Raw genomic sequence first — 115,343 nt, 5'->3', positions numbered from 1 at the left:
AGCTCGGACTGGTCACTCCGGGCGCCTGACCGGCCGGGAGAAAAACGAGGCGGTCGCGCGTTGACACGGCAGACGGGTTCGACCAGTCGCCGAAAGGACTCCCGCGATGCCACTGCTCTACTTCTTCCTCTACCTCGTCGTCGAGATCAGCGCCCTCGTGTGGCTCGGCTCGGCGATCGGCATCCTGTGGACGGTGTTCGTGGTGATCGCACTGTCCGCTCTGGGCATGGTCGCGATCCGCTCCCAGGGTCGGCGCGTGCTCTCGGAACTGCGCTCGGCCAACGCCGGACGCCGCTCACCCGGCGGCGCGGTCGCGGACGGTGCGCTCGTGGCCCTCGGCTCGGTCCTGCTGACGATCCCCGGTCTCGTCTCGAGCGTCCTCGGCCTGCTGCTGATGATCCCGCTGACCCGCGCGCTGCTGCGTCCGGTCATCGCCCGGTCCGCCGCCCGGCGCGTCGAGACGGCCGTGGCCTCGGGCCGTACGTTCCCGCCCGGTGGATTCGGGCCGCAGGGATTCGGGCCGCAGGGTTTCGGGGCCGGTCACGTGGTCATCGACGGCGACGTGATGCCGGACCGCGGGAATTCGGCCCCTCGCGACACGCGCGGTGTGATCGACGGCACCACCGGCCGCGACGAGCGCTGACCCCCGACACCCCGGCCGCCCGACACCGGGCACACTGGCGAGCGTGAGTACGCATCTGCTGGTCGGCGGACGGATCTACAGCCCGTCCGCGCCCGACGCGACAGCCATGGCCGTCACCGACGGCACCGTCGTCTGGATCGGTGAGGATCGCCCCGCGCGGGCGCTGCATCCCGACGCCGAGGTGGTGGAACTGAACGGGGAGTTCGTGACTCCCGCGTTCGTGGACACCCACGTCCACACCACCGCCACCGGTCTGGCGCTCATCGGACTCGATCTGAGCGGCGCTCGGTCTCTCGACGAGTGCCTGCGTGCTCTCGCGGCGTACGCGGCCGAGGACGGGGGCACCCTGATCTGGGGGCAGAACTGGGACGAGTCGACGTGGCCGGAGGGGCGCGGCCCCACCACCGCGGAGCTCGACGCCGCAGCACCCGGACGGGCCGTGTACCTCTCGCGCATCGACGCGCACTCCGCGGCGTGCTCGACGGTGCTGCGTCGCGCCGCCGGAGACGTGGTCGCCACCGCAGATCCGCAACGGCCGCTCATCGCGGAGGCGCACCATGCCGTGCGCACCCGGGCGCTGGACCTGCTGAGCCCCGCGGGCCGGCACCGCGCCCGCGTCGCCGCGCTCGATCATGCTGCCGCGCACGGGGTCGCCGCCGTGCACGAGTGCGCCGGCCCCGACATCTCCGGCCGCGTCGACCTGGCCGAACTCCTCGCCCTCGAGCACGGCGTCGAGGTGCGCGCCTACTGGGGCGAGGCCGTCTCGACCCCGGACGAGGCGACGGCACTCCTGGCCGCGACCGGCGCGCACGCCCTGGGCGGCGACCTCTTCGTCGACGGTTCGATCGGCTCGCACACCGCCTGGCTGCACGACCACTATGCTGACCACTCCGGTTGCGGCCGTTCGTATCTCGACGTCGACGTGATCGCGGCGCACGTCTCCGCCTGCACGCGGGCCGGGATCCAGGCCGGCTTCCACGTCATCGGCGACGCCGCCACCAGTGCCGTGGTCGAGGCGTTCGGGCGGGTCGTGGCCGAGCTCGGCGGCCCCGCCGTGGCGTCTCGCGGCCATCGCCTCGAGCACATCGAGATGGTGTCGTCCGAGCAGGCCGACGCCCTCGCGGCGTGGGGTGTCATCGCGAGCGTGCAACCGGTGTTCGACACCTACTGGGGCGGTGAGGAGGGCCTGTACGCCACCCGACTCGGCGCGGAGCGCGCTCGCGCACTCAACCCGCTGGCGATGATGGCGTCCGCCGGGGTGTCGCTGGCCATCGGGTCGGACGCACCCGTCACGCCGCTCGAGCCCTGGCGCGGTGTCCGCGGAGCGGTCAACCACCGCACACCGGGCAGTGCCGTCTCGCCCCGCGCCGCGTTCTCCGCGGCGACGCGCGGCGCCTGGCGCGCCGGGGGAGTACGCGACGGCCTGGCCGGCACGCTGGTGCCGGGCGCGCCGGCCAGCTATGCGGTGTGGGACGCCGCGGAACTGGTCGTGAGCGCACCACGGGACTCGGTCCAGCGCTGGTCCACCGACCCGCGGTCACGAGTTCCGGCCCTGCCTCGCCTCGATCCCGAGGCGCCGGACCCGGTGTGCCTGGAGACCGTGCACCGCGGCACCACGGTGTACCGCGCGTGAGCGTTCCCGCTCGACTGATCCCACCCGCGCGGCTCGCTCTCTCGGCCGGCGCCGGCGCGCTCCTGTTCGCGTCGTTCCCACCGCGATCACTGTGGTTTCTCGCGCCCGTCGCCCTGGCGCTCGTCACGTTCGTCCTGACCGAGCGGCGGGTCGACGATCCGGCGCGCGCCCTGTCGCTGAAGGGCGGCTTCCTGTACGGGTTCGCCTTCGGCCTCGGCTTCTTCCTGCCGCTGCTCCCGTGGATCGGCGTGTACGTCGGACCGCTGCCGTGGATCGCCCTTGCCGTCGCGGAGTCACTGTTCCTCGGTCTGTTCGGACTGCTCGCCGTGGTGGTGTCCCGCCTGCCGCTCGCCGCGGTGTGGATCACCATGGTGTGGTCACTGACGGAGTGGTTGCGCAGCACGGTCCCGTTCGGCGGATTCCCCTGGGGCCGTCTGGCCTTCGGTCAGTCCGAGTCACCCCTGCTTCCGCTGGCCGCACTCGGCGGCGCCCCGCTGCTCAGCGCCGCGGTGGCACTGATCGGTGTGTGCCTGACGCTGCTGTGCAGGACGGTGCGAACCGGCTTCGCCGTCACTTCGGTCGCCGGGCTGGTCGCGCTCGCCGCCGTGGCGCCGGTCGTCGCCCTCTCCGTACGCCCCACGCTCGCGGGTCCGCAGGACGGCGACGACACGATCACCATCGCGGCCATCCAGGGCAGCGTTCCCCGGCTCGGCCTCGACTTCAACGCGCAACGCCGCCAGGTGCTCGACAACCACGTGAACGAGACTCTCCGGCTGGCGGAGGAGGTCGAGGCGGGGCGGACACCGAAGCCCGACGTCGTCATCTGGCCGGAGAACGCGTCGGACGTCGATCCCACCCGCGACGCGACCGCAGCGGCCGAGATCACCGCCGCCTCCGTGCGGATCGACGCACCGATTCTCGTGGGCGCGGTGCTGTCGAATGCCGACGGCACCTCCACCAACTCGGTCATCGCCTGGGACGGAGCCGCCGGACCGGGGGAGCGCCACGACAAGAAGATCGTCCAACCGTTCGGGGAGTACCTGCCGTACCGCAGCTTCTTCCGGTTGTTCTCCTCGTACGCCGACTCGGCGGGCAACTTCGTGCCCGGCGACGGTGACGGCGTCGTGCACGTGCCCGCCGGCACGGATCGCGAGCAGCGGGCCCTCGCCGTGGGAGTCGCGACCTGCTACGAGGTGGCCTTCGACCGCGCACCCACCGAGGCGGTGCGCGCCGGCGCCCAGATTCTCGCGGTGCCCACCAACAACGCGACCTTCGGCGACACGGAGATGACCTACCAGCAGCTGGCCATGTCGCGAGTCCGGGCGGTGGAGCACTCGAGGACCGTCGTTGTCGCTGCCACCAGCGGGGTCAGCGCCGTCATCGCGCCCGATGGTTCCGTGACCTCGCGAACCGCTCTCTTCGACGCCGACCATCTGGTCGCCACGGTGGGTCTGCGCACCGACACCACACTCGCGACACGGCTGGGATCCACCGTCGAGTACGTGTTCGTGGCCCTCGGCGTCCTGAGTGTGATCGGCGCCACGATACCGAACGTTCGACGGCGTCGGGCCCGCTGACCGGGCACACGGCTCCGCGTCCGCTGGTCGGGGCGGTCTTTCCGCACTTTTCGTGATCTGTCACCGCGATGGACGTAACGTTTCGGGTCCGCAAACCGAGAAGTTGGTAAGTCTCACCCATCCACGGCGGGTGGTTGAGCGAATGCCACATACAGCTCAGTACAGAGTGCGACCACGGTCGGGGACACCGGAAGTCACACACAGCACGCAGACGTGCGGCCTGATCGGCCGCGGCGTCGATGCTCTCTGCGTCCGTTCGGTGGAAGTGTGCGTCGTCTCGCACAGCCCGGGGAGCAGGACCGCTCCTCGGCCACGGGACCGACGAGGAGGAGCGAACGATGACGACGTCGGACAGCGCACCGAGAACCACCGAACCGGCCGACACGACACCTACCGTGAACCGGACAGCGTCCGATCCCTTCCCGCTCTCCCCGGCGCAGGCCAGCCTGTGGTTCGCCCAGAAGCTCGCTCCCGAGGTTCCCCTCACCGTCGCGCAGTACGTCGACGTGCAGGGTGACCTCGACATCGACCTGCTCGAGCGCGTGGGTGCCCGCGCGGCCGCGGAACTCCAATCCGGCGAGATCAGGCTCGTGGAGATCGACGGTCAGCCGTATCAGGTCGTCGACCCGGCAGCCACCGTGCGCACCACTCGGCTCGACGTCCGGTCCGAGGCGGACCCGATCGCCGCGGCCCTGGCCTGGATGCAGAAGGAGATGCGCTCCCCGGTCGATCTGGACCGCGATCCGCTGACCGTCAACGTCGTCTTCCGCGTCGAGGACCACCGCTACTTCTGGTACACCCGCATGCACCACATCGCCGGTGACGGATACGGCGCCGTCACCGCCATGAAGCGCGTCGCCGAGCTGTACACCAACGAGCAGGCCGGTGTTCCCACCCCGGACAGCAAGGCCGGCGACCTGGCCACGCTCTACGCGGCAGAACGCGCGTACCGCACCTCCACCAGGTTCGAGACCGACCGCGCCTTCTGGCAGGACACGCTCCAGGGTCTGCCGGACACCTTCTCCCTCGCCGATCGCACCGCCCCGGCCGCGCCGAGTCGCCTGCGACTCAACGGTGTCACCGACGAGACCGTCGGCGACATGCTCACCTCCGCGGAGGAGCGATTCGACGCCAGTGCCGCTGCCGTCGTGGCCGCGTCCTTCGCCGCCTACCTGCACCGGGTCACCGGGCGCGCCGACGTCGTCATGAGTCTGCCGGTGTCCGTCCGCACCACCGCGGCGCTGCGCCGCTCGGGCGGCATGGTGTCCAACGTCGTACCGATCCGCGTGCACATCTCGCCCGACATGAACATCGGCGACCTGGTGTCGTCGGTGACCCTCGAGATCACCGGTGCGCTGCGCCACCAGAAATACCGCCACGAGGACATCCGCCGCGACCACGGCAGCTCGACCATGCACCGCGGGTTCTTCGGACCCATGGTGAACATCATGCTGTTCGACTGGACCGTCGGTCTGGGCGATCTGGTGGGCCGGCTGCACCTGCTCTCCAGCGGTCCCATCGAGGACTTCACCTTCAACGTCTACAACAGCGGCGGCAACTCGCTGAACATCGACTTCGAGGGCAACCCGTCGCTGTACGACGAGGACACCCTCGCCGCCCATCATCGGCGGTTCCTCGCCTTCTTCGAGAACTTCCTGGGACGCGGGGCACGAACTCGCGTCTCCGGTCTCGACGTCGTGCTGCCCGACGAGTACGACCGTGTGGTCACCGAGTTCAACGACACAGCCGTGAGCGTTCCGCGGACCACGCTGCCCGCGCTGTTCGACGCACAGGTGCGGCGCACCCCGGACGCGACGGCCCTGGAGTTCGCCGGCACCGCACTGACGTACGCGGAACTCGATCGTCGCTCGTCCCGCCTGGCGCGGGCGTTGATCGCCCGCGGCGTCGGACCCGACGTGCTCGTGGGCCTGGCCATGCAGCGCTCGCTCGACCTCGTCGTCGCGATGTACGCGATCGAGAAGGCCGGCGGCGCCTACGTACCGCTCGACCCCGATCATCCCGCCGAGCGTCTCGGCCACGTCCTCGACACCGCCCGGCCCGCGTGCGTGCTGACGGTGTCCACGCAGGGTGTCGTCCTGCCCGACACCGCTGCGCGCGTCGACGTCGACATGCTTGATCTCGCCGGCCTCGCCGACACACCGGTCGGCGACAGTGAGCGCACGGCGACTCTGCGACCCGATTCGCTGGCGTACGTGATCTTCACGTCGGGTTCCACGGGCCGCCCCAAGGGTGTCGGGGTGTCGCACCAGGCGATCGTCAACCGACTGCTGTGGATGCAGAACGAGTACTACCTCGGCGCCGACGACGCCGTGTTGCAGAAGACTCCGGCGACGTTCGACGTCTCGGTGTGGGAGTTCTTCTGGCCGCTCCAGGTCGGCGCCCGCCTGGTGATCGCGGAGCCCGACGGGCATCGCGATCCGCGCTACCTCTCCTCGATCATCGCCGGATCGGGCGTCACCACGGCACATTTCGTGCCCTCGATGCTCGGCGCCTTCGTCGCTGAACTGCGCGCGTCCGACGCCCGGCTCGGTGACCTGCGTCAGGTGTTCTGCAGCGGTGAGGCACTGCCCGCGGAGACGGCATCGGCATTCCGCTCGCTCACCGGGTCCGCGCTGCACAACCTCTACGGGCCGACCGAGGCCGCCGTCGACGTCACCTACTGGGAGGTGACCGACGCCGACGCCGTCACGGTGCCGATCGGACGGCCGGTGTGGAACACCGCGTTGCAGATCCTGGACGCCCGGCTCGAGCCGGTTCCGGTGGGAACGGCGGGCGAGCTCTACCTCGCGGGCGACCAGCTCGCCCGTGGCTACGTCGGTCGGCCCGATCTGAGCGCCGATCGGTTCGTCGCCGACCCGCTGTCGGCGCACGGCACCCGCATATACCGCACCGGCGACCTGGCGCGTTGGCGGGCCGACGGCGCCGTCGAGTACCTGGGCCGCACCGACTTCCAGGTCAAGATCCGAGGACTGCGGATCGAGCTCGGCGACGTCGAGGCGGCTCTGGTCGCGCATCCCGCCGTGCACCACGCGGTGGCCGTGGCCCACGTCGACGAGCGCGGCGAGACCACGCTCGTCGCGTACGTCGCACCCGAGCCCGGCACCGACGCGGCGAGCGTCGAGGTCCGCGCTGTCGCCGCGACCGTCGCCGACCGCCTCCCGTCCTACATGGTGCCGTCGCTGGTGATCGTTCTCGACGCACTTCCGTTGAGCGCCAACGGCAAGGTCGACCGCAAGGCACTGCCGGAACCGGTGCGCCGCCGGGCCGACGTGCCCTCGGTCCCGCCGCGCACAGAGGTCGAGCGACGCATCGCCGAGACCATCGCCGACGTGCTGGACGTCCCCGTTCCCGGTGTCCACGACAGCTTCTTCGAGATCGGCGGCAACTCGCTGCTGGCCACGCGCGTGGTCTCCCGCATCAGCGCCGAGCTCGGTGCCGACGTGGGCATCAAGGACCTCTTCGAGGCGCCGACCGTGGCACGTCTGGCGGATCGCGTCGCCCATGCGCCCGTGGTCACCACCGGGCCGCCGCTGGTCGCAGGACCTCGCCCGGATCGCATTCCCCTCTCGCTCGCCCAACAGCGACTGTGGTTCCTGAACCGGTTCGACTCGGCGTCCCCGGCGTACAACATGCCGTTCGCCATCACGCTGCACGGCGACCTCGACGCGGACGCTCTGAGTGTCGCGCTCGCCGACGTCCTGGAGCGCCACGAGACGCTGCGCACCGTGTATCCCGACTCCGCCGACGGCCCGCACCAGGTGGTGCTGGACCCCGCGCACCACGACCTCGCGCCGATCGACACCGACGACTCGGCGCTGGCCGACACCGTGCGGGAGTTCGCGTCTCACGGATTCGACGTCACGCGGGAGCACCCGGTCCGCGTCCGCCTGTTCCGCACCTCGCCGACGTCGCACACGCTGGCCGTGGTGCTGCACCACATCGCGTCGGACGGGTTCTCCTTCGGCCCCCTCGCGACCGATGTCATGACCGCCTACGCTGCGCGGACACAGGGGAGTGCGCCGCTGTGGGCACCGCTCGACGTGCAGTACGCGGACTTCACGCTCTGGCAGCACGCCGCACTCGGAGACGAGAACGATCCGACCTCGGTCCTGCGCAGTCAGATCGACTACTGGACCGCGCGGTTGGACGGCCTGCCCGACACGCTCGAGCTGCCGACGGATCGCCCCCGTCCCGCTGCACCGTCGCACCGCGGCGGCGCCCACGACTTCCACATCGACGCCGATCTACACCAGCAGCTCCTCGTGCTCGCATCGGACACCTCGGCCAGCCTGTTCATGGTGTTGCACGCGGCACTGTCCGCGCTGCTGGGACGGCTCGCGGACTCGGACGACGTCGCGATCGGGTCGCCCATCGCCGGTCGCGGCCACCGCGCGCTCGACGGACTCGTCGGCATGTTCGTCAACACACTGGTGCTGCGGTCGACGCCCGCGCCGCACGTCCCGTTCACCGAACTCCTCCGCGAGGTACGCGATCACGACCTCGAGGCGTTCGCCCGCGCGGACGTCCCGTTCGAGCGTGTCGTCGACGCGGTGGCACCGGAACGCTCGACGTCGCGCCACCCGCTGTTCCAGGTCGTTCTCTCCTTCGAGAACCTCGCGCCGGTCCGCGTCGAGATGGCCGGACTGGATGTCGAGGTCGCCGAGATCGACTCCGGCACAGCCAAGTTCGACCTCACACTGCAGCTCTCGGAGCGCACCACGGTCGACGGTCGGCCCGACGGGGTCGATGCGCGCCTGGGCTACGCCCGCGATCTGTTCGACGACGCGACCGCCGCGACGATGGCGCAGCGACTGGTGTCCGTCATGCGATCGGTCGCGGTGGATCCCACCCGAGCGATCGGCGACATCGACCTGTCCACGTCCACCGACGCTCCTGCCGTCCTCGTGGGCGCGGCAGCCGGGCCCACCTCGTCGCTCGCCGACATCCTCGTCTCGGCCGCGCGGCGCGATCCGTCCGCCACCGCCGTCGTCACGGCGGACGGCTCCGTCACGTACGGCGAACTCGACGACGCGTCGGACCTGCTGGCGCACGCGTTGATCGCCGAGGGAGTCGGCCCGGAATCGATCGTGCCCGTGTGCCTCGAGCGCTCGATCGACTCGATCGTCGCGACCTGGGCCGTGACAAAGACCGGCGCCGCCTTCCTCCCGGTGGATCCGCGCTACCCGGCGGACCGCATCGAGCGCATGGTCACCGACGTCGCCGCGTCCCTCGGCATCGCTGCCGCGGGAGCCGCACTGCCCGTTGCGGTCCGGTGGGTCACCGTCGATCACCGATCCGACGAGTCCTCGGCGGCACTGCCCGTACGGGTGCGCCCGGAGAACCCGGCCTACCTCATCTTCACGTCCGGATCCACGGGCACCCCCAAGGCGGTCGTGGTGCCGCACCGCGGCCTCGCCGACTTCGCCCGCGAGCAGGTGGCGACCTACCGAGTCGGACCGCTATCGCGCACACTGCATTTCGCCTCGCCGAGTTTCGACGCCTCGATCCTGGAACTGCTCATGGGATTCGCCGCGGGCGCGACCGTCGTGGTCGCCGGTACCGACGTCTACGGCGGCGACCGCCTCACCGCACTGCTGCGTGATCAGCGGGTGACCCACGCCTTCGTCACCCCTGCTGCTCTCGAGACGGTGGACCCTGCGGACCTCGACGCTCTGACCTTCGTCGGGGTCGGCGGCGACGTCTGCAGTCCCGCCCTCGTCGAACGGTGGGCGCCCGGCCGCCGCATGCTCAACCTGTACGGGCCGTCCGAGGCCACCGTCGTCGCGACCCTGACACCGCCGATGGCACCCGGCTCGCCCGTCACCATCGGCGCCCCGCGCCGGGGTGTCGACGTGCGGGTGCTCGATCGTCGTCTGCGCCCGGTGGTCCCCGGAGTTCCCGGCGAGCTCTACCTGTCCGGGCCGGCGCTGGCCCGCGGGTACCTCGGGCGCCTGCCGCTGACCTCGACCCGCTTCGTCGCCGATCCGTTCGGCACCCCGGGTGACCGTATGTACCGCACCGGCGACGTCGTCGCCGCCGTGACCACCACCGCGGGAACCGAACTGGTGTTCCGCGGCCGAGCCGACGACCAGGTCAAGGTGCGGGGTCACCGCATCGAACTCGCCGAGATCGACGCGGTGCTCCAGCGTCATCCGTCGGTCACGTTCTCCGTCACGAGCGTGCAGAACGCGGGCCGGGCCGACGCCCGCCTGGTCTCGCACCTCACGCTCGCGCCGGGCACCGCCGGAACCGAGCCGGTGCTCGGGCACGCCCGCCGCACCCTGCCCGGGTACATGGTGCCGTCCGCGGTGGTCGTGCTCGACGAGGTGCCCCTCACCCCGTCGGGCAAGCTCGATCGCCGCGCGCTGCCGATGCCCACACCGGAGACGGCGGAGACGGCGTACCGCGAGCCCCGCACCGAGACCGAGTGGACCGTCGCCCGCGTGTTCGCGGACGTCCTGACGGTGCCCCGGGTCGGTCTGGACGACAGCTTCTTCGACGCCGGTGGCAACTCGTTGATGGCGACCCGTGTCACGAGTGCGATCGGCGCCGCGCTGAGCCGTGAGGTGGAGGTGCGCACTCTCTTCGAGGCCCCGACCGTCGAGGCGCTCGCGGCTCACCTCGACGCCGACAGCGGTGCGGCGTCGCGGATCCCGCTCGTCGCGATCCCGGCGGCGAGCCGTCCGGACCGGATTCCGCTGTCGTCGCCGCAGCAACGGCTGTGGTTCCTCAACCGCTTCGACCCGACCTCCGACGCCTACAACATCTCGTTCTCGGTGCACCTGGACGGCGTCCTCGACGCCCCCGCGATGGCACTGGCGTTGGCCGACGTGGTGGAACGGCACGAGAGCCTGCGGACCATGTTCCCCGAGAGCGATCACGGACCGCACCAGGTCGTCGCACCGGCAGCACCCGCACCGCTCACGACGACCGTCGTGGACCGCGGCGACGTCGCGGACGCGCTGACCCGGTTCGCCCGTCGCGGGTTCGATCTCACGGTCGAGACCCCGCTGCGCACCACTCTTCTGTCGATCTCCGAGACGGAGCACGTGCTCGGTCTCGTCGTACACCACATCGCCGCGGACGGGTGGTCCCTCGGACCGCTGACCCGCGACGTCATGGTCGCCTACGCTGCCCGCACCCGCGGAGCTACCCCGCAGTGGACCCCACTTCCGGTGCAGTACAGCGACTTCACCCTGTGGCAGCGAGCCGTGCTCGGAGACGAGGCCGACCCGGAGAGCCGGGCACACCGCGACCTCTCCTTCTGGACCGACACTCTGGCCGACCTTCCCGACGAGTGCACCCTGCCCGGCGATCGCGTCCGCCCGGCGGCGCCGTCCCACCGGGCCGGCGTCCACGAGTTCGCCGTCGATCCGGCCGTGATGACCGCACTGTCGGCCGCCGCCGAGCGCCGGGGCAGCACCACGTTCATGGCGATGCACGCCGCACTCGCGGTCACGCTCGCTCGGCTCGCCGACACCCGGGACGTGGTGATCGGCACCCCGATCGCCGGCCGACGCGATCGCGCACTGGACGAGCTGGTCGGCATGTTCGTCGGCACCCTGGTCCTGCGCTCCGACGTGGCGCCGTCCGACACCTTCGCCGACCTTCTCGGCCGGGTCCGCAGCACCGATCTCGACGCGTTCGCTCACGCGGACCTGCCGTTCGAGCGTCTGGTCGACGCTCTGTCGCCGTCGCGGACGGCCGGCCGGCACCCGCTCGTGCAGGTCGTGCTGGCTTTCCAGTCCGACGGTGTCACCAGCGGCGAACTCGACGGTCTCACCGTCACCGCGTCGGAGATCGATCTGCAGCGCAGCAAGTTCGACGTCGAGCTCGCCGTCACGGAGAGCACCGACGCCGACGGCGAGCGGTCGTGGCGGTTCCGCGTCACCTACACGCGCGATCTCTACGACGAGAGCACCATCGCCGCCTTCGCGGACCGTGTCAGCGCCGTGCTCACCACGGTGGCCCGAGACCCGTCGGTGACCGTGGGCGACATCGATCTCCTGTCCCATCAGGAGTCCCGCGAACTGACGACACGGGCCGGCGAGCGTCCCGACGCACCGGTACTGCTGCCCGACCTGTGGGCCGCCGTCGCGCGGGAGAACGCGAACACCACTGCGCTGGTGCATGATCCGTCCCACGGCGTCGACGTCACGGCTCGGCGGTCGCGCACGTACGCCGAGCTCGATGCCGACGCCACCCGTCTCGCCCGGGTCCTGCTCGAACGCGGAGCCGGACCCGAGCGTGTCGTCGCCCTGGCGCTCACCCGGTCGGCGGAGTCCGTCGTTGCGATGCTCGCCGTGGCGATGACGGGCGCGGCCTGGGTCCCCGTCGATCCGCGCTACCCGGCGGACCGCATCGACCACATGCTCACCGACAGCGGGGCCGACCTCGGTGTCTGCACCGTGGCCGACCGCCCGGCGGCAGGACGGGACGTCGACTGGATCGTGCTCGACGACCCGGCCACCGTCGCCGACATCGCGGCCCGGTCGACGGAACCCGTCACGGACCGTGACCGGACGTCCACGCTGCGGGTCGGCCATCCGGCCTACGTCATCTACACCTCCGGATCGACGGGACTGCCCAAGGGCGTCGCCGTGACGCACTCGGGACTCTCCTCGTTCGCAGAGGTGCAGCGCACGACGTTCGGCATCACCGGAACATCGCGGACCCTGCACTTCGCCTCGCCGAGCTTCGACGCGTCGGTGCTCGAGATCCTGATGGCGATGGGCGCCGGCTCCACCGTCGTCGTCGCCCCGAGCGACGTCTACGGCGGCGCGGAACTGGCCCAACTGATCGACCGCGAGTCGGTCTCGCACGCCTTCGTCACCCCGGCCGCGCTCGCGACCGTCGACGTCGCCGCCGGATCACTGCCGAGTCTCACCACCGTGGTGGTGGGCGGCGACACGTGCTCCGCGGACCTGGTGCGGCGCTGGTCGGTCGGACGTTCGCTGTACAACGGGTACGGCCCGACGGAGGCGACCATCGTCGCCGCCATCGCGGAACTGCGTGCCGACGAACCGGTCACCATCGGTACGCCCATCGCCGGAGTCCGCGCCGTGGTGCTCGACGCGCGTCTGCATCCGGTGCCGGTCGGCGTCACGGGTGAGCTGTACCTGTCGGGTGTCGGCGTCGCTCGCGGCTACCTCGACCGCGCGGGACTGACGGCGGGCCGGTTCGTGGCCGATCCGTACGGCACCGCGGGGGAGCGGATGTACCGCACCGGCGATGTCGTGCGGTGGACTGCGGACGGCCGGCTCGACTACGTCGGACGCTCGGACACCCAGGTCAAGATCCGCGGATTCCGCATCGAGCTCGGTGAGATCGACGCCGCACTGACGAGGGACCCGTCCGTCGGCTTCGCGCACACTCTGGTGCACACCGATGCCTCCGGTCGCGCCTCGCTGGCGTCCTACGTCGTCGCCGCCACCGGACACGACATCGATGTCGACGCGGTCACGGGCGGCGTCCGCTCCGTCCTGCCCGGCCACATGGTGCCGGCATCGATGACGGTTCTCGAGCGCATCCCTCTCACTCCCGTCGGCAAGCTGGACGTGCGGGCGCTTCCCGCCCCGGTCGTCGTGGCCGTCGACCGCACTCACGACGCGCCGGCCTCCGAGACCGAGCGGACCGTCGCCGAGACCGTGGCGGCAGTGCTGGACCTCGACGTCGAGGTCGGACGCGACGACAGCTTCTTCGCACTCGGTGGCAACTCCCTGTTGGCCACACAGGTCGCGTCCCGCCTGGGTTCCACTCGCGGCGTTCGGGTTCCGGTCCGGGCACTCTTCGAGCACCCGACGGTCGCAGCCCTCGCCGCGCACATCGACGGGCTCGCCGAGTCCGCCGGCCCCGCTCTCGAGGCACGGCCTCGACCCGACCGGATCCCGCTGTCCTCGGCGCAGCAACGCCTGTGGTTCCTCAACAGGTTCGACCGGGCGTCGGGGGCGTACAACGTGCCCTTCGCGGTGCGCCTGACGGGACCGCTCGACATCGCCGCGCTGGAGGCCGCGCTGCGCGACCTCGTCGACCGCCACGAGGTGCTCCGGACCGTGTACCCGGACTCGCCCGAGGGCCCGCACCAGGTGATCCTGCCTGCGCACGAGGTGCCGGTGGCGCTGGAGCCCGTCGTGACCGAGCCCTCCGCGGTGACGGCCGCGATCGTCACGAGCGCGGCCCGCGGGTTCGACGTGACCACGCAGGCGCCCCTGCGGGTGGACCTGCTCGAGGTGGCGGCCGGGGACGAGCACGTCCTCGTCGTCACGCTGCACCACATCGCCGCGGACGGCTGGTCGCTGGCGCCGCTCGCCGCCGACCTGCTCACCGCCTACACCGCGCGGTCCACCGGCACGGCACCCGCGACGGAGCCACTGACGGTGCAGTACGCGGACTACACGCTGTGGCAGCGTGACCGGCTCGGCTCCGAGGACGACCCGTCGAGCCTCGTCTCGACGCAACTGGCGTACTGGACGGCGGCGTTGACCGGAGCGCCCGACCGTATCGACATCCCCACCGACCGTCCGCGGCCGAGCGTGCCGTCTCACCGGGGCGGGGTGGTCACCACCACGGTGGGTGTCGACACGCACCGGCGGCTCGTCGACCTTGCGCGGCGGGAGAACGCGACGCTGTTCATGGCCGTCCACACCGCCCTTGCCGTCGTGCTCGGCCGTCTCGCCGGCCGCTTCGACACGTCCGTCGGTACCGCGGTCGCCGGCCGCGGCGACCAGGCACTGGACGCGCTGGTCGGAATGTTCGTCAACACGCTGGTCCTGCGCACGCGGGTCTCGCCGACCGCGTCGCTGACCGAGGCGTTGCAGCACGTGCGCGCGGTCGATCTGGACGCGTTCGCGCACCCCGACGTTCCGTTCGAACGTCTGGTGGACGTGCTGCACCCGCAGCGCAGCACGAGCCATCACCCGTTGTTCCAGATCATGTTGTCGTTGCAGGACGACGTTCCGACGACTGCCCGCATGGGCGAGGTGACCGTCGACGCGGCCGAGGTGGACGTCGCCGTCGCCAAGTTCGACATCCAGTTCACGGTCACCGACCGGCGCACCGACGACCGGGAGCCGGCGGGGCTGACCGTCACCGCCGACTACGCGACCGATCTGTTCGACGCCGCCACCGTGAGCACCATGCTCGATCGTCTGGTGGGCGTGTTGGGCGTCCTGGCCACCGAACCCGACCGCAGCATCGGCAGCGTCGAGATGTTGACCTCGCAGGAGCGAGCCCATCTGGTGCCCGTGCACGGCGGCGAGACCGATCCCGATCCGTCGCTGACCCTGTCCGAGGTGTTCGAGCAGACCGCACGCCGGGTTCCCGACCGCATCGCGGCGGAGTACCTCGGCGCCCACATCACCTACGGCGAGCTCGACCGACGTTCGACCACGCTGGCCCGAGCTCTCGTCCGGCGCGGTGTCGGACCGGAATCACTGGTGGCCCTGGGCTTCACGCGATCCTTCGACTCCCTCGTCGCGGTCCTGGCCGTCGCGAAGGCCGGCGGCGCCTTCGTCCCGGTCGACCCGCACTACCCGGCCGACCGCGTCCGTCACTTGCTGACGGACTCGGCGACCACGTGGGGACTGACGACCGCGGAGCACCTGGCGGCCGTGGACGGAGTCTCGTCGACACGGTGGCTCGTGCTCGACGACGCGGACACCCTGGCCGAGCTGGCTCGTACGTCCGACGAACCCCTCACACCCGCAGAGCTTCTCGTACCCATCGCTCTCGTGCACCCCGCGTACGTCATCTACACCTCGGGGTCGACCGGGACGCCGAAGGGCGTCGTCGTCACCCACGCCGGCCTGTCGAACTTCGCCGGCGAGCTGCGCGATCGATTCGAGGTCGACGAGACGGCGCGCGTACTGCACTTCGCGACACCGAGTTTCGACGCCGCCGTCATGGACCAGCTGTTCGCGTACGGATCCGGCGCGACACTCGTCGTGTCACCGCCCGGGGTCTACGGCGGCCGCGAACTGGGCGACCTGTTGGGATCGGAACGCATCACGCACGCCTTCATCACGACCGCGGCGTTGTCGACCGCGGACCCGGCGAGCGCGACGTCGTTGCGACACATCCTCGTCGGCGGCGAGGCGTGCCCACCGGAACTGGTGGAGCGCTGGGCTCCGGGACGCTCGCTGTACAACGTGTACGGGCCGACGGAGACGACCATCGTCACGACGATGAGTGCGCCGATGGTGCCCAAGGGTCCGGTCACGATCGGTGGACCGATCCGCGGTGTCGCGGCGCAGGTCCTCGACCGCCAGCTGCAACCGGTGCCGTTCGGCGTCGTCGGCGAGCTGTACCTTGCCGGACCGGAACTCGCTCGCGGCTACCTCGGGCGCACGGCGTTGACGTCGTCGCGGTTCGTCGCCGATCCGCACGGCAAGCCGGGTGAGCGCCTCTACCGCACCGGTGACCTGGTGCGCTGGCGCGAGTCCGCCGACGGCGACCCGACCCTGTCCTACGTGGGCCGGACCGATCATCAGGTCAAGATCCGCGGGTTCCGCATCGAGCTGGGTGAGATCGACGCCGCGTTCGACGTGCACGACGGCGTGGACTTTGCGACCACGATGGGCCACGTCCTGCCCTCGGGGGACACTGTGTTGGTGTCCTACGTCCTGCCGCACCGGGAGTCGTCGGTCGACACGGCGTCGCTGCGTCGCCATCTGCAGGAGCGACTGCCCGGCTACATGGTGCCGCAGTCGATCATGCTGCTGGACGAGCTGCCGCTGACCTCCGTCGGCAAGCTCGATCGGCGAGCGCTGCCCGCTCCGGAGTTCGCCGTCACCGGCGAGCATCGCGATCCGGGCACCGCGACCGAGCGCGCCGTCTGCGCTGTCTACGAGGAGATCCTGGGGGTGGCCGGAGTCGGACTCGACGACAGCTTCTTCGAACTCGGCGGCACATCGCTGGTGGGGACGCGCGTGGTCGCTCGACTCGAGGAGACCCTCGGCACGACGGTTCCGATGCAATGGTTGTTCACCGACTCCACGCCGGCAGCTCTCGCCGCGCGCATCGACGACACCGCGCATCTGTCGGCGGACGAGGTCGCGGCGACGGCCACGGCGTCACTGGACATGCTGCTGCCGCTGCGCCCGCAGGGTTCCGCGTCACCGGTGTTCTGCATCCATCCGGCGTTCGGACTGTCCTGGAGTTACAGCGGTCTGCTCGCCCACCTCGACTCGAATCAGCCGGTGTACGGCCTGCAGTCACCCGTCGTCTCGGGACGCACCGAGGAGTTCGACACGGTCGAGGAGCTGGCCCGGTACTACGTTCGCGAGATCCGGTCGATCCAGCCGCACGGTCCGTACCACCTGCTGGGCTGGTCGCTCGGAGGCCTCATCGCCCACGCGATGACCGTCGAGCTGCAGCGGGTGGGGGAGAGCGTCGCGACGCTGACCATGCTCGACAGCTACGTGCTCGCCGACGAGTACCTCGAGTCGACACCGTCGGTGCGGGATCTCATCGAGGAGTTCACCGGCCACGAGTTGCCGGCAGGCGTGGAACCGACGGTCGCGGAGGCGGCGGCCGCGCTGCGGTCCGAGGGTGGTCCGATGGCGGCGATGACCGTCGGCACCCTCGAGCGGCTGTACGCGGGCTACGTGAACGGGACCTCGCTGGCGCACGGGTACTCACCGGGCGTCGTGGACTGCGACGTGCTGTTCTTCACGGCGACCGAGGACGAGGTGAATCGGAACGACGTACGGCGGACCGCCTCGGCCTGGCGTCGACACGTCCGCGGTGCCATCCACGATCACGCGGTGCCGGTCGCACACTCCGCGATGACCGATCCGCAGGCACTCGCGATCATCGGACCGATCGTCGCGCAGCACCTGCGCTGATCTCGGACGGACCCGAGACACACCGAGGGCCCCGGAGCAGATGCTCCGGGGCCCTCGGTGACGACAGGGGAGAGGCGGTCAGACTCCGGCGCCGCGACGCTTCGCCTTGAGCAGATCCATCCGCTCCTTGAGCAGTTCCTCGAGCTCCTCCACTGAACGCCGCTCGAGCAGCATGTCCCAGTGGGTGCGCGGGGGCTTGACCTTCTTGGCCTCGGGCGCGGTGCCCTCGATCAGACTGCCCTCGAGACCGTTGCGGCAGAGCCAGGTGCCGGGCAGCTCGGCGTCGTCGGCGAAGGGAACGTCGAACTCCTCGCCGTTGTCCGTCCGGTATCGAGCCATGCGCCGGGGCGCGAGGTCGTGGTCGCGATCGGTCTCGTAGCTCACCGCTCCGAGTCGACTACCTCGTAGAACGCGATCTGCCATGGTGGAGTCCTCTCTCGATCGTGGTACGCATGTCGCGTCCGTCGAATTCAACGCGCGTGGTGCGCGGAACGTTCCCGCACGCGAACACCCCATTCTAACCGGTGATGCGGCAGGGTCCGCGCACGTCGGTATCGTCGGGTCGATGCGGGGTGAATCCGGGACGGTGGGCGGTGGGATCGGTCGGTCCCGTGCACGGCGCCCGAGCACGTGTCTGTGGTGCGGTCGGCCGGTGGTCGAGGGCGCTGCGGGCCGGCGCCGACGGTACTGCCGTCAGTCCTGCCGTCAGCGCGCCTACGAACAGCGGACGTCGCTGAAGGACACCGTCGTCGCGGACGACGCCGTGGTGCTCACGGAGGCCGAGGCCGGTGCCGCCGCCGATCGCGCGTTCGGAGTCCGGTGCGCCGCCGAGGACGTGGCCACGGCCGTCGCGGAGGGCGCCGACGCGGCCGAACTCGCCGAGCTCTGCGACCGGTTGGTCACCCTGGCCAAGGACGCGGAACGACTGCGCTGATCCTGATCAGACACCCAGGTCGCTCGGGTGGTAGCCCTGCGGATACCCGGGGTACGTCCGGTTGCGCGGATCCTGCGCCGACCGCGATGCCGTCCGCTTGGGCAGCAGACGCTCCACGCGGCCTCGGGCCTGCAGCGCCGACTCGAGCGCCGGGCGCACGGCGGGGACCGGGTCGCCGAACCCGAAGGCGCGGGTCATGTCCTGATCGATCATCGACAGCACGGCGCCGCGCACCGCGGAGCGGACCGGGCGCGGGTACCACGACGCCAGCAGGTCGCGGGTGTACTCGCCGATGGCCCTGTTGTCGTCGGAGTAGACGAACCGCTCGCGCTCGTACCGCACCTTGAAGGCGTGGAAGTCGGCTGTCGACGCGGGAATGTCCCGGATGCCCATCCGGATCCCGACCTCGCGGTAGAACGCGACGCTCGCGATCCGTTCGTGCGGATGCAGGCGCCGCCACCCGTAACGGTCGATCCAGTCCAGCGGATCGAACGCGAAGGTGGAGAGCACGTACAGCATGTCGTCGTTCGAGATGTCGTAGCGCGCGTGCATGCGGTTGACCGCGCGGAGCGACGCGCGCCCGCGCTCGGAGTCGTACCCGTGTTCCACGAGTTCCGACATCAGCAGCGCGGTGTCGTCGTACCGCTTCTGGGGGCGGTGCTCGAACTCTCCCGTCCTGCGGAGCAACGCCGAGATGGTGGGCACGCAGTACGTGCGGAACAGCGCGAACTCCAACGCGCGCTGATAGTCCCAGGGAAACTCGCACCCCGCCGTGATCTTGAGGACGGTGGCCGCGTCCGCCACCGGATCCAGCTCGTCGATCACCCGCACCCACCCGAACCGCCCGAAGCGCGGCCGGGGGAGGGTGGTCATCGCCCGTAGACCTTGGTCAGCAACAGGCGCGCGACCGCGACGTCACGCCGCTTGCGCGTCATCGTCACCAGGCCCAGCGGGGCGGCGAAGCGTTGCTTCGTCACCGACTTCACCCGGGAGAACTCCCGCAACCCGTCGGCGCCGTGGATCCGTCCGAAGCCCGAGTCGCCGACTCCGCCGAAGGGCAGCGCGCCCACCGCTGCGAAGCCCAGCACGGAGTTGACCGTCACCACTCCGACGCGGAGCCGGTCCGCCGCCCGCTCGGCCGCGGCCTTCGACGCGGTGAAGACCGACGCGCCCAGCCCGTACTTCGAGGCGTTGGCCCGCTCGATGCCCTCGTCGAGATCACGGACGCGGTTGACCACCACTGTCGGACCGAACGTCTCCTCGGCGACGGCCGAGCTGTCCTCCGGCACGTCGAGCAGCACGATGGGATCGACGTACGGCGCCCGGACGGATTCGAGTCCGCCGACGACGGCGCGACCACCGCGAGCCAGGGCGTCTTCGACCTGGTCCCGCACGATGTCGACCTGCTTCGGCAACGTCATGCGTCCGTACTGCGCATCGTCCGCGTCGCCGACCCGGAGGTCGCGCACGCGGGAGGCCAGGATGTCGACGAAACGATCGGCGACCTCCTCGACCACGTAGATGCGCTCGACGCCCGCGCAGGTCTGGCCCGCATTGCCCATGGCGCCGAAGGCGGCGAAGGTCGCCGCGGCTTCGAGGTCGGCGGTGGCGTCGACGATGAGCGCGTCCTTGCCGCCGCCCTCGACCACGATCGGCGTGAGCGTCTCCGCGCACACCGCCATGACCTTCTTCGCCGTCGCGGTGGACCCGGTGAAGGCGAGCTTGTCCACTCCCGAGCGGCACAGCGCCTCGCCGACCCGACCGTCGCCGGTGACGGTCTGGAGCACCTGGTGCGGCGCCGCCAGCGACGCCCAGGCGTCGGCCAGCCAGGTGCCGGTGCGGGGAGTGAGCTCGCTGGGCTTGAAGACGACGGCGTTACCGGCGGCCATCGAGTACGCGAGCGACCCCATCGGTGTGTAGACCGGATAGTTCCACGGGCCGATCACGCCGACGACACCCATCGGTTGATACCGCACGGAGGCAGCGTGATTGATGCTCACCAGGCCTGGGAAGACGGACCGCTCGCGCAGGACACGACGGGCGTTCTTCGCGGCCCACGTGAGATGCTCCACCGCCAGCATGACCTCGAGCAGGGCGTCGTCCTTCGGCTTGCCCGTCTCCTCGCGCACGGTGTCGACGAGCGATCCCGACGTCCGGGCGATCCTGGATCGGAACTCGAGCAGCCACCCCTTGCGATCCGTGAAATCGAGAGCGCCCCACCACAGTGCCGCGTCACGCGCGCGGGCGACGGCCGCGTGCACCTCTCCGTCGGACGGCGTCGGTGCCGCGGTGCGTTCCGGAGAGTGCTGGACCGTCATGTGTGTACCCCTCAGTCAGCCGAATGATCCACTGTGATCGGTGACACTATGGCTGATCGCCGTCCGCGACAATGACCGAGCCGACCGTGGTCGGTGACCCGAACCGACCGTCAGGCGGTGTCGCACCCGTCGGTGGGTACGTCGGCGAACCTGTCCATCAGGTACGCCGCGGCCGCACCGCCGTAGCCGTCGATGATCTGCGGACCGAAGTGGTTGGGCAGCACCGCACCCGGCAGGATCGGCGGCAGCGGATTCGACCGGAACGTCACCGACGCACCCTGGCCGCACCACTCCTCCGCCAACTCCCGCGCCTGCCCGTACGGCACCGTGTCGTCATTGATGCCGCTGGTGATCAACACCGGGGCCGACGGCCGCAGGGTGCCGGTACGCAGCTTCTCGAAGATGGGACCGGCCTCGGGCACGGATCTCAGATTCTCCGACATCGAGCGACCGTCCTTCGTCAGCGTCTCGGTGCGCAGGAACGGATACGTCAGGATCGTGTCGGCGATGCACTGGGTCGACAGGTCGTTCAGCACCGTCTTGCCGTGATCGGAGACGCGCTCCTCGACGCGGGCCCGCAACGACGGGTTCCGCTCGAGGACTCCGTTCAGTGCGTACCCGATGACGCCGCCGATGAGAGTGCCGTCCACCGTGTTCAGCACGTCGAGCAGGTCGGCCGTCGGTGCGCCCGCCCAGGTGCCCTTGATGTTCAGTTCCGGTGCATAACTCGCCGCCGACTCGGCCGCGGCGGCGGTGGCGCCGCCGCCCTGCGAATAGCCCCAGAGACCGATGGGGGAGTCGGGGTCGCCTGCCAGCGCGTTCGCCGCTCGCGCGCCGTCGAGCACCGCGTGCGCCTCCTCCGGCCGGTTGACGTAGGTGTGCAACCCCGGCGTGCCGAGACCGATGTAGTCGGTCACGAAGACGCGCGCGCCCATCGAACCCCAGAGCGTCGACGACACGAGTTCCTGGTTCGCCGAGAGGGACAGCGGGTCCGTCGTGAGGTTCAGCCCGAGCGGGAACGCCCGCGACGGCGCGCACTGGTCGCCCTGCCCCACCGTCCCCGGAGCGACCACGACGGTGGGTCTGGGGCCGGCGCCGCGCCAGGGAACGGCCGAGTCGATGAACGTTCCGGTCACCGCGACGGGCTCGTCGTTCTCGGTCCGCGAGATGTACATGACGCGCTGCGCGGTGGCGGGATAGCGACCGTCCACTCCCGGCGCAGCGAGAAAGAGCGACATCGGCTCGGTGCGGAGCACCGTGCCCGGCGCACCCGCGACGTCTGTCGGTGGGGAGTAGAAGTCGTCACCGGGGGCTGCGTCGGCGAGTGCGGGTGCGACACCGACCAACGCCACGAGCACCGCTCCCACGATCAGACTGCGTGACAGTGTCATCGACTTCCTTCCCGCTGCGCGGACCCCCCGGCAGGCGCCCTGAAGTTAGACAGTTCCGGCACCAGGTGTCAAGGTCACGAGGTGAAGCCCGTCACTCCGGCGGCACGGTCATCGACGCCGGGAGCCACCGCAGGAGGAAGGCGCGGAGGTCGTCGTCGTCCGCGATGGACGGATCGTCGAAGAGCACGACGGACAGTCCGAGACGAGTGGTGATGAGGACGATGTCGTCCAACACCTCCGCGACCCGGGGGTCGAGTGCGGTCAGCGGGGACAGTAGATCTCGCACGACGGGAATGGCGTGCTGGACGACATCGGGATGCAGCACCGGGTTGATGCCGTTCAACCGCAGCAGCGCTCCCATCGCGGGAATGTCGCGCACCGCCCGCCGACCACCGATCACCATCTCCACGACGTAGTCGCGCACGGTCTCCGGGCCGTCGAGGCGCGACCGGATCTCGGTCATGACCTCGACCGCCAAATGCTCCATCGTGCGGGTCACCAACACCTCGCGCGTGCCGAAGATGGAGTACACGGTCTGTCGGGAGACCCCGGCAGCGGCGGACACACCCGCGATGGTGACGCCGTCGAAACCGTGCTCCGCGATCACCTCGAGGGTGGCCTCCATGATCTTGCCGCGCGATCGCATGGGACCAGTGTGCGGGATCCTCACATCAGCTGCGGTCGCGCCGAGCCACCTCGAGCTCGAACCCGGCCGGCATGAGGGTGAGGCGTTCCTCGATGGCGAGCTCGTAGCTCGGATCGGGAGCGACGTCGAAGGTCTGGAGGATCGTGCCCAGCACCAGCAGCGACTCGTGGAGAGCGAACTGGCGCCCGATGCAGGCACGCTCGCCCGTGCCGAACGGCTTGTAGGCGTGCGGCGGCCTGGCCCGCACGTTCGCCGACAGGAAGCGGTCCGGGTCGAACACCTCGGGATCCGGCCCCCAGACGGGATCGCGATGCAGACCGGGGATCAGCACCAGGGCCCAGTCGCCCGCGGCCATGGGACGCCCGCCGACCGTCGTGTCGTGGCGTGCCTCGCGCGCGTAACCAGGGGCCGTCGGCCACAGGCGCAGTCCCTCGTCGAGAACCCGTCGGACGAAGCGCAACTTCGCCACCTGCTCGAAGGACGGCGTGTCCGCACCCCACACCTCGTCCACCTCCGCACGCGCCCGAGCCCACATCTCGGGATGCCTCGACAGGTAGTACAGGGCGAACGACAGTGAGCCGGAGGTCGTCTCGTGTCCGGCGATGAGGAAGGTGACGATCTGATGCCGGATGTTCACCTCGTCCAGCGCGTTGGGATCACCGTCGCGTGCCGCCTGGAGCATGATGTCCAGCAGATCGCCGTCGCCGCTCGTCTCGCCATCGCGGCGGGCCCGCACGATGTCGTCGAGCAGCTCGGCCATGAAGGCTTTGTCGGCATCGTTCCGCCGTTCGCGACGCCGGAACACCAGGTCGCCGACGACGGGGAGCGGCAGCAGTGCGCGGCGCTGGTTGTGCTGCAGGGTCCGCACCATGGCCCGGACGAACGGGTGCGTCTCGGCGCGGGTGAACGAGTCGAAGCTGTAGCTGAACCCGGTGCGGCCGATGGTCTCGAGCGTCAACTTGGTCATGTCCGAGGAGACGTCGACCCGATCACGGGACGACCAGTGCGATACCAGCTGTCCGGCGACGTCCACCATGATGTCGTGGTAGCTCCGCATGGCCGACTGCGTGAACGCCGGCCGGAGGAGATCGTGGGCCTTGCGCCAGTTCGGTTCGTGCGAGTACGCCGTGAACAGTCCGTCCCCGCCGATCGAGCGCAGTCCGGCGACCGCGGGTGCCACGTGCTTGACGAACCGCGACTCGTCGCTGAGTTGCTCCACGAGATCGGCGCCCGAGACGATCACGAACCGGCGCCCCAGGACCACCCGCTCGAAGATGGGGCCCAGCTGCGCGGCCAGCGCCACCGAGTCCTGCACCGGGGTGCTCGCGTGTACGCCCAGCACGTCGCCCAGCACCGGGAGTCGTCGAGGGGGATGGGGAAGCGGAGAAGTGGACGAGATCGTGGTGACCACGGTCGGACCCTTTCGCGTGGGTGGCCGGCGTACTGAACCGGGATACAACAGCGGACGCTACCTCCTACTGAACGCGTGTCAAGTATCACGAGCAGTCCCGTAACATGGCGCAGGTCATGACCTCTCCCCGCAAACGCCTGTCACCCGATCAGCGTCGGCACCAGTTGCTCGAGATCGGGTCACGACTGTTCGCGGAACGGCCCTACGACGAGGTGTGGATCGAGGAGGTCGCCGACCTGGCCGGCGTCTCGCGCGGGCTGATGTATCACTACTTCTCGTCCAAGAGGGATTTCTTCGCCGACATCATCCGGCTCGAATCCGCTCGGATGGTCGAGATCACGGCTCCCGACACCACGCTGCCCGTCGAGCACCAGGTGTCCGCCGGACTGCGCGCCTACATCCGCTACTCCACCGATCACGCTCACGGACTACGGGCCATCAATCGAGGAACGATGTCGGGCGACGTCGGTATCCAGGCGATCCTCACGGCCGAGTTCGAGACGCAGCAGCAACGGATCCTGGCGGCTCTGGGACCCGACGACGGCGCGGACGAGGTGACGCGGGTGGCCGTGGCCGGGTGGGTGTCGTTCGTTCGCGCCGTGTGCGTGGACTGGGTGGACCGGCAGTCGATCTCGGCCGACGAGGTGCATGATCTCTGCATGCGCGCACTGCACGGACTGCTGCGCCGTTCCTGAGAGGAGGACGCGTGACCGACACCGGTGCGGACTCGCGACACCTCGACGATCTGCGTCGTCTCCGTCGAGTACGGGATCGAATGGACCGCGTGTACGCCACGCCACTGAACCTCGAGACCCTGGCGCGCGACGAGCACATGTCCGCGGGGCACCTGAGCCGGCAGTTCCGCGCCGCGTACGGAGAGTCGCCCTACGCGTACCTGATGACGCGGCGCATCGAACGAGCCATGGCGCTGCTCCGGGGGTCGGAGAGATCGGTGACGGAGATCTGCTTCACGGTGGGGTGCTCCTCACTGGGCACCTTCAGTACCCGTTTCTCCGAACTGACCGGACTGTCCCCGTCCGCGTATCGGCAGCAGAACCAGTCCACGGAGGTCGGCGCGCCGTCGTGTGTCGAGAAAGTGGTCACCCGACCGATCAGGAATCGAGAAGCGGACCGCGCCAGGCGAACCTAGTGTCGTCGCCATGACACTCACCATCGCCTCCAGCTTCCTCCCGCAGGACGATCCGGAGGCCGCGGATGCCGACATCGTGCAGGAACCGACCGACCAGCCCTACGGGATCCGGGACTGCGCGGTGCGTGATCCCGCGGGCAACCTGATCCGCATCCAGCAGCGTCAGCGGTAGTCGCTCAGATCGAGGTTCGCGTCGTCCGAGCCGCCGAACCTGCCGGCCAGCGCTCGCACCGGCGCCGAACCGGCCAGTCGCACAGCAGAGTTGAAGACCGCGAGCCCCACTGCCGTCTTCGGGTGCGCCAGCCTCGGCGTTCCCGGCGGCAGCGACTGCACCGTGTCGACGAAGGGCCGCATCCGCGCGTCCCACGCCGTGAACGCGGCCCGGTGATCATCGGTGCGGGCGAGTTCGGCGGCCAGTACGTAGGCACCGGTGATGGCCAGTGTCGTGCCCATCCCACTCACCGGAGTCGCGCACCAGGCCGCGTCGCCCACCATCGCGACCCGGCCCGACGACCACCGTGGGGCGTGGACCTGAGCGAGGCGGTCGACGTACAGCTCCGAGGCGGAATCGAGCGACTCCAGGATGCGGGGAGTCTCCCAGCCGGCGCCGGCGAACGTCGCCCGAAGGGCGGCGACGACCTCCGACTGCCCTGCCCGCTCGAGGCCGGTCGGCCCCGACAACCAGGACAGGCTGAAGCGCGTGGTGCCCTGGTTGTCCGGGCGCAAGCCGGCCACACGTCCGCCGGTCGCGTTGTACCAGCGCCACCATGCATCGTCGTCCGAGGTGCGGGGGAGCACCCCGTAGGCGGTGTACAGCCCGAGATCTCGCGTGACGGCCTCGCCGGGAAAGACGATCTCCCGGCTCCCGGACCGCACTCCGTCGGCGAACACCACGAGGTCGTAGCGCTCGGGAGCGCCGTGCTCGAACGTCACGTCGACACCGTGGGCGTCCTGATCGCAGCCCACGACCCGGTCGCCGTAGCGGTACTCGACGTCCGGTCCCGACGCGTCGACGAGGATGCGCGCGAGTTCGCCGCGGAGGATCTCCAGCTCGGCCGTCGCGCCTCCGCTGTCCGCCGTACCGGCCGGGAACGCCGCGATCGTCGCGCCCCGTCGATCGACGAACTGGGTGCCCTGTTCCGTCGTGGTCGCGGCGAAGAGAGCGTCCTCCAGACCCATGCGGCGTACGACCTCGCGGCCAGGACCACGAATGTCGATGTTCTGCCCGCCGAGCCGGGGCGACGGAGCGCGCTCGACGACGGTCACAGCACGACCCGACCTCGCGAGCCAGTACGCGAGGGTCGGGCCGGCGATGCTGGCCCCGGTGATCAGTACGCGTCGTTCTGCAGTCACGATCCTCGCCTTCCGTGCTCACTACCTGTGAGGTACAGGAAGGACTTCGTCGACCGACGGTACGTCGGTCGACGTGCGACGCTCAGGCAGGGTTCCAGGTGATACCAAATTGTGCCGATAATCGACATTATGTCAATTACTGTGAATCTCTCGCCCCCTACCGCGCCAGGTACCTCGCCAGGTGCAGTCCACCCGAGAACGTCCGTGTCTCCACCAACTCCAGACCCGCCCACTCGTCGAGCGCCGTGAAGAACGGCGTACCGGCGCCCACCAGAACGGGGTGCGTCATGATCACGTACTCGTCGATCAGCCCGGCCCGCATCGCCGCCGCGGCCAGTGTGGCGCCGCCGATGTCCATCGGCCCACCGTCGCCGGCCTTCAGTCGGACGATCTCCGCCACGGCGTCACCTGTGACGAGCCGCGCGTTGCCCTCCACCGCGTCCAGGGTGGACGAGAACACCACCTTGGGCATGTCGCGCCACCGACGGGCGTACTCGACGTGCGCGGGCGTCGCCCCTGGCTGCCGATCGGCCGTCGGCCAGTGCGCGTTCATCGCCTCCCACAGCCTCCGCCCGTAGAGCGTGAGGCCCGTCGAGTCGACGCGGTCGGACCACCACTGGAACGCCTCGTCGCTCGGCACGCTCCAGCCGAGGTCGCCATCGGGCGCCGCGACGTAACCGTCCACACTCGTGTTCATCGCGAATCTCAGTGTGCGCATGACGTTTCCCCGTCAACGGCGCACATCGAACACCTGCTTCTGGACACCGTTGCCGTAGACCTCGTGCTCGACGAGCGTCAGCACCGTGGTGTCCTTGTCCGTGTCGCTGAACAGGCGCAGGCCGGCGCCGAGCAGCAACGGGAACACCAGCAGGTGGTACCTGTCGACCAGCCCGGCGTCGGCCAACGCACGTCCCAGCGTCGCGCTCCCGTGCACGAGGATCGGTCCGCCCTCGGTCTCCTTCAGCGCGGCGACGTCGTCGAGTGATCGAAGAACCGTTGCAGGCCAACGCGAATCATCATCATCGAGCGTCGTCGAGACCACGTACCGCGGCATGGCGTTGTATCCGGCGAAGTCCTCCATCGTGGGCCACACGGGCGCGAACGCCTCGTAGGACCGGCGACCGAGCAGCAGCGCGGCGGCCTCCCCCTGCTCCCGCCCCTTGATCTCGTACGCGGCCTCGTCGAATTCGACGTCCGTGAAGGTCCAGCCCGCATTGCGGTATCCGGCCTCTCCACCAGGCGCCTCCATCACGCCGTCGAGCGAGACGAACGCGGTGACGATCAACGTGCGCATGTGCACTCCTTCGTTCCCAGTGGGCGCTGGTCGGCCCACGAACACTCCGACCGACGCACACGTCGAAAGTCATCGGTTGCGCCACACCCCGGATCGCCTGTAATACTTACCCTTATGGCTAACCATACGGCAGAACTCGACGCCGTGCTCACCGCCCTCGGAGATCCGACGCGGCGAGCAGTCGTCCGGCGTCTCGGTGCCGGTCCGGCAAGCGTCGGTGAACTGGCGGCGCCGTTCCCGATCGCGCTTCCCACCTTCCTCAAACACGTCCGCAGTCTCGAGTCGAGCGGGCTCATTCGCACGGCCAAAGTAGGACGCGTCCGGACGTGCACTCTGCACAGGGAACGACTCGACCTCGTCCAGGACTGGCTCGACGATCAACGACACCTCTGGGAGAGCCGCACGGATCGGCTCGAACAACTCGTCACCTCCCCGACTCCGACGGAAGAAGACTCATGACCGCGTTCCCGATCGATCCTGCCCTCGACCTCGTACTCGATCGCGTCATCGCGGCTCCTCGTCACCGCATCTGGGAGGCATGGACGAACTCGTCGTTGCTGTCACAGTGGTGGACACCGGCACCCACCGTCACTCGGGTGGACCACCTGGAGGTGCGACCGGGCGGGGCGTTCGTCACCGAGATGAGCGACGACGGAACGACATTCGTGCCCCACACCGACGCCGTGTTCCTCGTAGTCGAGCCCGACACCCGGCTGGTGTTCACCAACACTCTCGACAGCGGGTGGCGCCCCGCGTCGCCGCAGCCGGTCGCGATGTCAGCGGAGATCACGCTGACCGACCACCCGCGCGGCACTGCTTACCGGGCCGTCGTCCGTCACGGAGATCCGACGACACGCGATCGTCACGCGAGCCTCGGGTTCGCGGAAGGGTGGGGCTCGGTCACCGCAGCACTCGCCCGGCTGGTCGAGTAGTCGGGCGGCTGTAGCGTGTCGGGCGTGAACTCCTCTCGTACCCTCGGTGTCCTGCTGGCCTCGTCCGCGTCGCTCGTCCTGGTGCTGTCCGGATGCAGCTCCGACAACGACACGCCATCTGCCGCCACCTCCTCCAGCGCCGCATCCTCGTCCGCGGGGTCGTCGTCGACCGCAGCTGCCGAGTCGTGCCCCACCGCGGCGCCCGAGTCCGGTGCCGCGGCCGAGTGGGACCTCGACGGTGACACGGGCAGCATCGCGGTGACCGGGTCCACCGACGATGCCGCTCCCCTGGTCACCGTCGAGGCACCCTTCAGCGTCGCGGAGACGCAGGTGCAGACATTGCAGGCCGGCGACGGCCCCGTCGTCGCGGCGGACGCCACCGTCTCCGTCTGCTACATGGGCGTCAACGGACGCGACGGATCCACCTTCGACAGCAGCTACGAGCGCGGCGCCCCGGTCGAATTCCCCCTCGACGGTGTCGTGGCCGGTTTCCAGAAGGCCATCGCCGGCCAGACCGTGGGATCGACGATCGGCGTCGCGGTGACCTCCGCGGACGGTTACCCCAACGGTCAGCCGCGCGCGGGCATCCAGCAGGGCGATTCTCTGATCTTCGCGATCAAGGTTCTCGGCGTCAGCTGAGCAGCATGACGAGGGACGTGCCGGTCGACCGCGGACCGCTGTTCGACGGTGTCCGCATCGGCCGGCCGGCGACCGGTGCGTTGATCGACGCGGGGTATCGCACGGTGCACGACCTCCCGGCGAACCTCGCGACTTTGTCCGCGCTACACGGAGTGGGGCCGTCCGCGATCAAGCGGTTGGCCGAGGCACGCGACGATCGGCGATGAGGGGAACCTCGCCAGAATCGACGCGGCACTGCGGCACCGCAGGCGGAGACTCCGCACAACGATGCGCGAGAGGAGATCTGGGCGGTTCTGGGCGACATCCTCGTCGACCGCCTCGTCGCGAACGTGTCGGCCGGCGAGCTGGCGTCGTCGCTGCGTGAAATCGACGAGCTCTGCGACCGAGTGGAGTCGTCGTGGACGGTGATCGATGCTCCCGATCTCGTCGCCGACCTCTGGACTGTGCCGGCGTACCTACGCCACTGCGCACCCTGGCTCGACGACGATGACAGGGCGGCGGTCCGCAGGAACGTCGGGTCCCCCTGGACCACAGCAGATCTCCCGGTCCTCGATGTCGCTCGTCGCCGCCTCGGCGATCCACGGGCGACGGCGATGCGCGCGCGCCGCGCTCGTGCCACGCTCGGTGCGCACCACCGGCGTGGGCGTCCGGCACGCCGACGTCGACGACCTGGCGGCGGTGCTGGACGAGCGGGCCGCGACGAGTGAGGGTGTGGCCTGCGTCATCGGGATGCCGTCTCTACCGGACACCGCGAGGATCCGATCGTCGAGCGCACGATCGGCGAAGGGCCTCGGGTTCGATCTCGTCGACCGGTCGAGTGCGGACAGCGCCGTCGATCGCTACGTGGCGATGACCCGCGCGACCCAGCAGCTCGTCGTACTCCGTTGATCAGCTGTCGAGGGTGATCACCACACGCACGCCACCCTTGTCGGCGACCACCGCCTGTGCGCTCCCCCGATGCTGATGGCCCGCGATGTCGACGGTCACCGGGGCGGGATCGGGATGGAAGTTGCGCCACCAGGCTTTCTGGCTCGGTGCCGCGACCATCACGGTGACCCTGTCGCCCGATCGCCGGTAGGAGACGGGCAGCGAGATGGTCCGGCCCGACCGTCGGCCGGTGTAGGTGATGGTGGCCAGGCCACGCCCGAGTACGGCGGACAGCACAGGCAGTCGCATCAGCGGTCGAACGACCTGGTTCGCGGCGTTGGCGACGGTCTGGAACGCGGTCATCTTCGTACCCCTTGCGAGCGATGGATGTCGCCTCGCATCATGCCCCCGCGGGGGCCGGACGACACGCCGTTCGACCCGTGTTCGCGCCCCGTTTCCTGACTCATTCCAGAAAAGTCGTGCATACTGTTCGACGTGAGCCCATCGTCGAACTACCCGGAGATGCTGCGTGGTGCCGCGCTCCGAGTCACCCGCCCCCGTCTGGCGGTGCTCGACGCGGTGCACGAACATCCGCACGCCGACACCGACACCGTCTACGGAGCCGTTCGGGCCACCCTGCCCGACGTCTCCCGCCAGGCCGTGTACGACGTGCTCCACGCTCTCACCACCGCGGGACTGGTACGGCGCATCCAGCCGTCCGGCTCGGTCTCGCGGTACGAGAGCAGAATCGGCGACAATCACCACCATGTCGTGTGCCGCGCGTGCGGCACCATCGCCGACGTGGAATGCGCCGTCGGCGAGGCTCCGTGCCTCACTCCGTCGGAGGCCCATGGTTTCGTCGTCGACGAGGCAGAGGTCATCTACTGGGGCCTGTGCGAGAACTGCTCCACCAGCGTCAGCCCCTGATCTCGAGGCGCGAAGGCGCCGCGAAATCAGTTCATTCATCTTCTCTTGGAGGGAAACTCGTGTCCGAGGACCACACAACACGCGAAAAAGAGATGAACCAGGACCAGCCGCAGGACGCGTCCGGCGGCTGCCCTGTCATGCACGACAAGATGCCGATGCCGGTCGAGGGTGGCACCAACCACGAGTGGTGGCCCAAGGCACTGAACCTCAAGATCCTGAAGAAGAACCCCGCCGTCGGCGATCCGATGGGCGCCGACTACGACTACGCGGCCGAGTTCAACTCGCTCGATCTCGCCGAGGTCAAGCGCGACATCGAAGCCGTCATGACGGACTCGCAGCCGTGGTGGCCCGCGGACTTCGGCCACTACGGCCCCTTCTTCATCCGTATGGCGTGGCACGCAGCCGGCACGTACCGCAAGCAGGACGGACGCGGCGGAGCCGGAGCCGGCATGCAGCGCTTCGCACCGTTGAACAGCTGGCCGGACAACGCGAGCCTGGACAAGGCCCGTCGCCTGATCTGGCCCGTGAAGCAGAAGTACGGCCGCAAGCTCTCCTGGGCCGACCTCATCGTCCTGACAGGCAACGTCGCCATCGAGTCCATGGGACTGCCCACCTACGGCTACGCCGGCGGTCGCGTCGACGCCTGGGAGCCGGACGAGGACGTCTACTGGGGCCCCGAGCAGACCTGGCTGGGCGACGAGCGCTACGACGGTGATCGTACGAGCCTCGAGAACCCGCTGGCAGCCGTGCAGATGGGCCTGATCTACGTCAATCCCGAAGGCCCGAACGGCAACCCGGATCCCGTGCAGTCCGCACTGGACATCCGCGAGACCTTCGGCCGCATGGCCATGAACGACGTCGAGACCGCAGCACTGGCCGTCGGCGGACACACCTTCGGCAAGACCCACGGTGCGGCCGACCCCGATGCGCACATCGGAGCCGAGCCCGAGGGCGCCCCGATCGAGCAGATGGGTCTCGGCTGGAAGAACAGCTTCCAGAGTGGTGTCGGCGCGGACGCGATCACGAGTGGCCTCGAGGTCATCTGGACCCCGACCCCGACGCAGTGGGACAACACCTTCCTCGAGACGCTCTACGGCTTCGAGTGGGAGCTCTACAAGAGCCCCGGCGGCGCACATCAGTGGCGTCCGAAGAACGGTGAGGGCGCGGACCTGGTTCCGGATCCCGCGGACCCGACCAAGCGTCGCCACCCGTCGATGCTGACCTCGGACATCGCAATGCGCGTCGACCCGATCTACGAGCAGATCACCCGTCGCTGGCTCGACCACCCCGAGGAGCTCGCAGAAGAGTTCCAGAAGGCGTGGTTCAAGCTGACCCACCGCGACATGGGACCGGTCAGCCGGTACCTCGGACCCGAGGTGCCGTCGGAGACCCTGCTGTGGCAGGACCCGATCCCGGCCGTCGACCACGAACTGATCGACGATGCACAGATCGCCGAGCTCAAGTCCACCATCCTCGATTCCGGACTGAGCACCGAGCAGCTCATCTCGACCGCGTGGGCCGCAGCGTCGTCCTTCCGCGTCAGCGACAAGCGCGGCGGTGCCAACGGCGGTCGCCTGCGCCTGCAGCCGCAGGCGGGCTGGGAGGTCAACGAGCCTGACGAGTTGGCACAGGTCATCCGCGTGCTCGAGGGCATCCAGGAGTCGTTCTCCGGAACGGTGTCGTTTGCCGACCTCGTCGTCCTCGGCGGCGTCGCGGCACTCGAGAAGGCTTCGGGCGTCAGCGTTCCGTTCACCCCGGGCCGCATGGACACCACGCAGGAGCAGACGGACGTCGATTCGTTCTCGGACCTCGAGCTGAAGGCCGACGGCTTCCGTAACTTCCTCGGCAAGGGCCAGAAGCTGCCGGCGGAGTACTCCCTCGTCGACCGGGCGAACCTGTTGTCACTCAGCGCACCCGAGCTGACCGTCCTCGTCGGTGGTCTGCGTGTTCTCGGCGCCAACTACCAGAACTCGTCGCACGGCGTTCTGACCGACAAGGTCGGCACACTGTCCAACGACTTCTTCGTGAACCTCCTCGACATGGGCACCGAGTGGGTTCCCACGTCCGAGGACGGCATCTACGAGGCCAAGGATGCTGCCACCGGTGCGACGAAGTGGACCGGCACCCGTAACGACCTGGTGTTCGGCTCGAACTCCGAACTCCGTGCCATCGCCGAGGTGTACGCCTGCGACGACGCGAAGGACAAGTTCGTCCAGGACTTCGTCGCCGCGTGGGACAAGGTCATGATGCTGGATCGCTTCGAACTGGCCTGATCTCGCTCCTGAACACCACACCACCCCCGCACCGAGTCCTCGGTGCGGGGGTGGTGTCGTCTCAGCGTCGGGTGCGGCGGACGGAGATGGGGAGCCCGGTCAGCGCTCTCGCCGCCGAGCCTGCCATGGCCAGATAACCCGCGGCGCTGCGCCACGACGCCGCCACCGAGAAGACGGTCCTGGTGGCCGCGAGTCCCGGTCGGCGCCCGGCGAACCGGTCGTCGAGCCATCGCAGCGTCAGCGGGACCGACAGCGGCAGCAGCGTGATGTGCTCGCTCGTGCGATCGCGGACGTACTCGACCTCGGCACCCGCGTCTCGATAGCGCGTCACCTGCCCGTCGACGTCGTCCACGGCGATGATCTGATCGTGCGTCGCCTGCAGGACGAGCAGCGGGAATCCGGGCGCCGAGCGGCCCGGCTGGATCTCCTCGAAGATCGTCACCATCTCCGGACGAGCCATGACGTCGGCGATGGGAATGGTCGAGTAGGCGTCGAGGTCGAACCCGCGGAGCGCGATGATGGCCTGCATCGTGGTCATCTTGTTCGTCGACGCCAGCAGTTCGAGACCCTCCTCGGTGACGAACTCCTGCATGACGTCGTCCAGGGCCGGGTAGGTACGCCGCAGACCCTCGATGACGAGAGTCGGCAACGCGGCGTAGCGGGTGGCGTTCAGCCGGAAGAACGCCGACGCCGGATCACCCACCGGCGACCCGAGTACGGCTCCGACGACATCGATCTCGGGTGCGTACTCCCCCGCGGCCTCCGCCGCCCAGGAGGACGCGAGCCCGCCACCCGAGTATCCCCACAGTCCGACCGGTGTGGTCGTGTCGAGACCGAGCTCGTCGAACGAGAGCGCGGCCCGGACGGCGTCGAGAGTGCAGTACCCGGGCTCGAGCGGCGCACCCCAATGCCCCTCGGCGCCTTCGTGATCCGGGATCGAGACCGCCCAACCCAGACGCAGGGCGTGCAGGACGAGCAAAAACTCGTACTGCGGCACCGTGCCGCGCGCACGTGACCCCAGCCGGAGCGCGTACGACGGGAACGATCGACCGGAGACGGCGTCTATGGCGCACTGATACGACAGGAGTGGTCGCGTCGCGTCGGGGACGGCTCCGGCGGGCAGCAAGACCGTGGTGACACTCACGCGTGGCACGCGCTCGAGATCCTCGGTGCGATACAGCAGCTGCCAGGCCTGCACGCGCTGCCGCACCCTACCGAACACACCGATGCGCACGGGTCTGGTGCGCAGGACGTCGCCGCACGCGGCACTCTCGAAACCGTCGGGCGCGGCGTAGAACGGGTCTCGCTCCGGGGTGGTGACCGGGCCCTCGGACCAGTGCTCGGTCTCGGGCGGGCCGCCCCCGTCACTGTCGTACTGCTCGATGCTCATGCCCACGGTTACCCCTGTCGTCGGGTCACACTAACCTTCCGACCCGTGAGCAGGACCGATCAGCCCTCGACGGTGCCGACGCGGGTGGCCGGATCGTCGTCCGAGGCCCGTGCGAGCACCGGGACGAGCGCGTCCACCGCGTACGGAAGGCTGAGGGGGCTGGCGAAACCGAGAGCGGCCGGCACGGTGGTCCCGAATTCGCCGACGTAGACGGTGCGATCCTCCTTCACCACGTTCAGGCTCTGCAGCAGCGGATCACCGGCGACGTCCTCGGGAGTGACGCCCAGCAGCACGAGAGTCTGCTGATCGAGCAGGTCGTAGCGCTCCGGGCTCACCGTTCCGGTGGTCTCGGGCGTCGCGAAGCCGAGGTCGGTGAAGAACCTGTTCCGCGGGTCACCGCTGTCGAGGATGTAGAAGGTGCCGTCGAGATAGAGCGCGACCGCAGCGGTGCGGCCGGCGAAGGACGGGTTCTGGGTCGTGGCGTCTACGAACGTCGCGTCGACCTCGTCACGCACGGTCTCTGCCTCGACCGTCTTGCCCAGGGCGGTTCCGTACGCGGTCAACTGGTCGCGCCACGACGGGGTCTCCGACCCGTCCGAGCCGGGGATGTCGCCGACCGTCGTGGCGATCTGTCCGAGCTGCTGGTACTCGGGCTCCTCCAGATAGGCGTACGTCGCCATGATGAGGTCGGGCTCCGCGGCCGCGACACCTTCGAGATCGAGTGTGTCGCTTCCCACCTCGGGAATCGTGGCACCGTTCAGCTGCTGCTGGGCCCACGGTCGGGTGGTGTAGTCGTACCCCGTGAATCCGCGGGTGGCCACGGGTGTGACACCGAGAGCGAGCGCGAAGTCCTGGTCGTTGTACCCGGCGGTCACCAGACGCTCCGGCGCACCCTCGACCGTCACGGTCCCGAACTTGTCGGTGACCTCGGCCGGGAAGGCTCCCGACGCGTCCGCGGCCGGCGCCGAGTCCGTGTCCGACGAGCTGCACGCCGCCGTTCCGAGCAGAAGAACGGTGGCCGCGACGGACACACCGACGGAGACGCGCATGAAGAACCTTTCGGGGACGACTGGTGGAGCAGGCTTGCGGTAAGGCTACCCTCAGCTCAACGGGAGAGCTCGAGGGCCTCACCCAGTCGACGCCAGTCGTCCACCGGCGGAACGTTCATCGCGGATCCGAGGACCTGGACGAGGACGCTGGTGGCTCCCGCCTCGATGTGCTCGCGCACTCGGGCCACAGTCGCGTCGAGTCCGCGCGTCACCATCGCCTCGGCGAGCTTCTCGCTGCCGCCGCGGACGAAGTCGTCCTGCCCGAAACCCAGACGCTCCCAGTTGTTCCGGTAGTTGGGCAGCCCGGTGTAGATGTTCAGATGCGCGTGCGCGCGTTCGGCCCACACCTCCGCGTCGGTGTCGGCGACCGGGTCCACCACCGCCGCCTGCTCGACGACCAGTTCCGGGCGCTTCTCGCCGTCTCCGGCATCGAGGATCTCGCGGGCCGTCGCCGTGTGCTCCGGTGTGACGAGGTACGGATGCGCCCCCGCGGTGCGATCGCGGGACAGCTCGAGCATCTTCGGACCCAGCGCCGCCAGCAGTCGTGGTGGGTTCTGCTCTTCCCCCGCCACTGCCGCGGGTGCGTTGTCGAGTGCGTCGAGATACTCCCGCATCGCCGCGACGGGCTTGCCGTAGTTGTGACCGCGCATGCGCTCGACCAGCGGAGCGTGCGACACGCCGAGTCCCAGGACGAACCGACCACCCGAGACGGCATGCAGGGTACGTGCCGCCGATGCGGTCGCCACGGCGTCGCGGGCGTAGATGCTCGCGATGCCGGTACCGACGATCAGCGACGACGAGGCGCCGAGGTACATCTGCGCGGCGGTGAGCGCCTCGCGGCCGTAGGCCTCGCCGAACCAGAGCGAGTGCCAGCCCTGCGATTCCACCTCCCCCACCACGTCGGGAACCGCCGAGGCGGAGACCCCGTCGAGCGTTCCGGTCCAGATGCCGATCGTCGCGTGTGCCGTCATGGCGTCCAGTGTGCCCGCACTCGCTCCCTACGAATCCGGGGGACCGTCGACGGTCTGCCGGAGCCGTTCGAGGGTGGCCGCGATGTGGTCGCCGTTGACCGTGGCGCGGTCGCGGACACCCGTCGCCAGTCCGCCGACGCCGACGAACCACCGCGGACGCCGGTCCCACATCCGCTCGGTCACCGTGGTCTCGCCGCCGTCGCCACCGCCGTCGATGTCGTAGCGCCAGTGCGCGATCGGCAGCGAGAACGGGCCGTAGTGCACGTCGAAGGCGAAGGTTGCTCCGGGGTCGGCGGCGGTCACGGTGCATGTGGTCGACCATCGATGCAGACCGTTGCGGTTCCGACCGACGAAGGACGCACCCGGACGGGCGCCGGAGCTCCCCACCCACCGCATCGAGTGCGTCTCGTCCGCCAGATCGGCGAGTCGGTCGAGATCGGTCAGGAGGGCGTACACGTCCTCGGCATCGGCGCGGACCGTCACGGATCCGGACGCGAGCGGAGCGGTCGAGTCAGGCGTCACCGGTGCACCGTAGCGACCCGACAGCCTCGATGCGGGCGATCGACGACGGTGTCGCCTGAAGTCAAGAACGACGGCCCGCCGTCCGCGATGATCGAGACGTTGGTACCGCCGAGCTCAGGAGTTGTCATGTCGTCCTTGCCCCCCTTCCGCTTTCCCGGCGCCACCGCGCTCGTCACCGGCGCCGCCAGTGGCATGGGTGAGCAGATGGCCCACGAGCTCGCGCGACGGGGCACCGATTTGATCCTGCTCGACCGGGACGCCGATCGGCTCGCCGACGTCGCACGCGCCATCGAGTCCGCCTCACCGGCACGCAGCGTCGACGTCGTCGTCGCGGACCTCTCCGACCTCGACGCGCTCGGCGTGGTCATCGACGGTGTGATCGAGCGGCACGAGCGCATCGACCTGCTGATCAACAACGCCGGTATCGCGTTCGGCGGCTCGTTCGAGCAACTCACCGCCAAGGACTTCGACTCGGTGATGACCATCAACTTCCATGCGCCGGTGGACATCACCCGACGTCTGCTGCCGACGATGCGCCGATCCACGGGCGCGCACATCGTCAACGTGTCGAGCTTGTTCGGCATCGTGGCGCCTCCGGGGCAGTCGGCCTACTCGTCGTCGAAGTTCGCCATCCGCGGGTTCACCGAGTGCCTGCGCCACGAACTGGCGCCGACGATCGGCGTGACGTCGGTGCACCCCGGCGGCATCAAGACCCGCATCGCCGAGACGGCCGGTTCGGCCGCCGGAGCGACGGACAAGGAGATCGCGGACGGCAAGGCCACCTTCGCCAAACTGCTCACCTATCCCGCGGACAAGGCTGCACTCCGCATCCTCGACGGGGTCGAGAAGCGCAAGGGACGGGTCCTCATCGCCGCGAGTGCCCACACCGTCGACATCCTCGCCCGCGTGTTCCCGTCCGCCTACTACGCCGTGATGCGCCGCGGCATGTGACGGACGCGCTGCCGCTCTCAGGTCAGATCGAGAGCGGCAGCGAGGTCGGTCTCCACCTGGTCCCTCGTCACGCCGAGACCACTGAGCAGCCCCGTCCCGTTCTCGAACTCCAGCATCGCGAGCAGCACGTGTTCGGTGCCGACGTAGTCGTGGCCGAGGCGCAGCGCCTCGCGGAACGTCAGTTCCAGAATTTTCGCCGTCGCAGCATCGAACGGAACGAGTGCCGGCGGCTCACCGTGCTCCCCCACGGACGAACCTCGTGCCGAGACGGCGGCGCGTACGTCGTCGGGCGTCACCGATTGTGTCGCGAGCAGACGGGTGCCGAACGAGTCGGGGTCCTGCACCAGTCCGATCACGAGATGGTCGGGAGTGATCGACGACACCCGTTGCGCTCGGGCCTCGGTCTGCGCCGCCACCACGATGTTCTTCGCGCGCTCTGTGAAACGAGCGAAACCCTGGCTCGCGTTCAACGCCTCGTCGGCGTGCGGCCTGGCCACGAACTTCTTCTGCACGGCCTGTTTGCTCACTCCCATACTGCGGCCGATGTCGGTCCAGGACGCCCCGGACCGACGTGCCTGGTCGACGAAGTGTCCGACGAGGTGGTCGGCCACGTCGCCGAGGCGCTCGGCGGCGACGACGGCTCGCGAGAGCTGGATCAGAGGGTCGGTGTCGGTGCGGGAGACAGCGACGATCAGATCGTCGAGGCGCACACCGGGCGCGGGATCGGTGTCGGTCATGCGTCGACCGTAGAATGACGACCACCCATCGTCAACCCTGAGTTGACGATGGGTGGTCCTGTGCGTTGCGGGTCAGGCGACTCCGGCGGCGCGTCGCACCGACCGACGCGGCGTCCCCGAGAGGGTCTTGCCGAGGTCGCCCCGCAATGTGGTGATGGAGTCGAGAATGTAGTTCTGACGCACCAGCCACGGGCCGTGATCGCCCTGCCGGGGAAAGGCATCGATCGAGCGCTGGACGTAGCCGGACTGCAGGTCCAGCAGCGGACGCTCCTCGAGCGGGCCGTCGGGCTGCGGGACGATGGACGCGAAGTCCTTGTCGTCCATGTAGCCGAGCACGCGGCACACGAGACGCGACGTCAGATCGGCGCGCAGAGTCCACGACGCGTTGGTGTATCCGATGCAGATGGCGAAGTTCGGGACACCTGTCATTATGGCGCCCTGCCACACGAACTGCTTCGACAGATCGACGGTCACGCCGTCCACCTTGGGCTCGATGCCGCCGAAGGCGAGCAGTTGCAGCCCCGTCGCCGTGACGATCACGTCGGCGGGCAACGAGGCGCCCGACTGCAGGTCGATGCCGTCGGGGCGCACGGAGGCGATGCGGTCGGTGACCACCGACGCCTTCCCCTTCTTCATCGCCTTGAACAGATCGGCGTCGGGGACGGCGCACAGTCGCTGATCCCACGGGTTGTACTCGGGCGTGAAGTGCTCGGCCACCAGCTTCTCGTCGCCCAGGATCTTGGTCGAGAGGTTGGTGAGGAGTCGCCGTGCCGCCTGCGGACGACGCCGGCAGAACTGATAGAAGCCGGTGCTGAACAGAATGTTCTTGACCCGGATCACGCTGTGCGCCAGACCAGCCGGGAGAAGATCACGAATCTTGTCCGCCTGCTTGTCACGTCCGGGGACCGCGCTGATCCAGGTGGGTGAACGCTGCAGCATCGTGACGTGACCGGCGTCGCGCGCCATCGACGGCACGAGGGTCACCGCGGTGGCGCCACTGCCGATCACGACCACGTTCTTGCCGGCGTAGTCCAGATCGTCGGGCCAGAACTGGGGATGCACCACGGTGCCCTCGAACGTGTCGAGTCCCGGGATGTCGGGGTTGTAACCCTTGGCGTAGTCGTAGTAGCCCGAGCAGCAGTACAGGAAGCCACACGTCATCTGCTGCTGCGAGGTTCCCGACTCGTCGGTCACGTCGAGAGTCAGGGTCCAGCGAGCCTCCGCGGTGGAGAAATCCGCGCCGACGACGCGGGTCCCGTACCGGATGTGCTCGTCGATCCCGAACTCCGCAGCGGTCTCCTTGATGTACTTCAGAATCGAGTGCCCGTCGGCGATGGACTTTGCTTCGCGCCACGGCTTGAACTGGTAGCCGAGCGTGTACATGTCGGAATCCGAGCGCACACCGGGGTAGCGGAACAGATCCCAGGTGCCGCCCATCGAGGACCGCGCCTCGAGGATGGCCCACGACTTGCCGGGATGCTCCGTCGACAGGCGGTAGCCCGCACCGACGCCGGAGAGCCCGGCGCCGACGACGATCACGTCGAGATGCTCGAGGGTGGTGTCGGTCGGGGACGAGTCGAGTCGATCGGTGGTGGACGTCATGACTCCAGTGTCCTCGTGCCACCACCCGATGGCTTGACACCTCACGACAACTAGTTGACTTCAGACGACAACTGACCCAAGGTGAGCGCTGTGCCCGCCATCCGCTCCGCCGGTCTCCGCGGCTTCCGCGCGACCGTGGCCGAACTGGGCGGGGACGCCGAGGCGTACGCCGTCGCGGCGGGGCTGCCCGTGGACGCGCTCGACGCCGACGACCTCCTCGTCGAGGACGTTGCCATGGCCGCAGTTCTCGAGATCGCCGCGGCGGAGCTGGCGTGCCCCGATCTGGGGTTGCGGATCGCACGGCGCCAGGATCTCGGCATGCTCGGTCCGCTCGCACTCGCGATCCAGAACTCCTCGACCGTGGGCGAGGCACTCGAGTGCACCGAGCACTACCTGTTCATCCATGCCCAGTCGCTCAGCCTGCGTGCCGAACCCGACCCGTACGGGACGCCGGGGATCGTCGCGCTGCGGTACGGAACGAAGCCCGGGGTCGTCGCGCCCGTCCAGGGCACCGACATGGGGCTGGGGTTCCTCCACCGCGCCACCATCGCACTGGTCGGCGGGTCGTACGGACTCCGCTCGGTCGAGCTCCCCTACGTGCCGGCGGCTCCGGTGTCGGTCTACGAGAACTTCTTCGGCGTCGCGGTCAGCGTCGGCCGTCCCGCCGCCGTCCTCCGGGTCCCGGCCACACTCCAGAACCGACCGCTCCACGGCGGAGACTCGAACCTCAAACGGCTGGCCCTGGCCTTCCTCGCTCGGCAGGGCGCCGGACCCACCACCGAGGTGGCACCGCGAGTGCGCACCATCCTGCAGCAGTCCCTCGGCACCACCCCACCGCACATCGACGGTGCCGCACATCTGCTGAACCTGCACCCGCGGACGTTGCAACGCCGATTGGCCGGGGAGGGAACGTCGTTCGCGGCGATCGTCGACGAGGTGCGCCGCACGGAGGCCCATCGGTACCTCACGACGACGTCGCTGCCGATGAGTCAGATCGCGGCCGCTGTGGGACTGTCCGAGCAGTCCGCCTTCACTCGTGCGTGCCGACGGTGGTGGAACGCGACGCCCACCACCGTCCGCCGCGGCGCTCTCTGACCCGACTCAACTGAAGTCGGTCGACGCCAGATCCTTCTCGTCGTCCACGATGGCCTTGACGATCCGGTCGGCGACAGCGTCCGGATCGAGACCGTCCGGCATGGTGGGCGCCGTGCCCGCGATCGCGCGCCCGGCCAGACCGGTCTCGGTGTGCGGCGGACGTACGTCCACGACCCGCAGCTTGCGCCGACGCGCTTCCGGTCGAGCCGCCTCGACGAACGCGCTGATCCCGGCCTTCGCCGCGCAGTACGCAGCCATCCCGCCGACGGGCTTCTCCGCGATCACCCCACTGATGCTGACGACGACGCCCCCGGACTCCACCTCGGTGAGTGCCGATCGCACCAGCCGCAGTGGCGCCAGCAGATCCACCAGCAGGAGATCGTCGACGGTGTCGTCGTCCACCTCGGCCGCGGGTCCGAACGCCACCACGCCCGAGGCGATCACGACGCCGTCGAGCGTTCCGGTGTGGCTCTTGGCCGCCGCGATCAGGTCGGCCGGGGCCGCGGGGTGGGTCAGGTCCGACGCCACGAGGTGCGCGCTGCCCAGGTCGACACCGGCCAGCGTCTGCTCCGAGCGGCCGGACGCGGTGACGGTGGCGCCGGCGTCGAGCAGGCGGCGAGTGATGCGCGATCCGAGAGCGCCGGAAGCGCCGGTCACCAGGAAGTGCTTGCCCGGGAGGTCCATGTCAGTTCTCCAATCCGGCGAGTGTGTCGACCACGGCTGCGGTGGCGGACCGGGTCCAGGTCACCGGGTCCTGTCCCTGCGGGCTCACGCACACGGTGTCGACTCCGAGCGCGGCGAACCCTTCCATCTCCCGGAGGAATCCGGCCTCGTCGGCCACCGGGTCGAGCGAGGTGATGATGGTCTTCTCGATCTCCGCGTAGTCGCGGTTCTCGCGCTCGCAGTGACCGCGCAGCACGTCGAGCTTGTGTGCCACGGTCTCCTGGTCGGGGGCGAAGAGGTTGCACAGCGAGGCGTACCGCGCGACGAACGCAAGTGTCTTCTTCTCCCCCGACCCGCCGACCATGATGGGCGGACCCGGACTCTGCAGCGGCCTCGGCTCGCAGAGCGTCTCGGCCAGCGAGTAGTGCGTGCCCTCGAAGGGTCCGTCGTCGTCGCTCCACATCTGTCTGCAGATGCGCAGCGTCTCCTCCAGACGCTCGAACCGCTCGGCCGTCGACGGGAACGGCACACCGAGGCCGCGGTGCTCGCGCTCGTACCAGGCCGCACCGATGCCGAGCATCGCTCGACCGCCGGAGAGCACGTCCAGGGTCGTGACCGTCTTCGCCAGGAGCCCCGGATGCCGATAGGTCACGCCCGTGACGAGCAGGCCCAGGCGGATGCTCTCGGTCCGGCCCGCGAGGAAGCCCAGCGAGGTGTAGCCCTCGAGCATGGGGTCCTGCGCGGTCGCCAGATTCTCCATCTGGAACCAGTGGTCCATGAGCGTGAACAGCGTGCACCCGCCGTCCTCCGCAGCGCGCGCGGAGTCGGAGAGCAGTCCCGCCGTGGCCGCGGAGCCACCCGGAAGGGTGAAGTAGGGATAGTGGACTGCCAACTGCACGATGGTTCTCCTCGATGGTCGGATCAGCACTCCGCCGACGCGGGGCACTCCCGGGGAACATTCGGAGCACCGGGCACCGTTGGTCCTCGTATGACTGGTTCGAGAACGACACGCACCGTGGTCGCCACGGCCTTCGGTGGACCCGACGTCCTGGCGATCCGCGACGAGGTGGTCGACGAACCGGGTCCCGGACAGGTCGTCGTGGACATTCGCGCCGCCGGCGTCAATCCGTTCGATCACAAGCTCTACAGCGGCGCATTCGGGACGGACGAGAGCACACTCCCGCTGCACCTCGGCAGCGAGGCGTCGGGCGTGGTGTCCGCGGTGGGGCGCGACGCCGTCGGACCGGCGGGTCCCGTCCGTGTCGGCGACGAGGTCATCGTTCTGGCAGACGGTGCCTACGCCGATCGCCTTCTCGTCGATGCCGACGCGGTGCTGCCGAAACCGCAGGCGCTCGGCTGGGAGGAAGCGGCCGGGTACTCCCTCACTGCGGCCACCGCCTACGACATGGCGGAGCTCGCGAGCGTAGAGGAGGGCGACTGCGTCCTGATCCACGGAGCATCCGGCGCCGTCGGCTCGCAGGCGGTCCAGCTCGCCCTGCACCGCGGAGCACAGGTGATCGGCACCGCGAATCCCCGCAACCTCGACGCGGTGCGCGCCCTCGGCGCCGTCGCAGTCGCGTACGGCGACGGTCTGCTCGACCGGGTACGCACCGCGGCGCCCGACGGCGTGGATGCCGCGCTGGACACGGCCGGCACCGACGAGGCGATCGACGTGTCCCTGGCGGTGGTGCAGGACCGGACGCGCATCGTGACCATCACTGCCTTCGGTCGGGCAGCCGACGAGGGTTTCCGGTCCGCGGGCGGCGGGAACAACGAGAGCGCCGCACGGCGCAAGGAGGCGCGTCTACCTCTGCTCGAGTTGGCCGGATCGGTGATCACCGTGACGGTGGCCGGGACGTTTCCCCTCGCGGAGGCGGCCACCGCCCACCGCGAACTGCAGACGCACCACCCGCGCGGCAAGTACGTCCTCGTCCCCTGACGACGGCCTCGCGGAGACGCGCGGGGGTGGGGAGACTACCGTTGAGCTCAGAACGCATAGACATCTAGGAGCGGATACATGAGCGTCGAGACGAACGAGAAGAAGCGCCACCGCGTCGTCGTCATCGGTTCCGGCTTTGGTGGCCTCTTCGGCACACAGGCCCTCAAGCGAGCCGATGTGGACGTCACGCTCATCGCGCGGACCACCCACCACCTGTTCCAGCCACTGCTCTACCAGGTGGCCACGGGCATCCTCTCGGTCGGCGAGATCGCCCCCGCGACCCGCGTCATCCTGCGCAAGCAGAAGAACGCCGAGGTTCTGATGGGTGACGTCGAGACCATCGACCTGACGAACAAGACCGTCACCTCGCGGCTGCTCGAGCGCGAGACCGTGACGCCGTTCGACAGCCTCATCGTGGCTGCGGGCGCACAGCAGTCCTACTTCGGCAACGACCACTTCGCCGAGTTCGCACCCGGCATGAAGACGATCGACGACGCCCTGGAACTGCGCGGACGCATCCTCGGCGCGTTCGAGCAGGCCGAGTTGTCCACCGATCCGGCCGAGCGCGAGCGCCTGATGACGTTCGTCGTGGTCGGCGCAGGCCCCACCGGCGTCGAGCTCGCGGGCCAGATCTCCGAGCTCGCGACGCGCACTCTCGACGGAGCCTTCCGCAACATCGACGCCAAGGACGCGAAGGTGGTGCTGCTCGACGCGGCGCCCGCCGTGCTCCCCCCGATGGGCAAGAAGCTGGGCGAGAAGGCCGCGAAGCGCCTCACCAAGCTCGGCGTCGACATCCAGCTCAACGCGATGGTCACCGGCGTCGACAACGACGGTCTCACCGTCAAGGACAAGGACGGCACCGAACGCCGCATCGAGGCGCAGTGCAAGGTCTGGTCCGCCGGCGTGCAGGCCAGCCCGCTGGGCAAGCAGCTCGCCGACCAGTCCGACGGCACCGAGGTCGACCGCGCGGGCCGTGTCGTGGTGGAGCCGGATCTGACCGTCAAGGGACACCCCAACGTGTTCGTGGTCGGCGACATGATGTCGGTCAAGGACGTCCCGGGTATGGCGCAGGGCGCGATCCAGGGCGCCAAGTACGCGGTGAAGCAGATCAAGGCCTCACTCGACGGACAGAACCCGTCCGAGCGCAAGCCGTTCTCGTACTTCGACAAGGGGTCGATGGCCACCGTGTCGCGATTCAGCGCCGTGTGCAAGGTCGGCAAGCTGGAGTTCGGCGGATTCATCGCCTGGGTCGCATGGCTCGGACTCCACCTCTTCTACCAGGTGGGATACCGGAACCGTCTGACGACGGTGATCTCCTGGTTCGTCACCTTCCTGGGCAAGGGTCGGGCGCAGATGGCGTCCACCGAACAGCAGGTGTTCGCGCGCCTCGCGATCGAGCAACTCCACACGCTCGAGCAGGAGAACCGCGTCGACGGCGTGGCGATCCCTACCCGCACGGTCGAGGCGACCTCGAAGGCGGCGGACCGCGAGTCCGGTGCCACGGCCGACGCAGCGGAACAGAGCAAGCAGCTCGACAGCACGGAGAAGCGGGCCGCCTCCGGTGCCTCACCCACACCGGCGGAGCGTCAGGGCGAGGAGCCCTCCGCGAACGACGGAGCGGCGGAGACCGCGGAGGCCAAGCGCGCAGGCTGATCTCCCCGCGCCGAGAGCGCAGCGACCGACCGGGTGACCGGGAGCCGATGGCCGAGCCAGGTGGACAGTGTTCCGCCTCCGGCCATCGGCATCGTCGTCTCCAGACCGGCCACGGCGTCTCCGGAGGGACTGTCCGCTAAGCACTCCGGCCAGGTCAACGTACTGATCGACGCGGTCGGCGCGAAGAGCGCGTCGTGCCCTGCGGCGCCCCTGCCCAGGTCGAGTCGGTGGCGGAGCACCGGACCGGCCACGCCGTCGACTCGAAAGAGACCCGACCACCGGCCGTCCAGTTCCCCGGTGCGGCCGATCTGGATTCGTTCGCGCACGGCGGCGCGTACCCGGTCGCCGAGATGCAGCGACACCGACGATCGGTGGTCCGCCGACCCGGCGACGATGGTGGGTTCCGGGTCCACGATCACCTCGGCACCGTCCTCGACGTCCACGGTCCACGACGCGTGTGACACGTCGGTCGAGCGCCCGGGCAACGCCACCGAGGCGGCGACACTGCACACGTGCAGCCGCGCCCCCGCCTCGACCACGATCCGGACGTCGATGGTGTCCCCACCCAGCGGGGTCGCGGCCGAGCCGACGAGGTGGACGCGGTCGACACCGGTCCGGCGCACGGCGAGCCCACCCACCGCCTCGATGCGCGGTGACCTGCTCCGCGACGCCACGACGAGCACCGTCGAGCGCAGGGCGCCGTGCGTCGTCACGTCAGGCGGCGACGGCAGCGAGCTGCTCGCGCACCCAGGTGAGCACCACCGTCGCGGCAGGATCCTCCGTGAGCGAGATCAGAGCGGTGGGACGACCCTCACGCACCCGCACCGCGTCGTTCTCCATGACCGTGAGGTCGGCACCCACCATGGGGGCGAGATCGGTCTTGTTGATCACGAGCAGATCCGAGAACGTCACGCCGGGACCGCCCTTGCGCGGCACCTTGTCACCGCCGGCGACGTCCACGACGAAGATCTGCACGTCGATCAGCCCGGACGAGAAGGTCGCGGTGAGGTTGTCGCCGCCCGACTCGACGAGGATCAGATCGAGTGGCGGATTGGCGTCGACCAGGTCGTCGATGGCGTCCAGGTTCGCCGTGATGTCGTCGCGGATCGCCGTGTGCGGGCAGCCGCCGGTCTGCACGGCCGTGATGCGCTCGTCCGGCAGAACTGCGTGACGGCGCAGGAAGTCGGCATCCTCCGTCGTGTAGATGTCGTTGGTCAGCACGGCCAGCGACAGTTCTTCGCGCAGCTGGCGGCACAGCGCCGCCACCAGTGCGGTCTTGCCGGATCCGACGGGACCGCCGATACCCACGCGCAGCGCTTCTCCGGGTGTGCGGACGCGCTTGGGCCGGTCCAGGGCGTGGGAGTGGGGCTCGCCGTCGATGAGATGCGGAGGCATGGGTGTTCTCTCTTTCTGTGGGGTGATCAGGAGACGAAGAGGGGGCGTTCGCGCCGGACGTGACGTTCGCCGAGGTGGTCCAGCAGCGGATCCGATTCGTCGGACAGAGCCGGGAGCGCGCGTGCGACCGAGGCCGCGATCCGGTCGCACTCGGCCGCGAGCGCCAAGGTGCACCCCGCCACGGCGCCCGGGTCCAACGCGAGAAGTCGCTGGGCGGCGATGGCGGCGCCCGTCATGGCCGTGTAGATCTGCACGGACGCCGTCTCGTACGGTCCCGCGCCGGTGACGGCACCGACGACTCCCGCCACGACGGGCAGGTGCGGGCGCCGTCCGACCGTCGTCCAGTCGTGGTCCGGCCACACCGTCTCGGCGAGGCGACGCAACCCCCTCCCCTGGGCGCGGGACGCGGCGCGAGCCGCAGGAGACGGCGTGCGGGCGTCGGTCTCGCGATCGGCGGTGTCCGCGGGCAGGACACCGGCTGCCACGGCGGCAGCGATCGACGCCGCCACGGCGCCGCTGATGCGCATACGCCGCAGCAGATACGCCTCGAGCGTCGGCAGGTCCCGGACGAGTCCCTCGGCGATCGCCTCCTCGACTCCCCCCGAGTGCACGTGCCCACCGATCGGGAGCCGTGAGTCGGCGAGGGTGAGCAACGTGGCGAGGCCGACACCGGAATGCGGAATCGTCATCAGAACAGGAAGTACCGCTGCGCCATCGGCAGCTCCGTCGCCGGCTGCTCGGTCCAGACGTCGCCGTCGATGCGGACGGTGAAGGTGTCCGGATCGACCTCGATGCGGGGAACCGCGTCGTTGTTCACCATCTGTGCCTTCCCGATGCCGCGGACGTTCCCGACCGGAACGAGTCGACGCGCGACGTCGAGGCGATCGGCCAGCCCGTCGTCGAGCGCCTGGGGCGCGACGAAGTGCACGGACGTGGCGGCCGCCGCCTTGGGTGCCGCTCCGAACATCGGTCGCGGCAGTTCCGGCTGCGGTGTCGGAATCGAGGCGTTGGCGTCGCCCATGGTGGCCCACGCGATCATGCCGCCCTTGATCACCAGATGCGGCCGGACACCGAAGAACGCCGGCTCCCACAGCACGAGGTCGGCCAACTTGCCGGGTTCGACGGATCCGACCTCGCCGTCGAGTCCGTGCGCCACGGCCGGGCAGATCGTGTACTTCGCGACGTACCGCATCGCGCGGTTGTTGTCCGCACGGTAGTCACCGGCGAGGAAGCCACGACGCTTCTTCATCACGTGTGCGGTCTGCCACGTCCGCATGACCACCTCACCGATGCGTCCCATTGCCTGCGAGTCGCTGCCGATCATCGAGATGGCACCCATGTCGTGCAACAGATCCTCGGCCGCGATGGTCGAGGGGCGGATGCGGCTCTCGGCGAACGCGAGGTCCTCGGGAATGGACGGGCTGAGGTGATGACAGACCATCAGCATGTCGAGATGCTCGTCGAGAGTGTTGACCGTGTGCGGCCGAGTCGGGTTGGTCGAACTGGGGAGCACGTGGGGCTGCGAGGCGACCGTGATGATGTCCGGCGCGTGCCCGCCGCCCGCACCCTCCGTGTGGTACGAGTGGATGCCGCGACCGGCGATCGCGCCGAGGGTGTCCTCGACGAAGCCCGCCTCGTTCAGCGTGTCCGAGTGGAGCGCCGCCTGCACACCGGCCTCGTCGCAGACCCGCAGGCACGCGTCGATGGCGGCCGGGGTCGAGCCCCAGTCCTCGTGCAGCTTGAATCCCGATGCGCCGGAACGTAACTGCTCCCACATCGCGTCGGGTGAGACGGTGTTGCCCTTGCCCAGCAGCGCCACGTTCAGCGGCCACCCGTCCATGGCCTCGAGCATCCGCGCCAGATGCCAGGCACCCGGGGTCACGGTCGTCGCCTTCGTGCCCTCGGCGGGGCCGGTGCCACCGGCGATGATGGTGGTGATGCCACCGCCGAGCGCCTCCTCCATGAGCTGGGGGGCGATGAGGTGCACGTGGCAGTCGATGGCGCCGGCGGTCAGGATCTTGCCGTTGCCGGCGATGATCTCGGTGGACGGCCCGATGACGAGACCGGGATGCACTCCCGGCATGGTGTCCGGGTTCCCGGCCTTGCCCAGCGCCACGATCCGTCCGTCACGCAGTCCGACGTCGGCCTTGATCACGCCCCAGTGGTCGAGCACCACGACACCGGTGATGACGGTGTCGGGCGCACCGTCGGCCCGCGTGGCCCGCGATTGTCCCATCGACTCGCGGATCACCTTGCCGCCGCCGAACACGGCCTCGTCGCCGGCGAGACCCGGCCCACCGCTGCGGTCCTCGGTGATCTCGATCAGCAGATCGGTGTCTGCCAGGCGGATCCGGTCACCCGTGGTGGGTCCGTACAGCTCCGCGTAGCGCGAACGATCGAGGTACGCCATCAGTGACCGTCCCGGGGTGTCGTGTCGTCCAGTGCGCCGGGCGGGGTGAGCGAGATGCCGTGAACCTCGCGGAGACCGCCGATGTCGACGAGCACGACCTCCTGAGCGATACCCGGTTCGAACCGCACCGCGGTGCCCGCCGGGATGTCGAGGCGCTTCCCGTGCGCGGCGACGCGATCGAACGTCAGCGCGACGTTGGCCTGCGGGAGATGGACGTGACTTCCCACCTGCACCGGCCGATCGCCGTCGTTCACGACGTCGAGAGTGAGCGACGCACGACCGGCGTTGAGCTCGATCGACCCGTCCTCGGTGATGATCTCTCCGGGAATCACGCGCACTCCTTCACGAGATCGGGTCATGAACGGTGATGAGCTTGGTGCCGTCCGGGAACGTGGCCTCCACCTGCACCTCGTGCAGCATCTCCGGGATGCCGTCCATCACGTCGGCGCGGGTCAGCACCTCACGGCCCGACGACATCAGTTCCGCCACGGACCGCCCGTCGCGTGCGCCCTCGAGCAGGTGGTCGGTGATCAGCGCGATCGCCTCCGGATGGTTCAACCGGAGTCCGCGCTGCTGCCGGCGACGCGCCAGTTCCGCGGCGTAGCTGAGCAGCAACCTCTCCTGCTCGTGCGGAGACAATCTCATGGGGGACACTTCCCTTCGCGGCGAACGACGGCGACAGGCAATGCTGGCACGACCTCGGCCGTCGCGCTCGCCGGACGCGCGTCAGGACGCGCCGATCCGCCCCGTGTCCTCGATGTTCTGCAGTCGGACCTGGCCGCGGGCGATGAGACGGTCCGCGGCATCGGTGATGGTGACGGTCCAGATCTGCTGGGTCCGCCCGCGGTGCACGGGCAGTGCCTCGGCGGAGAGCACGCCCTCGCGGGCGGCGCGGATGAAATCGGTGGTGTTGTTGACTCCGACGACGTGGCCGCGATCCCCCAACCACAGGGCGCCCGCCGTGCTCGCCAGCGACTCGACGACGGCGCAGTGCACGCCGCCGTGCACGATCCCGAACGGCTGCAAGAGCTCCGGGCGCACGGTCCACTCCGCGGTGACCCGATCGGGCCCCAGTTCGCGGAACTGCAGACCCAGCACCTTCCCGAAACCGCTGTCCAGCTGCTCTCGAAGTTCGTCCGACACCGACGGTGACACATCGTTCATGGCGTTCAGTGAATCACGTGGACGGACACGAAGCGGCGGGCCTCGCAGTGTGTCGCAAGGCCCGCCGGGGCACGGACGCCGACGTCGCTGCAGCCCTCAGGACGTCGGCACGATCCGAAGTTCGTGTGGCTCGGACTATACAGGATAGCCTTGCCTAAGTCACGCAGGTCGCCGTAACCGGACGCGCCACCCCGCGTCGACGAACGCATCGAGGAGCATCTGCCCCCTGCGCCAGCCGCCGTCACGAGACACGCCACCCAGCAACGGAACTCGTGCCGAGGCGCCGAGGACCGACTCGCCCACGATGCGGCTCATCTGCGTGGCGTCCAGAGGACCGAGCGCGGACAACCCTGCCGCGGCGACCTCGAGCGAGCGAGCAGCGCGATGCGCGGTCCAGGCCGCGAGCGCCTCGTCGCACGGCATGACCACCGTTCCCGCGGTCGCGCCCGAGCCGGACACCGAGCGCAGCGCCGTGTCCCGCACGCCCGCCCAGTCGATGCCCACGTCGCTGTCGAGATGGATCCAGAGATTCTCGGGGCCGGGGTCCCACACCCGTCCACATCCGACGAACGCCGCGGCCGACCGTCCCACGACCGCGTGCACGAGTGCGGCCGCCACCTGGTCCACCGCACGACGCGGGTCCGGATGGTCGAGCGACGACCGGCGCAGCAGGGCCTCGAAGCGGCCCGACTCGAGCCCGGTGGCGAACGACCACCAGCGACGCTTGCTCTGCTCGGCCATGTCCGCGACGGCGTACACGCGGGGGGCCTCCGGATCGAGGTGTCGCAGAGCGGTCATGGTGTGCCGGAAGGCGGTGGACACCGCGGCTCGACGATCGTGCGGTGAGACGACGGTGTCGATCGTGACTGTCATCGGATGGAACTCCTCGTCTGCAGGTGCCCGGACGGTGACACGCACCGACCGGTCGAGGCGACCGGTCGAGTCATAAGGTAAGCCTAACCAATACATCGAAGACAACCGGGTGTGGTTCGCATCACCGCGAGACCGCGCCGCCACACGACTGCTTAGGCTTGCGTAACCTTCCATGAGAGACACCACCACACCGATCGAGGAGGACCGCGTGACCGACACCGCGTCCGGACCTCTCGCATCTCACCCCGGCCCGAACGACCTCCCCGAGCCCGGCACCACGGTTCGTCCCGATCGCGACTACTCGATCGCCGACGCGGATCGGCGGGCGCCCGGCCGGGTGACCGTCGCGGCAGCCTCGGCGGTCGACGTCGGTGTCGTCCTGCTCCCCCTCGTGCTCGGCCTCGTCGTCGTCCGATCGCTCGCCGACGACAACGGCGGCGGCCAGGTCGACCGCGCGGTCTTCGGCGTCATCGCGGTGCTCGCGGCCGCGGGTGTGCTGGTGTGGAACCGGGGGTTCCGGGACGGTCGCGCCGGACAGAGCGTCGGAAAGTCCCTGTTCGCCCTCGTGCTGCGGGACGCCGAGACCGGTGACGCGGTGGGCGTCCGACCTGCTCTGACGCTGCGTCGGAAGCCCGGTGTCGAGACGGTCCGGCTCACCGTCGCGGTCGCGGAGGACTTCGAACCGGTCGCTCCGGACACCTCCTCGGCAGCGACCCGTCGACGCCGAACCTCCGGACTGATCATCCTCGTCGCCGCCATCGTGCTCGTCGCGCTCATGAGCGTGGCCGTCGGTGCGCGGCCGCTCACCTTCGCCGAGATCTTCCACGCGCTGTTCTCCGCCACCGGGACCGACACCGACGTGATCGTCCGGTCGCTACGCCTCCCCCGCACGATCCTCGGACTCGTCGTGGGCATCGCACTCGGCGTCGCCGGCGCCCTGATCCAGGGCCACACCCGCAATCCGCTCGCCGATGCCGGGTTGCTCGGCCTCAACGCCGGTGCCGCCTTCTTCGTCGTCATGGCGATCTACCTCTTCGGCATCACGTCCCCCGGTGGCTACCTCTGGTTCGCCTTCGCCGGCGCTGCCGCGGCCAGCATCGTCGTGTTCGGTACCGCGTCTCTGGGCGGGGCGCGGGCCAACCCGCTGTCTTTGGCCCTCGCGGGAGCCGCGATCGCGTTCTTCCTGCAGGCCATGACCAACGCGGTGGTGCTGCTCGATCAGACCACCCTCGACAGCTACCGGTTCTGGGTCGTCGGCTCCGTCTCGGGACGCGGGCCGGACATCTTCTGGACCGTGCTCCCGTTCATCGTCATCGGGCTGATCATCGCCGTCGCGGGCACGCCCGCCCTCAACACGATCAGCCTCGGTGACGACGTCGCCCGCTCACTGGGCACCAACATCACCCTCACGCGCGTCGTCGGCATCGTGGCCATCACACTTCTGACCGGCGCGGCGACCGCTGCGTGTGGGCCCGTGGCCTTCGTCGGACTGGTGGTGCCCCACATCGCGCGTGCCATCACCGGCCCGGACTATCGCTGGCTGCTCCCGTTCGCCGGCGCGCTGGGCGGTGTCCTGCTCGTGCTCGCCGACGTCATCGGTCGCGTCGTCGTGCGGCCCGGTGAACTGCAGGTCGGCATCGTGCTCGCGCTGATCGGCGCGCCGTTCTTCATCGCCCTGGTACGCCGTCGGACGTTGGTGTCGCTGTGACCGCCCACCCGACCGTCCGTTCCGCGGCGACCGCGCCGTCGGTGGCGGGTCGCCCGGCCTTCCGCATGGGACCGCTGTCGACAGTGCGTCGCCCCGCCAGGGTGCTCGTCACCCTCGCCCTCGCGATCGTGCTGTTCCTCGTGTTCTGTCTGAACGTCGGGCGCGGCGACTACCCGCTGTCGATCCCGGACGTCGTGAACGTGTTGGTGGGCGGCGGCTCGCGGATCGAGCGTTTCGTCGTCATGGACCTCCGCCTGCCGCGTGCCCTCACGGGCGCGCTCGTAGGAGCGGCGCTCGCTGTCTCCGGCGCGTTGATGCAGTCGATCACCCGCAACTCACTCGCGAGCCCGGACATTCTCGGCATCACGTCCGGCGCGAGCGTCGCCGCCATCTCGCTGATCGTCCTGAGCGGCACCAGTACGGCCGTGGGCCTGTTCGCCACGCTCGGCGTGACCCTCGCCGCTCTCGTCGGCGGGCTGCTCACCGCAGCGCTGGTGTACCTGTTGTCGTGGCGGGGCGGAGTGCAGGGCATGCGGCTGGTGCTCGTGGGCATCGCGATCAACGCCATGATGGTCGCGCTGATCGGCTGGATGTTGGTCAATGCCGACATCACCGACGTCACCCGCGCCCAGCTGTGGCTCACCGGGACGCTGTCCGGTGCCACGTGGTCGCAGGTGTGGCCCGTCACCGCCGCCGTGGTCGTTCTCGGAGCGGGCTCGGTGATCATGTCGTTCCGACTGTCCGCCATGCGGCTCGGGCCGGACACCGCCCGCTCGCTGGGCGTGGACGTGCAGCGGTCCCAGGCCGTCCTGCTCGTCATCTCGGTCGCGATGGCCGCCATCGCCACGAGCGTCGCCGGCCCGATCGGATTCGTGGCCCTCGCCGCGCCGCAGATCGCCCTGCGGCTGACCCGGTGCGCCGAGCCTCCGCTGATCGCCTCGGCCCTCACCGGCGCCGTCACCGTGGTGGGGTCCGACCTGGTGGCGCGCACGATTCTGCCGGTCGAGCTCCCCGTCGGCATCGTCACGTCCGTCCTCGGCGGACCCTTCCTCCTCTATCTGCTGGTCCGAGTCAACCGAAAGGCGACAGTATGAGCGTGCACGCGCATCCGGAGATCACCGGAGCCACACCTCCGCACCGTCTCGCCGCGGAGAACATCTCGGTCGGCTACGGCGACCGCATCATCATCGAGGGGCTCGACCTCGAGATCCACACCGGCGTCGTCACGACGGTCATCGGACCCAACGGCTGCGGCAAGTCGACTCTGCTGCGCGCCCTCGGCCGCCTGCTGTCCCCGCGCCAGGGCCAGGTGACGCTGGACGGCAAGGCGATCGGCCACATGAAGACCCGCGACGTCGCGCGCACTCTCGGGGTGCTCCCGCAGTCGCCGATCGCCCCGGAGGGGCTGACGGTGGCGGACCTGGTGGCACGAGGCCGCCATCCCCACCAGTCCTGGATCCGGCAGTGGTCCCGCGACGACGAGTCCGAGGTGGCGCGTGCGCTGAAGCTCACCGGTATCGAGGATCTCGCCGAACGTCCCGTCGACCAGCTCTCGGGAGGACAGCGCCAGCGTGCCTGGATCTCCATGGCACTGGCGCAGGGCACCGACGTCCTGCTCCTCGACGAGCCGACCACCTACCTCGATCTCGCGCACTCCATCGAGGTCCTCGACCTGGTGGACCGGATGCACGACGAGATGGGCCGGACCGTGGTGATGGTGCTGCACGACCTCAACCTGGCCGTCCGCTACAGCGACCGTCTCGTGGTCATGCACGAGGGAGCGATCGTCGCCAGCGGTACGCCGTCCGAGGTCATCTCCGAGAAGATGCTCTTCGACGTCTTCGGCCTGTCCGCGGCCGTCATCGACGACCCGGTCTCCGATCGTCCGCTGATCGTGCCCATCGGCACCCGCCACGTCCGGGCGGGCGCCGGCATCCGACCGGCCTGACGGTCAGCGGTCGATCATCGTCTTCACGAGCCGGACACTCTGACCGAAGGACACGTCCGGCAGGTAGGCCCGTCCGATGGCGTTGCCGATGCTCGGTAGCGCAGCCGGATCGGGGAACGTCATGTACATCGGCTCGTACACCGGCTGGAACTTCGACTTGAACGCCAGCAACGACCGGAAGCCGTAGACCGGTTCGAGCGTGCGGCCCACGACGTCGAGCAGACGCTCGAGCATCCCCGAGAGTGTCGACGTCTGCGCCGTGTCCTCGGTCGGATCGCCCACCTTGGCCAGCGGCGCTCCCGACAGACTGAGGAACTGCGCGCCCTCCTCCTGCAGGGACAGTGCGGCGGACGCGATGAGGAATTCCATCGCGGGCCGGAAGCCCTCGGACCGACGGCGCATGAAGTCCAGGGTCCAGCCCACGACGACGCCGTCGCGGTACACCGGCATCCACGAGGTGATGCCGTGCACGGTGCGCTGCTCGTCCACGGCGATGAGGCACCGGACCTGCGGATCGTCGACCTCGTCCAGGCCGCCGAGCGTGAAGCCCATCTCGGGCATGCCCTTGTCGGCGACCCATTCCTCGGAGATCGCGGTGATCTGGTCCGTGATCGCCAGCGGCGCCGTCGGGAACGAGATCCACTCGGCCTCGACACCCGCCTTCTTCGCCCGGTTCACCGCGGTGCGGACGTCCTGGAACTTCTTGCCCGTGAAGGCGAGATCCGCGAGCGGGAGCACGGTCTCCTCCCCCACCTGGATGCTCTCCCAACCCAGAGCGCCGGTGATCGCCGCGACGTCCGGCGTCACCGAGTAGAAGCAGGGCGACCATCCGTTCGCGGCGGCGTACTCGGAGAAGCCGACAATGGCCGCCTCCCGGTCCGCGGGCGGACCCACCGGATCGCCGGTGGTGAGGGCGATGCCCGCGATCACCCGGAATGCGACATAACTGTGACCGTCGGGCGAGAACCAGTACCGGTTGCCGCGCCACGTCGTCATCCAGGACAGGGCGCTGCCGCTGCTGCTCGTCAGCACCGCCCGGGCGCGTTCGGTGGCGTCGGTCTCCACGCCGTACGCCGGTCTCACGAACGATCCCGCGGTCGCGACGACCAGCACCGCCCAGAACACGATGCCCGTCCATTCGTAGAGCACGGTGGCGAGCCAGCTCGTCGGCAGGAAGGGCGGGTCGAACCACTGCAGCAGAACCGGGGGCACGAGCCGCTGCGGGAAGTCGCCGAGCAGCGTCAGCACTCCCGGGCTGCCGTCGAAGCCGGACCGGATCAGCGCGCCGACGGCGACGTAGAGAACGGCGAGAACCGCGCCGGCCCCGACCACGGTGGCCCACAGGCGCGTGTACGTACCGGAAGGCGCGGACACGTCGAAGTTCGTGCGCGTGACCACCAGCAGTGCCATGACCGCCAGGGGGACGACGAACGGGACGGCGGTGCGGTAGAGCGTCGGATCTGCGACGCCGTAGAACAGCGTGTCGCCGTTGTCCAGATCGGCGAAGCGGATCAGGTAGTTGGCGAGCGCCAGGGCCAGGAGCACGACCTGCGAGACCATCGCACCGATCCAGGCGAACCGACGCCCGCGGCGCAGTCCGTCGCTGAGGACCAGCAGATAGACCGAGGGCATGGCGCTGGCCAGCACCGGTCCCACTCCGCCGAGTCGGAGATCGAGCAGCCCGCGTCGGCAGTCGGTGGACCCCGGATCTGCACCACAGACCAGGTTCACCTCGTCGAGCGTCCACTCCTGGCTGCGGAACAGTTCGCGCAGCACGGCGAACGGGCCCACCGCATTGGGCGAGAAGGCAGCGATCATCGGGCCGATCGCGGACGCCGCGACGATGAGGGCCACCAGCACCCGACCCTCGCGGCGGGTACCGGCGAGATGGGTCGCGCGAGAGGATCGTCCGACGATCAACGGACCCGCCACTGCGCCGACCACGACCGAGCCCAGCGCGGTGATGTCGGCGAGATGGCCACCGAACAGGGCCATCACGACGGTCAGCGCCACGAGGCCCACCCGCACCCGCCGACGCCAGAGCGTTCCCATGTTCGCGCTGGCCACCATCAGCGTGCCGAGGATCCAGGCTGTGGGGCCCGAGGTGACGCCGAGATGAAGCTGGAAGCCCCACCCCTCGTCGAGCAACTGCCCGAGAGCGGCCAGCGCGAGACCCAGCAGCGAGCCGCCCACCTGGGTCACCAGGACGGCGACCGCGAAGCGCCGAGTACCCATCCGGTGCTCGATCGGCGCGGCCACGACGAGGAACAACGCGGTGGCGACGACGAAGGCGGCCACCCCCACGGCGAACAGCCCCGACGTGACGGGGGTCCAGAGCCGCAGGTTCTCGATCGGAACGATGCCCAGCGCGGTGTGGTGGTCGAGGAAGCTGCGATAGCTGCGCGTGGTGAGGGAGAGCACGACCAGCCCCACCCACATGACGGCCAGCAGTGCCAGGCTGACCGGAGCCCCCTTGGCGCCGTAGGCGATCGTGGACCACAACCGTGCGCCCTGGCGACGGGTTCGTCCCCACCACGCGGCGATGTCGGTCCGCGCACGGGCGACCGGACCCTGCGCGGGAGATCCTGCGACGGACGGATCGGTCACGACGTCAACCCCAGCCGGGTGCAGAGCCAGTCCAGCTCCAGCTTCAGGCCCGCAGACCACGTCTCGTAACTGTGTCCACCCGGGACCTCGGCATAACGCACGTCCATTCCGGCTTTCTGTGCGGCGGCGAGCAGCTGCTTCGCCGAGTTCTGGTAATCGGGATCACTGGCGCCGACGACGAAGGCGCCGGCGCTGGTGGGGTACTGGCGTGTGGCCATGAGGTTCATCGGGTTCACGGCCTCGAATGCGGCCTCGCTTCCGCCGAACGCCGCGTCCAGCGTGCGCTGCTTGTCCCCCAACGTCGGTTCGAGCTGCCCCGAGAGAACGAGGAAGGTCGGGTACAGCTGCGGGTAGTTGGTGGTCATCTGCATGGCGCAGGTACCGCCGTAGGAGAGCCCGCCGATCGCCCAGTGCGCCGGATCGGTGTCCACCTGCAGGGTCGCGTTCACCCACGCCGGCACGTCCTTCGCCAGATAGGACGCCACGTTGCCGAGCGGAGAGTCGACGCAGAGCGGATTGGCGATGGTGGACCCGGTCGCGTCCGCCACCACCACGACGGGTGCGAGACCTGCGTGATCGGCGGCGTAGGCGTCCATCGTCTGGACCAACCGGCCGCCGGTGAGCCAGTCGTCGGGCGCTCCGGGTTGGCCGGCGAGCAGCACGAGGACGGGCAGCAGCGGCCGGCGTGCGGTGAAGTACGCGGGCGGCAGGTAGACCTTCGCGTTCCGAGCGGAGAAACCCGACTCCGTGCCCGGGATCGGCGTGTCCAGGATGCGACCACCGGTCGGCATGTCGGCGGGGGCGGTCCACACGCTCGCGAGAGGTGTACCGGTGATCGGGTCGGCGGTGCGGCCGGTGACGTCGTCGACGTCCACCTCCTGCACGGACGAGATCCCCAGGGCGGTACCGACGGTGGGGTAGGCGTCGAAGACCAGGTTGACCTGCAGCGCGGACGTCGCGACCACGGCCACCGTCGCGATCACGGTCACCACGCGGGTCCACCACCGTGTCGCGGCCAGCATCCGCGGCACGAGGAGGAACAGACCCAGGACTCCGAGACCGACCCAGACGTAGACCGACGTCTCGACGGGATCGGGGAAGACCCGCCAGATCTTCTCGATGCCGAACCACGCCGCCACCGTGAGGACGGCCGCCACCGCGACGGCCACCGGGACGGCGCGGGTGAGGTGCCGCCGACGCCGCGCGAGCACGAGCCAGACGAGCCCGAGCACTCCGACGACCGTGACGACGATCGGGACCGGTCCACTGACCAACGACGTGTCGACGAATGCCACGGCGCAACAGTAGCCGCGCAGTAGTTCTCGACGCGTGTTTCCGCGCCGGTGGACGCGCGCCGACGTGCGACGACCCGCTGCTACACCGTGTAGTACGCATTTGCGTCGGAGTGGCCGTATCATCTGACGAATGGCAGGCCTGGGCGATCTCGAACGAGCAGTGATGGAACATTTGTGGTCGAGTTCGGAGCCGCAGACCGTCCGTCAGGTCCACGAGGCACTGGCGTCGAAGCGTGAGCTCGCGTACACGACGGTCATGACGGTCCTGCAGCGTCTGGCGAAGAAGAAGCTCGTCACCCAGCAGCGGGACGACCGCGCGCATCGGTACGCTCCGGTACATGGGCGCGAAGAGCTTGTCGCCAGCCTCATGGTCGACGCCCTCCAGCAGGCCGACCGCTCCGGCGGACGCGCTGCTGCCCTGGTCCACTTCGTGGGTCGGGTCGGCGCCGACGAGGCCGCCGCACTCCGGGAGGCCCTCGCGGCACTGGAGACGCAGGACGACGGTTCCTCCAACGCCTGACCTCTCGACCCTCGACGCTCCCTCCCACACGACGGTGAGGACATGAACGCACCGACAGCACTGGTCTTCGCGGTACTCGCGTTGATCCTGACGGGACCGGTTCCCGCGATGCTGTCCCGTGCGACATGGCCGCACCGGACACCGCGCGCCGCCCTGGTGCTGTGGCAGGCGATCGCACTCGCCGCGGTGCTCTCGGCCTTCAGTTCCGGTCTCGCGATCGCGAGCCAGCTGCTCGTCCCCGGACCGGACGGCCGGCCCACCACGGCGCCGACGGCCGAGATCGACGCCCTCGGCCTCCCGCTGTGGATCCTCTACGTGACGGTGCTCGCGATCACCCTCGTCATCGGTGCGCGGCTCGTCTGGGCCACGTCCCTGGTGGCGATCAAGACCCGACGGCGGCGTGCGCGACACCGCACGCTGGTCGACATCCTCGATCGCAGTGCGGGCGAGACCAGTGCCCACGGAACCGACGTGCGGGTCCTCGAGAGCCTCGACCCCATCGCCTACTGCCTGCCCGGACTGCGGCAACGCGTCGTGGTCAGCGAGGGCACGTTGTCCAACCTGGACGACGACGAGCTGGCCGCCATCCTGACCCACGAACGCTCCCACCTGCGCGCGCGGCACGATCTCGTTCTCGAGGCGTTCATGGCCGTCAACCAGGCGTTCCCGCACGTCGTGCGCAGCCGGTCCGCGCTGGGGTCGGTGCAGCTGCTGGTCGAGCTGCTCGCGGACGATTCCGCGGTGCGCGTCACGGGCCCTCGTCCCCTCGCCCGCGCTCTCGTGGCCTGCTCCGGATCGTCGGCGCCGCGGGGAGCTCTGGCCGCGGGTGGGCCGAGCACGCTGGTGCGGGTGCGCCGGTTGGCCACTCCCGGTTCCACCCCGGGTGTCGCCACTCTCGCCTATCTCGCGTCGGCGGCCATCCTCGTGGTGCCGACCATCTACGTCGCCGTGCCGTGGTTGACCGAGCTGACGCGCCTCGCACGACACGGTTCGTGACTACTGGCTCACACGAGTCGGCATCGGCACCACTCGTCGCGTAGTGTTACCCGTGGTTCATCAGAACCATCCGTTAGTCGATATGGCACAAATTTCGCCGTCGCTCCGATCCGTCCCCTCGTGGACGCCACGGAGTCGTACCGGTGACAAGACACCTCACATTGCGCCCGAGCTCCGCTTGCGCATCGATGACCAGGTGATGTGTGCCCTGGCTCGTCACGCTGCGCGGTGATTCATCGTTGCTGTGCACCGACGCGCCTGCAACCCCGAGAGGTACCACCGCGTTGACCAGCGCCACCCCCGTTTCTGTTTCTGCCACCAGCACTCCCGAGGCGTCCGAGACCACGTTCTCCGACCTCGGACTTCCCGCGGCCATCGTCGCGGCGCTCGCCAAGAACGGCATCACCGTTCCCTCGCCCATCCAGAAGATGGCCATCACCGACGCCCTCGCCGGCCGTAACGTTCTCGGCCGCGCACAGACCGGATCGGGCAAGACGCTCGCGTTCGGTCTGCCGATGCTCGCCCGCCTGGCGTCGACCGGTACCAAGCCCGCCGCGAAGCGTCCCCGCGCACTGGTGCTGGTCCCCACCCGCGAGCTCGCCTTCCAGGTCGTCGACTCGCTGCAGTCCTACGCCACCGTCCTCGGACTGAGCGTGCGTCCGGCCGTCGGCGGCACCCCGTTCGGTCGTCAGGCCGATCAGCTCCGCCGCGGTGTCGACGTTCTCGTCGCCACCCCCGGACGCCTCGGCGATCACCTGCGTCAGGGCACCTGCGTCCTCGAGGCAGTGGAGATCACCGCACTCGACGAGGCCGACCAGATGGCCGACATGGGCTTCCTGCCCGAGGTGCGCGACATCCTCGGACAGACCGCGAACGGTGGCCAGCGCATGCTGTTCTCCGCCACGCTGGATCGCGAGGTCCAGTCGTTGGTCCGCCAGTTCCTGGCCGACCACGTCCAGCACTCGACCGGTGACAGCAAGGCCGCCGTCGAGTCGATGGATCACTACATCCTCAATGTCGGCCGTGGACAGAAGGACATCGTCCTGTCCGAGATCGCCGCTCGCGAGGGTGGCCGGACCATCATGTTCGCCCGCACCAAGCTCGGCTGCGACGGCATCACCGATCGCCTTCGCGCCGTCGGCATCCACGCCGAGTCGCTGCACGGCGGCAAGGCTCAGAACCAGCGCACCCGCGTGCTCGACCGCTTCAAGAGCGGCCGCACCCCCGTGCTCGTCGCCACCGACGTCGCCGCACGCGGCATCCACGTCGACGGCATCGACCTGGTCGTGCACGTCGATCCGCCCGCGGATCACAAGGACTACATGCACCGCGCCGGCCGTACGGCACGTGCCGGTGCGGCGGGCACCGTCGTCGCCATCGCGCTGCCCAACCAGCGCCGCATCATCAGCCGGCTGACCGGCCAGGCCGGGGTGAAGGTCACCTCGGTGGACGTCTCCCCCGGTTCGGTGGAGCTCGGTTCCATCACCGGAGCCAAGGCTCCGTCCGGCGAGCCGGTGCGTGAGGCACCGCGTCGCGAGCGTCCCAGTGGCCCCTCGCGCTTCGGCGCCTCGGGATCCCCGCGCACCGGTGGCTACCGCGGCGGCGACTCCGGCGGATACCGGGGTCGCGACGAGAACCGCACCGGTGGGTACCGCGGCGGTGAGTCGAGCGGTGGCTACAAGGGCCGCGACGAGAACCGCACCGGCGGCTACCGCGGCGGCGAGTCCACCGGTGGCTACAAGGGCCGCGACGAGAACCGCACGGGCGCAACGGCTTCGCGCACCGGCGGGTTCCGCAGCCGTGCTGCGGGCACCGCGCGCGACTGACAGCTCTCCCGTCCTTGTCCGGCCCCGACTTTCGCGTCGGGGCCGGGCAGGGAAAGCTGGGGGAATGACTTCCTCGGATTCTTCACCTCTCGCCCAGATCGGTGTCACCGGCCTCGCTGTCATGGGGTCCAACCTGGCGCGGAACTTCGCCCGCCACGGACACGTGGTCGCGGTGCACAACCGGAGTTACTCCAAGACACAGACTCTGCTCGACGCGCACGGCAGTGACGGCACCTTCGTCGCGTCCGAGAGCATCGAGGACTTCGTGGCCAGCCTCGAGAAGCCACGCAAGGTCGTCATCATGGTCAAGGCCGGCGATCCCACGGACGCGGTCATCGAGGAACTCGCCGGCGTCATGGACGAGGGCGACATCATCATCGACGGCGGCAACGCCCTCTACACGGACACCATCCGCCGCGAGTCCTCGTTGAAGGACCGCGGCCTTCTCTTCGTCGGCGCCGGCATCTCCGGCGGCGAGGAGGGTGCACTCAACGGCCCCTCGATCATGCCCGGCGGCCCCGCGAAGTCGTACGAGTCGGTCGGGCCCCTGCTCGAGTCGATCTCGGCACACGTGGACGGCACCCCGTGCTGCACCCACATCGGCCCCGACGGGTCCGGGCACTTCGTGAAGATGGTGCACAACGGCATCGAGTACGCCGACATGCAGCTCATCGGTGAGGCCTACAACCTGCTGCGCGACGCGCTGGGCATGGATCCGGACGCGGTCGCCGACGTCTTCCGCCAGTGGAACGAGGGCGACCTCGAGAGCTACCTCGTCGAGATCACCGCGCAGGTGCTCGCCCACAAGGACGCGAAGACCGGGAAGCCGCTGGTCGACGTCATCGTCGACGCCGCCGAGCAGAAGGGCACCGGTCGCTGGACCGTCAAGTCCGCGCTGGATCTCGGAGTCCCCGTCACCGGCATCGCCGAGGCGGTGTTCGCCCGAGCACTCTCGGGCGCGCGCGGCCAGCGCGAGGCGTCCAAGGGTCTGGCGTCGGGAACGCTCTCGGCGAAGCCCGAGGACATCGAGACCTTCACCGAGGACATCCGTTCCGCGCTGTACGCCTCCAAGGTCGTCGCCTACTCGCAGGGCTTCGATCAGATCGCCGCCGGTTCGGCCGAGTACGACTGGAATCTGCACCCCGGCGATCTCGCCACCATCTGGCGCGGAGGATGCATCATCCGGGCCCGGTTCCTGAACCGCATCAAGGACGCCTACGACGAGAACCCGGAACTGCCCGCGCTGTTGCTGGCGCCGTACTTCCGTGACGCCGTCGAGAATGCCGTCGACAGCTGGCGTCGCGTCGTGTCCACCGCGACACTCCTCGGAATCCCGGTGCCCGGCTTCGCCTCCGCCCTGTCGTACTACGACGGACTGCGCGCCGAACGTCTGCCCGCCGCGCTGACGCAGGGTCTGCGCGACTTCTTCGGAGCGCACACTTACGAGCGCATCGACGCCGACGGCAAGTTCCACACCCTGTGGAGCGAGGACCGGTCCGAGATCGAGGCCTGACCTCCGCCGTGAGTTCGTCCGTGCTCGCGGTCGGGCTCTCGCTCGTCGCGGCATTCCTCTTCGCCTGCGCCGCCGTCGCTCAGCAGACGGCGGCGTCGGCGGTCGCGGACGGGGACTCGTTGATCTCGGGTCTCGTGCGCAGCCCGCGGTGGTGGGCCGGGGTGGTCGGCGACCTGGGCGGATACCTGGTGCAGGTGGCGGCCTTGGCCGTCGGGTCGGTGTCCGTGGTGCAGCCGTTGCTCGTCAGCATGCTCCTGTTCGCGCTTCCCCTCGCCGCGAAGTACTCCGGTCTGCGGATGCGGCGCGCCACCTGGATCTCGGCCGTGGGTCTCACGGTCGCGTTGGTGGCGTTCGTCGCGGTCGGCGACCCCACCGAGGGCACCGCCGACGCGCCGCTGTCGGTGTGGGCACTGCCGTTGGCCGCCGTGGTGGCGGTGGCGCTGGTCGGCGCCGTCGCCGGTGTGCTCACGCGCGAGCCCGGTCGTGCGGCGCTGCTGCTCGGAGTCGGCGGTGGGCTGCTGTTCGGCGTTGCCGTCGCGTTCACCAAGTACGTCACCGACCTGGTGGAGTCCGATCTGCTCGGCGCCCTCACCGCGTGGCAGACGTACGCGCTGATCGCCGCGGGAGTCTCGGGCTTCTACCTGCAGCAGCGTGCGTTCCAGGCAGGTCCGCTCGCGGCGTCGCTGCCGGCGGTGACCGTGTGCGAGCCGCTGGCGGCGGTGTTCCTCGGCATCGTGGTGCTCGACGAACGGCTCCGCCTCGACGGACTGCGCGGCGTGGTCGTCGCCTCCGCGGTGATCGTCATGATCGTGACCACCGTGGTTCTCTCGCGGGAGCAGGGGCGTGCGGACGACGCCGTCCCGGTTGTCTGACCCACCCTCGACGTCGCCGCCGCAAGATATATCCGTCGGTCGCGTACGCTGGCGTCCCGTGCATTTCCTTCGCGACCAGCGCCCGCCCTACGACCTGACGTACGACGACGTGTTCCTCGTCCCGAACCACACGACGGTCACGTCCCGTTTCGACGTCGATCTGGCGAGTGTCGACGGCTCCGGGACCACCATTCCCATCGTCGTCGCCAACATGACCGCCGTGGCCGGCCGCCGGATGGCGGAGACGGTCGCGCGACGCGGCGGCATCGTCGTCATCCCGCAGGACCTGCCGACCGCGGCCGTCGCCGAGACGGTCTCCTTCGTCAAGAGCCGGAACCTGGTGGCGGACACCCCGGTCGTGTTGACGGCGGAGGACTCGGTCTCCGACGCTCTCGCCCTCATGCCGAAGCGTGCCCACGGCGTCGTCGTGGTCGTGGACGGTGACACGGCCGTGGGCATCGTCTCCGAGGCGGCGTGCACGGACGTCGATCGCTTCGCGCGCCTCTCGACGGTGATGGACAAGGACTTCGTGACGGCCTCCGTGGACACGAGTCCCCGCGAGATCTTCGAGCAGCTCGAGGCCCGGCACGAGAACCTCGCCGTACTGACCGGACCGGACGGCGCACTCGCGGGAGTGCTCACCCGCACCGGTGCGCTGCGCGCCGGCATCTACCGGCCCGCCACCGACGCCGACGGACGCCTGCGCATCGCCGCCGCCGTCGGCATCAATGGTGACGTGGGCGCGAAGGCCGCCGCCCTGGTCGAGGCCGGGGCCGACGTCCTGGTGCTCGACACCGCCCACGGCCACCAGCAGAAGATGCTCGATGCGCTGGCCGTCGTCGCGGCGCTCGATCTGGGCGTGCCCCTGGTCGCCGGCAACGTCGTGTCCGCAGCGGGTACCCGTGACCTGATCGAGGCCGGCGCGGACATCGTCAAGGTCGGTGTGGGCCCCGGCGCCATGTGCACCACCCGCATGATGACCGGCGTGGGCCGCCCGCAGTTCTCGGCCGTCGAGGAGTGCGCCGCCGCGGCGCGCGAGCTGGGCAAGCACGTGTGGGCCGACGGCGGGGTCCGACATCCCCGCGACGTCGCGCTCGCCGTCGCTGCGGGTGCCTCCAACGTCATGATCGGGTCCTGGTTCGCCGGCACCCACGAGTCGCCCGGAGATCTCCGCGTCGACGCCGCCGGGGTGGCCTACAAGGAGAGCTTCGGCATGGCGTCGAAGCGAGCCGTGGCCGCACGCACCGCGGCGGACAGCGCGTTCGACCAGGCGCGCAAGGGCCTGTTCGAGGAAGGCATCTCCAGCTCGCGGATGCGCCTCGATCCGGAGCGGCCCGGTGTCGAGGACCTCATCGACCACATCTGCGCGGGTGTGCGCAGCACCTGCACGTACGCCGGTGCGCGCTCGCTCGAGGAGCTGCATCGGGATGCCGTGCTCGGCATCCAGTCTGCGGCGGGCTTCGCCGAGGGGCGGCCGCTCCCGTCCGGCTGGTGATCTCGGCCGCACTCGTGCTCACGCCGCCGACTCGGTGATTCCGGGTCGGCGACGATACGATGTGTGCGATAGCGGCGCCCCCGAGCGGGTACTGCTGTGACACGCGCCGATTCTGCGGCGCAGGCGTCGCCTCCACGCGAACGCCACACGACAGGAAGGACACCGGTGCCCGAGGCACCCACGACGACGCCGACCCCCGGGTCCGGCACTCCGTCCCCGGACCGACCGTCCCGAGACCGCCCCTCCCCCGACGGGGAGTCGTCCGGCGGTCTCTCTCCGGAGGGCTCCTCTAGGTCGCCGGGCTCACCCGGCGCTTTCCCGACGACCACCTCGAGTCGCAGCGAGGTGTGTCCCTCGTGACCGTTCTCGTTCCGATCCTGTCCCTCGTGGGCTTCGTCGCGCTGACGGCGGGAACGGCGATCTTCGTCGCCGCGGAGTTCTCCCTCACCGCACTCGAACGCAGCACCGTCGACGCGGCGGCCCGCGACGGTGACATGCGTTCCCGCCAGGTCCAGCACGCGCACAGGACGCTGTCGTTCCAGCTCTCCGGTGCGCAGCTCGGCATCACCATCACCACACTGATCACCGGCTACATCGCCGAACCGGTGCTGGCGCGGTTCATCACCCCCGCCGCCACGGCACTCGGTGCGTCCGACTCGCTCGCCGGCGCCGTGTCACTGGTGCTGGCGCTCGTCATCGCCACGTCGGCGTCGATGGTGTTCGGCGAGCTGGTGCCCAAGAACATGGCCATCTCCAATCCGATGAAGGTGGCGCGGGCGACGGCCGGCCTGCAGGCAGGATTCTCCCTCGTCTTCCGCTGGGCCATCAACGGTCTCAACGGTTCCGCGAACTGGGTGGTCCGCCGCCTCGGCGTCGAGCCCGCGGAGGAACTGCGTTCGGCGCGCTCGCCCCAGGAACTCGGGTCGCTGGTGCGCTCCTCCGCGGAACACGGCTCCATCGACCAGCGCACCGCTCTCCTCGTCGACCGCTCGCTGCAGTTCGGCGAGCGCACGGCGGAGGAGTTGATGACCCCCCGCGTGAAGATCGAGACCCTCGCCGCGGACGACACGGTCGCCGACCTCATCGACACCGCGGCCCGCACCGGGTTCTCCCGGTTCCCCGTCGTCAACGGTGACCTCGACGACACCGTGGGCGTCGTCCACATCAAGCACGCGTTCACCGTGCCCGCCGAGCGCCGCGCCGGAACGACGGTCAGCTCCCTCGCGCAGCGTGTTCCCAACGTCCCCTCGAGCCTGGACGGCGACACCGTCATGGAACGGGTGCGCGCCGACGGCATGCAGGTCGCCATCGTGGTGGACGAGTACGGCGGCACCGCGGGCATCGTCACCATGGAGGACCTCATCGAGGAGATCGTCGGCGACGTCCGCGACGAGCACGACACCCGCGAGGTCGACGTCCAACGCGTCGCCGACGGGTGGCTCTGCTCCGGACTCCTGCGCATCGACGAGGTCACCGAGTTCACCGGGTACGCGGCACCCGAGGGCGAGTACGACACCCTCGGTGGCCTGGTGCTGACACAGTTCGAACGCATCCCCGACGCCGGCGACCAGGTCATCCTGCCGCCCCCGAGCGGAGACCTCGAGTCCGACGAGGGCGGCTGGGTCGCGCGCGTGGACGCGATGGACGGGCGCCGGATCGACCGGATCCTCGTACGCCCGGCCGCGGAGGACGAGATCACCCGGCTGCGCGCCGAGACCGTCCGCGAGCACGACCGGGAGGCCCTCGATGGGTGACCTTCTCGCCGTCGGCCTCGCGGTCGTCCTCCTGCTCCTCAACGCCTTCTTCGTCGGTGCCGAGTTCTCTCTGATCTCGGCACGCCGCGACCGCCTCGAGAGTCTGGTGGTGCAGGGCAAGAAACGGGCTCAGACGGTCATCGAGGCCGGTCAGAACCTGTCGATGATGCTCGCGGCCGCGCAGCTCGGCATCACCATCTGTTCGATCCTGCTCGGGCGCGTGGCGGAACCCGCCGTGGCCCACCTGATCGAGCGTCCGTTCGAGCTGCTCGGCGTACCCGACTCCCTGCTGCACCCCATCGGGTTCGCCCTCGCCCTGGGCATCGTGGTGATCCTGCACATCCTCATCGGCGAGATGGTGCCGAAGAACATCGCGATCGCCGGACCGGAAGCGACGGCGATGTTGCTGGTGCCCGTGCATCTGTGGTGGTTACGTGTCGCGAAGCCGCTGATCTCGTTCTACAACCTGTGCGCCAACGGCACACTGCGGTTGTTGCGCGTCGAGCCGAAGGACGAGCTGGACTCGTCGGTGTCGGCGGACCAGCTCTCCGACATGATCGGCGAGTCCCGCTCGGAGGGACTCATCGACGAGGAGGAGCACCGCCGGCTGACACAGGCTCTCGAGACGTCGGGTCGCACCGTGCGGGAGGTCCTCATCCCGCTGGACAAGGCCCGCACGGTGGTCTGCGGACCCAAGGGACCCACGCTGGGTGCGATCGAGGAGGCCGTCCGCGAGACCGGTTTCTCGCGGTACCCGGTCCGCGACGAGACCGACGGCATGATCGGGTATCTCCACATCAAGGACGTCCTCGATCTGATGGCGGACCCGCTGGCCGACTCGGAGACCATCATCCCGCGCTCGGACGTCCGCCTTCTGCCGATCATCGACGCACGCACCCCTCTCGACGAGGCGTTGGCCGGTCTCCGCCGCCGCCGCAGTCACCTCGGCGCCGTGGTGGAGACGGGCAGGGGCACCATCGGCATCGTCGCTCTCGAGGACCTCGTCGAGGAGTTCGTCGGCACGGTGCGTGACGGCACCCACCTCGTGGAGGACGTCGTCCCCGGGCCCGACGCGACGTGACGTCCGTCGTGTCGGACACCGATCTCGTCGTTCTCGGACCGGACGCGTGGCATCCTCGGCGGCACGCTCACGGCGAGCGGGTGGACGAGATGATCGGTGCCTATCTGGAGCGGCGCGTGGTCGGCGAGCCGCATCCGGTGCTCGACTTCCTCTTCACCTACTACAGCCTCAAGCCGGGCCATCTGCGCCGGTGGCACCCCGGTCACGGCTCGGTACTGACCGGGGCGGGCATCGAGGACTACCGCGGACGCTCCGGGTACGTGGACGTCGCCGTGGGCGGGCGACCCGGCGTGACGGTGTCGTCCGAGTTCCTCGACCGGCGGTCGTCCGCGATCGAGTTCGTGAGCACCCTGATCGGCCGGACGGCCACCCGCCCGGCGCAGCTGGGCTGCTTCGGTCTGCACGAGTGGGCGATGGTCTACCGCGGCGGGGACGAGGCTCTGCGTCACGACGTGCCGCTGCGCCTCGGTCACGACGGCACCGACGCGGTGGTGGAGTCGATGCCGTTGCGCTGCACCCACTACGACGCGTTCCGTTTCTTCACCCCGGACGCGGTCCCGCGGAACGCGCTCGAGCTGACGCCGGAGCACCGGCTCCTGACGGAACAGCCGGGCTGCCTGCACGCCTCGATGGATCTGTACAAGTGGGTGGCGAAGCTCGGACCGCTGCTGCCGTCCGAACTGCTGCTCGACTGCTTCGCGCTGTCGATGACGGCGCGCGAACTGGACATGCGGGCGAGCCCGTACGACCTCACGGCGTACGGCTACTCCCCCGTGCGTGTCGAGACCCCGACCGGGCGCGCCGAGTACGTGCGCGCCCAGTCGGCGATCGCGGAACGAGGAGCCGCTCTGCGAGTCGCGATCGGCGGCCTGCTCGCCGGTCTGCGCTGACGGTTCGGGTCAGACGCCCACGGCCGAGAGTTCGGCGAACTCCTCGTCGCTGAGCTCGATGCTCGCGGCGGCGACGTTGTCCTCGAGGTGGGACACCGACGACGTTCCGGGAATCGGCAGCATCACCGGGGATCGACGCAACAGCCACGCGAGGGAGAGCTGCGACGCGGAGACGCCGTGCCGCTGGGCCAGCTCCGTCAGCGGGCTGCCCTCGCCGGTGAGCTTTCCGGTGGCGAGCGGGAACCACGGGATGAAGCCGATGTTCTGCTCGGTCGACCAGTCGAGGAGCTCCTCGGAGGAGCGGTCCGTGAGGTTGAAGAGGTTCTGGACGGACACGATCGGAGCGATCCTCTGCGCCTGTGTCACCTCCTCGACGGACACCTGGCTGAGGCCGATGTGCCGGATCTTGCCCTCGTCCTGCAGCGCCTTCAGTTCGCCGACCTGATCCTCGAGCGCGACGTCCGGGTCGATCCGGTGCAGCTGGAACAGGTCGATGCGGTCCACACCGAGACGGCGCAGCGACAACTCCGCCTGCTGGCGGAGGTATGCGGGACGACCGACCGGGGTCCACTGCCCGGGGCCCTGCCGGGTGAGCCCGGCCTTGGTCGCGATCACGATGTCGTCGGCGTAGGGACGCAGCGCCTCGGCGAGCAGGTCCTCGGCCACCTCGGGGCCGTAGCTGTCTGCGGTGTCGAAGAAAGTCACGCCCAACTCGACCGATCGCCGCAGCACGCGGATCGCCTCGTCGCGGTCACGCGGCGGCCCCCAGACGCCTTCTCCGGGCAGCTGCATGGTGCCGTAACCGAGCCGGGTGATCTCGAGGTCTCCACCGAGCAGGAAGGTGCCGCTCGCGTCGGCGGGGCGGGAAGTCGTCGATGTCGTCATGGCGAGTACGACGCCGTGGGGGTCGCAGGTATTCCTGCTCGTGATCGTCCCGCGCGCCACCACCGGTGGGCTCCGCACTACCACTGGGTAACATCGGGGCGATCCAGCGCGGCACGACGCCGCGACAGGCGAGAGTCAAGTGAGGGGCTGTGATGACGGAACGCGTCCAGGTCGGCGATCTGCAGGTGGCGGCAGTGCTGCACGAGTTCGTGGAGAAGCAGGCTCTGCCCGGCACGGGTGTGGATCAGGATGCGTTCTGGGCGGGTGTGCAGTCCCTCCTCGAGGATCTCGCGCCCCGTAACCGGGCGCTCCTCGAGGCCCGCGACGAGATCCAGGGCAAGCTCGACGCCTGGCACTCCGAGCACCCCGGAGCCGGCTACGACCGCGCGCAGTACAAGGCGTTCCTGGAGGAGATCGGGTACCTGCAGGACGAGCCTGCCGCCTTCGCGATCACGACCGAGGGCGTCGACACCGAGATCACCACGACGGCCGGCCCGCAGCTGGTCGTCCCCGTCCTCAACGCACGCTTCGCCATCAACGCTTCCAACGCCCGGTGGGGCTCGCTGTACGACGCGCTCTACGGCACCGACGCCATCCCCGAGGACGGCGGCGCGGAGAAGGGCACCAGCTACAACAAGGTACGTGGCGACAAGGTCATCGCGTGGGCTCGCACGTTCCTCGACGACGCGGTGCCGCTGACGTCCGGCTCGCACGCGGACGCCACGTCGTACGTCGTCGACGGGTCCGCCCTGGCGGTCACCCTGTCCTCCGGCGACACCGTCGGTCTCGCGTCACCGGACTCGCTGCTCGGCTACACGGGTGAGCCGTCCGCACCGACCGGCATCCTGTTCGTCCACAACGGCTTGCACTTCGAACTGCAGATCGACGCCGAGAGTCCCATCGGCAGCACCGATGCCGCGGGCGTGAAGGACGTGCTGCTCGAGTCCGCGGTCACCGCGATCATGGACTTCGAGGACTCCGTCGCCGCCGTGGACGCCGACGACAAGGTGCTCGGCTACCACAACTGGCTCGGTCTGATGCGCGGCGATCTCGCCGAGGAGGTGTCGAAGAACGGGAAGACCTTCACCCGCACCATGAATCCGGATCGCGTCTACACCTCTCTGGACGGCTCCGAACTCGTGCTGCACGGCCGGTCGCTTCTGTTCGTCCGCAACGTCGGGCACCTGATGACCACCGATGCGATCCTCGACAAGGACGGCAACGAGATCCCCGAGGGCATCCTCGATGCCGTCATGACGTCCCTGACGGGCAAGCACAGCCTGCGAGACGACGTCGCGCTGAGCAACAGCCGCACCGGCTCGCTCTACATCGTGAAGCCCAAGATGCACGGTCCCGACGAGGTCGCCTTCACGAACGAGCTGTTCGCGCGGGTCGAGGACGTCGTGGGCCTCCCCCGCAACACCCTCAAGGTCGGCATCATGGACGAGGAGCGTCGCACGACGGTCAACCTCGCGGCCTGCATCCTCGCGGCGAAGGAACGCGTCGTGTTCATCAACACCGGCTTCCTCGACCGGACCGGCGACGAGATCCACACCTCCATGGAGGCCGGAGCCGTCGTGCGCAAGGCCGAGATGAAGAAGCAGAAGTGGATCGCCGCCTACGAGGACTGGAACGTCGACACCGGTCTCGCGGCGGGCCTCGAGGGCAAGGCGCAGATCGGCAAGGGAATGTGGGCGATGCCCGATCTCATGCACGACATGCTCGAGCAGAAGATCGGTCACCCGCGCGCGGGTGCGAACACCGCGTGGGTCCCGTCGCCCACCGCGGCCACGCTGCACGCCACCCATTACCACCAGGTCGACGTCTTCGCCCGCCAGGAGGAGATCGCGAAGGCTCGCCGCGCCACAGTCGACGACATCCTCGAGATCCCACTGGCCGCCGACACCTCCTGGAGCGACGAGGACAGGCAGCGTGAGCTCGACAACAACTGCCAGTCGATCCTGGGATACGTCGTCCGGTGGATCGACCACGGCGTCGGCTGCTCGAAAGTTCCGGACATCGAGGACGTCGCGCTCATGGAGGACCGTGCGACGCTGCGCATCTCGAGCCAGCTGCTGGCCAACTGGGTCCGTCACGGCGTCGTGACCGAGCAGGACGTCGTCGCCTCGCTGGCACGCATGGCGCCGGTGGTCGATCGGCAGAACGCCGACGACCCGACCTACCGACCGCTCGCCGAGAACTCGGATTCCAACATCGCCTTCAACGCCGCCAAGGACCTCATCCTCGAGGGAACCCGGCAGCCGAACGGGTACACGGAGCCGATCCTCCACGCGCGCCGTCGCGAGTACAAGGCAGCGAACCAGGCATCCTGACAGGGAGGCCGGGAGCAGCACGAGAGAGGACGGGTCCCGAGGGTGGGAGAGCATCGTCGCACCGCGTCCACGTCGGGTGGTCGTCGCGGTGTGAGCCGCGGACCCGTCGTGGTCGTCGTCGTTCTCGTGCTGCTCGTCGCGGCCGTCCTGGGCTGGTTCGCCCTGCGCGATCGCATCACCGACGAGGGTGAGCAGGCCGCGAAGGCCTGTGTGGAGGGTGACGCCGTGCTGGCCGTCACGGCCGATCCCGACATCGCCGACGCCGTGCGTACGGTCGCCGCGGCGTGGGACGCCACGGCGCCGGTGGTGCGCGATCACTGCGTCACCACGACGGTGACCGAGACGGCGTCGGACGTCGCGGCAGCGGCCCTCGCGGCCGATCCGTCCGACGCGGCGGCCGGTCCTCGTCCGTCGCTGTGGATTCCGGCGACTTCGGCGGATGCGGCGCCGCTGATCGACGCGCGGCGGGTCGACAGCACCCCCCGGTCTCTCGCCACCAGTCCCGTCGTCCTCGGCGTCGCGCCGACGCTCGCCGACACCCTGGGAGCGGCGGCCGTGGGGTGGGCCGACCTGCCTCGTCTCGCCGCCACCCCCGAGTCGCTCGACGCCATCGGCGCCGTGGGCTGGGGATCCCTGCGACCGGCACTGCCGGCGGGGTCGACCACCACCGCGGCTCTGGTGTCGGTGGCTGCGGCGGTCGTCGATCCCACCGCCTCCACCGCGTCGCTGACCGCCGATCAGGCTGCGTCCGCGCCCGTCGTGTCGGCGGTCTCCGCGCTCTCCCGCGCGGCGACGGACGCGACTCCCACACCGCCCGCCGATGCTGCGGCCGCTCTCGATGCGATGGTGCAGGGCGACGACCCCGCGGCCGCCCCGGTCCACGCCGTCCCGGTCACCGAACAGCAGTTGTACGGCCGGATCACGGAGGGCCAGCAGCTGGCCGCCTTCCGCCCGGCCGGTTCGACGCCGAGTGCCGACCATCCTGCAGTGGTGCTCTCGGACGGTGATGCGACCGGACGCGCGGCTGCGGCCGCGTTCGCGGAGTTCGCCCGCGGAGCCGATCAGCAGCAGGCGTTCCTGCGACAGGGATTCCGCGTTCCCACCGCCGACGGAACTACCGAGGCGACACCTCCGTCGGTGGCGGGACTGACGTTCCCGGCGATCGGTCAGCCCGCCGCGTCGCCCGAGCCGGCGGCGCGCACGGCGGTGCTCGACACCCTCGCGTCACCCACCCGCCCGTCGAGCACCACCGTCCTGCTCGACGTGTCGGGATCGATGGAGTCGATCGACGGGTCCGCCACGCGCCTGACCAACGTGACGTCCGCCCTGCGTCAGGTGATCGGCGCGGTTCCCGACACCAGCCGGATCGGCCTGTGGACGTACAGCCGGGCACTGGACGGATCACGGCCGTACCGGGCGGAGGTTCCGCTCACGGAGGCGAACTCCGAGTCCCGCGCCGCACTGGACAGCTCTCTCGCCGGTCTGTCTCCCGCCACCGCCACCTCGACCTACGCCTCCGTGCAGGCGGCCTACGAATCGGCGGTGCAGAACTGGTCGGGCGACGGGACCAACTCGGTTCTTCTCGTCACCGACGGCCCGAACGACGACACCTCGATCTCCGCCGCGTCCTTCCTCCAGTCGATCGCGGCCGCGTCGGACCCTGCACGTCCGGTCCGCATCGACGTGGTGTCTCTGACCCAGAACTCGGACATCGCGACGCTGCGCAGCCTCACGGGCCAGACCGGAGGCGACCTCGTCGAGGTGTCCTCCTCCGACCCCACACTCACCGCCACGCTCGACCGATTGTCCTCCGACCGGTGACGATCTCCACCGAATGCCGAAGGGCTTCCCCGTGATTCGCATGCTGACGTTCGCCGTGCTCCTGGCGATCGTGACGTTCGTCCTGCACCGCCGTCTGGTGGTGGCCACCGGACTCACCGGCGCCGCACGCGTCGCCGCAGATGCCGTTCTCGTGGCGCTCTGGGCCGCCGCGGTGGTCGGGATCGGCAGCGGTGAGGTACTGGATCCCTCGTGGGCCCGCTACGTCGCGTACCCGGGTCTGACCTGGCTCGCCGCACTCCTGTACCTCTGCCTCGGTTCCCTGCTGATCGCCGTGGGCGCCCTGGTGGTGCGGATCGGAGCGCGTGTCGCCCACCGCGACGGGGTGTCCGCACGGCGCACCTTCGTGCGTCCCGCCACCGCCGTTCTCGTCCTCGGCACCGTGGTGGCCGTCGCGTACGGAGTCGTCGCGGCCGCCACCCCGAAGGTGACCCGGACGACAGTCGAACTCGCAGCACTGCCCGCGTCGTTCGACGGTGTGCGGGTGGGACTCGTGTCCGACCTGCACGTCGGCCCGGCGCGCGGCGAGGCGTTCGTGCAGGGGGTCGTCGACACCCTCATGGCCGAGAAGCCGGATCTCGTCATCATCGCCGGGGACCTCGTCGACGGAACCGTCGACCTCGTGGGCCCGGCACTGGCTCCGCTGAGCGCACTGTCGGCGCCGCTGGGTGTCGTGGTCACCAGCGGCAACCACGAGTTCTACGCGGGCGACGGCGGCGCGTGGCTCGACCTGTACGACTCGCTGGGACTGCGGGTCCTGCGCAACGAGACGGTCCCGCTCACCCGCGGCGTCGACACGATCGACCTGGTCGGCATCGAGGACCTCACGGCGCCGGAACCGTACGAGCCGGATCTGGCGGCAGCCCTCGAGGGCACCGACCCGGCCCGTTTCCAGCTGCTCTCGGCGCACCAGCCCAAGCAGGCGACGCAGGCGTCCGATCTCGGTGTGGACATGCAGGTCTCCGGCCACACTCACGGCGGACAGATCTGGCCGATCGTGTATCTCGTACCGCTGCAACAGCCCTCGGTCCAGGGCCTCGACACCATCGGCGACACCACGCTGTACACCACCCGCGGCGCCGGCGCCTGGGGTCCCCCGGTACGCATCGGCGCGCCGCCCGAGATCTCTCTGCTGGAGCTCCGGACGGCGCGCTGATCACATCGCGTCAGTGGGTCAGGCGAAGGCCTCGATCGGCGGGCAGGAGCACACGAGGTTGCGATCGCCGTGTGCGCCGTCGATCCGCCGCACCGCCGGCCACACCTTGGCGCGCGAGGTGCCGGCCGGGTAGACGGCCTCCTCGCGCGAGTACGGGTGCGTCCAGTCCGTGACGAGGCAGTGCGCCGTGTGCGGCGCGCCCCGGAGCGGGTTGTCGTCCACGGTCCACTCCCCCGACGCCACTCGTTCGATCTCCGCGCGGATGGCGATCATGGCGTCGACGAAGGCGTCGATCTCGTCGAGATTCTCGCTCTCGGTCGGCTCGATCATGAGGGTGCCCGACACCGGGAAGCTCATCGTCGGTGCGTGGAAACCGTAGTCCGCCAACCGCTTCGCGACATCGTCGACCGTCACCCCGGTGCGCTTGGTGATGGGCCGCAGATCGAGGATGCACTCGTGCGCGACCATCGAGCGATCGCCGGTGTAGAGCACCGGGAAGTACTCGTCGAGTCGGCGGGCGATGTAGTTCGCCGACGCGATCGCGGTGAGGGTCGCGCGCCGTAGACCGGCGGCACCCATCATGCGGATGTAGGCCCACGTGATCGGCAGGATGGACGCCGAACCGTACGGTGCGGCCGAGATCGCACCGGTCTCACCGAGACCCTCCACGAACGGGTGTCCGGGCAGGAACTGCGCGAGGTGGGAGCGGACGCCGATCGGACCGACGCCGGGGCCGCCGCCGCCGTGCGGGATGCAGAAGGTCTTGTGCAGGTTCAGGTGGCTGACGTCGCCGCCGAAGCGACCGGGGCGCGCCACGCCGACCAGAGCGTTGAGGTTCGCGCCGTCGACGTACACCTGGCCACCCGCGTCGTGCACCGCGGCGCAGATGTCGCCGATCTCGTGTTCGTAGACGCCGTGGGTCGAGGGGTAGGTGATCATGATGGCGGCCAGCGACTCGGCGTGCTCGGCCACCTTGGCGCGCAGGTCGTCGACGTCCACGTCACCGTTGGTGCGGCACGCCACCACCACGACCTTCATCCCGGCCATCACGGCGGACGCCGCGTTGGTGCCGTGGGCACTGGACGGGATGAGGCAGATGGTGCGTGCGTCGTCCCCGCGGCTGCGGTGATAGTTGCGGATCGCCAGCAGGCCTGCGTACTCGCCCTGGCTGCCCGCGTTCGGCTGCAGGGACACCGCGTCGTAGCCGGTGACCGCGACGAGCCACTCCTCGAGGTCGCTGATGATGCGCGCCATGCCGGGAGCATCGTCCGCGGGCGCGAAGGGGTGCAGGGCGTTGAAGCCCGGCCACGTGATGGGCTCCATCTCCGCGGTGGCGTTGAGCTTCATGGTGCACGAGCCCAACGGGATCATGCTGCGGTCGAGGGCGATGTCCTTGTCGGACAGCGCGCGGAGGTACCGGAGCATGGCGGTCTCGGTGCGGTACCGCGTGAACGCCGGGTGCGTCAGGAACTCCGACGTACGGGAGAGGGCGTCGGGAACGGCGATCGGCGCGGAGCCGGAGGCCGGCTCGACACCGAAGGCCTGCAGCACGGCCTCCACATGAGCGTCGATCGTGGCCTCGTCGCAGGAGATGCCGACGTGGTCGTCGTCGACGAAGCGGAGGTTGATCGCGGCGGTCGTCTTCGCGGCGGCGACCACCTCGGCCGCGCGGCCGGGTACGCGGGCGAGGACGGTGTCGAAGTAGTTCTCGTGCACCACGGTCACGCCACCGGCGCGCAGCGCGGCACCCAGCGAGGCCGCGTGGCCGGCGACGCGCCGCGCGATGGCGGTGAGCCCGTCGGCACCGTGGTAGCTCGCGTACATCGTGGCGACGACGGCGAGGAGCACCTGCGCGGTGCAGATGTTGGACGTCGCCTTCTCGCGGCGGATGTGCTGCTCACGTGTCTGCAGAGCCAGGCGGTAGGCGGGCGATCCGTCGGCGTCGACGGAGACGCCGACGAGTCGGCCCGGCAACTGACGAGCGTGGGAGGTGCGCACGGCCAGGTATCCCGCGTGGGGTCCACCGAAGCCCATCGGGACGCCGAACCGCTGCGACGTGCCGAAGCACGCGTCGGCCCCCTGCTCGCCGGGCGAGGTGACGAGAGTGGCGGCGAGGAGGTCCGCGCCGACGGCCACGAGGGCGCCCCGATCGTGCGCCTCGGCGATCACCGACGTGAGGTCGACGATGCGGCCCGATGCTCCCGGCGTCTGCGACACGACACCGAAGAACTCGCCCTCGGGCAGGCCCGCCGCGAGGTCGGCGTCGACGAGCTCGATGCCGAGCGGCTCCGCGCGCGTCGCGATGACGGCGCGGGTCTGCGGGAACAGGTCGGTGTCGAGGACCAGGCGGGCCGACTTCGACTTGCCGGCTCGGCGCAGCAGCGTCATGGCCTCCGCCGCGGCGGTGCCCTCGTCGAGCATCGAGGAGTTGGCGATGTCCATACCCGTCAGGTCGGACACCATGGTCTGGAAGTTGAGCAGTGCCTCGAGTCGGCCCTGGCTGATCTCGGGCTGGTACGGCGTGTACGCGGTGTACCAGGCCGGGTTCTCGAGGATGTTGCGCACCAGGACGGGCGGGGTGAGCGTGGCGCTGTAACCCTGGCCGATCATGGACGTCGCGACGGTGTTGCTCGCGGCCAGCGCGGCCAGTTCGGCGAGTGCCTCGTGCTCGGAGACCGGCGCGGGCAGAGCGTCCAGGCCGTCCGCGATGCCGTCGACGGCCGCGTCGAGGATGTCGGCGGGAACCGCGGCGGCAGCGAGATCGTCCAGGCTCGCCACACCGATGACGTCGAGGAGTCGCGCGGTCTGCTCCGCGTCGGGCCCGATGTGGCGGTCGACGAAGGTACGGAGTCCGGAGGTCGAGCGGGGTTCGGCGGTCACGTGATCTCCCGTGGTGGTGGCGAGGTGCACGCCCCACACGCAGGGAGGGACGCCCCTCTCCCTCTGTCGTGATGCCCGAGACCACCGGGCGCCTGAGAGATTCGGCCGCCGCGTACGGCGCCTTTCCCCGTGGGCGGGTGGACGATTCCACCACTTTCCAGAGGCGTCGGAGCCCGCACGGTCCCGGGTGCCTGAGAGATTGACGGAGAGGTGCTGCTCCTTCGGCGCTCGTCGGGCTCGGTCCTGTGACGGACCGCGTCCCGGCGAAGCTCTCCCGTGCGGCGTCGACGCTTACTCAGTATATGGGAGTGCGCGTCGGCGGGTCAGCCGGTCTTGCGGCTCGCGCGATTCTTGCGGCGGGAGGCGAGCTCGTCCTCGGGCGTCGGCTGGCTCTCGCCGCCGTCGGCACGCTCGGCGGGGAAGTCGGCGATGGCGCCGGTCAGTTCACGCATGGCTCCGCTGACCGCGATCCCGAAGACGCCCTGTCCGCCCTGCAGCAGGTCGACGACCTCTTCGGCGGACGTGCACTCGTAGACGGTGGTGCCGTCCGAGAACAGCGTGATGCGGGCCAGATCCGCCACGCCACGACGACGGAGGTGGTCGACGGCGACGCGGATGTTCTGGAGCGAGATGCCGGTGTCGAGCAGTCGCTTGACGATCTTGAGGACCAGGATGTCCTTGAAGGAGTACAGCCGCTGGCTGCCGGATCCTGCCGCGCCGCGGATGGACGGCACCACGAGGCCGGTGCGGGCCCAGTAGTCCAGCTGCCGATAGGTGATGCCGGCGATCTGGCACGCACTGGGGACGCGGTAGCCGACCAACTCGTCCGGAACCGAATCGTCGGGGAAGAGACCGGGTTGCACCTCGTCCACGTCGTTCGATGCCAGCAGGCTCATCTGCTCCGGCTCCTGCGGCTGATCTGCCACGTGTTTCTCTCCCTCTCGGATGGTCCGCCTGGAGTCCTCGTCCGCGGACCTGTGCGGTACGCGCGGTGAGAACGACGATGACATCCGTGACGCTCGGCGAGGTCGAGAATACGCCCTCACCGCGGTGAGCGGCACGTCCTTCATCGACCCGAACGCTATGGACCGCGGAGCCGTGAGGCAACGCGCCACGCGGTAAGCCTCAACCTCAACTCAAGGGTGAGACTCGATCGTTATCTAACCGTCGGTCGCCTTGAAGTCGTCCGGCGAGATGGTGTCCAGGAATTCCTTGAACTTCTCCACCTCGTCCTCGCGCTCGTCGGGCATGACCAGACCGGCTTCGGCCAGAACGGGCTCCTCCGCGAAGATCGGTACGCCGGCTCGCAGGGCGATGGCGACCGAGTCCGACGGGCGTGCCGAGACACGCACGTCCTGGTCGAAGACCAGGTCGGCGTAGAAGGTGCCCTCCTGGAGATCGACGATGCGAACTTCCTTCAGGGATCGCCCGAGGGCCGTGACGATGTCACCGATGAGATCGTGGGTCAGCGGACGCGGCGGTTGCACGCCCTGCTGCTCCAGTGCGATCGCCGTGGCTTCCGTCTGGCCGATCCAGATCGGCAGGTACCGTTCGCCGTCCGACTCCCGCAACAGCAGAACAGGTTGATTCTGTGGCTGCTCCACCCGGATACCGATCACGCGCATCTCGCCCATCGCGCCGCCTCCCAGCTGCTGTGACTCGTCGCCCGCGCACTCGACGGGGCGGACGTGCTCTCCAGTGTATTGACCCGCGGCGCCGACGACCGGCCGTGCGAGCGGCCGACGCACGCCCTCGGGACTACTTGTCCAGTATCCCGTGCACCGCGGACTTGACCAACGACGTGTGCAGCGACAGCGACAACGCGGCCAGCTCCCGGACGAGCTCCTCGGCGCGGTCTCGCGCGCCCGCGTCACGGCCCAGCGCCACCGGCCCGGCGACCTGAGCCAGCAGGTTCGCCTCGCGGTCCGCGGCGAGCTTGAACGCGCGCAGATGCCGCACCTCGAGTCCGTACTGCGCCATGGCCCACGCGGTGCGCACGAGCACCACGGCTTCCTCGTCGTAGAAGCCGGCCGGACCCGCCGAGACGAGGCCGCTCTTCTGCAGTTCGAGCAGGAACGGCTCGTCCACGCCCGCACGCTCGAGCAGGTCGGCACGACTCATCCGGACGCGCCGCTCCCCGAGAAACTCGGTGGGCGAGACACTTCCGGGTGCCAGAGCCAGCACACGTGGCCCCTTGGGCGCCGCGGCGACACCGTCGGGACCCACGGAACGGATGCCGTTGTCCAGCGCGTCCAGCTGCTCCTTGATGACCTTCAGCGGAAGGTAGTGATCACGCTGCGCCGTGAGGACGTAGCGCAGGCGCTCGCAGTCCTCGACGGAGAATCTCCGGTAACCCGACGCCGTTCGTTCCGGGGAGATCAGTCCCTCGGCCTCGAGAAAACGGATCTTCGAAATGGTGACGTCGGGGAAGTCCGGGCGCAGTCGATCGAGTACGGACCCGATCGACATGCCGCCACCGGACTGCTGCCCGACTGCCGTCATCAGCTACCTGCGCCGGCAGACGTCTCGCCGAGCTGACCGCCTGCGGACTGGCCCTTCGGACCGGTCAGGAACACGAGGCGGAACTTGCCGATCTGCACCTCGTCGCCGTTCGCCAGAACGGCGGAGTCCACGGGCTCACGGTTGACGTAGGTGCCGTTGAGGCTGCCGACGTCGACGACCTGGAAGTCCTCGTCGTCCTGACGGAACTCCGCGTGGCGACGGCTCACGGTCACGTCGTCGAGGAAGATGTCGCTGTCCGGGTGGCGTCCCGCGGACGTCGTGGGCTGGTCCAGCAGGAAGCGCGAGCCCGCGTTGGGGCCCCGCTTGACGACGAGCAGGGCGGAACCGACGGGCAGACCCTCGACCCCGGAGACCGGTGCGTCGGAGGAGCCCTGGGGCGCCGCTGCGGAATCGATCTCGTTCAGGAAGTCCGCTCGGAAGACCGAGGTGGTCTCCGCGGGGGACTCTCCGTAGACGCCGTCGTTGCCGTTATCGCTCACGTTTCTCCTCCTCGATCTGATCGCCCCTCACCCACGAGGCGATTCAGCACATTCTCTTGTCACGCTTGTCTGACGGTTCCGCGGTTCCCCGACCGGGGTGCCGCCGAACCACGTGAGGACCTTACCGACCGTACCTTGCACACACCGTCGCCCGGGCGTGCTTGCCCGCCCGCCGGGCACGGCTGTTACGTGGTCGTGATCGACGCGTACCCCTCGGCGTCCATCATCGCCTCGAGGGCGTCGTCGAGATCGCTCTCGGAGTCGACGGACAGGTCCACGAGCCAGCCGGCGCCGTACGGATCGCTGTTCACCAGTTCGGGGTCGCCGTCCAGTTCACCGTTCACCGCAACCACTTTGGCCGACAGCGGGGCGTAGATGTCGGAGACGCTCTTGGTGGACTCCACCTCGCCGAGCGACTCACCGGCCGACACCGCATCGTCCTCGGTGGGCAGCTGAACGAAGACGACGTCGCCGAGCTGCGACTGTGCGTAGTCGGTGACGCCCACGCGCACGGTGGTGGGGCCGGTCCGCTGGACCCATTCGTGCTCGGCCGTGTACCGCAACTCGGTGGGGATATCGGTCTGGCTCACGTGAACCGGGTCCTTTCGCAGGCGTTGTCGCGGTGCGGACGAGGAGAACCGCACTCGCGCTGAGCGTATTGGCGAGCTTTCCGCATCCGCAAGGCGGGCGCTCCCCGGCTCATCGTGCGGCGAGCGGGAGGCGTCGGACCGGACCGAGCGCCAGGCCGAGGTACAGCGCACCCGTGTAGAGGTACAGCGCGGTCCCCCACACCAGCAGGGCCTGCGCGGGAACCGCGATCACGTCGGCGCCGACCCAGTCCACCCGCGCGGCGAGGAGGAACGGCAGGGCGCTCATCAGGACGAACGTCGCGGCCTTGCCGAGGTAGATCACCTCGGGCGGAGCGAGTCCCCGCCGCCGGTAGAGCAGCAGGGTGAGTGCGAGGATGCCGTCCCGCGCGATCAGGACCACGGCCACCCACCACGGGAGGATGCCCGCGAGGGCGAACCCCACGAGTGTGGTGACGACGTACAGGCGATCGACGAACGGGTCGAGCAGAGCACCCAGGGCCGACGACTGGTCGAGCAGCCGGGCGAGCTTGCCGTCCAACCAGTCCGTGGCCCCGCTGAGCAGGAGCAGCAGCAGCGCCCAGCCGTACGCCTGCTCCCCCAGCAACAACCACAGGAACACCGGCACCCCGAGCAGACGAACGACACTCAGAGCATTGGGCACCGTCAGGATGCGATCGCCGACGACACCGGCGACCACGTCGCGAGGGCTGTCGGACGCCGGATCGGTCATCCCCCGAGCTTTCCACACGGGCGCGCCGTCCGGACCCGACGAGCCGCTACCGCCAGGCGAAGACCGGCTGCTCGTAGTCGTGCACGCGGGTGTGCCGCCCACCGAGCACCACCTCGCGGAACTGGTGCACCACCGCGCCCGTGGGCGCGTGCACCAGGCTCGAGCGAAAAGGCCACTGCACCACCGGTCGCGGCGACTCGGCGATCGACACGAACCGGGCGTCGACGTCGATCTCGTCCGCGGTGACGCGGTACAGGAACTCCACCTCGTCCGGATTGGGCACCGCGTCCCCGGTCCAGTCCGCGATCCACACCACGAACGGACGGATGACGTAGCCGGAGCGGGTCCGATAGTCGTCGAGCGTCCCGAGCACGGAGTCCGGGCCGACTCGGATGCCGACCTCCTCGTCGAGTTCGCGCAGGGCGGCATCGACCGGTGTCTCGCCGTCGTCGACACGCCCGCCAGGCAACGCGAACTGGCCCGGATGCGCGCGCATCCGGGAGGGCCGCTTCGTCAGCAGCACGTGCCGATCGCCGGGCTCCCCGCCGACGGCCACCACGACCGAGGCGCGTCGTTCGTCACCGCCCTCGATGAGCCGACTCTCGAAACCGTCCAGCGTCCGCACGATCTCTGCACGTTCGAGGCGCGTGTCCATCAGGCGACAGTAGCCAGGCTCACCGGGCCGGTGCGCGCAGCGCGCGCACGGCCGGCGCCGCCGAGTACGGCAGGATGCGCGAGCGATCCGCCGGAAGGGCCAGCTCCACGACAGCGGACTCGTCGATCCGGTACGGCTGCGCGAGCACCACACCGGCGAAGGCCTTGCGCAGCCGTGACATCTCGGCCCGGACCGTGATGGCACGGCCGTTGTCGCCGAACAGTTCCGTCGCAAGTTCTGCCGCGGTGCGCCCGTCTCTCCTCGCGGCGAGCAGGAAGAGGATCTCCGCGTGCCGAGGTGTCGGCTCGTGGGACCAGGTTCCGAAGGGACTCGACACCTCGACCACGGTGCGCGAGGGGTCGGACACGTCGATGCGGATGTTCGTCGGCGTCGACTCCCCGTCGACCACTCCGTCGCGTTGCGAGGACGCCGGTCGCACCATCCAGCCACCGGGCAGCGGCTCCAGATCGCACACGCCGAGCGTCGGTACCCACAGTCGGCCCGGCGCCACCTCGTCGGGGAGCAGCACCCGATTGCGCACCGGGACCGACGCCACCGCCGCGACCCACCCGTGCCCGTCGACGGCCAGCGCGGGCGTCTCCGACCGAGCCAGCATCGGCGCCGCCACCGAGCGCAGGTTGTCGAGCGTGCGTCGATGCTGTTCACGCAGTTGAGCTTCGGCGAGTCGAGACACGGCATCGATCAGCGCCAGCGTGGTCGGGTGCACCGAACTCGCGGGTCCGCTGACGTCGACGAGGCCCAGCACCCGGCCGGTACGCGGATCCTTGATGGGACTGCTCGCGCAGGTCCACGCGTGGTGAGTGCGCACGAAGTGCTCGGCGGAGAAGATCTGCACCGCCGAGCGCGAGACCAGTGCCGTGCCGATGGCGTTGGTTCCCACACTGTCCTCGGCCCAGTCGGCCCCCTCGACGAAGCCGAGCCGATCGGCGCGGTCGAGCACCGAGGGTGCCCCGCTGCGCCACAGCACCCGCCCGAGCCGGTCCGCGACCACCAGTAGGTTGTCGGAGTCCTGCAGAACCGAACGCAGGCTCCCGGTCAACTCCGGCAGGATCTCCACGAGCCCCGAGTCCCGACGCATCTGCTCGAGTGCCGCGGCGTCGACAGCATCGGCGGGTCCGCGGTTCTCCGGATCGACACCCAGGTTCATCACGCGCTGCCACGAGTCACCGATGACGTCGCGGGGGCGAGCGGGCGCGCGGGCACCCGACATGGTCGCGTCGTACACGGCGGACAGCAGCTGCGCGTACCGACGTGGGTCCTCACCTGCCGCGACGGCGGGCTCGGGTTCGGAGGTTCGAGTCATCGACACCGATTGTGCTCCACATCACAGTGCGTGTCATGCCCGGGTCTGTCCCGATCGGTCATCGGTAGACGAGTCCGCCGTCGATGAGACCGGCCTGACCGGTCATGTACGCCGCGTCGGGCCCGGCGAGGTAGGACACGTATCCCGCGACGTCGTCGGGAGTCTCGGCTCGGCCCAACGCGATACCGCCCACGAACTTCTCGTAGGTCGCGCCCTCCTCCGCGCCGGTCAGTTCGGCGAACCGCTTGTCGATGGTGACCCACATGTCCGTGCCGACCACACCCGGGCAGTAGGCGTTCACGGTGATCCCGGCGGACGCGTACTCCTTGGCGGCGGCCTGCGTGAGACCGCGCACGGCGAACTTGGTGGCGCTGTACACACCGAGCATCTCGAACCCGTCGTGCCCTGCGATGGACGACGCGTTGATGATGCGGCCGGGCCGACCGAGTTCGATGAACGTCGCGGCGGCCGCCTGGATACCCCACAGCACACCTTCGACGTTGATCGACAGGATGCGGCCGACCTCCTCCGGCGTGGCCTCGGACAGCGGGCCGACGAGTGCGATCCCGGCATTGTTGACCATGATGTCGAGACCTCCCAGCTCGGCGGCGGCCCGGTTCACGGCGTCGAACACCTGGCGGCGATCGCTGACGTCGGCGACGATCGTCGTGGCTGCGCGACCGAGCTCCCGCACCTCGTCGGCGACCTGGTCGATGCCGTCGGGGTGCACGTCGACGAGCGCGATGTCCGCGCCGTCCCGCGCGAGTCGGAGGGCGATTCCCCTCCCGATTCCCTGTCCTGCGCCGGTGACGAGTGCGACCTGTCCGTCGATGCTCATGCGTGTCTCCTTCATGTGATGGTGGATGTCCGGGACGGAGGTCAGAGCGACGGATCGACGAGAACCTTCATCTTCGTGCCGGCATGCAGTGCCTCGAAGCCGTCGTCGATCACCGCGTCCATCCCGATGCGCGACACCCACCCGGTGGGGTCGTACACGCCGTCGGCCATCAGAGCGATGACGGCGTCGTAGTCGGCGGAGGTGTAGCAGAGCGACCCCTGGATGCGGGCCTCCTTCATCACCAGATCGAGAAGCGGTGTGGTGAGCGGCTTCTCGTAGATGGCCACGCTGACCATCGGCTTGCGGGACCCGACGCACGCCAGCGCGGTCGCCACCGCCGGCGCGACACCGGCCGCGTCGTACACGGCGTCGGCGCCGCGCCCGTCGGTCTCGTCGGCCACCAAAGCGGGGACGTCGACGGACGTGGGGTCGAGAGTGCGTGCACCGAGCGCCTCGATCGCTGCCCGCCGGGTCGCGGACGGCTCCACCACGAGGATGTCGTCGAGCCCCGTGCCGCGCAGCGCGAACCAGAGTCCGATGCCGATCGGTCCCGCCCCGAACACCATCGCGGTGTCGCCTTCGCGCACCTCACCCAGAGTCGCCGCGTGGTAGGCCACCGACATCGGCTCCACCAGCGCACCCAGATCGAGGGACACGGAGTCCGGCAGCGCGTGCAGCATGTCGGTCGGCACCACCGTGTACTCGGCCATACCGCCGTCGGACATCAGTCCGTGGAAGCCGATCGACTGGCACACGTTGTAGTTGCCGGCTCGACACGGACCACAGTGCCCGCAGCGGTACAGCGGTTCGATGGCGACACGGTCGCCGATCGACCATCCCGTCACTCCCGCGCCGAGCTCGGTGATGGTGCCGGAAAACTCGTGTCCGAGAATCAGCGGCATCTGCTGACCGGTCAGGGCGTGCGGCTCGGTGGGAATGAAGATCGGACCGGCGTAGTACTCGTGCAGGTCGGTACCGCAGATGCCGTTGGCACCGACGGCGATCTTCACCTGATCCGGTCCCGGGTGGGGCTCCGGGACATCGGCGATCTCGACCTTGCCGGGCCCGTGGTACACCGCTGCGCGCATCGTTCGACTCCTCACCGGCCGTCCCAGCGACGGCCGTGATCACCGTTCTATGTGACACGCGGCACAGCACGACAGGGTTGCAGTCGGTTGCACCTGCGACTGCAACCCGCTGCAACTCTTCCTCGGACCGCGTCCACGGCGTGTGCTGTGCATCACACGAGCACGACCACGGAACGACGAAGACGGAGTTGTCATGACCCAGACCCTCGAGCCACCCACGCAGAGCATCTCGCCGCAGCAGCGGGTCGACGCATGGTTGGCCGATTTCGAAGCGGGGCTCGCTGCGCGGGACATCGATCGAGTCGTCGCGATGTTCGCCGTCGACAGCTTCTGGCGCGACCTGGTGACGTTCACCTGGAACCTCAAGACGGTGGAGGGACGCGACGGTATCGCCGACATGCTGACGGCACGGCTCGCCGACGTCGCTCCGCAGGGTTTTCGCACGACCGAGACACCCGACGAGGCCGACGGTGTCACTTCCGCATGGATCGAGTTCGAGACCGCGACGGCACGCGGCAAGGGACATCTGCGGCTACGCACCGACGCGGAGTCCGGTGAGTCGCTCGCCTGGACCTTGCTGACGACGATGCAGGAACTCAAGGGGTACGAGGAACCGCGCGGGCACGCGCGACCGATGGGGGCTGTGCACGGCTCGAACAAGGAGACGAAGACCTGGGCCGAGCGACGCGAGGCGGAGGAGAAGGAACTGGGATACGGCATCCAGCCCTACGCCCTCGTCGTCGGCGGCGGTCAGGGTGGCATCGCTCTGGGCGCTCGCCTGCGTCAGATGGGCGTCCCGGCCATCGTCGTCGATCGCGGCGAGCGCCCCGGTGATCAGTGGCGAGGACGCTACAAGTCGCTGTGCCTCCACGATCCGGTCTGGTACGACCACCTCCCCTACCTGCCGTTCCCGGACAACTGGCCGGTGTTCGCCCCGAAGGACAAGATCGGCGACTGGCTCGAGATGTACACGAAGGTCATGGAGGTGCCGTACTGGTCGAAGACGACGGCCCTGTCGGCGACCTTCGACGAGGCGGCCGGGGAATGGACCGTGGTGGTCGATCGTGACGGCGAGGAGGTGACGCTGCGACCGAAGCAGCTGGTGATGGCGACGGGCATGTCCGGCAAGGCCTCCATCCCCGACTTCCCGGGAATGGACGTCTTCCGAGGCGAGCAGCATCACTCGAGTCAGCATCCCGGTCCGGACGCCTACGTCGGCAAGAAGGTCGTGGTGGTGGGCTCGAACAACTCGGCGCACGACATCTGCAAGGCGCTGTTCGAGACGGGCGCCGACGTCACGATGCTCCAGCGATCGTCCACTCACATCGTCAAGTCCGACTCCCTGTGCGAGATCGCGCTGGGCGACCTGTACTCCGAGCGCGCCGTCGAATCCGGAATGACCACGCAGAAAGCAGATCTCACCTTCGCCTCACTGCCGTACCGCATCATGCACGAGTTCCAGATCCCGGTGTACCAGCAGATCGCCGAGAAGGACAGGGACTTCTACGACCGCCTCGAGAAGGCCGGCTTCCAGCACGACTTCGGAGACGACGGCTCCGGACTCTTCATGAAGTACCTGCGGCGCGGCTCCGGCTACTACATCGATGTCGGCGCCTCGGAACTGGTGGCGGACGGCAGCATCCACCTCGTCGGCGGCCAGGTCGACCACCTGACGGAGAACGCGGTGGTGCTGTCCGACGGGACGGAACTCGAGGCCGATCTCGTCGTGTACGCGACGGGCTACGGATCGATGAACGGCTGGGTGGCCGACCTGGTGGACCAGGAGACGGCCGACAAGGTGGGCAAGTGCTGGGGTCTCGGTTCCGACACCACCAAGGACCCCGGCCCGTGGGAGGGCGAGCAGCGCAACATGTGGAAGCCGACGCAGCAGGACAACCTGTGGTTCCACGGCGGCAACCTGCACCAGTCGCGGCACTACTCGCTCTACCTCGGCCTACAGCTGAAGGCTCGGTACGAAGGCCTGGACACCCCCGTGTACGGGCTGCAGGAGGTCCATCACCTGCGCTGACAGACGCGTGCGCCGTGTGCGTGTCCCTCGACACGCACACGGCGGTCGTCGGAGCGAGAGAACGTCACTTCACGGTCGGTGTGAGGCCGGTCGTCACTGACCGAGCCAGAGCCGCTTCCGGCAGACGGCGAGCATGGGCTCGACCAGCGCGCGGTCGGTGACCCGAACGCCGTTCTCCAGCAACACCTTCACACGACCGAAGAACTCGTGGGGCGTGAGTCCGAACTCCACCAGGATGTCCTCGGCGCGGCCGCCGCCGTAGACGTACCACCGCCGCAGGAAGGCGACCATCGCGAGGTCGGTCTCCGACGGATCCGTCGGATCGGTGGACAGGGGTGCTGCGCCGGGCGTCGTCGACCGGGAGGCTGCGGGGAAGGGTGTGCGTGTCACGACGCGAGTATGGCCCATCGATCCGACACTGCGGTGACGGATCGGTGAACATGCCGACGAGTCACAGCAATTTCTCAGCGGCTGTTCACTCCGGGACAGCGTGATCACCGGGCCGCGCGGGTATGTGATCCCCACCACGCCACCGCGGCGTCGTCCACCGTTCCGGTAGCGGAGGCAATAGATTCGACGGTGTTCGTCGTTCGTCGGCGGCACTACCGCCGGAGGGGCAGCACGATGAACGTTCGACACAGACGACCGGCCACCTGGTTCGCGACCGCCGCAGTGGGCGTCGCACTGGTCACCGCCCTCGCGGCCCCCGCGAGCGCCGCGCCCGCACCGGGGGACTTCTCCGGCGTCCCGGAGCGGACCTCCCTGTCGTACACCTCGCTCTCCACGGGCGTCCACGTCGGCACTGCCAACGAGAACGAGGCACGGCCGGGACTCTCCACGGTCAAGCTCTACCTGGCGGATCACGTGCTCCGACAGGGTGATTCGTCCGCGGAGGACCGCGACCTCGCCGCTCGCATGATCCAGGTGAGCGACGACTGGGCCGCCTCGCTGCTCGACAGCAAGTACCCCGGCGCCATCGACGCCGCGGCGCGCGAGTACGGACTGACCGCGACCTCGCGAGGCAGCTTCTGGGGCGACTCCTACACCAGCACGGCCGACACCGTGCGCTTCCTCGACACCAAGAAGCGCACCGATCCCGGCAGCCCCGTCCTCACGTGGATGACCACGGCGCTACCGGTCGCGGCCGACGGCACGGTCCAGGACTGGGGCACCGGTCGGCTCGCCGCCGCCACCGGAACGAAGTGGGGCTGGGCGGACGACGGGTCCAGCGTCGTCGCCTCGGCCTCCATCGGTGACGACTTCACGGTCGCGGCCAACACCTACGGCGGCCCGGCGACCCAGAGCGACGACGTACTCACCGCGCTGGGGGCGTTCGATCTGGCGACCCCGACGATCGTGACCGCGCCGAGTGTTCCGTCGCTGCTGGACGCCATCCTCGGCATTCGCTGACACCGACATCGACCGGCCTCACGCCGACTTCTTACGACTCCGATTACCGGATCGAGCGGAGACCGCACCACCGAGCAGGATCATGCGCATGGTCCGTTCGGCGGCGTCGGTGAGCAACCGCTCGCCGTTCGCGACCGCCTCGGACAACGGCATCGGCACCGTGATGATGGACGCGATGGCGGCGATGCCCACGTCGTGCACCGCCGGCGCTCCGCGACCGAGTGATCCCGCCAACGCGATCACCGGCACGCCGAACTGCTGGCAGCGCCGCGCCACCTCCGCCGGTACCTTGCCACGCGGGGTCTGGAAGTCGATGGACCCTTCGGCAGTGATGACGAGGTCCGCCTTGCGGATTCGGCGGTCGAGGTCGATTCCCGACAGGCCCGAGTCCAGCAACGCATCGAAGCGGGACCGCAACTGCGCCCCGACCCCGGCCGCGAGTCCTGCACCCAGTCCGCCCGACGCTCCCGTGCCCGCTCCGGTCGCCACATCGCCGGTGGCCACACCGTCCTGCTCGAGGACGCGCGCCCAGTTGTCCAGGGCGGCGGCGAGTTCGTCCACCTGATCCGGGGACGCCCCCTTCTGCGGTCCGAACACGCGGGCGACACCGCTGGGTCCGCACAGTACGTTGTGCGGATTGCACGCGAGCACGACGTCGGCCTCGGTGAGACGGGGATGCAGCGCCGTCAGATCGAGGTGGTGCGCCCGGATCAGTTCTCGACCGCCGCGGCCGATCTCATGGCCCTGCACGTCGAGGATCCTGGCGCCGAGCGCCTGCAGTGCCCCGGCTCCCCCGTCGCAGGTGCCGGAATCGCCGCAACCCACCAGGATCGTGTCCGCGCCCGCGTCGAGCGCCGCGGCCATGAGCTGGCCGACACCGTAGGTGGTGGTCGCGCCGGGATCGCGCCGATCGTGCGGTACGAGGGAGAGCCCCGCCGCAGCCGCCATCTCCACCACGGCGACGGAGCGCTCGGAGCCACCGAGTCGGGCCCAGTGCGAGGGCACCGGCTCCCCCACCGGTCCGACGACCGTCGTCTCGTGGAGGGTGCCGCGCGTCGCGGCCGCCAGTGTGCGTGCCGTTCCCTCACCGCCGTCGGCGATGGGCGCGGTGTCGACCCGAACTCCGGGGAGTGCGCGCCGCACCCCCGATGCGATGGCGGACGCGACGGACTCGGCGCAGAGGCTCTCCTTGAAGCCGCTGGGGGCGACGAGGATGCGCTGGGGAACTCGTGTGGACATGGTTCTCCTGAGATAGGGGTGGGAGCAGTCAGGGCAGGTACAGCGGAAGACCGAGGGCAGGCCACAGCCATACCGAGCAGACGAGAACGAGAGCGACGGACACCGGGGCGACCGCGGTGGACAGGCGGAGCAGGTGGCCTGCCGAGAACCCCGGGACGGAGTCGCTCGCGGCGAACATCGCCACCGGTTTGGCCGAACTGGTGAGGGTGAGGCAGAAGCCGGCGGCAGCGGTGGAAGCGAACGCCGCGGCGGCAGGATCGATGCCGAGCACCGGCGCAGTGGCGACGACGACGGGGACGAGCACCGCGGAGCGGGCGGACCGTGACTGGACCACGAGGTGGGACAGCAGCGACACCAGCACCAGTACGACCACGAACACGGTCGCGGCGGACGACCCGAGCGCGCTGATGGGCCCGAAGACCAGGTCGGCGAACCACTCGGCGGCACCCGTCGTGGTCAGCGCCATTCCGAGACACAGTGTTCCGGCCATGAAGAGCAGCAGGCTCCACGGGATGGTGCGAACGGCGGCAGGCAGCGTGGTGGCCCCGACGAACGGTGCCGACGCGAGCAGTGCGCCGATCATCGCGACGATGGCCGGTTCGACACCGTGCACCGGCTCGGTGCACCACAGGGTCACGACGGCGACCAGAACGAGCAGGACACGCTTCTGCGGGACGGTGAATGGCCCGGTGGACCCGACGAACGCGTCGCGTGTCACCGAGAGCGGTCGGCGTCGCTCCGCTCGATCGGTGAACAGGGACAGCGCGATCTCCGCCGCGAGATGCGACCACACGATCGCGAGCGGCAGTCCGAGAATCGCCCACTGCAGGAACCCGATGCCCGATCCGGTCGTCGTGCGCACGATCTCGCTGGTGATGAGGTGCGCGCCGGCCCCCAGCAGCGACCCGACCGCGGAGCAGAGGATCACCGCGGGGAAGACCAGGGACAGCGTCAGCACCACTCGGGGCCGTTCACGCAGAACGGTCGCCAGAGCGAGGAACACCGGCAGCGCCAGCGCAGCCCGGCCCGACGTCGACGGGATCGCGAAGGTCGTCAGGAGCAGCACGAGGGTGACCAGATGGACGAGCTGCCGCGGTGACCGGGCAGCCGACAGCACGCGTGCCGCAACCCGAGCGGACAGGCCGCTGGCCGTCACCGCCGCGGCGATGACGAACGACCCGACCAACAGCCAGATCACGGTGTCACCCAGTGTGCGCGTGAAGGTCTCGGTGGACACGGGACCCAGGATCACCAACGTCAGAGCGGCGCCCAGAGCGACGTGGGTGTCGTCGAGGGGCGAGAAGATCCACATCCACACCGCGACGAGGAAGACCAGCACCGTGATGGTCCCGTGTGCGGTCAGATCGCCGACCACTCCTGCCAGGACGACACCGACGGTGAGCACCGCGAGAATGACGGCACTGACGAGGGTCCGCGGCGACGGCGTCGGAACTCGCCGCGGCGTCCGGGTCGGGACAGGACTGGTGGGAGTACGCCGCCCGGGCGGCGTCGTCGCGAACTCGGTGACGGTCATCGGACGCGGTATCCCATCCCGCGCACGGTCTCCACGCGCTCGGCGCCGATCTTCGCGCGCAACGCACGCACGTAGACGTCGACCACGTTCGAGGCCGGATCGAAGTCGTATCCCCACACCTGCCCGAGGATCTGCTCACGGGACAGCACCTGGTCGGGGTGGCGCAGGAACGTCTCGAGCAGAGCGAACTCGCGCGCCGTCAGATCGACGACCGACTCCCCCACGTGCACACGGCGTGACCGCAGATCGAGACGAAGGTCCCCCGAGGTCAGCGAGTTGTCCGCCGAACCTGCGGTGTCGTCCTGCAACCGCAGGCGTACCCGTGCGAGGAGCTCGGCGAACTGGAAGGGCTTGGTCATGTAGTCGTTGGCGCCGCCCTCGAGCCCGGCAACGGTGTCGCGCACGCTGTCCCGAGCGGTCAGGACCACCACGGGTGTCGACACACCCTCGCCGCGCAACTGTCGGAGCACCGTGAACCCGTCCATCGCCGGCAGGCCGATGTCGAGCACCACCATGTCGAAGCCACCGCCACGCGCCATCATGAGCGCGGTCTCGCCGTCGGCGACGTGCTCGGTGGTGTACCCGGCGGCCCGCAGACCCTTGCCGACGAAGGAGGCGATGTGGATGTCGTCCTCCGCGATCAGGATTCGGCTCATCGGATCTCCTTCGTGAGTGCATCGTCTGTCGTGAGCGCCCGGCCGGTCTCGGACCGCGGGCTGTGGCCCGGAGCCGGGAGGTCGAGGCCGAACGTCGCCCCCTCGCCGTGCACACTGCGCACCCAGGCGGAGCCGCCGTGGGCGTCGGCGATGGCACGGACGATGGCGAGTCCGAGGCCGGCTCCCGACCGCGCTGCCGGTGACGTCCGGTCGGCGGGCGATCCGCGTTGGAAACGGTCGAAGATGACGGGCGCGTCCTCGGGGCGGACACCGGGCCCGTCGTCGGCGATCCACAGCGACAACCGTCGAGCGTCCCCGTCGTCGTGGAAGGTCGATCCGAGCCGGATGCGGCTCCCGTCCTGGGTGTGTCCGACGGCGTTGGCCGCGAGCTGGACCATGGCCTGCGTGACGCGCTGGGCGTCCAGAACACACGAGCCCTCCGCGACCTGCATCAGCAACCACTGCCGATCGCCGAGCGTCTGCACCTTCGACTCGATGTCGAGGACGAGTTGCGCCGCATCGACGGGGGCGGGCACGACGAAATCGGGCTGCTCGGCCTTGGCCAACATGAGCAGATCGCTGACGATCCGCCCCATGCGGGCGAGCTCGCTGTCGACGAGCGCCAACGTACGCCGCCGCTCCTCCGGGTCCTCCGACATGAGCTCGAGATGCCCCCGGACGATCGTGATCGGCGTGCGCAGTTCGTGTCCGGCATCGTCGACGAACTGTCGCTGGGTGACGTACGCCTGCTCCAGCCGGTCGAGCATCGCATTGAACGTCTCGGCGAGATCGGAGATGTCGTCGCGCCCGTGGACCGGGACGCGCGCGGTCAGATCCGTCTCCCCGATCTCGGCCGCGACCGTGCGCACCGTGCGGACGGGAGCGAGAATGCGACCGGCGACGAGATACGCGATTCCAGTCGTCAGCAGCAGTCCGACGGCGCCGACCACTGCCATGGTTCGCATGGTCCGATCGACGAGATCACGGTTCGCACCGGTGAACGCCGTGACGACGAACGTGCCGGCGCGGCCGGTCGCGTCGTCGATGACGACGTGCCCCCACCGCATCTCGCCGTTGTCGGTGTCCAGCACTCCGGCGGGTTCGGCCGACTGCACGACCGTCGTCAGGATCGGTGACCCCGGTGCGAGCACGGTCGGCACATCGACGCCGGGCTGAGTCAGTACCGAGTCGCCCACGACGCCGAACATCACTTCACCCGTGCCGGCCGACTGCCGGGCGAGGTACACCTCGAGAAGCCGCTCCACCGAGACGAACGGCTGCGTCGTCGTGGGATCGACCCCCTCGGACGCGAAGGTCCGGAACTCCTCGGCTTCCTGCGCGACGTCCCCGTTGGCGCGCACGTCGACGTCGCGCAACAGCAGATTGCGGGCGGTCACCAGCACGACCACCAACAGAAGAAGGGTCGTCAACATGATCCAGGCGGTGATCTTCCACCGTGCCGGAAGTGCCGATCCACGGCGAGCCGAGACACCGGCGGCGTCACTCATCGTCGTCACCGCCGTCGACGTCGTCGACGTCGTCGGCGCCGTCATCGCCGTCGTCCGCGTCGTCGTCGGAGAAGTCGATGATCGGCGGTGCCTGCACTGGGGCCTGAACTGGCGGCGGTGTGATCGGAGCGGGAGCGGCCGGCGCGGGCGCCGGCGCGGGAGCGGGAGAGGCGGGCGGGACATCAGGTGTGGGAGCGATCACCTCGGGCGTCGGCTCCGGCGCCACACTCACCACGACGGGCGAGGGGTCGAGGCGTGGCGCCGGTGATCGCGTCACCAGGACTCCGGCGACGAGAACGCACGCGATGGCCACCAGGACGGCGGCCGCGGCGAGTGGGCGGGAGGAGCGCATGACAGCAACTATGCCGGGGGTCCATGACCGTCCCATGAGACGACGATGAAGGTTTCTTCATGTTCGACACGCCGTGAGTGGCGTCAACGGCCGAGCAGGACACCGATCTGCATCTCGATCTCTGTCGCCACGTCCGCGACACTCTTGGTCGCGTTCGCCGTCAGAGCCATGCTGAGAAACAGGATGGCGGAGACGATGTGGGCCTGCACCTGCCGGTCCGGGTGGTGCGTCGCGTCGTCGTCGTCGCGGCCGAGGATCTCCGCGACGACCGCCTCGGTCCGCGCGGCGAGTGACAACGCTTCACGACGATGAGGTTCCGTGTCGTCACCGAACACGACCTCTCGCTGATAGGTCCGGCCGTTCTCGATCTGCTTGCGGTTGCACTCGACGACCGACCTGAGGACGGCCATGACGGCCTCGACCGGGTCCACGACGTGGGCGGCCGCGGCGATGCCCCGCTCGAGCGCGCTCGCATAGTCCGAGTTCTGCACCAGAAGAAGCAGTTCACCCTTGTTCTTCGCGTACAGGAAGACCGTTCCGGTTCCCACGTCGGCGCGGTCGGCGACCTGTTGTGTGGTCACCTCACTCACGCCGTACTCGGCGAAGAGGTCGCGTGCCGCCGTGGTGATGCGGTCGAGCTTGTCCTGCTTGTTCCGTTCTCGACGGCTCATCGCCGGGGAGGAAGACACCGCCGCTGCCCTCCTTCGCGCACTCCTGACGGGTGATGTACTCCCGTCATTCTCCCACGGCAGGTTTCCTCTGCTGTCGATGAAGTCGACGACCACGGGCGCAGCCCCCGCGACGTGCGGTGCGCCCGCCACACCGGACGCGAACATGAAAAATGGCCCCGGACAACGGTCCGGAGCCATTTCTGTGTCGGGCTGACAGGATTTGAACCTGCGACCACCTGACCCCCAGTCAGGTGCGCTACCAAGCTGCGCCACAGCCCGCGATCCCTCGAAAGGGATCGTGTGTGCCCCGAAGGGAACGAGCAAACACTACCCCAGTGGCGACGCTGGACGCCAATCGCCTCAGCAGCACCACCGGGGCAGTCGCCTACTTCTTCTTGCGGTCCCGCTTCTCCCGGATACGCACCGAGATCCGCACCGGACTGCCGTCGAAGTTGAACTCCTCACGCAGTCGGCGCTCGAGGAACCGGCGGTACCCGGCCTCGAGGAAACCGGTGGTGAACAGCACGAACGTCGGAGGGCGCGTGCTCGCCTGCGTGGCGAACATGACGCGCGGCAGTCGACCACCACGCATCGGCGGCGGCGTCGCGGCCACGACCTCCTTGAGCCAGGAGTTCAGCTGACCGGTCGAGATGCGCTTGTCCCACGACGCGAGCGACGTCTCCAGAGCGGGCACGAGCTTCTGCACCGCACGACCGGTCTTGGCCGAGACGTTGACGCGCTGCGCCCACGGCACGCGCATCAGGTCCCGGTCGATCTCCTTCTCGAGCTGGCCACGACGGTCGTCGTCGACGAGGTCCCACTTGTTGAACGCGATGACCAGTGCGCGGCCGGCGTCGGCGACCATCGAGAGCACCCGCAGGTCCTGCTCGGAGATGACCTCGGACGCGTCGAGCAGCAGGATCGCGACCTCGGCCGCGTCGATGGCGCCCTTGGTGCGGAGCGAGGCGTAGAACTCGGCGCCGCTGGCGTGACTGACGCGTTTGCGCAACCCCGCGGTGTCGACGAAACGCCACACCTTGCCGCCCAGTTCCACCAGTGAGTCGACCGGATCGACGGTGGTGCCGGCGACGTCGTGCACGACCGATCGCTCGTCACCGGTGAGCTTGTTCAGCAGGCTGGACTTGCCCACGTTCGGCTTGCCGACCAGGGCGACACGACGAGGGCCGGCGACACCGGTTCCCTCGCGGGGCGTCTCGGGCAGGACTGCCAGGACGTCGTCGAGCAGATCGCCCGTACCGCGGCCGTGCGTCGCACTGACCGGACGGGGCTCACCGAGACCCAGCGACCACAGCAGTGCCGCTTCGGATTCCGTGCGCTCGTCGTCGACCTTGTTGGCCACCAGGATGACCGGCGTCTTCGACCGACGCAGGACTCGTGCCACGGCCTCGTCCGTCGCCGTCGCACCGACGACGGCGTCGACGACGAGCAGGATGGCGTCCGCCGTCTGCATCGCCATCTCGGCCTGCCGGGCGATCGACTGCTGCATCCCCTTGGCGTCGGGCTCCCAACCGCCGGTGTCCTGCACCATGAATCGACGTCCGGACCAGTTTGCCTCGTACGAGACACGGTCGCGGGTGACGCCGGGAACGTCCTCCACCACGGCCTCGCGGCGGCCGATGATGCGGTTGACGAGCGTGGACTTGCCCACGTTGGGCCGACCGACGACGGCGAGGGTGGGAACGGCGACCTCGGCCTCGGCCTCGCCGTCACCCTCGAAGTCGATGTCCTCCCAGTCCGACTCCTCGGACCAGATGCCGTCCGAGGCGTAGACCTCGGTCGCGTCGAGCGTGTCGAATGTGTTGTCGCTCATGAGCGTGCTCCTTCCGGGGCATGAGTCGGACGCCCGATGTCCAGACGCTCGGTGACCAGACGCATCAGTTCGTCGATCACCGCGTCCTTGTCGAGGTCGCTGGTGTCCACGGTGACCGCATCGTCCGCGGGTCGCAGCGGGGACGTGGCACGTGTGGAGTCCGCGTGGTCCCGACGCTGGACGTCGGCGAGCACGGCGTCGTAGTCGTCCCCGCGGCCCTCGGCGATGTTCTGGTCGTTACGACGCGTGGCGCGCGTCTCCGCGGACGCGGTCAGATAGATCTTGATGTGAGCGTCGGTGAGGACGACGGTGCCGATGTCGCGACCCTCCACGACGATGCGACCGGCAGTGTCCGCGATCTCTCGTTGCAGCGCAACGAGTTTCTCGCGCACAGCGGGCACGGCGGACACCGCGGAGACGGCCGCCGTCACGGCGGACCCGCGGATCGGACCGGTGACGTCCTCGCCCGACACCTCGACCCGCTCCCCCGTGGGATCGGTGCCGATGGAGAGGTCGATGGACTCGGTGAGCGCAGCGACGGCGTCGGCGTCTCCGGGATCGACGTCGTTCGTCAGCACCCATGCCGTCGCCGCGCGGTACATCGCACCGGTGTCGAGGTAGGACGCACCGAGCCGGGTCGCCAACAGGCGGGAGACGGACGACTTGCCGGTACCGGACGGGCCGTCCATCGCGACGATCAGTCGATCCTCCGACGCGGTCACAGGCCGACCGCCCCGTACAGACTGCCGACCTCGCCGCGACCGAGCACCCGCAGCGTGCCGGGGCGCTGGTCGCCGAGGGCGACGGCCCCGATGTCGGTGCGCACCAGGCGTTTCACCGGGAACCCGACCGAGTCGAACAGTCGGCGCACGATGTGCTTGCGACCCTCGTGCAGCACGACCTTCACGAGCGTCTTGCCCTCGTTCACGTCGAGCACCGCGTAGGAGTCCACCTTCGCCGGTCCGTCGTCGAGTTCGACTCCGGAACGCAGCTTCTTGCCCGCGTCGCGGTCCAGGACACCCTGCACCGTGGCGAGGTACGTCTTGGACACCTCGAAGGAGGGGTGCATCAGCCGGTGGGCCAGATCGCCGTCGTTGGTGAGCAGGATCAGGCCTTCGGTGTCGGCATCGAGTCGGCCGACGTGGAAGAGCCGCTGTCCTGCCTGGACCCGCTCCGAGACGATGTCGCCGATGCAGGGCCGACCGAGGTCGTCCGACATCGTGGACTGCCATCCGCGCGGCTTGTTCAGCGCGATGTGGACCAGATCGGCCTTGATGACGACACGGGTGCCGTCCACCCGCACGACCGCGACCTCGGGGTCGACGCGGACACCTTGCTCGGTGACGATGCGGCCGTCGACCTCGACGCGTCCCTCGTCGATGAGCTGCTCGGCGGCGCGACGCGAGGCGACACCTGCCTGGGCGAGCACCTTCTGCAAGCGCACACCGTCCTCCGGAGCCACGTGCGGCCGCGGGCCGTCGGTGTGCTGATGGCGGGCCGGCTTGGCGTTGCTGATGGTCGGAGCAGCCGTCGTCTTGCGCTCCGGCTTCGGCGACTTGCCGGGCTTGGAGCCGCTGTTCTTGGGAGCCACCCGGGGGTACCCGGACTTGCCGCCGGGCTTACGGCTCTCGGTGCGCTTGCTGTACGCAGCAGCGGCGACCTTCTTGTTGGGGCGCTTCTTCTGTCGTTCGGGAGTGGAGGCGTCGGATGCGCCGTCCCGGTCCGGTGTGCCATCACGGCGAGCGGAGTCGTTCACGTTTCTTACCTATTCGTCTGTGGTGTCGGTGCCGAACTCGGTGGTCGAGTTCGACTCGGTGTTCTCTCGTCGACGCTCGGCACGCAGGACCCGCGGATCGGAGTCCATGCTGTCGCTGATGTCGTCGATCATGTCCACGCCCGGAAGCAGCGGAGCAAGTTCGGGGAGGTCGGACAGTGACGCCAACCCCAACCGTTCGAGGAACATTTCCGTGGTGACGTACTGCGTCGCCGCAGAGTCCGGGTCGGGACCCGCCTCGGCGATGAGACCTCTCGCGAGGAGAGTGCGCATCACGCCGTCCACGTTCACTCCGCGCACAGCACTGACTCGTGCGCGGGTAACCGGTTGACGATAGGCGATCACAGCGAGGGTTTCCAGTGCCGCTCGGGTGAGCTTGGACCGCGCACCGTCGAGGAGGAGCCGTTCGACATAGGGCGCGTACTCGGTGCGGGTGTAGAAACGCCACCCGTCGCCGGCGAACCGCAGGTCGATGCCACTGCCGCGGGCGGTGAGGTCGGCGGCCATGGCGGTCAGCGCCTGCCGGATGCGCGTTTCGTCACAGTCCAGGGCCGAGGCGAGCTGCGGGACGGATGCCGGGGTGTCGACCACGAGCAGCACCGACTCGAGCGCCGCGCGCACCTCGGCGTCCGACAGGGCGTCGGGAGCGTCCTCGCTCGCTGTCATCCGTAGTCCTCCATCCTCGAGACGTCCATCCGGTCGATGTCGGCAGCGTCGTCGTCGCCGGTCCAGGTGACCGCGAGATCGCCCAACGCCTCGGGTTGGTCGAATGCGACGACCTTCTCGCGATACAGCTCGAGCAGCGCGAGGAACCGTGCGACCACCTCGACGGTGACCTCGCAGTCGCGGACCAGGTCGGCGAACGTCGCCCACTCACCCATTCCGCGGTCGCGCAGCATCGCCAGGATCGCCCGCGCGTGTTCCGGGACCGACACCGCCGACGCGTGGAGATGGCCGAGACCGACCGTCGGCACCTCGCGCGGGGTGAACGCCGCCGCGGCGATCTCGGCGAAGCGGCGCGGATCCACACCGAGCAACACCTCCGGCAGCAGCGACGCGAACGAGTCCTCGAGCGAGACCGATCGCGGATAGCGCCGCAGCGCGGCGTTCTCCAGTTCGCCGAACAACTGAGCCACCTGTTTGTAGGCCCGATACTGCAGCAGCCGGGCGAACAGCAGGTCCCGCACCTCGAGCAACGCCAGGTCCTCGGCGTCGTCCACCTCGCCCGACGGCAGGAGGCGGGCGGCCTTGAGGTCCAGCAGGGTCGCCGCGACCACCAGGAACTCGGTGGTCTGGTCGAGACCCATCTCCGCGCCCATCGCGCGGGTGTACGCGATGAAGTCGTCGGTGACGGTGTGCAGTGCGACCTCGGTGACGTCGAGTCGGTGCTGCCCGATCAGGGTCAGCAACAGGTCGAACGGGCCTTCGAAGTTGGTGAGCCGCACCTGGAATCCGGTGGGCGTCGGCGCGTCCCCGACCGTCGTGTCCGTCACGACCGTCCCGTCGGTCAAGACTGGGGTGCGGTGTCCCGGTGGATGACCTCGCGGGCCAACGACCGGTACGCGTCGGCACCCGCGGACTTCGGCGCCCACGTGGTGATCGGCTCGCCGGCGACGCTCGTCTCCGGGAAACGCACGGTGCGCGTGATGACGGTGTCGAAGACGACGTCGCCGAACACCTCGACCACGCGATTCATGACCTCTCGCGAGTGCAGCGTGCGGGCGTCGAACATCGTGACCACGATGCCCTCGAGCTTCAGCCGCGGATTGAGACGATCGCGCACCTTGTCGACGGTGTCGTTGAGCAACGCGAGTCCGCGCAGACTGAAGTACTCGCACTCCATCGGGATGAGCACGGAATCGGCGCACGCGAGGGCATTGACCGTCAACAGGCCGAGCGACGGCTGGCAGTCGATGAGGACGTAGTCGTAGCGATCGAGGATCGGGTGCAGCACGCGTCCCAAAGTCTGTTCGCGGCCGACCTCGGTGACCAGTTGGATCTCGGCCGCGGAGAGATCGATGTTGCTGGGGAGCAGGTCCATCCCGTCCACCCGCGTACGCATGAGGACGTCGTCGATCGCTACCCGCGGCTCCACCAGCAGGTTGTGCACCGTGAGGTCCAACTCATGATGTGGCACACCGAGACCCGCGGAGAGCGCGCCCTGCGGATCGAGGTCGACCAGCAGGACCCTACGTCCGTACTCGGCCAGCGACGCACCCAGATTGATGGTCGACGTGGTCTTGCCGACGCCGCCCTTCTGGTTGCACATCGCGATGACCGTCGCCGGTCCGTGCGAGGACAGCGGCTGCGGATCCGGGATGTCGCGATACGGGCGCCCCGTCGGACCGATGCCCGACGGGTGGGCCAGGGTCGGATGTTCCGGTTCGGGCTGACGAGTGCGGAACAGTGCTCCGTCGTCGTGCGCCGCTGACACCACCGGACCTCCATCCTCACCTCGTGCTGCAGTTCCCCTGAACGCTACCGCGTGTCGGGTGCAGCTTCGTGCGGACACGCTACCGTGCGCGCGGATGCGCTTCGGCCCACACTTCGCGCAACGTCGTGACGGTGACCAGTGTGTAGATCTGCGTGGTGGTCACCGAGGCGTGACCCAGAAGTTCCTGCACCACACGTACGTCCGCGCCGCCGTCGAGCAGGTGGGTCGCGAAGGAGTGCCGCAACGTGTGCGGGGAGACGCTGGCTCCGATCCCGGCGCGCTCCGCCGCGGTCTGCAGGACCTGCCACGCGCTCTGGCGTGACAACCGGCCGCCCCGCACGTTCAGCAGAAGCGCGGGCGTGCCCTGTGACACCAGTGCGGGTCGACCACGGACGAGGTACGCGTCGACGGCGTCGAGTGCGGGACGGCCGATGGGCACGATGCGCTCCTTGCCGCCCTTGCCGTGCAGGACCACGGACCGCGAGTCGGAGTCGATGTCGTCGACGTCGAGTCCCACGGCCTCGGAGATGCGCGCACCGGTGGAGTAGAGGAGCTCGAGCAGCGCCCGGTCGCGAAGACCGCGCGGGGTGTCCGCGGCCTCCCCGGCGACGGCATCGAGGAGCGCGAACACCTGCTCGACGGAGAGCGACTTCGGGAGCCGGCGGCCCGGCGCCGGCGGTTTGACCCCGGCAGCGACGTCGACGTCGACGATGCCCTCGGCCAGCGCGAAGCGGTGGACTCCGCGAACCGCGATGACCGTGCGCGCGGCGCTGCTCGCCGCGAGCGGCGGGAACAGCTCGTTGCCGGACCGGAGGGCCGTCACGAACTCCGCGACGTCCACCTCGGTGACGTCGCGGAGACTGTTCCGGTCGAGTTCACCCAGATGGCTGGCGTAGCGCGAGAGGTCGCGGCGGTACGAGGTGATGGTGTTGCGAGCTGACCCGCGCTCGACGGCGAGGTGATCGAGATAGGTCGCGATCACCTCGCCCGGCGAGTCAGCTGCCATGCGCGCCCTTGCGCTTCTCGAACGCGGTGGGTCGATCACGCCAGGGTGCATCGCTCGGCCGCAACGGAACCGAGCGTGACCGCACCGCCGCCAGCGCCAGGATTCCCGCCACCGCCGACGCGTTCACGATCTCGCCGCTGAACACGCGCGACACCGCCTCGTCCACCGGGACGCGGACGAGCTCGATGTCGGCTTCCTCGTCGTGAGCCTCCGGTCGATCGACCTCGGTCACCTCGTCGGCCAGGTAGATCCGCACGGTCTCGTCCGTGAACCCGGGTGACGCCGCCACGTCGACCAGCAACGACAAGGACGCCGCGGCGAGCCCCGTCTCCTCGGTCAGCTCACGCTTCGCGGCCTCGACGGGATCCTCCCCCGGCTCGTCCAACAGACCCGCGGGAAGCTCGAGCAGGCGACGCCCCAGAGGATGCCGGTACTGGCTGATCAGCACGATGCGCTCGTCGTCGTCCAGCGCGACCACGGCGACCGCACCGTGATGCTCGACGACCTCACGTTCGGCCCGACGACCGCCGGGCATCGTCACCTGGTCGAGCCGGAGCGCGAGAATCGCACCCTGGTACTCGACGGACGATTCGAGGATCTCGAACTCGTGACGATCGGCCATGGTCAGGCCTTCGTCGCGGCGGGTTCGGCCGGCTGCGCCGTGACGGACTCGTCACCGTGGACGTCGACGGGCAGCCGCTCCTCGGACTTGTACGAGAGCGCAGCGGAGATCAGCGACGCGAAGAGCGGGTGCGGCCGCGTCGGCCGGCTCTTGAGTTCGGGATGCGCCTGCGTGCCGACAAAGAACGGATGCGCGCTCCGCGGCAGTTCGACGAACTCGACCAGGTGGCCGTCCGGGGACGTGCCGCTGAACTGCAGTCCACTCTCCGCGATGCGGTCGCGGTAGCTGTTGTTGACCTCGTAGCGATGGCGGTGACGCTCGGAGACGGACTCGCTGCCGTAGGCCTGCGACACCACCGACCCCTTGGTGAGCGTGGCGGGGTAGGCCCCGAGGCGCATCGTGCCGCCCAGGTCCGCCTCGCCGGCGACCGCCTGCTCCTGGTCCGCCATCGTCGAGATGACCGGCTGTGTCGTCTCGGGCTCGAACTCGGCCGAGTTCGCATCGGTGAGACCGACGGACCGCGCCGCCTCGATGACCATGCACTGCAGACCCAGGCAGAGCCCGAGCGTCGGGATCTTGTGCGTCCGGGCGTGGGTGATCGCGCCGAGCTTGCCCTCGATACCGCGGATGCCGAAGCCGCCGGGAATCACCACGGCGTCGATGTCGGCGAGCGCCAGCTTGGCGCCGGCCGCGGTGTCGCAGTCGTCGGACTGCACCCACACGAGTTCGACCTTCGCGCGGTTGGCGAAACCGCCGGCCCGCAGCGCCTCGGTCACCGACAGGTAGGCGTCGGGCAGATCGACGTACTTGCCGACCAGGGCGACGCGCACCGTCTCGCGAGGCTGGTGCACTCGCTCGAGGAGGGTTCCCCACACGGTCCAGTCGACGTCCCGGAACGGCAGTCCGAGCTGCCGCACGACATACGCGTCGAGACCCTCGCCGTGCAGCACGCGCGGGATGTCGTAGATGGAGGGCGCGTCGGGGGTGGAGATGCACCCGTCGACGTCCACGTCGCACATGAGCGCGATCTTCGCCTTGAGGGCCTGCGGCACGTCGCGGTCGGATCGCAGGATCAGCGCGTCGGGCTGAATACCGATGCTGCGCAACGCCGCCACCGAGTGCTGCGTCGGCTTGGTCTTGAGCTCACCCGAGGGCGCGAGGAACGGAACGAGCGAGACGTGGAGGAAGAAGACGTTCTCCCGGCCCACGTCGTGGCGGACCTGACGCGCCGCTTCGAGGAAGGGCTGCGACTCGATGTCGCCGACGGTGCCACCGATCTCGGTGATGACGACGTCGGGCTCCTGGCCCTGCACATCCGGTCCGCGCATCGCGAGGATGCGGGCCTTGATCTCGTCGGTGATGTGCGGGATGACCTGGACGGTGTCGCCGAGGTACTCGCCGCGACGCTCCTTGGCGATCACCGTGGAGTACACCTGGCCGGTGGTCACGTTGGCGTATCCGGAGAGATCCCGATCGAGGAACCGCTCGTAGTGGCCGACGTCGAGGTCGGTTTCCGCGCCGTCCTCGGTGACGAAGACCTCGCCGTGCTGGAACGGGTTCATCGTTCCGGGATCGACGTTGAGGTAGGGATCGAGCTTCTGCATCGTGACGCGAAGGCCACGTGAGGTGAGAAGCTGACCGAGGCTCGAGGCCGTGAGCCCCTTGCCGAGCGACGACGCGACGCCGCCGCTGACGAAGATGTGCTTGATGTCGGCCCGCGTGTGAATGCGTGACTGCAAAGAGACTCCCGTGACGGTGCGACCCGATGGTGACAGCGAGCGAATCGCTCAACATCGAGTGGTTCGGAACCTGGCCGACCCACGGGACTTCACGGTAACACCTTCACGCGAGTTCGGTCGACACCACGCGGGCGACGACGGCTGGAGTACCTAGCTCGGGGTCGCCCCGACCGTCACGGCCGTCGCGGCAGGACCCGTTCCGTACCGACCCGTACCACCGGCGAGCTGCTCACCGAGTGCCAAGGCGACGGTGATGCGCCCCGACGTGCGATCGACGTCGTCGACGGTGCTGGTCCCGGCTGCGAGGGCGGAATCCGACCGCACCACCGCGATGGGACCGCTGCCCTCGGCCGAACCGGCACGGCCCGCGAGCACGGTTCCGGCTCCGCGTCCGTCCAGAGCGCCGGCGAAGCGAGCCACGATCGCGCCGCGGTTGCCGTCCTCACCCGAGTCGGCGGCCTGTCCGGAGACCACCACCGCGAGCTGTGCCGGTGCCACGGCACCGTCGTCGTACGTGATGAAGCCGCCGCCGCGCAGGGTGTCGAGGGCCAGGCCCAGTTCCTCCGGCGTGCTCTGCGGTTGGGAGGTCTGTGCGTTCAGCAACAGCACCGTACCGAGCAGATCGCCGGCGAGGCTGCCCTGATCCACCGATCCCGTACGCAGTTGCGCGCCTGCGGGAACCACGTTGGTGAGGCGCGTGCGGAGATCGTCGCCGCTGGCGGCGGACACGAACGCCTCGGTGAGCCCCACTCGTCCGGTCACCGACCCGCCCGCGTCGGCGATGGTGCGCTGCACACCCTCCACGTCGGCGGGGTCTGCGTCGGGCGTGGTGACCAGCACGACGGTGCGGTCGGCCAGCGCTCCCGCGACCACCCGGGTCGCGACGGCCGCGTCGAAACCGTCGGCGGCGTTGAGTTGCTCACCGAGTGCGTTGTTCGCCGACTGCAGGTCGTTCACCTCGGTCTGCAGATCGTCCCGGTCGTCGCGCAGTCCGGACAGCACTCGACCGGACAGCAGGCCGGAGCCGAGGACGACTCCGACCGCGAGCGCCAGGAACACCGCGATCAACGAGATGGTGTGCTGACGAAGCGAAATCACTGAAGCAGCCCCTGCACCCACAGGGCGAAGCTGTTCCAGGTCTCGATCGCCCAGTCCAGAGTCGCACCGCTGCCGTTGGTCACGACGAGCGCCGCGATGACGGCGATGAGGGCTGCGAGGACGAGCAGCGCCACCGCTCCACCGGAGACCCGGCTGCGGTACAACGTCGCCATGGCCTTGGCGTCCACCAGTTTCGGACCGACCTTGAGTCGGGTCATGAACGTCGACGGTGTGTCCGCGCGCTTGCTGGCGTCGAAGAACTCGTCGAGCGACGCGGCACATCCGACCGTGACGATGAGTGAGGCGCCGTGGTGGTCGGCGAGCAGGAGCGCGAGGTCCGCCGGGGTGCCCGTGGCCGGGAACGTCATGGCTCCGATGCCCAGGTCCTGGATGCGCTCGAGGCCTTTGGCGTGGCCGTCGGAATCGGCGGGGAGCACCACCTCGGCGCCGGACTTCAGCGTGCGGCTGCTCACGTCGTCCGGGTCGCCGACGATCAGGTCGGGGCGGTATCCCGCCTCCGACAGCGTGTCGGCGCCGGCGCCGACACCGATGAGGATCGGCGAGTACTCCTTGATGAACGGCTTGAGCGACTTGAGATCGGCCACGTGGTCGGTGCCCTCGGCGACGACCACGACGTGACGACCGTTCATGTCGACGTCCACCTCGGGCACTCCGACGCCGTCGATCAGCAGCGGCGACTCGGTGCGGATGAACTCGATCGTGTTGCCCGAGAACGCTTCCAGGTGATCGATCAGACCAGACTTGGCCTCGATCATGCGGTCGGAGATGTCGGCCTCGGACTGCTCGGTGCCGGTGGCGAGACGTCGCTCCCCGGCGTACACGTTGCCGTCGTGCAGGCGGATCTTCGAACCGTCCTTGACCTTCTTGAAGACGTCGGAGCCCACCTCGTCGATGAGCTCGATGCCGTTGGCGACGAGCACCTCCGGACCGAGATTGGGGTAGCGCCCCGAGATCGAGGCGGAGGCGTTGACCACGGCCGTCACGCCGGCCTGTACCAGCAGGTCGGCGGTGATCCGGTCGAGGTCGAGTTCGTCGAGAACGACGATGTCTCCGGGACCGACACGGCGCAGGAGCTTGGCCGTGGAGCGATCGACCCGAGCGATTCCCGTGACTCCGGGAAGTGAGTCATGACTACGCGAGAGCAGAGCCGGCATCTTCATGCACACGATGATGGACAACAACACGGCAGCATCGGCGGAGGCGCGCCGTAACAACTACCACATCATTCACATGAGTCACACCAGCACATCGCTCTCAGGCGGTCGCGGACTCCCGTTCCGCCGTCGCGGTGCGCAACAGTTCCTCGGCATGTGCCCGGCCGGTCTCGGTGTCGTCGAGCCCGGCGAGCATGCGCGCGAGTTCCACGACACGCTCGGAATCCGTCAAAGTGCGCACACCACTGTTGGGGCCGCCACGTTTTCCGTCGGTCTTGTTCACCACCAGGTGCGTGTCGGCGAACGCCGCGACCTGCGGGAGGTGCGTCACGACGATGACCTGGTGCGTCCTGGCCAGGCGTGCCAGCCGCTTGCCGATCTCCACGGCGGCGCGACCACCCACGCCGGCATCGACCTCGTCGAAGACCATGGTCGCTCCGGCATCCGATCGCGCGAGGACCACCTCGAGCGCCAACATCACGCGGGAGAGCTCACCGCCGGACGCGCTCTTGTTGAGCGGCAGCGACTGCGCACCGCTGTGCGCGGACAGACGGAACTCGATCTCGTCGGTGCCGGTCGACCCGGCGTGCAGCGCGGTTCCGTCGACGGACAGCGCCGACCGATCGTCCGCACCCGCAGCGCGGGGGCGCACCTCGACGTCCAGCTTGGCCTTGCCCATCGCCAGGCCGGCGAGTTCGGCGCTGACCGCCTTGGACAGTTTCGCCGCAGCTTTCACCCGCGCGGCCGACAGCTTGCGTGCGACCTCGGCGGTCGCTGCACCGGTGGTGGAGACGCGTTCGGTCAGCGCTGCCACGGCGTCGGCGGAGACGTCCAGTCCCGTCAGGCGGGTTCGTGCGTCCTCCGCCCACGCGAGCACTCCGTCCACGTCGGCGGCGTACTTGCGAGTCAGACTCTTGAGCTCCGCTTGACGCGAGAGCAGCGTGTCCAGTGACTCCGGATCGGCGGGCAGATCCTCGAGGTACGAGGTGAGCTCGGCTCCGACGTCGGTCACCACCGCGATAGCCTCGGCGAGTCGTGGGCCGACGGCCGAGAGAATCTCGTCGTCGGTCGAGGCGAGTCGATCGCGGGCCTCGCCCAACAGCGCCATGACGGACACGTCGCCGGGGTCGTCGCCACCGGTGAGCGCCGTGTGCGCGGCGGACGCCGCATCGCGGAGCGAGTCGAGATCGCTGAGCCGCCGGACGGTCGCCGCGATGTCGGTGTCCTCGTGCGGTGCCGGTGCGACCGCGTCGATCTCGTTCAGGGCGAACGTGAGCTGGTCCGCCTCGCGCGCGAGTTCGCGAGCCTTCTCCGTCCGCTCCCGCAGTTCGGTCACCGCAGCGACCCACTGCGAGCGGCGAGTGCGGTACGTCTCGAGCAGCGGCCCGATGGCGTCCGCAGCGAAGCGGTCCAGAGCGGCCAACTGCTGATCGCTGCGTTGCAGACGCAGTTGATCGTTCTGTCCGTGCACCGTGAGCAACGCTCCGGTGAACTCCGACAGGACGCCTGCGGGCACACTGCGGCCGCCGAGATGAGCACGTGATCGGCCGTCGCTGCCGACCGTCCGGAGGGCGATGATGCTGTCGTCCTCGTCGCGCCGACCGCCGGTGGACTCGAGCAACTGCTCCACGTCGCCGCGGACCTGGTCGGTGACGTGGTCGGTGGTGAAACGACCCTCGACCACCGCGCGGTCGGCGCCGACACGGACACGCCCGGCGTCGGCGCGCGCGCCGGAGAGCAGATGCAGGCTGGTGACGACCATCGTCTTGCCGGCACCGGTCTCACCGGTGAGCACCGTCAGGCCCTCCGAGAACGACGCCGTCGCCTCGGCGATGACTCCCAGGCCGTCGATACGAATTTCGGACAACACGTCGGTTACGTCACCCTCCCCCGCCAGCCGGTGACCGGCAAGGCGAACTTGTGTACGAGTCGATCGGCGAACGGCGCGGAGTCGAGCCGGATCCACTTGATCGGCTCACATCCTCGCACCACCTCGACGCGAGCACCGGCGGGCAGGCGCAGGGTGCGCCTGCCGTCGCAGAAGACCACCGCGTCGTGTCCACCGTCGAAGGTCTCGATGGCGATGTGTGACTCGGGACTGGTCACCAGCGGCCGCGCGAACAGCGCGTGGGCGTTACTGGGGATGACGAGGATCGCCTCGAGCTCCGGCCACACGACCGGACCACCGGCCGAGAACGCATAGGCGGTGGACCCGGTGGGGGTCGACAGCAGAACACCGTCGCACCCGAACGAGGACACCGGACGGTCGTCCACCTCGAGCACCACCTCGAGCACCCCGAGCCGCGACCCGTTCTCGATACTGGCCTCGTTCAGCGCCCACCCACGTTCGATGATCTCGCCGTCGACGTGCACGGTGATGTCCAGCGTCATCCGCGGTTCGATGCGGTACTCGCGGCGCACCACGATGGCCAGGGTCTCCTCGAGATCGTCGGCCTCCGCCTCGGCGAGGAATCCGATGCGTCCCAGGTTCACGCCGAGCACCGGGATGGACGCCACCCGCGCGAGTTCCGCAGCGCGCAGGAAGGTTCCGTCGCCGCCGAGGACCAGGACGAGCTCGCAGCCCACCGCCGCCGACGGACCGAACTCCACGACGGAGACGTCGGACTGCGGTGTGGAGAGCGCGTCGATCCCCGACGTCGACTCCAACCGCGACGTGTCGTGCTCGTCGACGAGCACGCGCAGGGCGATCCCGTGATCGTGGAACACCTTCGCCGCGCGCAGAGCCGTCTGCTCGATGTCCGGGCGACCCGGATGCGCGACGAGCAGGATGGTGCGCTCGGGCACGGTCGACTCGCTCACTGAGGCCCCTTCTCCACGGCGTCGGACACCAGTTGCTCGACGGACGTCGACTGGGCTGTGCTGGGATCGTCGTCCGGACCCGGAACGGTGAGCCACAGGAAGTACTCGACGTTGCCGGACGGACCGGGCAGTGGGCTCGGCTCCACACCGGACGTGACCAGGCCCAGGTCGGCCGCGGCGCGCGCGACTCCCAGCACCGCATCTGCGCGCAGGGCGGGATCACGGACCACTCCCCCTGCACCGACGCGATCCTTGCCGACCTCGAACTGGGGCTTGACCATCGGGAGGATGCTGGCACCCGGACGGGCACACGCGGCGAACGCCGGGAGTACGAGAGCCAACGAGATGAAGGACAGGTCGGCGACCACGAGGTCGACCGGCCCGCCGATGGCCTCGGCATCGATGCCGCGGACGTTCGTACGGTCGAGGACTCGCACCCGCTCGTCGGTCCGTAGCCGCCACACCAACTGTCCGTAGCCTACGTCGACCGCCACGACCTCGCGTGCACCCTTGGACAACAGCACGTCGGTGAACCCACCGGTGGACGCACCCGCGTCGAGACACCGCGCGCCCTCCACCGTGACACCGCGTGGCTCGAAGGCGGCGAGCGCGCCCAGTAGCTTGTGTGCACCTCGAGAGGCCCACGACACCTCGTCGGAGACCTCGGTGACCCGTAGCGCCGTGCCGGGCTCGACCGCGGTGGCGGGCTTCGTGGCCACGGTGCCGGCGATCAGCACTCGACCGTCCGAGATGAGCTCCGAGGCGTGATCCCGAGATCGGGCCAGACCGCGGCGGACGAGTTCCGCGTCCACCCGAGCGCGACGAGCCATGTCAGTTCTTGTCCACGGACGCGAGCGCGTCGACGAGTACCTCGTGCGCGCGGTCGAGGATGCGGGCCTGCCGCGTCAGCGTGACCAGGCCGTGCGGGTCGTCCGTACCCTCGCCGAACGGCGCCGACGCCGCCACGTCCGCCTCGGCGACCAGTGCGTCGACAGCCGAGACGACGGCGTCGGGATCGACGGACGTGCCCTCGACATCGGAGTGCGACGGCAAGTGCTGACCGGGGCGGGGAACGGGCGTGCTCATCGCGGACAACGCTAGCCGATACCCCCGACGACGTCGGTCGGCGGTGGTGACCGTCAGTGTCAGGCGGTCCACCGCGCGACGACATCCGCAGCCGCACCGGACGCGCCCTCGACGGTGTCGAAGCCGCCGAGCGCCCAGACCGCGGGGAGAACGTCGCGCAGTGCCTCGATCCAGAGGTCGCCGTCGGCGTCGACGTCGCCCGTGGTCTCGACTCGCAGCACGGAACCGGACAGCGACACCGACCAGGTGTCGGAAGGCTCGGAGGGAACGAGAGACGCGGCCGGCTCCTCGAGCAGAGCCGACAGGGACGACGCGAGGTACGTGGGGCGCTCGTGCGGGACGGCAGTGAGCACGTCGTGCACGGTGCTCACTCCGGTGAGCACGAGGAGTGACGGCACACCCACCTCGTTGGCTCCCGCGATGTCCGTGTCCAGACGGTCACCCACCACCAGCGGCGTGGTCGACCCGCTGCGCTCGAGCGCGTCCTTCATGAGAGGTGCCTCGGGCTTGCCCGCCACGATCGGGGTGGCCCCCGTCGCTGCGGCGACCGCCGCGACCATGGCACCGTTTCCCGGCCCGAGACCGCGAGGCGTCGGCAGGCTGGTGTCGGCATTCGTGGCCACCCAGCGTGCGCCGGCACGGACCGCGTAGGTCGCCTCGGCGATGTTCGCCCACCCCGTCTCGGGGGAATGTCCCTGGACGACCGCGGCCGGAGTGGGGTCCGCTGTACGAACCGGCACCAGGCCGGCGGCGGACACCTCTGCCTCGAGGGCCTCGGTTCCGACGACCAGCACGGACGCACCTGCGGGCAGGAGACCAGCGAGAAGCCGCCCCGCCGCCTGGGAACTCGTCACCACCGACTCGTCGGGCGCACGGAAACCGAGATCGCGTAGGTGCTCGGCCACCTGAGCGGGAGACCGACTGGCGTTGTTGGTGACGTAGCAGAGCTGAGAGGAGCACTCGCGGAGAATGTCGACGGCACCGTCGATCGGATCGGGACCCCGGTACAGAGTCCCGTCGAGATCGAGCAGCAGGGCGTCGTGAGCGTCGGTCAGACGGGTCACTGACCGGTCAGTTCGTCGACTCGGTCCTCGGCGTCCGTCTCACCCTCGACGTCGGCGGCGGCGGCACGGAGGAACCACTGCACCCCGTCGTCCGCTCGACCGGCGGCCACGAGAGCGTCGGCGTAGGCGTAGTACAGCCGCGCTGCAGCCGACCCCGTGCGATCTCCCTCGAGATCCGGAGTCTGCAGCGTCACCACCGCCTGGTCGTACTGCCCCATGTCCATGCGGGCACCCGCGACGACGATGCGCAGTTCGGACGCATCGTCACCCGTCAGCTGGCGAGCCTCGTCGCTGCGTCCGAGCTCGATGGCGCGCTCCGGCCGACCGAGGCCCCGCTCACAATCAGCCATGACGGACAGCAGGCCTGGCCCACCGGCCATACGGCGGGCGGCGCGGAGCTCGGACAGAGCCTCCGCCCACTCTCCTGCGTGATACGCGGCGATGCCGGCCGTCTCTCGGACCACGGCGATGCGGCCGGCACGCTGCCGCGCCGCTCGCGCGTGCAGCAGTGCTGCGGCGGGATCGTCTCCGATCAGCTGACTGACCATGACCATGTGTCGTGCAACAGCTTCCGCGTTGCTCTTGTCGAGGCTCAACAGGTCTCGACGGACCCCGGGTTCGAGATCTTTCGCGTCGACGTCGTCCGGCAGATCGGGCTCGACCGGACGAGGAGCGCGAGAATCAGGGCCTCGCCCACCGCCGGCGCGCGGACCTGCGCTCCCTTCACCGCCGCGACGACGGGGAGGTGCACCCTGTCCTCGAGTGCGGTCGGGTGCCTGGCCCCTGCCGGAACCCTGCCGACGGTCGCCGGACGTCGATCGATCCCCGGAGCGCCCACGGTCGCCGGTGTGGCGACGTTCGTCCTGGCTCCCGGAACGGTCACCGGAGCGAGGGGCCGATGATCGGAACGACCCGCGTTCCCCCGCGCTGTCGCGGCGAGGTGCCCGGTTGTCGCGCGCGGGCGGCCGGCGGTCCGAATCGGACGTACGACCTTCCGATGACGGCTCTTCCGGCACGGTGGTTCCTTTCGATCGATCGGCGACCGAGCTCTCCCGCTCGTCACCGGTGGTGTCATCATGCCGCACTCACGATCGGAGTGCAGAAACACGAAAGGGGACCCATGTGAATGGGTCCCCTTTCGGAACGGATTGTTCGGCGGTGTCCTACTCTCCCACACCCTGTCGGGTGCAGTACCATCGGCGC

General features: G+C 69.4%; 99 protein-coding genes, 1 tRNA gene, 2 pseudogenes and 1 riboswitch (1 of these 103 running past the window's edge). Of the genes and pseudogenes, 37 read left to right on the top strand and 65 right to left on the bottom strand.

Going from position 1 to position 115,343, the window contains the following annotated elements:
- The 5 genes from QRN16_RS04530 to QRN16_RS04510 form a co-directional block, all read left to right on the top strand.
- A protein-coding gene (locus QRN16_RS04530; RefSeq protein ID WP_056444522.1) for a response regulator crosses the window boundary here: on the top strand, nt 1-29 show its end. It extends 634 nt beyond the left edge of the window; only the last 29 of its 663 coding nucleotides appear in the window; its start codon lies off the left edge, out of view; its stop codon occupies nt 27-29.
- 77 nt (nt 30-106) lie between these two features.
- The gene (locus tag QRN16_RS04525; RefSeq protein ID WP_285184792.1) at nt 107-643 is read left to right on the top strand and encodes an FxsA family protein; all 537 of its coding nucleotides are present in this window, start codon (nt 107-109) and stop codon (nt 641-643) included.
- Nucleotides 644-686: 43 nt separating this feature from the next.
- A complete protein-coding gene (locus QRN16_RS04520; protein WP_027505386.1) occupies nt 687-2,276 on the top strand; it encodes an amidohydrolase in 1,590 nt (529 codons plus the stop codon).
- Nucleotides 2,273-3,853: an apolipoprotein N-acyltransferase gene (gene lnt, locus QRN16_RS04515; RefSeq protein WP_056444513.1), complete on the top strand. Its 1,581-nt coding sequence runs from the start codon at nt 2,273-2,275 to the stop codon at nt 3,851-3,853. The genes QRN16_RS04520 and lnt overlap by 4 nt, the downstream gene beginning before the upstream one ends.
- Nucleotides 3,854-4,191: 338 nt before the next feature.
- Nucleotides 4,192-17,718, top strand: a complete 13,527-nt coding sequence (locus tag QRN16_RS04510; protein WP_285184785.1) for a non-ribosomal peptide synthetase — start codon at nt 4,192-4,194, stop codon at nt 17,716-17,718.
- Between the two features lie 78 nt (nt 17,719-17,796).
- Here QRN16_RS04510 and QRN16_RS04505 read toward each other — a convergent pair whose 3' ends face one another.
- Nucleotides 17,797-18,141: an RNA polymerase-binding protein RbpA gene (locus QRN16_RS04505; RefSeq protein ID WP_027505388.1), complete on the bottom strand. Its 345-nt coding sequence runs from the start codon at nt 18,139-18,141 to the stop codon at nt 17,797-17,799.
- Nucleotides 18,142-18,283: 142 nt separating this feature from the next.
- Here QRN16_RS04505 and QRN16_RS04500 point away from each other — a divergent pair, with 142 nt between their 5' ends.
- Nucleotides 18,284-18,652 carry a hypothetical protein gene (locus tag QRN16_RS04500; RefSeq protein ID WP_051613280.1) on the top strand — a complete coding sequence of 123 codons (369 nt, stop codon included), beginning with the start codon at nt 18,284-18,286 and terminating at the stop codon, nt 18,650-18,652.
- Nucleotides 18,653-18,658: 6 nt separating this feature from the next.
- On the opposite strand, the gene QRN16_RS04495 is transcribed toward QRN16_RS04500, so the two are convergent.
- The 5 genes from QRN16_RS04495 to QRN16_RS04475 form a co-directional block, all read right to left on the bottom strand.
- On the bottom strand, nt 18,659-19,525 hold the full coding sequence (locus QRN16_RS04495) for an oxygenase MpaB family protein (protein WP_222631181.1): 867 nt from the start codon (nt 19,523-19,525) through the stop codon (nt 18,659-18,661).
- Nucleotides 19,522-20,970 (bottom strand): aldehyde dehydrogenase family protein, encoded by a 1,449-nt coding sequence (locus QRN16_RS04490; protein ID WP_285184780.1) that lies wholly within the window; start codon nt 20,968-20,970, stop codon nt 19,522-19,524. Before QRN16_RS04490 ends, QRN16_RS04495 begins: the two co-directional genes overlap by 4 nt.
- Before the next feature lie 110 nt (nt 20,971-21,080).
- Nucleotides 21,081-22,361 (bottom strand): lipase family protein, encoded by a 1,281-nt coding sequence (locus QRN16_RS04485; protein ID WP_285184777.1) that lies wholly within the window; start codon nt 22,359-22,361, stop codon nt 21,081-21,083.
- A gap of 91 nt (nt 22,362-22,452) precedes the next feature.
- Nucleotides 22,453-23,007, bottom strand: a complete 555-nt coding sequence (locus tag QRN16_RS04480) for a TetR/AcrR family transcriptional regulator (RefSeq protein ID WP_285184776.1) — start codon at nt 23,005-23,007, stop codon at nt 22,453-22,455.
- Nucleotides 23,008-23,032: 25 nt separating this feature from the next.
- Complete coding sequence (locus QRN16_RS04475) at nt 23,033-24,418, bottom strand: cytochrome P450 (protein ID WP_285184774.1); 1,386 nt, start codon at nt 24,416-24,418, stop codon at nt 23,033-23,035.
- A 116-nt stretch (nt 24,419-24,534) separates the two neighbouring features.
- On the opposite strand from QRN16_RS04475, the gene QRN16_RS04470 reads away from it, so the two are divergent.
- The 3 genes and pseudogenes from QRN16_RS04470 to QRN16_RS04460 form a co-directional block, all read left to right on the top strand.
- Nucleotides 24,535-25,113 carry a TetR/AcrR family transcriptional regulator gene (locus QRN16_RS04470; protein ID WP_056445136.1) on the top strand — a complete coding sequence of 193 codons (579 nt, stop codon included), beginning with the start codon at nt 24,535-24,537 and terminating at the stop codon, nt 25,111-25,113.
- An 11-nt stretch (nt 25,114-25,124) separates the two neighbouring features.
- Nucleotides 25,125-25,568, top strand: a complete 444-nt coding sequence (locus QRN16_RS04465) for a helix-turn-helix transcriptional regulator (RefSeq protein WP_285184771.1) — start codon at nt 25,125-25,127, stop codon at nt 25,566-25,568.
- 58 nt (nt 25,569-25,626) lie between these two features.
- A pseudogene (locus QRN16_RS04460) lies at nt 25,627-25,740 on the top strand (VOC family protein); the annotation flags it as partial.
- On the opposite strand, the gene QRN16_RS04455 reads toward QRN16_RS04460, so the two are convergent.
- The 3 genes from QRN16_RS04455 to QRN16_RS04445 all read right to left on the bottom strand — a co-directional run bounded on the left by QRN16_RS04455 (nt 25,731) and on the right by QRN16_RS04445 (nt 28,215).
- Complete coding sequence (locus QRN16_RS04455) at nt 25,731-26,921, bottom strand: FAD-dependent monooxygenase (protein WP_285184769.1); 1,191 nt, start codon at nt 26,919-26,921, stop codon at nt 25,731-25,733. The pseudogene QRN16_RS04460 and the gene QRN16_RS04455 overlap by 10 nt on opposite strands.
- A 157-nt stretch (nt 26,922-27,078) precedes the next feature.
- A complete protein-coding gene (locus tag QRN16_RS04450) occupies nt 27,079-27,639 on the bottom strand; it encodes a dihydrofolate reductase family protein (protein ID WP_285184766.1) in 561 nt (186 codons plus the stop codon).
- 12 nt (nt 27,640-27,651) lie between these two features.
- Nucleotides 27,652-28,215: a dihydrofolate reductase family protein gene (locus QRN16_RS04445; protein WP_027505399.1), complete on the bottom strand. Its 564-nt coding sequence runs from the start codon at nt 28,213-28,215 to the stop codon at nt 27,652-27,654.
- Between the two features lie 114 nt (nt 28,216-28,329).
- Between QRN16_RS04445 and QRN16_RS04440 the strand changes: the two genes are divergently transcribed.
- The 5 genes from QRN16_RS04440 (at nt 28,330) to QRN16_RS04420 (ending at nt 30,674) form a co-directional block, all read left to right on the top strand.
- Nucleotides 28,330-28,674 carry an ArsR/SmtB family transcription factor gene (locus QRN16_RS04440; protein ID WP_056444493.1) on the top strand — a complete coding sequence of 115 codons (345 nt, stop codon included), beginning with the start codon at nt 28,330-28,332 and terminating at the stop codon, nt 28,672-28,674.
- The gene (locus QRN16_RS04435; protein WP_285184762.1) at nt 28,671-29,147 is read left to right on the top strand and encodes an SRPBCC domain-containing protein; all 477 of its coding nucleotides are present in this window, start codon (nt 28,671-28,673) and stop codon (nt 29,145-29,147) included. Before QRN16_RS04440 ends, QRN16_RS04435 begins: the two co-directional genes overlap by 4 nt.
- 15 nt (nt 29,148-29,162) lie before the next feature.
- On the top strand, nt 29,163-29,786 hold the full coding sequence (locus QRN16_RS04430) for an FKBP-type peptidyl-prolyl cis-trans isomerase (RefSeq protein ID WP_155956988.1): 624 nt from the start codon (nt 29,163-29,165) through the stop codon (nt 29,784-29,786).
- Between the two features lie 5 nt (nt 29,787-29,791).
- The gene (locus tag QRN16_RS04425) at nt 29,792-29,992 is read left to right on the top strand and encodes a helix-hairpin-helix domain-containing protein (protein ID WP_285184759.1); all 201 of its coding nucleotides are present in this window, start codon (nt 29,792-29,794) and stop codon (nt 29,990-29,992) included.
- Nucleotides 29,993-30,338: 346 nt separating this feature from the next.
- On the top strand, nt 30,339-30,674 hold the full coding sequence (locus QRN16_RS04420) for a hypothetical protein (RefSeq protein WP_027505404.1): 336 nt from the start codon (nt 30,339-30,341) through the stop codon (nt 30,672-30,674).
- Here QRN16_RS04420 and QRN16_RS04415 read toward each other — a convergent pair whose 3' ends face one another.
- Nucleotides 30,675-31,016, bottom strand: coding sequence for a nitroreductase/quinone reductase family protein (locus QRN16_RS04415; RefSeq protein ID WP_222637514.1), 342 nt, complete (start codon nt 31,014-31,016; stop codon nt 30,675-30,677).
- A 159-nt stretch (nt 31,017-31,175) separates the two neighbouring features.
- On the opposite strand from QRN16_RS04415, the gene QRN16_RS04410 reads away from it, so the two are divergent.
- Both QRN16_RS04410 and katG read left to right on the top strand, forming a co-directional pair.
- Complete coding sequence (locus QRN16_RS04410; protein ID WP_037185410.1) at nt 31,176-31,580, top strand: Fur family transcriptional regulator; 405 nt, start codon at nt 31,176-31,178, stop codon at nt 31,578-31,580.
- 92 nt (nt 31,581-31,672) lie between these two features.
- Nucleotides 31,673-33,853, top strand: coding sequence for a catalase/peroxidase HPI (gene katG / locus QRN16_RS04405; RefSeq protein ID WP_285184753.1), 2,181 nt, complete (start codon nt 31,673-31,675; stop codon nt 33,851-33,853).
- Between the two features lie 61 nt (nt 33,854-33,914).
- Here katG and QRN16_RS04400 read toward each other — a convergent pair whose 3' ends face one another.
- The 4 genes from QRN16_RS04400 to QRN16_RS04385 are packed head-to-tail and all read right to left on the bottom strand — an operon-like array spanning nt 33,915 to nt 37,785.
- Nucleotides 33,915-35,243 (bottom strand): lipase family protein, encoded by a 1,329-nt coding sequence (locus tag QRN16_RS04400; protein WP_285184750.1) that lies wholly within the window; start codon nt 35,241-35,243, stop codon nt 33,915-33,917.
- A gap of 59 nt (nt 35,244-35,302) precedes the next feature.
- Nucleotides 35,303-36,292, bottom strand: a complete 990-nt coding sequence (locus QRN16_RS04395; RefSeq protein WP_285184748.1) for an ABC transporter substrate-binding protein — start codon at nt 36,290-36,292, stop codon at nt 35,303-35,305.
- Between the two features lie 56 nt (nt 36,293-36,348).
- Entirely contained in the window at nt 36,349-37,263 is a 915-nt protein-coding gene (locus QRN16_RS04390; protein WP_037185417.1) for a TIGR03620 family F420-dependent LLM class oxidoreductase, read from the bottom strand.
- A 27-nt stretch (nt 37,264-37,290) separates the two neighbouring features.
- Nucleotides 37,291-37,785, bottom strand: coding sequence for an SRPBCC family protein (locus tag QRN16_RS04385; RefSeq protein ID WP_056444477.1), 495 nt, complete (start codon nt 37,783-37,785; stop codon nt 37,291-37,293).
- 126 nt (nt 37,786-37,911) lie between these two features.
- Between QRN16_RS04385 and QRN16_RS04380 the strand changes: the two genes are divergently transcribed.
- Nucleotides 37,912-38,736 (top strand): SDR family NAD(P)-dependent oxidoreductase, encoded by an 825-nt coding sequence (locus QRN16_RS04380; protein WP_037185420.1) that lies wholly within the window; start codon nt 37,912-37,914, stop codon nt 38,734-38,736.
- 17 nt (nt 38,737-38,753) lie between these two features.
- Here the strand turns inward: QRN16_RS04380 and QRN16_RS04375 are convergent, their stop codons facing one another.
- Nucleotides 38,754-39,473, bottom strand: a complete 720-nt coding sequence (locus QRN16_RS04375) for a Clp protease N-terminal domain-containing protein (RefSeq protein WP_285184741.1) — start codon at nt 39,471-39,473, stop codon at nt 38,754-38,756.
- A gap of 72 nt (nt 39,474-39,545) precedes the next feature.
- Nucleotides 39,546-41,075, bottom strand: coding sequence for a flavin-containing monooxygenase (locus tag QRN16_RS04370; protein ID WP_285184739.1), 1,530 nt, complete (start codon nt 41,073-41,075; stop codon nt 39,546-39,548).
- Nucleotides 41,076-41,156: 81 nt separating this feature from the next.
- Here QRN16_RS04370 and QRN16_RS04365 point away from each other — a divergent pair, with 81 nt between their 5' ends.
- Nucleotides 41,157-42,170, top strand: coding sequence for an AraC family transcriptional regulator (locus tag QRN16_RS04365; protein ID WP_285184736.1), 1,014 nt, complete (start codon nt 41,157-41,159; stop codon nt 42,168-42,170).
- 6 nt (nt 42,171-42,176) lie between these two features.
- On the opposite strand, the gene QRN16_RS04360 is transcribed toward QRN16_RS04365, so the two are convergent.
- Both QRN16_RS04360 and QRN16_RS04355 read right to left on the bottom strand, forming a co-directional pair.
- On the bottom strand, nt 42,177-42,854 hold the full coding sequence (locus QRN16_RS04360; RefSeq protein WP_222631246.1) for an SDR family NAD(P)-dependent oxidoreductase: 678 nt from the start codon (nt 42,852-42,854) through the stop codon (nt 42,177-42,179).
- 1 nt (nt 42,855) lies between these two features.
- Nucleotides 42,856-43,731 (bottom strand): LLM class F420-dependent oxidoreductase, encoded by an 876-nt coding sequence (locus QRN16_RS04355; protein ID WP_056445133.1) that lies wholly within the window; start codon nt 43,729-43,731, stop codon nt 42,856-42,858.
- A 90-nt stretch (nt 43,732-43,821) separates the two neighbouring features.
- Between QRN16_RS04355 and QRN16_RS04350 the strand changes: the two genes are divergently transcribed.
- Nucleotides 43,822-44,772: an NADP-dependent oxidoreductase gene (locus tag QRN16_RS04350; protein ID WP_285184730.1), complete on the top strand. Its 951-nt coding sequence runs from the start codon at nt 43,822-43,824 to the stop codon at nt 44,770-44,772.
- Between the two features lie 78 nt (nt 44,773-44,850).
- Nucleotides 44,851-46,189: pseudogene (locus QRN16_RS04345) on the top strand (NAD(P)/FAD-dependent oxidoreductase); the annotation flags it as partial.
- A 169-nt stretch (nt 46,190-46,358) separates the two neighbouring features.
- Here QRN16_RS04345 and QRN16_RS04340 read toward each other — a convergent pair.
- From QRN16_RS04340 to QRN16_RS04305, 8 genes are all read right to left on the bottom strand, one after another.
- Nucleotides 46,359-47,138, bottom strand: a complete 780-nt coding sequence (locus QRN16_RS04340; RefSeq protein WP_350310202.1) for an urease accessory protein UreD — start codon at nt 47,136-47,138, stop codon at nt 46,359-46,361.
- A gap of 1 nt (nt 47,139) precedes the next feature.
- On the bottom strand, nt 47,140-47,820 hold the full coding sequence (ureG, locus tag QRN16_RS04335; RefSeq protein ID WP_027505415.1) for an urease accessory protein UreG: 681 nt from the start codon (nt 47,818-47,820) through the stop codon (nt 47,140-47,142).
- Between the two features lie 26 nt (nt 47,821-47,846).
- Nucleotides 47,847-48,509 carry an urease accessory protein UreF gene (locus QRN16_RS04330; RefSeq protein WP_285184726.1) on the bottom strand — a complete coding sequence of 221 codons (663 nt, stop codon included), beginning with the start codon at nt 48,507-48,509 and terminating at the stop codon, nt 47,847-47,849.
- The gene (locus tag QRN16_RS04325; RefSeq protein WP_027505417.1) at nt 48,509-50,230 is read right to left on the bottom strand and encodes an urease subunit alpha; all 1,722 of its coding nucleotides are present in this window, start codon (nt 50,228-50,230) and stop codon (nt 48,509-48,511) included. Before QRN16_RS04325 ends, QRN16_RS04330 begins: the two co-directional genes overlap by 1 nt.
- A complete protein-coding gene (locus QRN16_RS04320; protein ID WP_285184721.1) occupies nt 50,230-50,562 on the bottom strand; it encodes an urease subunit beta in 333 nt (110 codons plus the stop codon). Before QRN16_RS04320 ends, QRN16_RS04325 begins: the two co-directional genes overlap by 1 nt.
- A 10-nt stretch (nt 50,563-50,572) precedes the next feature.
- Complete coding sequence (locus QRN16_RS04315; protein WP_027505419.1) at nt 50,573-50,875, bottom strand: urease subunit gamma; 303 nt, start codon at nt 50,873-50,875, stop codon at nt 50,573-50,575.
- 81 nt (nt 50,876-50,956) lie between these two features.
- Nucleotides 50,957-51,394: a PaaI family thioesterase gene (locus QRN16_RS04310; RefSeq protein WP_027505420.1), complete on the bottom strand. Its 438-nt coding sequence runs from the start codon at nt 51,392-51,394 to the stop codon at nt 50,957-50,959.
- A gap of 159 nt (nt 51,395-51,553) precedes the next feature.
- A complete protein-coding gene (locus QRN16_RS04305; RefSeq protein ID WP_156380490.1) occupies nt 51,554-52,267 on the bottom strand; it encodes a hypothetical protein in 714 nt (237 codons plus the stop codon).
- 172 nt (nt 52,268-52,439) lie between these two features.
- Between QRN16_RS04305 and QRN16_RS04300 the strand changes: the two genes are divergently transcribed.
- The 3 genes from QRN16_RS04300 (at nt 52,440) to QRN16_RS04290 (ending at nt 55,923) form a co-directional block, all read left to right on the top strand.
- On the top strand, nt 52,440-53,975 hold the full coding sequence (locus QRN16_RS04300) for a FecCD family ABC transporter permease (RefSeq protein ID WP_222637501.1): 1,536 nt from the start codon (nt 52,440-52,442) through the stop codon (nt 53,973-53,975).
- 65 nt (nt 53,976-54,040) lie between these two features.
- Nucleotides 54,041-55,069, top strand: a complete 1,029-nt coding sequence (locus QRN16_RS04295) for a FecCD family ABC transporter permease (RefSeq protein ID WP_081821226.1) — start codon at nt 54,041-54,043, stop codon at nt 55,067-55,069.
- Nucleotides 55,066-55,923, top strand: coding sequence for an ABC transporter ATP-binding protein (locus QRN16_RS04290; protein WP_056444458.1), 858 nt, complete (start codon nt 55,066-55,068; stop codon nt 55,921-55,923). The genes QRN16_RS04295 and QRN16_RS04290 overlap by 4 nt, the downstream gene beginning before the upstream one ends.
- Before the next feature lie 3 nt (nt 55,924-55,926).
- Here the strand turns inward: QRN16_RS04290 and QRN16_RS04285 are convergent, their stop codons facing one another.
- Nucleotides 55,927-58,467: a bifunctional lysylphosphatidylglycerol flippase/synthetase MprF gene (locus tag QRN16_RS04285; protein WP_502943989.1), complete on the bottom strand. Its 2,541-nt coding sequence runs from the start codon at nt 58,465-58,467 to the stop codon at nt 55,927-55,929.
- 59 nt (nt 58,468-58,526) lie between these two features.
- The gene (locus QRN16_RS04280) at nt 58,527-59,825 is read right to left on the bottom strand and encodes an alpha/beta hydrolase (RefSeq protein WP_027505426.1); all 1,299 of its coding nucleotides are present in this window, start codon (nt 59,823-59,825) and stop codon (nt 58,527-58,529) included.
- Between the two features lie 130 nt (nt 59,826-59,955).
- On the opposite strand from QRN16_RS04280, the gene QRN16_RS04275 reads away from it, so the two are divergent.
- The 9 genes from QRN16_RS04275 (at nt 59,956) to QRN16_RS04235 (ending at nt 70,772) form a co-directional block, all read left to right on the top strand.
- Nucleotides 59,956-60,345 carry a BlaI/MecI/CopY family transcriptional regulator gene (locus QRN16_RS04275; RefSeq protein ID WP_027505427.1) on the top strand — a complete coding sequence of 130 codons (390 nt, stop codon included), beginning with the start codon at nt 59,956-59,958 and terminating at the stop codon, nt 60,343-60,345.
- Nucleotides 60,346-60,387: 42 nt separating this feature from the next.
- Nucleotides 60,388-61,341, top strand: coding sequence for a M56 family metallopeptidase (locus QRN16_RS04270; protein WP_027505428.1), 954 nt, complete (start codon nt 60,388-60,390; stop codon nt 61,339-61,341).
- A 284-nt stretch (nt 61,342-61,625) separates the two neighbouring features.
- Entirely contained in the window at nt 61,626-63,167 is a 1,542-nt protein-coding gene (locus tag QRN16_RS04265) for a DEAD/DEAH box helicase (protein WP_051613283.1), read from the top strand.
- Between the two features lie 64 nt (nt 63,168-63,231).
- Nucleotides 63,232-64,680 carry an NADP-dependent phosphogluconate dehydrogenase gene (gene gnd, locus QRN16_RS04260; protein ID WP_027505429.1) on the top strand — a complete coding sequence of 483 codons (1,449 nt, stop codon included), beginning with the start codon at nt 63,232-63,234 and terminating at the stop codon, nt 64,678-64,680.
- Between the two features lie 8 nt (nt 64,681-64,688).
- Complete coding sequence (locus QRN16_RS04255) at nt 64,689-65,552, top strand: DMT family transporter (protein WP_231476281.1); 864 nt, start codon at nt 64,689-64,691, stop codon at nt 65,550-65,552.
- Between the two features lie 58 nt (nt 65,553-65,610).
- Nucleotides 65,611-67,047 carry a GMP reductase gene (gene guaB1, locus QRN16_RS04250; RefSeq protein ID WP_222631279.1) on the top strand — a complete coding sequence of 479 codons (1,437 nt, stop codon included), beginning with the start codon at nt 65,611-65,613 and terminating at the stop codon, nt 67,045-67,047.
- A 356-nt stretch (nt 67,048-67,403) separates the two neighbouring features.
- The gene (locus tag QRN16_RS04245; protein ID WP_056445121.1) at nt 67,404-68,801 is read left to right on the top strand and encodes a hemolysin family protein; all 1,398 of its coding nucleotides are present in this window, start codon (nt 67,404-67,406) and stop codon (nt 68,799-68,801) included.
- The gene (locus QRN16_RS04240) at nt 68,794-69,882 is read left to right on the top strand and encodes a hemolysin family protein (RefSeq protein ID WP_285184708.1); all 1,089 of its coding nucleotides are present in this window, start codon (nt 68,794-68,796) and stop codon (nt 69,880-69,882) included. Before QRN16_RS04245 ends, QRN16_RS04240 begins: the two co-directional genes overlap by 8 nt.
- Nucleotides 69,879-70,772, top strand: coding sequence for a 3-methyladenine DNA glycosylase (locus tag QRN16_RS04235; protein WP_502943978.1), 894 nt, complete (start codon nt 69,879-69,881; stop codon nt 70,770-70,772). The genes QRN16_RS04240 and QRN16_RS04235 overlap by 4 nt, the downstream gene beginning before the upstream one ends.
- A gap of 9 nt (nt 70,773-70,781) precedes the next feature.
- On the opposite strand, the gene QRN16_RS04230 is transcribed toward QRN16_RS04235, so the two are convergent.
- Nucleotides 70,782-71,657, bottom strand: a complete 876-nt coding sequence (locus QRN16_RS04230) for an aldo/keto reductase (RefSeq protein WP_285184707.1) — start codon at nt 71,655-71,657, stop codon at nt 70,782-70,784.
- Between the two features lie 152 nt (nt 71,658-71,809).
- On the opposite strand from QRN16_RS04230, the gene QRN16_RS04225 reads away from it, so the two are divergent.
- From QRN16_RS04225 to QRN16_RS04215, 3 genes are read left to right on the top strand one after another with little or no spacing between them, the layout of a single operon-like run.
- Complete coding sequence (locus tag QRN16_RS04225) at nt 71,810-73,990, top strand: malate synthase G (RefSeq protein WP_285184705.1); 2,181 nt, start codon at nt 71,810-71,812, stop codon at nt 73,988-73,990.
- A gap of 42 nt (nt 73,991-74,032) precedes the next feature.
- On the top strand, nt 74,033-75,811 hold the full coding sequence (locus QRN16_RS04220; protein ID WP_285184704.1) for a VWA domain-containing protein: 1,779 nt from the start codon (nt 74,033-74,035) through the stop codon (nt 75,809-75,811).
- A gap of 31 nt (nt 75,812-75,842) precedes the next feature.
- On the top strand, nt 75,843-76,985 hold the full coding sequence (locus tag QRN16_RS04215; protein WP_285184703.1) for a metallophosphoesterase: 1,143 nt from the start codon (nt 75,843-75,845) through the stop codon (nt 76,983-76,985).
- A gap of 18 nt (nt 76,986-77,003) precedes the next feature.
- On the opposite strand, the gene gcvP is transcribed toward QRN16_RS04215, so the two are convergent.
- From gcvP to QRN16_RS04160, 11 genes are all read right to left on the bottom strand, one after another.
- The gene (gene gcvP / locus QRN16_RS04210; RefSeq protein ID WP_285184702.1) at nt 77,004-79,865 is read right to left on the bottom strand and encodes an aminomethyl-transferring glycine dehydrogenase; all 2,862 of its coding nucleotides are present in this window, start codon (nt 79,863-79,865) and stop codon (nt 77,004-77,006) included.
- Between the two features lie 168 nt (nt 79,866-80,033).
- Nucleotides 80,034-80,152, bottom strand: a riboswitch (glycine riboswitch).
- Nucleotides 80,153-80,188: 36 nt separating this feature from the next.
- Entirely contained in the window at nt 80,189-80,791 is a 603-nt protein-coding gene (locus QRN16_RS04205; protein ID WP_027505438.1) for a MerR family transcriptional regulator, read from the bottom strand.
- Between the two features lie 234 nt (nt 80,792-81,025).
- Nucleotides 81,026-81,499, bottom strand: coding sequence for a bifunctional nuclease family protein (locus QRN16_RS04200; RefSeq protein WP_027505439.1), 474 nt, complete (start codon nt 81,497-81,499; stop codon nt 81,026-81,028).
- A 124-nt stretch (nt 81,500-81,623) separates the two neighbouring features.
- A complete protein-coding gene (gene ftsR / locus QRN16_RS04195) occupies nt 81,624-82,367 on the bottom strand; it encodes a transcriptional regulator FtsR (protein ID WP_027505440.1) in 744 nt (247 codons plus the stop codon).
- On the bottom strand, nt 82,367-82,867 hold the full coding sequence (gene garA / locus QRN16_RS04190; RefSeq protein WP_027505441.1) for a glycogen accumulation regulator GarA: 501 nt from the start codon (nt 82,865-82,867) through the stop codon (nt 82,367-82,369). The genes ftsR and garA overlap by 1 nt, the downstream gene beginning before the upstream one ends.
- A gap of 185 nt (nt 82,868-83,052) precedes the next feature.
- Nucleotides 83,053-83,457, bottom strand: coding sequence for a glycine cleavage system protein GcvH (gene gcvH / locus QRN16_RS04185; protein WP_027505442.1), 405 nt, complete (start codon nt 83,455-83,457; stop codon nt 83,053-83,055).
- A gap of 109 nt (nt 83,458-83,566) precedes the next feature.
- Nucleotides 83,567-84,187, bottom strand: a complete 621-nt coding sequence (locus QRN16_RS04180) for a CDP-alcohol phosphatidyltransferase family protein (protein ID WP_051613241.1) — start codon at nt 84,185-84,187, stop codon at nt 83,567-83,569.
- 46 nt (nt 84,188-84,233) lie between these two features.
- Complete coding sequence (locus QRN16_RS04175) at nt 84,234-84,842, bottom strand: NUDIX hydrolase (protein WP_222648870.1); 609 nt, start codon at nt 84,840-84,842, stop codon at nt 84,234-84,236.
- A 19-nt stretch (nt 84,843-84,861) separates the two neighbouring features.
- Entirely contained in the window at nt 84,862-86,166 is a 1,305-nt protein-coding gene (locus tag QRN16_RS04170) for a GAF domain-containing protein (RefSeq protein ID WP_222637492.1), read from the bottom strand.
- 58 nt (nt 86,167-86,224) lie between these two features.
- Nucleotides 86,225-87,004, bottom strand: coding sequence for an acetoin reductase (locus tag QRN16_RS04165; RefSeq protein WP_285184701.1), 780 nt, complete (start codon nt 87,002-87,004; stop codon nt 86,225-86,227).
- Between the two features lie 41 nt (nt 87,005-87,045).
- A complete protein-coding gene (locus tag QRN16_RS04160) occupies nt 87,046-88,092 on the bottom strand; it encodes a 2,3-butanediol dehydrogenase (protein ID WP_285184700.1) in 1,047 nt (348 codons plus the stop codon).
- 193 nt (nt 88,093-88,285) lie between these two features.
- Here QRN16_RS04160 and QRN16_RS04155 point away from each other — a divergent pair, with 193 nt between their 5' ends.
- On the top strand, nt 88,286-90,121 hold the full coding sequence (locus QRN16_RS04155) for an NAD(P)/FAD-dependent oxidoreductase (RefSeq protein WP_285184699.1): 1,836 nt from the start codon (nt 88,286-88,288) through the stop codon (nt 90,119-90,121).
- Between the two features lie 93 nt (nt 90,122-90,214).
- Here the strand turns inward: QRN16_RS04155 and QRN16_RS04150 are convergent, their stop codons facing one another.
- Nucleotides 90,215-90,511, bottom strand: a complete 297-nt coding sequence (locus tag QRN16_RS04150; RefSeq protein WP_156380489.1) for a DUF3263 domain-containing protein — start codon at nt 90,509-90,511, stop codon at nt 90,215-90,217.
- A gap of 234 nt (nt 90,512-90,745) precedes the next feature.
- Between QRN16_RS04150 and QRN16_RS04145 the strand changes: the two genes are divergently transcribed.
- Nucleotides 90,746-91,531, top strand: a complete 786-nt coding sequence (locus tag QRN16_RS04145) for a serine hydrolase (RefSeq protein ID WP_056444429.1) — start codon at nt 90,746-90,748, stop codon at nt 91,529-91,531.
- An 18-nt stretch (nt 91,532-91,549) separates the two neighbouring features.
- On the opposite strand, the gene QRN16_RS04140 is transcribed toward QRN16_RS04145, so the two are convergent.
- The 24 genes from QRN16_RS04140 to QRN16_RS04025 all read right to left on the bottom strand — a co-directional run bounded on the left by QRN16_RS04140 (nt 91,550) and on the right by QRN16_RS04025 (nt 115,156).
- Entirely contained in the window at nt 91,550-92,770 is a 1,221-nt protein-coding gene (locus QRN16_RS04140) for a glycerate kinase family protein (protein ID WP_285184698.1), read from the bottom strand.
- A 28-nt stretch (nt 92,771-92,798) separates the two neighbouring features.
- Nucleotides 92,799-94,304 (bottom strand): SLC13 family permease, encoded by a 1,506-nt coding sequence (locus QRN16_RS04135; RefSeq protein ID WP_285184697.1) that lies wholly within the window; start codon nt 94,302-94,304, stop codon nt 92,799-92,801.
- Nucleotides 94,301-94,960 (bottom strand): response regulator transcription factor, encoded by a 660-nt coding sequence (locus QRN16_RS04130; protein WP_056444417.1) that lies wholly within the window; start codon nt 94,958-94,960, stop codon nt 94,301-94,303. The genes QRN16_RS04135 and QRN16_RS04130 overlap by 4 nt, the downstream gene beginning before the upstream one ends.
- Entirely contained in the window at nt 94,957-96,468 is a 1,512-nt protein-coding gene (locus QRN16_RS04125) for a sensor histidine kinase (RefSeq protein ID WP_285185990.1), read from the bottom strand. The genes QRN16_RS04130 and QRN16_RS04125 overlap by 4 nt, the downstream gene beginning before the upstream one ends.
- On the bottom strand, nt 96,461-96,820 hold the full coding sequence (locus QRN16_RS04120; RefSeq protein WP_285184696.1) for a hypothetical protein: 360 nt from the start codon (nt 96,818-96,820) through the stop codon (nt 96,461-96,463). Before QRN16_RS04120 ends, QRN16_RS04125 begins: the two co-directional genes overlap by 8 nt.
- Nucleotides 96,821-96,903: 83 nt before the next feature.
- Entirely contained in the window at nt 96,904-97,509 is a 606-nt protein-coding gene (locus QRN16_RS04115) for a TetR/AcrR family transcriptional regulator (RefSeq protein WP_285184695.1), read from the bottom strand.
- A 187-nt stretch (nt 97,510-97,696) separates the two neighbouring features.
- Nucleotides 97,697-97,770 (bottom strand) — tRNA-Pro (locus tag QRN16_RS04110).
- Nucleotides 97,771-97,876: 106 nt separating this feature from the next.
- A complete protein-coding gene (der, locus tag QRN16_RS04105) occupies nt 97,877-99,322 on the bottom strand; it encodes a ribosome biogenesis GTPase Der (RefSeq protein WP_056444408.1) in 1,446 nt (481 codons plus the stop codon).
- Entirely contained in the window at nt 99,319-100,011 is a 693-nt protein-coding gene (cmk, locus tag QRN16_RS04100) for a (d)CMP kinase (protein ID WP_037185658.1), read from the bottom strand. Before cmk ends, der begins: the two co-directional genes overlap by 4 nt.
- A 29-nt stretch (nt 100,012-100,040) precedes the next feature.
- Complete coding sequence (locus tag QRN16_RS04095) at nt 100,041-101,078, bottom strand: pseudouridine synthase (protein WP_081821205.1); 1,038 nt, start codon at nt 101,076-101,078, stop codon at nt 100,041-100,043.
- A 9-nt stretch (nt 101,079-101,087) separates the two neighbouring features.
- Entirely contained in the window at nt 101,088-101,762 is a 675-nt protein-coding gene (gene scpB, locus QRN16_RS04090; protein WP_051613243.1) for an SMC-Scp complex subunit ScpB, read from the bottom strand.
- On the bottom strand, nt 101,759-102,607 hold the full coding sequence (locus QRN16_RS04085) for a segregation and condensation protein A (RefSeq protein ID WP_051613244.1): 849 nt from the start codon (nt 102,605-102,607) through the stop codon (nt 101,759-101,761). Before QRN16_RS04085 ends, scpB begins: the two co-directional genes overlap by 4 nt.
- Nucleotides 102,604-103,503 (bottom strand): ParA family protein, encoded by a 900-nt coding sequence (locus QRN16_RS04080; protein ID WP_285185989.1) that lies wholly within the window; start codon nt 103,501-103,503, stop codon nt 102,604-102,606. Before QRN16_RS04080 ends, QRN16_RS04085 begins: the two co-directional genes overlap by 4 nt.
- A gap of 106 nt (nt 103,504-103,609) precedes the next feature.
- The gene (gene xerD, locus QRN16_RS04075; RefSeq protein WP_222631321.1) at nt 103,610-104,536 is read right to left on the bottom strand and encodes a site-specific tyrosine recombinase XerD; all 927 of its coding nucleotides are present in this window, start codon (nt 104,534-104,536) and stop codon (nt 103,610-103,612) included.
- Nucleotides 104,526-105,164, bottom strand: a complete 639-nt coding sequence (locus tag QRN16_RS04070; protein ID WP_056444399.1) for an NUDIX domain-containing protein — start codon at nt 105,162-105,164, stop codon at nt 104,526-104,528. The genes xerD and QRN16_RS04070 overlap by 11 nt, the downstream gene beginning before the upstream one ends.
- Complete coding sequence (pyrG, locus tag QRN16_RS04065) at nt 105,161-106,897, bottom strand: CTP synthase (RefSeq protein ID WP_285184694.1); 1,737 nt, start codon at nt 106,895-106,897, stop codon at nt 105,161-105,163. Before pyrG ends, QRN16_RS04070 begins: the two co-directional genes overlap by 4 nt.
- 150 nt (nt 106,898-107,047) lie before the next feature.
- On the bottom strand, nt 107,048-107,995 hold the full coding sequence (locus tag QRN16_RS04060; RefSeq protein ID WP_285184693.1) for a copper transporter: 948 nt from the start codon (nt 107,993-107,995) through the stop codon (nt 107,048-107,050).
- Entirely contained in the window at nt 107,992-109,176 is a 1,185-nt protein-coding gene (gene steA, locus QRN16_RS04055) for a putative cytokinetic ring protein SteA (protein WP_027505465.1), read from the bottom strand. Before steA ends, QRN16_RS04060 begins: the two co-directional genes overlap by 4 nt.
- A gap of 94 nt (nt 109,177-109,270) precedes the next feature.
- Nucleotides 109,271-111,040 (bottom strand): DNA repair protein RecN, encoded by a 1,770-nt coding sequence (recN, locus tag QRN16_RS04050; RefSeq protein ID WP_285184692.1) that lies wholly within the window; start codon nt 111,038-111,040, stop codon nt 109,271-109,273.
- A gap of 5 nt (nt 111,041-111,045) precedes the next feature.
- On the bottom strand, nt 111,046-111,990 hold the full coding sequence (locus QRN16_RS04045) for an NAD kinase (RefSeq protein ID WP_027505467.1): 945 nt from the start codon (nt 111,988-111,990) through the stop codon (nt 111,046-111,048).
- Nucleotides 111,987-112,820 carry a TlyA family RNA methyltransferase gene (locus QRN16_RS04040; protein ID WP_056444390.1) on the bottom strand — a complete coding sequence of 278 codons (834 nt, stop codon included), beginning with the start codon at nt 112,818-112,820 and terminating at the stop codon, nt 111,987-111,989. The genes QRN16_RS04045 and QRN16_RS04040 overlap by 4 nt, the downstream gene beginning before the upstream one ends.
- 1 nt (nt 112,821) lies before the next feature.
- Entirely contained in the window at nt 112,822-113,076 is a 255-nt protein-coding gene (locus tag QRN16_RS04035; RefSeq protein ID WP_222631329.1) for a hypothetical protein, read from the bottom strand.
- Nucleotides 113,077-113,135: 59 nt separating this feature from the next.
- Entirely contained in the window at nt 113,136-114,140 is a 1,005-nt protein-coding gene (locus QRN16_RS04030) for an HAD-IIA family hydrolase (RefSeq protein WP_027505470.1), read from the bottom strand.
- Entirely contained in the window at nt 114,137-115,156 is a 1,020-nt protein-coding gene (locus QRN16_RS04025) for a hypothetical protein (protein WP_373425223.1), read from the bottom strand. The genes QRN16_RS04030 and QRN16_RS04025 overlap by 4 nt, the downstream gene beginning before the upstream one ends.
- Nucleotides 115,157-115,343: the final 187 nt, after the last annotated feature.

The sequence above is a fragment of the Rhodococcus sp. MEB041 genome (assembly GCF_030208955.1).
GTDB lineage: Bacteria > Actinomycetota > Actinomycetes > Mycobacteriales > Mycobacteriaceae > Rhodococcoides.
Note: the sequence above shows the minus strand (reverse complement) of the source record. Positions and strands in the feature narration are given on the sequence as shown.

What these genes read in the sequence shown, in the direction of transcription:
- QRN16_RS04490 (WP_285184780.1), bottom strand. Translation starts at nt 20,970, where the DNA reads ATGACGGTCCAGCACTCTCCGGAACGCACCGCGGCACCGACGCCGTCC.
- QRN16_RS04445 (WP_027505399.1), bottom strand. Translation starts at nt 28,215, where the DNA reads ATGCGCACGTTGATCGTCACCGCGTTCGTCTCGCTCGACGGCGTGATG.
- QRN16_RS04375 (WP_285184741.1), bottom strand. Translation starts at nt 39,473, where the DNA reads ATGACCGACACCGATCCCGCGCCCGGTGTGCGCCTCGACGATCTGATC.
- scpB (WP_051613243.1), bottom strand. Translation starts at nt 101,762, where the DNA reads ATGACAGCGAGCGAGGACGCTCCCGACGCCCTGTCGGACGCCGAGGTG.
- QRN16_RS04350 (WP_285184730.1), top strand. Translation starts at nt 43,822, where the DNA reads ATGACTGGTTCGAGAACGACACGCACCGTGGTCGCCACGGCCTTCGGT.
- QRN16_RS04310 (WP_027505420.1), bottom strand. Translation starts at nt 51,394, where the DNA reads ATGAACGATGTGTCACCGTCGGTGTCGGACGAACTTCGAGAGCAGCTG.
- QRN16_RS04275 (WP_027505427.1), top strand. Translation starts at nt 59,956, where the DNA reads ATGGCAGGCCTGGGCGATCTCGAACGAGCAGTGATGGAACATTTGTGG.
- QRN16_RS04380 (WP_037185420.1), top strand. Translation starts at nt 37,912, where the DNA reads ATGTCGTCCTTGCCCCCCTTCCGCTTTCCCGGCGCCACCGCGCTCGTC.
- QRN16_RS04230 (WP_285184707.1), bottom strand. Translation starts at nt 71,657, where the DNA reads ATGACGACATCGACGACTTCCCGCCCCGCCGACGCGAGCGGCACCTTC.
- QRN16_RS04035 (WP_222631329.1), bottom strand. Translation starts at nt 113,076, where the DNA reads ATGAGCACGCCCGTTCCCCGCCCCGGTCAGCACTTGCCGTCGCACTCC.
- QRN16_RS04400 (WP_285184750.1), bottom strand. Translation starts at nt 35,243, where the DNA reads ATGAGCATCGAGCAGTACGACAGTGACGGGGGCGGCCCGCCCGAGACC.
- QRN16_RS04440 (WP_056444493.1), top strand. Translation starts at nt 28,330, where the DNA reads ATGGCTAACCATACGGCAGAACTCGACGCCGTGCTCACCGCCCTCGGA.
- QRN16_RS04290 (WP_056444458.1), top strand. Translation starts at nt 55,066, where the DNA reads ATGAGCGTGCACGCGCATCCGGAGATCACCGGAGCCACACCTCCGCAC.
- QRN16_RS04120 (WP_285184696.1), bottom strand. Translation starts at nt 96,820, where the DNA reads ATGCGCTCCTCCCGCCCACTCGCCGCGGCCGCCGTCCTGGTGGCCATC.
- QRN16_RS04145 (WP_056444429.1), top strand. Translation starts at nt 90,746, where the DNA reads ATGAACGTTCGACACAGACGACCGGCCACCTGGTTCGCGACCGCCGCA.
- QRN16_RS04360 (WP_222631246.1), bottom strand. Translation starts at nt 42,854, where the DNA reads ATGGACCTCCCGGGCAAGCACTTCCTGGTGACCGGCGCTTCCGGCGCT.
- QRN16_RS04125 (WP_285185990.1), bottom strand. Translation starts at nt 96,468, where the DNA reads ATGAGTGACGCCGCCGGTGTCTCGGCTCGCCGTGGATCGGCACTTCCG.
- QRN16_RS04165 (WP_285184701.1), bottom strand. Translation starts at nt 87,004, where the DNA reads ATGAGCATCGACGGACAGGTCGCACTCGTCACCGGCGCAGGACAGGGA.
- QRN16_RS04155 (WP_285184699.1), top strand. Translation starts at nt 88,286, where the DNA reads ATGACCCAGACCCTCGAGCCACCCACGCAGAGCATCTCGCCGCAGCAG.
- QRN16_RS04485 (WP_285184777.1), bottom strand. Translation starts at nt 22,361, where the DNA reads ATGACACTGTCACGCAGTCTGATCGTGGGAGCGGTGCTCGTGGCGTTG.
- gnd (WP_027505429.1), top strand. Translation starts at nt 63,232, where the DNA reads ATGACTTCCTCGGATTCTTCACCTCTCGCCCAGATCGGTGTCACCGGC.
- QRN16_RS04370 (WP_285184739.1), bottom strand. Translation starts at nt 41,075, where the DNA reads ATGACGTCCACCACCGATCGACTCGACTCGTCCCCGACCGACACCACC.
- QRN16_RS04500 (WP_051613280.1), top strand. Translation starts at nt 18,284, where the DNA reads ATGCGGGGTGAATCCGGGACGGTGGGCGGTGGGATCGGTCGGTCCCGT.
- QRN16_RS04450 (WP_285184766.1), bottom strand. Translation starts at nt 27,639, where the DNA reads ATGCGCACACTGAGATTCGCGATGAACACGAGTGTGGACGGTTACGTC.
- QRN16_RS04505 (WP_027505388.1), bottom strand. Translation starts at nt 18,141, where the DNA reads ATGGCAGATCGCGTTCTACGAGGTAGTCGACTCGGAGCGGTGAGCTAC.
- QRN16_RS04295 (WP_081821226.1), top strand. Translation starts at nt 54,041, where the DNA reads ATGGGACCGCTGTCGACAGTGCGTCGCCCCGCCAGGGTGCTCGTCACC.
- QRN16_RS04225 (WP_285184705.1), top strand. Translation starts at nt 71,810, where the DNA reads ATGACGGAACGCGTCCAGGTCGGCGATCTGCAGGTGGCGGCAGTGCTG.
- QRN16_RS04495 (WP_222631181.1), bottom strand. Translation starts at nt 19,525, where the DNA reads ATGACCACCCTCCCCCGGCCGCGCTTCGGGCGGTTCGGGTGGGTGCGG.
- QRN16_RS04395 (WP_285184748.1), bottom strand. Translation starts at nt 36,292, where the DNA reads ATGCGCGTCTCCGTCGGTGTGTCCGTCGCGGCCACCGTTCTTCTGCTC.
- QRN16_RS04330 (WP_285184726.1), bottom strand. Translation starts at nt 48,509, where the DNA reads ATGACGATTCCGCATTCCGGTGTCGGCCTCGCCACGTTGCTCACCCTC.
- ureG (WP_027505415.1), bottom strand. Translation starts at nt 47,820, where the DNA reads ATGCCTCCGCATCTCATCGACGGCGAGCCCCACTCCCACGCCCTGGAC.
- QRN16_RS04040 (WP_056444390.1), bottom strand. Translation starts at nt 112,820, where the DNA reads ATGGCTCGTCGCGCTCGGGTGGACGCGGAACTCGTCCGCCGCGGTCTG.
- steA (WP_027505465.1), bottom strand. Translation starts at nt 109,176, where the DNA reads ATGAAGATGCCGGCTCTGCTCTCGCGTAGTCATGACTCACTTCCCGGA.
- QRN16_RS04425 (WP_285184759.1), top strand. Translation starts at nt 29,792, where the DNA reads ATGACGAGGGACGTGCCGGTCGACCGCGGACCGCTGTTCGACGGTGTC.
- der (WP_056444408.1), bottom strand. Translation starts at nt 99,322, where the DNA reads ATGAGCGACAACACATTCGACACGCTCGACGCGACCGAGGTCTACGCC.
- QRN16_RS04200 (WP_027505439.1), bottom strand. Translation starts at nt 81,499, where the DNA reads ATGGGCGAGATGCGCGTGATCGGTATCCGGGTGGAGCAGCCACAGAAT.
- QRN16_RS04305 (WP_156380490.1), bottom strand. Translation starts at nt 52,267, where the DNA reads ATGACAGTCACGATCGACACCGTCGTCTCACCGCACGATCGTCGAGCC.
- katG (WP_285184753.1), top strand. Translation starts at nt 31,673, where the DNA reads ATGAACCAGGACCAGCCGCAGGACGCGTCCGGCGGCTGCCCTGTCATG.
- QRN16_RS04240 (WP_285184708.1), top strand. Translation starts at nt 68,794, where the DNA reads ATGGGTGACCTTCTCGCCGTCGGCCTCGCGGTCGTCCTCCTGCTCCTC.
- ftsR (WP_027505440.1), bottom strand. Translation starts at nt 82,367, where the DNA reads ATGACGGCAGTCGGGCAGCAGTCCGGTGGCGGCATGTCGATCGGGTCC.
- QRN16_RS04180 (WP_051613241.1), bottom strand. Translation starts at nt 84,187, where the DNA reads ATGACCGATCCGGCGTCCGACAGCCCTCGCGACGTGGTCGCCGGTGTC.
- cmk (WP_037185658.1), bottom strand. Translation starts at nt 100,011, where the DNA reads ATGGACGGCCCGTCCGGTACCGGCAAGTCGTCCGTCTCCCGCCTGTTG.
- QRN16_RS04315 (WP_027505419.1), bottom strand. Translation starts at nt 50,875, where the DNA reads ATGAGATTGTCTCCGCACGAGCAGGAGAGGTTGCTGCTCAGCTACGCC.
- QRN16_RS04435 (WP_285184762.1), top strand. Translation starts at nt 28,671, where the DNA reads ATGACCGCGTTCCCGATCGATCCTGCCCTCGACCTCGTACTCGATCGC.
- QRN16_RS04140 (WP_285184698.1), bottom strand. Translation starts at nt 92,770, where the DNA reads ATGTCCACACGAGTTCCCCAGCGCATCCTCGTCGCCCCCAGCGGCTTC.
- QRN16_RS04300 (WP_222637501.1), top strand. Translation starts at nt 52,440, where the DNA reads ATGAGAGACACCACCACACCGATCGAGGAGGACCGCGTGACCGACACC.
- QRN16_RS04130 (WP_056444417.1), bottom strand. Translation starts at nt 94,960, where the DNA reads ATGAGCCGAATCCTGATCGCGGAGGACGACATCCACATCGCCTCCTTC.
- QRN16_RS04510 (WP_285184785.1), top strand. Translation starts at nt 4,192, where the DNA reads ATGACGACGTCGGACAGCGCACCGAGAACCACCGAACCGGCCGACACG.
- QRN16_RS04170 (WP_222637492.1), bottom strand. Translation starts at nt 86,166, where the DNA reads ATGACTCGAACCTCCGAACCCGAGCCCGCCGTCGCGGCAGGTGAGGAC.
- QRN16_RS04175 (WP_222648870.1), bottom strand. Translation starts at nt 84,842, where the DNA reads ATGGACACGCGCCTCGAACGTGCAGAGATCGTGCGGACGCTGGACGGT.
- QRN16_RS04160 (WP_285184700.1), bottom strand. Translation starts at nt 88,092, where the DNA reads ATGCGCGCAGCGGTGTACCACGGGCCCGGCAAGGTCGAGATCGCCGAT.
- QRN16_RS04270 (WP_027505428.1), top strand. Translation starts at nt 60,388, where the DNA reads ATGAACGCACCGACAGCACTGGTCTTCGCGGTACTCGCGTTGATCCTG.
- QRN16_RS04525 (WP_285184792.1), top strand. Translation starts at nt 107, where the DNA reads ATGCCACTGCTCTACTTCTTCCTCTACCTCGTCGTCGAGATCAGCGCC.
- QRN16_RS04135 (WP_285184697.1), bottom strand. Translation starts at nt 94,304, where the DNA reads ATGACCGTCACCGAGTTCGCGACGACGCCGCCCGGGCGGCGTACTCCC.
- QRN16_RS04470 (WP_056445136.1), top strand. Translation starts at nt 24,535, where the DNA reads ATGACCTCTCCCCGCAAACGCCTGTCACCCGATCAGCGTCGGCACCAG.
- QRN16_RS04480 (WP_285184776.1), bottom strand. Translation starts at nt 23,007, where the DNA reads ATGCGATCGCGCGGCAAGATCATGGAGGCCACCCTCGAGGTGATCGCG.
- QRN16_RS04415 (WP_222637514.1), bottom strand. Translation starts at nt 31,016, where the DNA reads ATGACCGCGTTCCAGACCGTCGCCAACGCCGCGAACCAGGTCGTTCGA.
- QRN16_RS04325 (WP_027505417.1), bottom strand. Translation starts at nt 50,230, where the DNA reads ATGGCGTACCTCGATCGTTCGCGCTACGCGGAGCTGTACGGACCCACC.
- QRN16_RS04410 (WP_037185410.1), top strand. Translation starts at nt 31,176, where the DNA reads ATGCTGCGTGGTGCCGCGCTCCGAGTCACCCGCCCCCGTCTGGCGGTG.
- xerD (WP_222631321.1), bottom strand. Translation starts at nt 104,536, where the DNA reads ATGGCAGCTGACTCGCCGGGCGAGGTGATCGCGACCTATCTCGATCAC.
- QRN16_RS04390 (WP_037185417.1), bottom strand. Translation starts at nt 37,263, where the DNA reads ATGACGGCACACGCGACGATCGGCATCTGGACCGGAACGCTCGACGGG.
- QRN16_RS04420 (WP_027505404.1), top strand. Translation starts at nt 30,339, where the DNA reads ATGTCGCTCGTCGCCGCCTCGGCGATCCACGGGCGACGGCGATGCGCG.